We start from the raw sequence: 113,204 nt of genomic DNA on the forward strand, positions 1-113,204 counted from the left end.
CTAAAATGAGAATGACATTTCAATGCAAAAGGGCGCCAGAGGCGCCCTTTGAACTCGAATGGGACTGCGCCTAGCCCTGATCGGGCGGCGGCAGGATGAAGCCATTGATCGGATAGACGCTGCCGAAGGCGTCGGGATTCGTCTCGACCCGAACCGCAGACCAATCGCCGTTTTTCGACACGTCGATGACGGCCATATCCTGACTCACCTGGTCGCGGTGCCAGTTGGCGTGGTCTATCAGGATCCTGTCCTTTGCGATCACTTCGGACACAACTGCGACATGGCCCAGCGGCATTGACGGCGTCGAGCGGAAGGACATGACTGCGCCGACGACCGGCTGGTTCGACTGATCGAACGTGCCCTTGGCCTTGCCCCACCAGGTATGGGCGTTGCCGCGGATATTGATGCCGCTGACATTGCGGGCGAAGGGAACGCACCAGACGCGCTGGCCCTTGGCGCGCAGGGCCGATGCCTCGCGCAGGGCCATTGCCTCACGGACCGGATCGATACCGCCGAAACTTGGTGTGTCATCGACGCGCGGTGCGCCGGAACAAGCCGAAAGGGCGATGGCGGCGGCGCATAGCAGAGGCGCGGCGCGCCATACGGTTCGGCGTGTCGTGATGGTCATGCAGTCCCTCGTCATTGGTTTTGCCTTGATGTGCTCTGCCTTTTGCGGGAGGCCGGTGCTCTGACGGCACGCGTGCCTTTTCCCGCGATCACGTTTTGCTACACTTTCGCGTCAAATCGAAGTGATTTGAATCCGCTTGGCGAAAAACCGCCAAACTTGGCGGAACATTGCACGTGCGCCCAACGAAAAAAGGCCCCGCGATCCGCGAGGCCTTTCTGTGTCATTTTGCCCGCCTCAGCGCCGGCGGCGCCCGCCGGTGCGGCCTGCGCGGCCGCGGCCCTCGTGACCGGCCTTCGGGGCCTGTTTGTTGAACTCGATCCAAGCACCGCCATGCGGGTCGTTATTGGTCAGGAAGTTGGCGGCACGGATCGCCTCCATTTCCTTGCCGGGCTTGGGCATGGTGCTGCCGAGGCCGAAAAGCTGGCAGAAGGTTTCGTCATCCATGTCCTCGGGGATCTCTAGGCCCGTCGCGGCGACTTCGGCGCGCTTTTCGGCGATCTTCGAAGGCGGAACGGGCAGGGCGACCGGGTTCATGATGGCCGAGGTCATGCCCGCACCCATCGCCATCGGCAGGAAGGCGTTGTTGATGCCGTGGCGGTTGGGCAGGCCAAAGCTGATGTTGGACGCTCCGCAGGTGGTGTTGACGCCCAACTCTTCGCGCAGGCGCCGCACGAGGGTAAAGACCTGCAGGCCCGCGGTGCCCATCGCGCCGATCGGCATGACCAGTGGATCGACCACGATGTCATGCGCGGGGATGCCAAAATCGGCGGCACGCTCGACGATCTTCTTGGCGACGGCGAAACGCACGTCGGGATCTTCGGAGATGCCGGTGTCGTCGTTGGAAATCGCCACGACCGGGACGTTGTATTTCTTGACCAAGGGCAACACGAATTCCAGCCGGTCCTCTTCGCCTGTGACCGAGTTCAGAAGGGGCCGGCCTTCACACGCCTTCAGCCCCGCCTCCAAAGCGGCAGGAACCGAGCTGTCGATGCAGAGCGGCAGATCGACAAGGCCCTGCACCAGTTCGACGATCTTGGTCATCAGGGGCGGCTCGGTCTCGTTCGGGTTGGGGTTCGAATTGTAGACGACGCCCGCGTTGATATCGAGCACGGTCGCGCCGCAATTGGCCTGCGCCACGGCGTCCAGCTCGATGGTCGAGAAATCGCCCGCCTCCAGCTCGGCGGCCAGTTTCTTGCGGCCGGTGGGATTGATGCGCTCGCCGATGACGCAAAAGGGCTCGTCAAAGCCGATGACGGCGGTTTTCGTTTTGCTCTCGACGATCGTGCGGGTCATGTTGGTTCCTTGTTTACTTGATTATTGAGCCGAAGCAGGGACGCCCGAGGCGCCTGCATTATCGATGGCCCATGTCGCATTCGCCTTGATACCGCCAAGCGGGAAGAAATGCACATTGGTGATGTTGAAGTCGGGATTGGCCGCCTTGTGCGCCGCCAGCGCGCCTATGACGTCGTTCGGCTCGTAGGGCAGCAAAAGCTTGGTCACGTCCATCGCGCGCTTTTGCAGCACCTTCAGCGACGGGCCGACGCCGCAGGCGATGGCGAACTTGATCAGCGTTTGCAGCTTGGCAGGGCCGGCGATGCCGATATGGATGGGCAGGTTGATGCCATTGGCCTTCAGCGTGTCCGCCCATTCTATGATCGGGCCCGCCTCGAAAGCGAATTGCGTGGCGATTGCCATCTCGGCATCCGACGTCTCGGAAAACGCCTGCTTCCATTTCAGCGCGGCGCTTACGTTGTCCATACCGCCCGAGGGGTCGATATCGCGGTTGCCCTCGGGATGGCCCGCGACATGCAGCCGTTTGAAGCCTGCCTTGCCGAACTCGCCCGACTCCAATAGCTGCATGGAGCTGTGATACTCGCCATGGGGCGCCGCAACGCCGCCCGCCAGCACCAGCGCCTGATCGACGCCTGCCTCGCCCTGATAGCGCGCGATCCAGTCGGCCAGCGTGGCGCGATCCTTGATGATGCGCGCGGGGAAATGCGGCATGACCGGATAGCCGTCCTTGGCCAGACGCTTGGCCGTGGCGACCATGTCCTCGATGGGCGTGCCCTCGATATGGGCGATATAGACGCGCGTGCCTTCGGGCAGCAGATCGCGGAAGTTCTCGACCTTCTCGGCGGTGCGCGGCATCACCTCGATCGAATAATCCTTGAGTAGCGCCTCGACGGCGGCGGGCGGCGTGGCAGTCTCGGGCGCGGCGCGCTTCTTGAAGTTCAAAAGGGCCATGAAAGCCTCCTTTATCCCGGTTGGGGTCATGCTTCGGGGGCCGCCTGCGCGGTGTTCCATCCATCATTTGCGATCAGCGCCTTGATGCGATCGCGGTCGTATTCCGCATCCAGCCGCGCCGCCTCGGCCTCGGCCACTTCGGCGGGCTCACCCTCGACGGGGTAGGGCGCGGCCTTGCGCCATTCGGCCAGGTAATCGTCTGTGCCGCCTGCGCCGGTTTTCATGGCCGCGCGGTCGATCGCCTGCTCGAATCGCTCGGGCAGCTGCTTCTTCGCGCCGCGGCGTCCCTTGCCGACGATGACCTGTGCGGGGATGTCCCGCCAGTAGACGATGGTGACGTCGACCATGGTGATTCCTTCCTGATGCTGGCCCTTGTCTAATGCACGCATTCCGCTGCCCGGCGCCTGTTTTCGACCCAACGCGCGCACTGCGCGACGCGCGCAGACTAACCGCAAGTCTCGCGGTGGGCCATCTGCGGGGAGTGCCGAAATTTTCATGATCTGCATGAGGTGCGACATGAGGCGTATGGGCGCGCCGTGCGCTGTGGGCTTGCGCGGCGCGCGCATAGGCCATACTTTGGGGGTAACTCAAAATGGAGGGCGTTCCCTATGACGCCCAAGCGTCCCGAAGGTGCGGGCGCTGTCCCGAAACCGGTTGAAAGCCCCGCGCCGATACCGCCCGATCGCCCGCCTCTCTATGCTGCGCTCGATCTGGGTACAAATAGCTGCCGGATGCTGATCGCGGAGCCCCGCGGCAGTCAGTTCCGCGTGGTCGACAGCTTCAGCAAGTCTGTTCAGCTGGGCGCCGGTCTGGAAAAGACGGGGCAGTTGTCGCGCGCCTCGATCGGGCGGACTATTCAGGCGTTGCGCGTCTGCCAACAGAAACTCAAGCGCCACAAGGTGGCATCCATGCGGCTCGTCGCGACCGAGGCCACCCGACGTGCGGGCAACGGTGCCGCGTTCATGGCGCGTGTGCGCCGCGAGACGGGGCTGACGCTGGACGTCATCACCCCGCTCGAGGAGGCGCAGCTGGCCGTTGTCAGCTGTGCGCCGCTGGTGGCGCCCGAAACCGACCAGCTCTTGGTCGTGGATATCGGCGGCGGCTCGACCGAGCTGGTCTGGATCGACCTCACCGATGTCCCCCCCGCAGACCGCAGCCGCGCGATCATGCGGCTGCATGGCGGCTTCAACGCAGGCAGCGGCGGGGACGGCCCACGCGCCCGCGTCGTCGACTGGATCAGCGTGCCATTGGGCGTCGCCACCTTGCGCGATCAGTTCCATGATGTGGCCGACGATGCCGCGCGCTTTGCCCTCATGAGCTGGTTTTTTGAGGAGAATCTCACCGAATTCGCCCCTTACAAGAGCGAGCAATCGCGCAAGGGATTTCAGATCGTCGGGACCAGCGGCACCGTCACCACTGTCGCGGCCAGCCATCTGAACCTCAGGCGCTACGATCGCAACAGGGTGGACGGGCTGCGCATGACGTCCGATCAGATCGACACGGTCATTCGCGGCTATCTCGCGCTTGGCCCGGAGGGGCGGCGCAACGATCCGCGGATCGGGCTTGACCGCCATGCGCTGATCATGTCTGGGGCAGCGATACTGCAGGCACTCTTGCGCTGCTGGCCGACGGACCGCCTCTCTGTGGCGGATCGCGGCCTGCGCGAGGGGATGCTGTATGCTCAAATGTCGGCGGATGGCGTGCTGAGCACGCAGGAGGATGCATGAACAAGGGACCGGACGGCAAGAACACGTCGGGGCGTGGCCAGCGTGACCTGACGATCAAGGTCAAGTCGGCGCGCGGGCGCACGGCGTCGTCCACGCGCTGGCTGCAACGGCAGCTCAACGACCCGTACGTCAAACGCGCTCAGAACGAGGGCTATCGTGGGCGCGCCGCCTACAAGATCATGGAACTCGACGACAAGTTCCGCTTTTTGGTGCCCGGCGCGCGCGTCGTCGACCTGGGCTGCGCGCCCGGTGGCTGGATTCAGGTGGCCGTACCGCGCATCAATGCGCTTGGCGAGAAAGGTGGCAAGGCCGTCGGCACGATCCTTGGTGTCGATCTGCAAGAGGTCGAGCCCATCGCGGGCGCGACTATCCACCAGCTCGATTTCATGGACGAGGGCGCCGACGACAAGGTCAAGGAATGGCTGGGCGGCATGGCCGATGTGGTGATGTCCGACATGGCCGCCTCATCCTCGGGGCACAAGCAAACGGACCATCTGCGCATCATTTCGCTCTGCGAGGCGGCCGCCTATCTGGCCTTTGACGTGCTGGAAGTGGGCGGTACCTTTGTGTCCAAGGTGCTAGCGGGCGGCGCCGAGGGCGAGTTGCAAAAGCTGCTCAAGCAGCGCTTTGACAAGGTGGCGAACGTCAAGCCGCCTGCCTCCCGCTCGGACAGCTCCGAAAAATTCGTGGTTGCGACAGGTTTCCGCGGCTGACTGCGCTACCGCAGCTTTTGCCACGAGGCGGCGGCGCGGCGGGCGACGGCGGCCAAAGTGGCGGGGTCAGGCTCGGGCTCGGCCATGATGCGCGCCAGGATGCGCCGGGCACGGCCCTGCTGGCGGATCAGTTCAAACAGTCTTGCATGGCGCGCCGCGCAGATCGGTGAAGAGTGTGGAATGGCATATTGTCGCATGGTCCCCTCGCTGATGCTCGGCGCGTTTGCGCTTTCCTTATGCTAGGTATCCCCTGTTAATATGGAATTAGTCGGGCCCGATCGTGGCGCGCATTTGGCGCCGCGCGTTCATACGGTCGGGACAGCTGCGCGATAACGCGCTGATCACGCAACCGTGTAGCATCCGTTTGGCCCGGCGCTGCGTAATCATCACATCGCTGATAACGGCGACATTCGTGACAGGAGAGTACAATATGATCCGCAGAACATTCATGGCCCTTGCCGCATCGACCGCACTGGCACTGCCCGCATTCGCAGCCGACAAAGATATCGTTGATACCGCAGTCGACGCTGGCACTTTCACCACACTGGTCGCTGCCGCCGAAGCCGCAGGCCTGGTCGACACGCTGAGAGGCGACGGCCCGCTGACGGTGTTCGCCCCCACAGATGAGGCATTTGCAGCATTGCCGGACGGCACGGTGGACGACCTGCTCAAGCCCGAGAACAAGGACAAGCTGAGCGCGATCCTGACGTATCACGTCGTTCCCGGCGCCGTCATGTCTGGTGATTTGAGCGATGGTATGACCGCCGCCACAGTCGAAGGCAGCGACGTGACCATCAAAACCGAAGGCGGCGTCATGGTGAATGAGGCCAACGTCACCAACGCGGACATCGAAGCGTCGAACGGTGTCATTCATGTCATCGACAGCGTGCTGATGCCGTCCATGTAAGCAATCGGCGCTCCGGCGTTGCTGTTTGCTAAAAGATGAAAAGCCGCCGAGAGCGATCTCGGCGGCGTTTTTTCCGTCTTGAGGGCGCGCGCGTTACGCGGATTGGCGATACTCGGTCTCGTCGGTCACGGCAAAGCGCCCGCCCTTCAGTTTGCGCAGCTTGCCCGCGCGCAGAAGCTGGCCGAAGGACCTGAGGCCGTCCTCGCGAGAGAAGTCTTCGTCCTGCGCCTCGCGCAGCTTTTGCATCAGCATCGGGCGCGAGAATTGCGGCATGCCCTCGATATCGGCCATGTAGGCAGCCGCCGCCTCCAACAGTTCAGTCAGATCGCTCGCGCCCATCTGCTCGGCGAAGGCGGCAAAATCAGGCGCATCTTGCGTCGGTTTGGACTGGGATGCACCGGGATGCTGCTGTGCTGGTTGCGCACTGATATCGGCGCGGGTGATCCGGCGCGGGCGCACGGGCGCCACGTCCGTATCGATGCGCTGCTCGGCGACCAGCTTGAGCGGTGCAGGCCGCGCGGCGGGCGCCGCATTGGGCCGGGGTGTTCCGCCGCTGGCCACGGGACGTGGACGGCGCGGGCGCACAGCGGTTTGCAGGTCGTTGCGATAAGGCTGATCGTCCACGTCGGCCTGCATCGCACCGCCTGCGCGGCGCTCGGCGCGGGTGGCGGCGACGGCGGCGCGCAGATGTTGGATCGCGCTGCGACGCTCGCTGGATTCGGGCGTGCCCAACTGGCTGTCCGCCTCCTCGAAGATGCGCGCGGCCTGCGCGTCCGAAGCGGGTGTATCAAGGCGCTTGGCCCGGGTTTTCTCCTGCTCGGCGGGGATCGCTTCGGCATCTGTGTCGGTCGCCCCCGCGCCCTCGGCATCGGATGCCTGCTCGGACTCCGTCGGTTCGGGCGCATGCTCGACCTCGGGAATGCTCGCTTCGGGCGCGCGCGCATTATGCAGCTCGGCTTCGACCTCGGCCAACTCACGCTGCAAGTCGGCTTCGGCCTCGGCGCTGAGCGGCGAGAGCGCGGCAGGCTCCATTTCTTCCTCGAAATCGCCGCCAGCCAGAGCCGCGTCCAGATCGGCGCGCTTCATCTTGATCACGCGCGCGGCAAGAGGGCGTTGGGGCGCTTCGTCGTCTTCAATGGTTTCCGGCTCGGACGCGGTTGCCTCGGCAGGGATGTCCTCGGCAGAGTCGGCCACCGGCGCGTCCTCTTTGCCGGCATCGGGCGCCATCGCATCTGCCATCAGCTGGGCCAGCGTATCGTCGCCATCAGAATCGTCGGCTTCTCCCTCATCGTCAAACGCGTCAAAAAGCACGTCTTCGTCCTGGGTCGCGGCGCGGTCGCTCTCGGCGGCGCGCAGCATCGCCTCGAGGTCGTCATCCTCGTCCTCGGCGGTCTCGGCCGTCTCTGCTGTGGCATCTCCAGCGTCATCGGTCATGTCTGAGGTGTCATCCGTGACATCGCTGCTCAGACGCGACAAGATATCGTCATCCGACTGGGCTGCGATCTCGCTGTCCGGCTCGATTGAGGTCTGGGCTGGGATTTCGTCGGCACGCTCAGCCTGCGGCTCTGCCGCCTCGGTGATAGCCGCTTGCGGCGCGGCCTCTTCATCGGGCGTGTCCGCTTCTACCACCGGGTCGCCGTCCGCCTCCGGAGCGATGTCCTGCGCCATATCCGAAGCAAGCAGATCGTCCTCGGCATCGGCCGCTTCTGTGCTTTGGGGCTCGGCTGCTTTTTCTTCATTCGCAGGGTTCGTGTCGCTCTGGGTGTCCTCGGGCATCGGCTGAAATTCTGCTTCTCCGGCCATGAAGTCTTGGGCGTGCTCATCTTCGTCAAAGCCGGACACAGCTGTGGCACCGCCTGCGGGGGCGGCGACGGCGCGGATGCGGCGCAACTTGTCCGCGATGCTGTCGGCCTGGGCCGCGCTGGGCGCGGGGGCAGGCGCAGGCGCGGGTTTCACGGTCGCCTCGGACTCGGCGTCTTGCGCTGCAGCAGGGGCGGGAGCGGTCATTTCGGGCGTCGCGCTCCGGAAAGCATCCGCCTCTGCGGGTGCATCTTTTTCAGGCGCAGCCTGACGCGCCTTAGGCGCAGCGGGGGCAGGGGCCACAGGCTCGGCTTGGGGCAGCGATCTGGTTTCGGCCTTGAGATGAATTTTGCCATCGGTGCCATGTGCCTCGACGCGGCGCGAGATCTCGCGTTCGGCGATACGGGCGAGCATCTCGGCATCGGGGCTGGGCGGCTCGGCGCCGAAATACCTGTCATCGGCAGCCAGATCGCGGAAGTATTCGGCAATTGCCTTCATGGTATCGAACGAATCGTCAAAGCCCTCCAGCGTGCACGAAAACGTGCCATAGGAGACCGTGAGGATCTTGCTGTTGCTGACCATAATAAATCGCCTTTCCTTGACTGCGACGCCAATCTTTACCATGGCAGGCAAGCCCAAAGAGGCCCGATTCTGCGATCATCACCGTATCATTTCATGGCAAGATTGTGATTTGTTTCCCTCCAGCGGCTAAGTCCGGAGAAGTTTAACATGATTGTTCACAAATCTGGTCCAATCGTCCTGATCGGCGGCGCTGCGATGCCCAAGCCCGTGCTGGAGCGGGCCTTAACCCTCTCGGTCGGCATCGTTGCGGCGGATGGCGGTGCAGGTGCGGTGCTGGCCCATGGCCGCATGCCGGACGCCGTCATCGGCGATTTCGACTCCATCACCGACGCGCAGCGCGCGGCCCTGCCGGCGGCCGTGCTGCACCCCATCCCCGAACAGGACAGTACCGACTTTGAAAAATGCCTCAGCCGCATCGACGCTCCGCTGGTTATCGGCGCAGGGTTCAGTGGCGCGCGGGTCGATCATCAACTGGCTGTTTGCAATGTGCTGGTGCGCTTTCCGGCGCGGCGCTGCGTCCTGCTGAGCGAGGACGACGTGATGTTCCTCGCGCCGCCGACCTTCGCGCTGGACCTACCCGAGGGATGCCGGGTATCGCTCTTTCCGATGGGCGCGGTCGAGGGGCGCTCGGAGGGGCTGAACTGGCCCATCGGCGGGCTGACCCTCACGCCCGACGGACAGATCGGCACATCGAACTTCGCCACAGGCCCGGTGCAGATCAGCGTGACGGCGCCGAAACTTCTGGTGATCCTGCCCGCCGCGCATCTGGAGCAGGTGGCTGGGATGCTCATGGAGAACCCCGCGCGCTGGCCCTGAACCTCAAGGCTGGGGTAAGGGCCGCCGTTCCAGATGCCGCTCGCGCAGGAAAACAAAAAGACCAGAGGCCACAATCAGCGCGATACCGCAAAAGGCCATCGTGTCCGGCAGATCGCCGAAGATCCAGAAGCCGAAGGCGGTGGCGGTGACGATTTCCAGATACTGCACCGGTGCCAGCGTCGAGGCGGGCGCGAATTTCAGCGCGAAGCTGATGCAGATATGGCTGACCGTTGCTGCAAGGCCGAGCCCGACCAGCAGACACGCCTCGCGCGCGGCGGGCCATTCCGGGTCGAACTGCGCAAGGCCCGTGCCGTTCGCCGCGACCAGTACCGGCACCGCCAAGACCAGCGCGGCGATGCCGGTATAGGCCTGCAGCGTGATGGGATGCATCCGCGTCGCCATGCGGCGCGTCAGGATCATGTAGAAGGCGAAGAGAAGTGCGGTGACCAGCGGCAGAAGCGCGGGCGCACCTACGTCCTGGAAGCTGGGGCGGATGACCAACATGGCCCCGGCAAAGCCGATCGCGCAGGCGATATAGCGGCGCGGGCCGATCGCCTCACCCAACAGCAAGCCGCCCAGAAGCGTCAGAATGAAGGGCTCGACAAAGAAGATCGCGATGGCGTCGGCGACCGGCATGAACTGAAGCGAGAAGAAGAAGCAGCCCGTCGCGATCAGAAGAAGCGCGGCGCGGACAAGGTGCAAACCGCTCTCGCTGCGGCCCGGCATGTGAAGCCAGCCCATCGCCCAGGCCAGCGGTGTCAGCAGAAGGGCCTGCGCGAAAAAGCGGATCGCGGCCACCTGCGCAACGGGAAGCGCGCTGCCGATCATCTTGGCAAAGCTGTCCATGATGGGCGCGGTCAGCGAGAAGGCGACCATCAGCAGGATGCCAAGCGTCACCCGCGCGGCGGGCAGGGCGGTCAGGCTGGTTGCTGGCGGCGGGGCGGCCTGCATCGCGGCGTCAGCAGTTGGGCACGTTGACGGCGAGGCCGCCCAGCGAGGTTTCCTTGTATTTGTCCATCATGTCCGCGCCGGTCTGGCGCATCGTCTCGATGCACGCGTCGAGCGGCACGAGATGCGTTCCGTCCCCACGCATGGCAAGCGAGGCCGCCGAGACGGCCTTGATCGCGCCCAGACCGTTCCGCTCGATGCAGGGCACCTGAACGAGGCCCTTCACGGGATCGCAGGTCATCCCGAGGTGATGCTCCAGCGCAATTTCCGCGGCGTTTTCGATCTGCATGGGCGTGCCGCCCATCACGGCGCAAAGGCCGGCGGCGCCCATCGCGGCGGCAGAGCCCACCTCGGCCTGGCAGCCCGCCTCGGCGCCCGAGATGCTGGCGTTGAACTTGACGAGGCCGCCGATGGCGGCGGCGGTCAGCAGAAAATCCTCGACATGCGCCTCGGAGGCGCCGGGATAATGGTCGAGGTAATAGCGGATCACCGCCGGCACGACGCCCGCCGCGCCATTGGTGGGCGCGGTGACGACCTGACCGCCGGCGGCGTTTTCCTCGTTCACGGCCATGGCGTAGAGGCTCATCCAGTCGTTGATCTTGTGCGGCGCGTTCTGGTTCGTGCCCCGCTCGGCGATCAGCGCGTCGCGGATCCCCTTGGCGCGGCGCTTGACGTTCAGCCCGCCGGGCAATGTGCCGTCCGTGTTCATGCCGCGCTCGATGCAATCGTTCATCACCTGCCAGATGCGTTTCACGCCTGCGGTCATGTCAGTCTCGCCCTTGCGGGAAATCTCGTTGGCCTTCTTCATCTGCGCGATGCTCTTGCCCGAGGTCTCGCACATCTGCAGCATTTCGGCAGCGGATTTGAACGGGTAGGGCACCGGCGCGCCCTCCTCGGTGTTGCGGCCCGCCGCCAGCTCGGCTTCGGTCATGACGAAACCGCCGCCGATGGAGAAATACGTCTCTTGCAGGATCGTGTCACCCTGACTGTCGGTCGCCATCAGGATCATGCCGTTGGCGTGGCCCGGCAGGTTGGGGCCGAAATCGAACAGGAGGTCTTCCTTTGGATTGAATTTGAGCGTGCCGAGACCCTCGGGGCTGAGCGTGTGTGTCTCGCGGATATGCTCCATCACCTCTTCGGCGCGCGCGTGATCATAGGTCTCGGGGACAAAGCCCGCGAGGCCGAGAATCGTGGCACGGTCCGTTGCGTGGCCGATGCCGGTGAAGGCAAGGCTGCCATGGAGCGATCCCTTGACGCCGTGGGGGGTGAAGGGTGCGGCGCGCATCTTGTCCAGAAACCGCGCGGCGGCGACCATCGGCCCCATCGTGTGCGACGAGGACGGGCCGATGCCGACCTTGAACATGTCGAAGACGGATAGGAACATGGCGGCCTCCTTGGGAGCGTTGCGGATTGCGGACCTTGTGACAGCCTACGCGCAGGCAGCCTATACCGAAAGCGACATGCGCGGGCGGTCTTGTGTCATCGGCGGAAAAGGGGCTTTGCCCCTCGGCTGGGGGTTTCTGCGCAACCCTCCGCCTCACCCCAGGATATTTTCAGCAAGAAGAAAGATCAGGTGCGGTGGCGGCGGCGGGTGCTGGCGGAGCGGCCCGGCAGGCTGAGCTGCGCATCCATGCGGGGAGTGCGGGCGATGACGCGGCCCTTGGCGATGACGCAAATGCGTGCGGCGCGCAGGCGCAGCGCCTCGGTGGGGGTGGCAGCGTCGAGGACGACCAGCGAGGCGTCAGCACCCTCGTGGAGGCCATAGTTTTCGAGCCCCATGATCTGCGCGTTGTCCTCCGTTACCATGCGGAAACAGCGCGCCATCTCCTCGGGCGAGGACATTTGCGCGATGTGCAGGCCCATGAAGGCGACGTCCAGCATATCGGCGGTGCCCAAGGGATACCACGGATCGAGCACGCAGTCCTGCCCCCAGCCGACCGTGATGCCGTGGGCCTGCATCTCCTTGACCCGCGTCATGCCGCGCCGCTTGGGGAAGGTATCGTGGCGGCCCTGGATCATGATGTTGATCAGCGGGTTGGGCACTGCCGAGACGCCCGCCTCGGCAATGAGGGGGAGGAGCTTCGAGACGTAGTAATTGTCCATCGAATGCATTGAGGTCAGGTGGCTGCCATTGACACGGCCCTGAAGGCCGAGGCGCTGGGTCTCGTATGCCAGCGTCTCGATATGGCGGCTCATGGGATCGTCCGTCTCGTCGCAATGCATGTCCACGCGCAGGCCGCGCGTGGCGGCGATCTCGCACAGCTCGCGGACCGAGGCGGCGCCATCGGCCATCGTGCGTTCAAAATGGGGAATGCCGCCGACGACATCGACGCCCATGTCGAGCGCGCGAAGCGTGTTCTCGCGCGCGGTCGGGTCGCGGTAAAGGCCATCCTGCGGGAAGGCGACGAGCTGAAGGTCGATGTAATCCTTGACCTGCTCGCGCACCTTCAGCATGGCGCGCGCGCCCTTGAGCGTGTCGTCGCAGGTGTCCACATGGCTGCGGATCGCCAGAAGGCCCATCGATGCGGCCCAGTCGCAATAGGTGAGCGCGCGCTCGACCATCTGCTCTTCGGTCATGACCTCCTTCAGCTCGCTCCAGAGGCCGATGCCTTCGAGCAGAGTGCCAGAGGCATTGATGCGCGGCTGGCCGTAGCTGAGCGTCGCGTCGAGGTGAAAATGCGGATCGACGAAGGGCGGCGCGACCAGATCGCCGGCAGCGTCGATGACCTCGCCGGCCTCGGCGTCCAGTTGGCCGATGGCTTTGATGCGGTCCTTTTCGATCCCGATATCGGCGACGCGGCCATCGGGCAAAGTGCCGCCTTTCACGAGAATATCGAACATCAACGCTCTCCCTTGTTGAACGGCACCATGAGCGCGGCTGGCACCTCGGCGCGGCGCGACATGACGACGAGGGCGAGGATGGACAGGAAATAGGGCATCATAAGGAAGACCTGATAGGGGACGTTCGCCCCGAGTGGCGTCTGTTGCAGGCGGATCTGGGCCGCGTCAAAGGCGGCAAAGAGGATCGCGCCGAGGAGCGCCTTGCCCGGCTTCCACGCGCCGAAGACGACGAGGGCGATGCAGATCCAGCCGCGCCCGTTCACCATCTCGAAGAAAAAGCTGTTGAAGGCCGACATGGTCAGGAACGCGCCGCCGATGGCCATGAGGCCGCTGCCGATCATCACGGCGCCCATGCGGATCGCGGTGACGGATAGTCCTTGGGCGGCTACCGCCTGCGGGTTTTCGCCAGCCGCGCGGACCGCAAGGCCCAGAGGCGTGCGGTAGAGCGTGATCGACACGATCAGCACCATGGCAAAGGCCAGATAGGTGAGTGGGGTTTGCGCAAAGAGGGCGGGTCCGATCAGCGGTATCTCCGAAAGGATCGGGATTTCGAGCGGCTGGAACGCCACGATTTTGGGCGGGGATGTCACCTCGGGCAGGGCGAGGCGGTAGGCGTAATAGGTGCTGGAGGTGGCGAGGAGCGTGACACCGAGGCCGACGACGTGCTGCGAGAGACCGAAGGGCACCGTGAGGATCGAATGAACAAGGCCGAAGCCCATGCCGACGATGAAGGCGACCATGACGCCGGGCCAGAGGCCGAGACCGGAATAGACCGCCATCCAGCCTGCGAAGGCGCCCGCAACCATGATCCCCTCGATCCCGAGGTTCAGAACGCCCGCGCGCTCGCAGATCAGCTCGCCCAGCGTGGCGAAGATCAGCGGCGATGCGATGCGGATCGCGGCGGTCCAGAAGCTGGCGGTGAGGAGAATTTCGAGGATGTCCATTGGATTACTCCCTCACCACGCGGAACCGGGTCAGAAGGATCGCGACCACCATCAGCAGGAGCGCGGTGGCCAGCATGATGTCCGCAAGATAGGTCGGAACACCCACGGCGCGACTCATGCTGTCCGCGCCCACGAAGATGCCCGCCACGAAGAGCGCGGCAGCAACGACGCCCAGCGGATTGAGCAGCGCCAGCATCGCCACGATGATGCCCGTGTAGCCAAAGCCGGGGCTGAGATCGAGCGTCAGGTTGCCCTTGAGCCCCGCAACCTCGGAATAGCCCGCCAGCGCGGCCAGACCGCCCGAGAGGAGCGCGGTCTTGATCAGGACGCGGCCCACCGGGATGCCCGCGAATTCCGCCGCCTCGCGGTTGAGGCCCACGGCGCGCATTTCGTAGCCCAGCGTCGTGCGCGCGCCGATGATCCAAGTGATCACGGCAGCGATCAGGGCAAGGCCGAAACCCCAGTGAAGGCGCAGGCCCTCGGCCATACGGGGCAGGCGCGCCTCGTCTATCAGGCGCGGCGATTTGGGCCAGCCCATGCCCATCGGATCCTTCAGCGGGCCTTCCAGCAGCATCGAGATGAAGAGCAGGAAGATGAAGTTGATAAGAAGGGTGGTGACCACCTCGTCAACGCCAAGGCGCACTTTGAGGAGCGCGGGGATCAGAAGCAGGATGGCACCCGCAACCATGGCGAGGATCGCCATGGTGGGCAGAAGCAGGGCGCTTGGCCATTGCAGGAGGCCAGTGCCAAGGACAGCGACCACCAGCGCGCCGGCATAAAGCTGCGCCTCGGCGCCGATATTCCACAGCCGCGCGCGAAAGGCGACGGCAACGGCGAGGCCGGTAAAGATGAGGGGCGTCGCACGGTTCAGGGTTTCGAGCAGGGCGAATTTGCTGCCGAAGGCGCCCTTGATGATGAGGCCCAGTACCGAAAACGGGTTGGCCCCTGCGATCATGGCGAGGAAGGACGCGATGGCGATGGTGGCGAGGATGGCCAGCGCGGGCGGCACCATGGTGCGGGCCAGTGACGGGTTGGCGACGGGTTCAAGACGCATGAGCAGGCTCCGGGGCATGATCGGCGAATCCGTGGCCTGCCATCCACACGCCCAGCTCGGCGGGGGTCATGCTGCCCCGCGCGAAAGGCGGCGACAGGCGGCCCTCGGATATCACATGAATGACGTCCGACAAGGCCATGATTTCATCCAGATCTTCGGAGATAAGAAGGACGGCCGCGCCGCGATCGCGCGCCGCCAGAAGTTGCGAATGCACATAGTTTACCGCCCCGATGTCGAGGCCGCGCACCGGCTGATTGGCCAGTATGATCTGGGGACTGCCTTCCATGACGCGCCCCAGGATCAGCTTTTGCATATTGCCGCCCGACAGCAGGCGAATGCGCGTGCCGGGGCCGGGGCAGCGGACGTCGTAGCCCTTGATGATGCCTTCGGCAAACTCGCGCGCGCGGCGCCAGTTCAGCCAGCCATGACGGCTGAAGGGCGCGTCGCGGTAGGTCTCCAGAATGGCGTTCTCGGTCAGGTCAAAATCGGCGATCGTGCCGGTCTTGTGCCGGTCCTCGGGGATGCGGGCGATGCCGTTATGGACGGCCTCGCGCGGGGTCCATGCGGCGACCTCGGCCCCGTTCAGCGCCAGAGTGCCCGATGCGGGGCGAATGACGCCGCCGACCAACGCCGCAAGGGCGGCTTGCCCATTGCCCGAGACGCCCGCGAGGCCGGTGATCTGACCCGCATGCAGCGTGAAATCGAGCGATTTGAGGCCCGGCGCTGCGCCCTTGTCCGGGGTCGAGACGCCGCGCAGCGACAGAAGCGGCGCGCCGGGCGTGCCGGGATCCGCCTTGGGCGCGCTGACGGCGCCGCCAACCATGCGCGCGGCCAGATCGTGCCGGTCCGTGCCCGAGGTCGGCCCGGTATGTACCACCTTGCCATGGCGCAGGATCACGACGCGATCCGAAATGGCCATGACCTCGTGCAGCTTGTGCGAGATGAAAATGATCGACAGCCCCAGCGCGACGGCCTTGCGCAGCGTCTCGAACAGATCGTTCGTCTCCTGCGGGGTCAGAACCGCCGTCGGCTCGTCCAGGATGAGGATGCGCGCGTCGCGGTAGAGCGCCTTGAGGATCTCGACCCGCTGCCGCTCGCCTACGGTGAGCGTGCCGACGCGGGCGTCCGGATCGACGCTCAGCTTGAAATCCTGGCTGAGTTGCCGGATCCGCGCGCGCGCCGCACCGGCATCGCGGCCCAGCGACCAGAGCGAGCGGGTGCCGAGGGTCACATTCTCCAGCACGGTCATGTTCTCGGCCAGCGTGAAATGTTGATGCACCATGCCCACGCCCGCATCCAGCGCCGCGCGCGGATTGCCGGGGGGGAGCGCTTTGCCCATGACCTCCACCGTTCCGTTATCGGCGGTGTATTGACCGAACAGGATGTTCATCAGCGTGGTCTTGCCCGCGCCGTTCTCGCCCAGAAGGGCAATGACCTCACCCTTGTGCAGGGTAAGGCTCACAGCATCGTTGGCGGTGAAATTGCCGAACGTCTTGGTGATCTTGTCGAGGCGCAGAACAATCTGCGCCTCTGCTTTATTGGGCATTTAGTTGGACTTCGGCTCTTCGTCGTTGATTTCGGTGACATAGTCGCCCGACATGATCTCGGCCTTGCGCTGCTCGACCAGATCCATCGCCTCTTGCGGAACCTTGCCCGCGAAAGTGCCCAGCGGAGCCAGCTCGGCGCCGCCTTCTTTCATGATGGAAAAACGGCCGTAATCGTCGGCCTCGAATGTACCGGCCTTGACCTGCTCGATCGCCATGTTCAGCGTCGGCTCGAAATTCCAGATGGCGGAGGCAACAACCGTGTCGGGATAGTCGGCCTGCGTGTCGATCACGTTGCCGATGGCCAGAACGCCCTTTTCCTGTGCTGCATCGCTCACGCCGAACCGCTCGGCATAAAGCATGTCTGCGCCGTTCTCGATCATGGCGTAGGCGGTTTCCTTGGCGGCGGGCGGATCGAACCACGAGCCGATGAAGCTGACCTGGAAGGAGGCATCGGGATTCGTTTCGCGCACGCCGGCCATGAAGGCGTGCATCAGGCGGTTCACCTCGGGGATGGGAAAGCCGCCGATCAGGCCGATATTGCCGCTCTCGCTCATGGAGCCGGCAATAATTCCGGTCAGGTACGAGGCGTCCTGAATGTAATTGTCGAAGACCGCGAAGTTGGGCAGCGCGGGATCGGGCTTGAAGCTGGAGCCGAGAAGGAAAGCGATGTCGGGATACTCGGCGGCAACCTCGCGCGCCTCCTGCTCGACGGCGAAGGCCTCGCCGATGATCATCTGCGTGCCATCCTCGGCATATTCGCGCATGACGCGGGCATAGTCCGTGTTGCTGACATTTTCCGAGAAGGTGTAGGTGATATCGCCGCGCTCTTCGGCGGCGACGGCAGCCTTGTGAATGCGGCTGACCCACTGCTGCTCGACGGGGACGGTGTAGATCGCGGCGACCTTGATCGGCTCTTGCGCCATCAAGGGACGCGCGCCGGTCAAGAGGCCCGCTGTCAGCGCAGCAGCGGCGGCAGTGGCGAGAAAGCGGCGGCGCGTGAAGTGGCGCAGCGGTGTTGGAGCCTTGGTCATGTAGTCTATCCCCCTGAGGATTATCGTTTGCAGTCGCAGCGTAAAATCAAACGCCGGTGAAGGCCAGTATTTTGAGTGCCGCCCGCCTGCATTTCACTCAGGGGCAGGCATCGCGATCTAGTCCGATGCGCAAGTGAAGGGAACAAAGGTGCTGGCCATACCTTCGTTCATGGTCATCACCGTCAAGAGATTGAGCAAATCCACCTCGGACCGGCCCTTTGCACAAAAATCGGGCAGGGTCCGGCAGTCGCCTGCTATGAAGGCCTCATTCGCCTCAAGGAAGGCCGGGCGCAGCCCGTCCGTGCCCTGAGCCGCCAGCGCATCGGCAAAGGCCCAGGCATAGAGCGCGCATTTCCGTGCGGTCCAATCGGGCTCGCTGGAACAGGCTTGCAAAGGCGGCAAAAGAGCGGTCAGGATGAGGGCGGTCATGCGGCACAACATGGCGAGAAATCCGTCAGTACTTTTAGGCATCCTGCACGCGCCGCGCCGCGCGCACAATCCGCCGGCCCCTCTTAGACCTTCACATTCTCCATCTTGGGATCAACGAGGGGCGTCAGGTGCACTTTGGCGGGCACACGCACGCCCGCGACCTCCAACTCGTAACTGCCCGCCAACACATCCTTATGCGTGATTACGCTATCCGAGCGGACATAGCCCATGCCGATTGGCGCGCCGATGGTATGCCCGTAGCCCGCCGAGCTGAGCCAGCCGCAGCGCTTGCCGTCGTTGAGGATCGTCTCGCGCCCCGACAGGATCACATCGGGCGCGGCGGTAAACGTCGCCATGATCTTGCGCACGCCGTTCTCCTTTTGCGCCGCGCAAGCCTCGCGCCCCCGGAAATCGACATTGGTCTTCAGCTTGACTGCCCAGCCCAGCCCCGCCTCGAACGGGGTGTGGTCGGGGCCGATATCTGACGCCCAGGCGCGATATCCCTTCTCCAGACGCAATGTCTCGATTGCGCGGTAGCCCGCGTTTCGCAGGCCATGCGGGGCCCCCGCCTCGACAAGCTTTGCATGCACGGCTGTGGCGTATTCGGTCGGGATATGCAGCTCCCAGCCCAGCTCGCCCACATAGGTCACGCGCAGGGCGCGCACCGGCGCGCCAGCGATCCCGATGGTCTGTCCGGTGCCGAAGGGAAAGGCGGCGTTCGACACATCTGCATGCGTGACCGCCTGCAGGATATCGCGCGCCTTCGGCCCCATCAGCGACAGGACCGCATAGGATGAGGTGACATCGACCAGCTGCGCGTTCATCCCTTCGGGAATGGTGCGCGCAATATGGTCGAAATCATGGGTGGCATATCCGGTGCCGGTGACGATGTAGAATTCATCCTGCGCCGCGCGCAGGCAGGTCAGATCGCATTCAATACCGCCGTGATCGTTCAGCATCTGGGTATAGGTCAGCTTGCCCACCGGCCCGCGCACGTCATTGGCCGCGATCCATCCCAGTGCCGCCTCGGCATCCGGGCCTTTCAGCACGAACTTGGCAAAGGAGGTCTGGTCGATCAGCACTGCCGCCTCGCGCGCCGCCCTGTGCTCGCGCGCGACGGCATCGTGCCAGTTGGGCACGCCGAAGGTGTAGATGTCGCGCGCCTCCTCGCCCGGTTCCGCGAACCAGTTGGGACGCTCCCAGCCCAGCTTTTCGCCAAAGACCGCGCCTTGGGATTTCAGCACATCGTAGAGCGGGGATTTGCGGCAGGGCCGGGCGCTTGTCTGCTCCTCGCTGGGCCAAGCCATCGTGTAATGCTTGCCGTAGGCCTCGTAGGTGCGGGCGCGGATCCAGTCATCGTCGAAATGCGGCCTGCCAAAGCGGCGAATATCGACCGCCCAGAGATCATAGGGCGGCTGCCCCTTGGCCACCCACTCGGCCAGCGCCATGCCCGCGCCGCCGCCCGCCGCGATGCCGTAGGCGTTGAAGCCCGCGCCGACAAAGAAATTGCGCAGCTCGGGCGCCTCGCCGAGGATGAAATTGCCATCGGGGGTGAAGCTTTCGGGTCCGTTGGTCAACGTCTTGATGCCGGCGGTTTCCAGTGCAGGGACGCGGCCCAGCGACAGCTCCATAAGCTGCTCGAAATGGTCGAAATTGCTGTCCAGCAGGGTGTAGTGGAAATCCTTGGGAATGCCGTTCCTGGCCCAGAGGATCGGGTTCGCCTCGTAGCCGCCCATGACGAGGCCGCCGACCTCCTCCTTGTAATAGGTCAGCCGGTCCGGATCGCGCAGCGTGGGCATGTCGGCGGTGACGCCGTCGATGGGCTCGGTCACCATGTATTGATGTTCGACCGGAACGAGCGGGACATTGACCCCGACTGTTTTGGCGAAGGCCCGCGTCCACTGACCGCAGCAGGCGATGATGATGGGCGTGTCGATGCGGCCCTTTTCCGTCTCGACGCCCTTGATGACGCCATCCTCGACGATGACCTCGGTCACTTTCGTGTCCTCGAAGATGCGCGCGCCTTTCTGCCGTGCGCCCTTGGCCAGTGACAGCGTGATGTCCGAGGGGTTCGCTTGCCCGTCCGTGGGCAGATAGGCAGCCCCGATCACGTCATCGACCTGCATCAGCGGCCAGAGTTTCTGTGCCTCGGACGGCGTCAGTAGCTCCATCTCGAGGCCAAAGCTGTGCGCGGTGGTCGCCTGCCGTTTGACTTCCGTCCAGCGCTCCTCGTTGCACGCAAGGCGCAGGCCGCCATTCATCTTCCAGCCGGTCGCCTGGCCCGTCTCGGCCTCGAGCCGTTTGTAGAGATCGACCGAATAGCCCAGAAGCTGCGTGATATTGGCGTTCGAGCGCAGCTGGCCGACAAGACCCGCCGCGTGAAACGTGGTGCCCGAGGTCAGCTTCTTGCGCTCGAGCAGCACCACGTCCCAGCCCAGATCGGCCAGGTGATAGGCGGTCGAGCAGCCTATGATCCCGCCGCCGACGATGACCGCACGGGCCTCTTTGGGAAAATCGCTCATGTCAGATGTCCTTGGGCTTTGAGGGCGGCCAGCGCCTCGAGGTAGCGGCCGAGATTCTTGTCGGTATAATCGGCATAGTCGAAGTCGATCTGCGAGGTCTGCTCGCTGACCATCGACCACATCGTCTCGCGCAGGAGCGACGCGCATTTCATCGCCTCGTAGCTGCGCCAGAGCTCCGGGCCGGGCAATGCGCCATAGTATCGCGCCAGCATCGCCTTTTCTGCCTCGCGCGGCAGGGCGGCATTGCTGGCAAGGCCGCCGAGATCGAAAAGGGGCGAGTTCCAGCCGCCATATTCCCAGTCGATCAGCCACATGCGGCTGTCCGCCCTCAGAATGTTGGCGGGCAAGAGGTCATTATGACCCAGCACCATCTGGACAGGGCCAACAGCGCGTTCCAGCGCCTCCGCCTCGTCCAGAAGCCCGCTCAGCTTCGGGATATGGCGCGAGCCTTTTGCCCGCAGATCATGCGCGTAGCTGCGCAGGATGTGGAACACCCAGAAGGCAAGTGTCGGCCCATGCGCGTGCTTCGGCAGATCGCGGTGCAGCGTTGCCACGAGGTCCGTCGCCTGCATCAGCGACCCTTCGTCGTGCAGATCCTCCTCGGTCAGCGCGGTGCTGGGGATGTAGTCGATCACCAGCGCGCCCTCCTGATGGTGGCGCACGGGAGGCGAGAGGCCCGCATCTGCGGCGGCATGGCTCAGCGCCAGTTCGTGCCAGCGCAGGATGCCATGCTCGGGGATATCCTGCCCAAGCCGCACCACGTAATCCCGTCCCGCATCGGTGACCCGAATGTTGTGATTGGTGATCCCGCCCTCCAGCGGTGCAGCCGCCGTGACATCGCTCCAGCAGGGCAGGGCGCGCGCGGCGGCGATGGCGTCATCCGGTGTCATGTCAGTCCCAGCCTTTCCTTGGATCGGCGCGCCATGGCCGAGATGATGCGATCCGCGATGATGGCGATGAAGGCGACGGCCACGCCCGCGACGATGCCTTGGCCCGTATTGGCCTTGGTCAGCGCGATATAGACCTCCTGTCCCAGATCGCGCGTGCCGACGAGCGCGGTGATCACCAGCATCGAGAGCGCCAGCATGATCGTCTGGTTGAGACCCAGAAGCAGCGAAGGCGTAGCCAGCGGCAGCTTGACGCGCCAGAGCAGTTGCCGGGGCGTGCAGCCCGCGACCAGCCCCGCCTCGATCATCTGCGGATCGACCGACCGGACGCCATGCGCGGCATAGCGCACGGCCGGGGCGAGGGCGTAGAGCACGACCGCGACCATCGCCGAGAACTCGCCAACGCGAAAGAGCATCACGACAGGGATGAGATAGACAAAGCTGGGCAGCGTCTGGAGCGTGTCGATGAAAGCCCCAACCCAAGCATGCGCCCGCGCCCGCTGGCCTGCCCAGATGCCCAAGGGCACGCCGATGGCATAGGCGATGAGCACCGAGACACCGCAGAGATAGACCGTCGTCATCGCCTCGTTCCAGAGGCCCACGCTGGCGATGAGCGCTGTCATGATCCCAGCCATTGCCCCCAGCCGCCAGCCGCCGACGCGGCCTGCCGCAAGGCCCGCCGCGATGATGCCACAGGCCCAGGGAATGCCGGTAAAGAAGCGCTTGACCGGCAGCAGGAGCCACGTGAGGAAGAACGACTTGATCGCGTCCAGCGTGTCGAAGAACGTCACGTTGATCCAGCGCATCGCGTCCTCCCAAAAGGGGGAGGTGGTGAGGGTGAGCCGCTCGGGGTAGTCCTGCACGAAGGGGATGAAGAGACCCAGCAGATACGTGCCCGCAACGATCAGCCCGGCGGCCACCAGATAGGGATGGCGCTGGACCAGTCCCGCATCCTGCGCGGGCGCCACATCCGGCAGGCGGGTGGCGAATGCTTGGCTGACGCGGTCGAGCGCGATGGCAATGACCACGATGGCCAGCCCCGCCTCGATCCCGCCGCCGATATCGAGGCTGCGAAGCGCGCTCAGCACGTCGAAGCCAAGGCCGCCCGCGCCGATCATGGACGCGATGATCACCATGTTGAGCGAGAGCATGATGACCTGATTGACGCCCACCATCAGCGTCGGCCCGGCCGAGGGCACCAGTACCTTCCACATCATCTGCCGCTTGGTGCAGCCCGCCATGTGACCGGCCTCGACCACCTCGGGCGGGACGGTCTGCAACGCCACCGTTGCGACGCGTACCATGGGAGGCATGGCATAGATCACCGTCGCCACCAGCGCCGAGACGGGGCCGAAGCCGAAGAGGAAGAGGATCGGCACCAGATAGGCAAAGATCGGCACCGTCTGCATGAGGTCCAGCACCGGGCGCAACGCCCGCTCGAACCAGGGCGCGCGGTAGCACGCGATGCCGAGCGCGAGGCCGCCCATGACGCCGATGGGGACAGCTATGACGACCGAGGCCAGCGTGACCATCGCGCTTTGCCACTGGCCGAAGATGGCGAGATAGACGAAGCAGGCGCCCACAAGCGCGGCAAGGCCCCAATCCTTGGCGTAGCGCGCGATCATCACCGCCAGAGCGGTGACTGCCAGCCAGCTGAGCGGTGGCGCGATCTCGACCGCGTTCGAGCCGAGGCCAGAGATGAAGCCGTCCGCCAAAAGCGCGCGCGCGGCGTCATAGGGGATCTCGATCAGGCCCGAGATGAACCGGGTCAGCTCACGAAAGGTAAAAAGGCCGAAGGTCGCATCTTCTAGAAGCCAGCGCATCGCGTCCGAAATCCAGCCTTCGAAATTGATCTGCCAGCCCTTGGGAAAGCGGATGATCCAGCGTGCATCGAAAGCCTTGTAAAGCTGGAACGAATAGGATGACAGCAGCCACGTGACCGCGAAAAGGCCCCACCAGAAAAGCGCGGCAGGCGTGGTCAGGCGCCGCCACATCATGCGGGGGCGCCAGCCCGCTGCCGCCCGATCAGTACGTCGATCACCGCCGCCGCATCCACCTGGCCCACTGGCACGCCCTTCTGCATCACGCGAAACGGGCGCTGGGCGGCCTCGACCTGATCGGCCACATCCGCAACGCGGGACGCGGCACCCAGATCACCGGCGAAGGGGCCGGGGCCGAGAGGCGCCATGACCGCGCCAAGGCTCAGCACTTTGCCGCGCGGGATATGTTTCGTGAATTCAGCGACATAATCGGTGGCAGGGTTTAGCACCAGTTCTTCGGGCGTCGCCGTCTGCACGATGCGCCCGTCCTTCATCACCGCTATCCGGTCGGCAAGGCGGATCGCCTCGTCGAAGTCATGGGTGATGAACACGATGGTCTTGTGCAGAAGGCCTTGCAACCGCAGGAACTCGTCCTGCATCTCGCGCCGGATCAGCGGATCGAGCGCGGAAAACGGTTCGTCAAGGAACCAGATCTCGGGCTGGCCCACAAGGCTGCGGGCGATGCCGACGCGCTGCTGCTGCCCGCCGGACAACTGACGCGGGAAGTATTGCTCGCGTCCCTTGAGGCCAACCGTTTCGATCATCTCATGCGCGCGCGCCTCGCGGGTGGTTCGCGCCACGCCCTGCACCTCGAGCGGAAAGGCCACGTTCTGCAAGACCGTCAGATGCGGCAGCAGGGCGAAGTTCTGAAAGACCATGCCGATCTTCTTGCGCCTGAGCTGCGTCAGCTGCGCGCCCGTCATGGCCAGCAGATCCTCACCGTCGAATTCGATCTTGCCGCCCGTCGGCTCGACCAGCCGCGACAGGCACCGCACCAGCGTGGATTTGCCCGAACCCGAAAGGCCCATGATGACAAAGATCTCGCCCTCGTAAATCTCGACATTTGCGGCGCGCACGGCGCCGATCAGACCCGCCTCGCGCAGCGCGGCGTCATCCGGGGCCGGAGTGCTGGCAAGGAGGCCGGCAGCGTCCGGGCCATAGAGCTTCCAGACGTCGCGGCAGATCAGCTTGGGGGCGCGGGGCATCGGCACCTCATGGGGCAGAGGGGTGGAGCACGAAAAAGCGGGGGGCAAAGCGCGCCCCCCGTCAGTCTCAGGGAGGTTCAGTTGATCCAGCCATCCACCTTGGCTTCGTTGCTTGCCATCCACTCGGCGGCCACATCGTCGATGGACTTTCCGTCCAGATCCACGGCCGACACCATCGCGCCCATCTCCTCGTTGGTGAGGGTGTAGTCGCGGATGATCTCGGCGGCGCCGGGCCATTTCTCTTCGACGCCCGACCATGCGACTTTCCAGATGGGGCCAGTCGGTTTTCCGCAATCATAGGCCGCATCGGGGTTTACGCCGTGGGACGGATCCTCGTAGCATTCCTTTGAGTAAGGCGGAAATTCGACATACTTGCCCTCGTATTTCGCGGGCGCCCAATGGGGAGAATAGAGCCAAAGTACGATCGGCGCCTCGCGCTGGTAGGCCGATTCCAGCTCGGCAAAAAGCGCGGCGTCCGTGCCCGCATGCACCACCTCGAAATCGAGCCCCAGCGCCTCGACGCGTTCTTCGTCGAAGCCGCCCCATGTGACGGGCCCGCCCAAATAACGGCCCAATGGCGCCGTTTCGGACGTGGCAAATTCGCCCGCGCAGTCCTGAAGCGCCTCCCAATTCGGCAGGCCGGGGCAGCGCTCTTCCATATAGCTGGGATACCACCATTCCTCGATTGCGATCATACCGCCTTCACCCATGTTGACGACATTTCCGGTGGCCACGGCCTCGTCCATCGCCTCGCGGCCGGTCGTCTCCCAGATCTCCGAGGCGACGTGCAGATCGCCCGTCTTCAGCCCCGCGAATTGCGCGATGTAATCGGCCTGCACCAGCTCGACATTGTAGCCGGCTTTCTCCAGCACATTCTTGAGGATCGTCGTGTTGACGATCTGGCCGGTCCAGTCATGGGTGGTCAGGCGGATGGGGTCCTGGCTCTCGACCTCGGCCATGGCGGGGAAGGTGAATGCGGCAAGCGCGGCGGCGCAGGTGGCAATGCGTTTCATGAAATATACTCCCTGATTGGCTGCCGCGCCTCGTTTGGGTGGGTGCGACATTTATGAGTGAAGCGCAGAAATCCACATATGGCAACGCTTAATGTGGGTTTATGTTGGAAATTGCGCGAATGCCGTGGCAGACTGCCCTTGTATTCGGCGCTGCGTGTTGTATCGCCCTTCGCACCTTGTGACAGCAAAGCAGGCCGGCATGGACAGCGCACATCCCACCCACCGCCAGCAAGAAATCATCGACGCGCTGCGCCGCGCGGGCGGCTCGCTGCGCGTCGGGCGGCTGGCCACCGAGATGGGCGTCAGCGAAGAAACGGTGCGCCGCAACCTCAAGGTGCTGGCCGATGCGGGCCATGTGACCAAGATGCACGGCGGCGCGCGCCTGGCCGAGATGCCGGGCGAGGGTGATTTTCAGCACCGGCTGAGCATCGGCGCCAGCGCCAAGCAGCGCATTGCGCGGCATGTCGCGGGCATGATCCCCGATGGCAGTTCGGTTTTCCTCGATGTGGGCAGCACGACCAGCTATATCGCCGACGCGCTGCGCGATCACCGCGATCTGATGGTGGTCACCAATTCCGTCTCGGTCGCCTACAAGCTGGCGACGCGCGGCGGCAACCGCGTCTATATGGCGGGCGGGGCGCTGCGCGCGCATGATGGCGGCGCGTTTGGCGCCGAGGCGATGGCCTTTGCCCGCAATTTCAAGACGGATCTGGCGGTGCTTTCGACTGCCGGGATCACGGCGGACAACGGCTTTATGCTGTTCGATCTGGAAGAGGCGAATTTCAGCCGCGAGATCATCAAGGGCGCGGCCCGGCGCATCGTCGCCGCTGACGCCGCCAAGTTCGGGCGCGCGGCGCCTATTACCCTGTGCGATCCGGCCGTGATCGACACGCTGGTCACGGATGCGGCCCCGCCCGCCGATCTGGCCCGCGCGGCGCGGGACTGGTCCCTGGAGATAGAGGTGGCGGACCCATGAAGGACCGGATGACGCTAGATCAGATCGCGGCCAGCGCCGCGCGCATCGCGGAGGCTGCCAGCGCCGTGCCGATGCGCCATTTTCGCCAAAGCGGCCTTGGCGTCGAAACCAAGGACGACGCGGATGCCAGCCCCGTCACCATCGCCGATCGCGCCACCGAGGAGGCCATTCGCGCGGCCCTCGCGGCGGAGTTTCCCGGCCACGGCATTTTCGGCGAGGAATTCGGCACCGAAGGCTCCTTGGACGGCCCCGCCTGGATCATCGATCCGATCGACGGCACGCGGTTTTTCCTGACCGGCTATCCGGCCTTCGGGATGCTGATCGGGCATTTGCAGGCGGGCGTTCCGCAGGTGGGCGTTGTGCGCATGCCGGCCCTGAACGAGACATATCTGGGCATCAAGGACGCTGGCGCCACGCTGAACGGCGCGCCCATCCGCGCGCGCGCCACGACCGAGCTGCGCGAGGCGCGGCTGTTCATCAACGAGGCCGAGCGGCTCTTTGCCCATGATCCTGCGCTTTTCGCACGGCTTTGCACAACAGGGCATACGCGCCGCATGTCCTATGATTGCTACCCCCATGCCATGGTCGCGTCGGGGCAGATCGACGCCGTGACCGATATCGGCCTCGAGCCTTACGACTTCTTGCCGCTCGTCCCGCTGATCGAGGCGGCGGGGGCCGTCATTACGGATTGGGAGGGACGCGCGCTGACCCTCGGCTCGGACGGGCGGGTCGTGACGGCGGCGACGCCCGCGCTGCATGCAGCACTTCTGAATGTCCTGCACGGATAGGCGCGCAGCATCTGGGCGCGCCTTTGGCACCGTGCTAGCGTGGCGCAGGTTCACAGATTGAAGGCGCAGATGATGCGGTCCAGCTACATCCCCAAAGGTGCTGCCAGTTTCCGCATCGCGCGCGTCGAGGCGCCGCGCATGTTTGATTTCGTGCTGCTGCCCAAGCTGACCATGCTGGCCCTCTCGGCGGCGATCGAGCCTCTGCGCGTCGCCAACCAGATATCGCAGCAGGAGCTGTATCGTTGGCGCATCATGACGCCAGGCGGCGCGCCGGTGGTCTGTTCGAACAATATCGCTATCGTGGCCGATGCACCCCTCGGTCCGCCCGAACGCGGCGCGCGCGTCTTTATCTGTTCGGGCGTCGAGCCGGCCGAGACGCTGGACATGAGTGTCACCAAATGGGCGGCTCGGCAGGCCGCGCATGGCGTGCCCGTGGGCGCGATCTGCACCGGAGCCTTCACCCTGGCACGTGCGGGTCTTTTGCGGGGCCGTCGCTTCACCCTCCACTGGGAGAACCAGCCCGCCTTTATCGAGGCTTGGCCGGATCTGGTGCCGACACCCAACCTTTATGAGGTGGACCGCGAGCTGATGACGGCGGCGGGCGGCTCGGCCTCGACCGATCTGATGCTGAGCGTGATCGAGGATGATTTCGGCCCGGAATTCGCGTTGACCGTCTCGGATATGTGCCTGCACGGGCGCAGCCATTCGGACCACGCGCCGCAAAAGACCGCTCATTCGGCGGCCATTGGCAGCCGCAATCGGCATCTCATCGCGGCGATCCGGCTGATGCAGCTTAACCTCGAAGAGCCGCTTGGTGTCGAGGAGATCGCGCGCGGATCCGGCATCTCCAAGCGCCAACTCGAGCGCAGCTTTGCCCAGCATACCGGCCTCAGCCCGCGGCGCTACTACACCGATCTGCGCCTCGCGCGGGCCTATTCGTTGCTGAGCGAAACGGATCTGCCCATCGCCGAGATCGCGGCCGCGACCGGATTTGGCGGCACGTCGGCCTTTGCCCGCGCATTCCGCCAGAAATTTGACATGGCGCCGGGGAAGTTCCGCAAGCGGTGGTGAGGGGAGGGCTTCGGCCCGGCGCGTCGCTAGTCCGGTGAATCGGCGGGCTCTTCCACCTTCGCCTTGCCTTCGGGCGTGTAGATGATGCGCGTATCCTCGCGGAAGTCATGCAGATCCAGCGGCCAGCGCGCGCGGGGCCAACGCATTTCCATCTGCAGCCGCCTGGGGCGAAAGACAGCCGTGTATAGCGTGCCAAAGCCCTGATCGAAGCGCGTAGAATAGAGGGGCGGACGCAGGAATGCGCCGATGAATTTCTCCTCCTCCTCGACATGCAGCGTCAATCGCTGGAGCAGGTAACGCTCGCGCTCGACCGTGGCGGTAAAGCGGGCATGACTTGCCCACTCCACCCGCTCCTGATGGTTGGTCGCCACGGCCTGATGGGTGATCACGGCGGGGCGGTCGGGCGCCATCAGTGCAGTCAGGAACTTGCGTCGGCGGTCCAGCACGGTGACATTATAGCTCATATGGGTCGGCACGCGGGCCAGAACGCGGCCCGCCTCCTCGGCGGTCTCGCAAGTCTGCAGAACGTAGCGCAGGATCAGCGGCACGCCGAACCCGTCGCCGACAACACGCCGCCCGCCGAAGGTAAGCGAGACGGCAAGCCCCGCGTCGTTGATCCCGTCCACCAGCCCCCAAAGGCCATCGGACGTGCCCATCACGGCGCGGCCCTGCCATTTTGTGCGCAGGGTCAGGCTGTCGAATGCCTTGGGCGAGTAGTCGTAATTGCGCACCATGACCGGCTCGGCACCCGGCCAGATGGCCTGGCTACACGACGAAAGGTAAGGCGGCGGGCAGTAAAAGCTGAGAAACCGCGCGGCATGGTCCGTGCCGCCTGCCAGCTCGACCAGCTGGTCATAAAGCGGCAAGAGCTCGGGCATATGCGCGCGCAGCGCCTTGTGACTGTCGAGAAAGCCCGGACGCGCCTCCGCGCCCTCACGCGCCCACCAGCGATGGTAGTCAGGCCAGTATTCGCGGAAAAGCCCGGCCCATTTCGGGCCGGGATCATCCTCGGTTATCGCGCGCCACGTCAGTTTCATGCAAAAGCTACATGATCTTGAACGCGGGATCATTCAATGCCGGACCCGCCTCGGCGGTGGGCATGGGGCGGCCCTGCACGCCCTGCTTGATCCCGTGAATCCAGCGCTTGGCCCGCTCGGTCAGCTTGAATCCGTTGGTCATGGAGCGCCCGCGCGTCACCAGAATGCCGATATCGGCGCCCTCGTAGCGATAATCACCCGGCTGCAGGATGCGCAGGAAGAACGCCTCGTTCTCGGATTCCACCGCGCGGCGGTGATAGTCGAAGCGGTTGAAGTCGATACTGCCATCCTCGCGCATGCGATAAATGCCCGTCTCGGGCACGTTGGTGGCGATGTCGACCGTATCCTCGGTATGCTTGATCACCATCTGAGACCAGCTGTCGATCATCTTGGGATCGGCCCAGCGGCCGTTCAGCTCGTCCACGTCCAGATGGAATTTCTTTTTCGAGAATTCCAGCAGGTGGAAGAGGAAAAGTGGCGCATCCGCATGGGCGAAAGCCGCATGGTTGGTCATTGACGAGCAGCCGGTGATACGCGGATTGAGCTCGCCCAGCCAGATGTCGCCAGTTTTCTTGTCGATCAGGAAATCCAGCTCGAAATAGCCGCGATAGCCTTCCTTGCGCAGCTGCTCGCCGAATTTAAAGGTCAGCTCGCGTGCCTTTTCGCGCACCTTGGGCGGAAAGGCGGTGGCAAAGATTTCGTTTCCGCACCAGCCGCCGCGGTAGGGGGTCAGCTCTTTGAAGCCGACAAGCTCGGTCATCAGGGGGCCGACGATGGTGCCTTCCTTGGTGGCGCAGCCCTCGATGGCTGAGCCGCGGCAGTCGATCCGCTTCATGATCTTGATTTCGCCCTCGCCGACGATCTCGTGCTCATGGCGGCGGAAATCGGCTTCGGATTTGATGAAGAAGGTCGTATGCCCGCTATCGCCGTAGGCCGATTGCAGCACCAGATCATGGCCAAGCCCCGCCTTGTCGCAGATCTCGTTCAGATGCTCATAGCTTTCGACAACGCTCAGCGTGTTCGGCACCGACGGCACGCCCGCCTTGTTGCCGATGCGCACGGTCTCGATCTTGTTGTCCATCTTCTGACGCAGCTTGGCCTTGGGGAACCAGACATCGGCGCCCAGTTCCTTGGCGAGGCGCTCGGTCTCTTCGTCGAACATGAGAAAGACGAATTTCGGCTTGCCACCGCGCCGCTTGACCAGATCAATGACCTCCTTGTGTTGCAGAAGGTAGTTGTTGATGTCCTCGATCGACTGAAATTCGGCATGGGGCTGTTCGCTGGGCACGAATGTGTTCGGATGCTTGCCGCCGTAGCAGTCGATATAGCAGATATACTTGAAATTCTTGCACCACTCATCGAGGCCCAAGAGGTTGAAGTTGGTGGCCGAGATGAAATAGATCGGATCCTCGTTACGGTGAAAATGCCGGCGGATTTCCGAGATATTCTTGAGTTCTGCTACCATTTTGTCTGTCTCCCTTGTTCGTTTTTTATATTTGGTATTCTTCAGAATTTTGCGCGTGCATCATTGAGTTTCAGCCTGGCGACATTCGCCTTGCCCTGCTTTTTCAGCGCATCCTCGGTGAAGACGCGCAGGCCCAGATCGGGGCGATAGCCGTGGATTTCGCTGACATCGAGGGCGCGCATGAAGGACAGGATCTCGTCGCTGACGACCTGTCCGGGCACCAAGATGGGAAAGCCGGGCGGGTAGGGGATGATGAACTGGGCCGAGACCACCTCACGCCCCGAATTCATCGCTTCATGGATGGATCCGTCCAGCTCCAGATAGTCGCAATTCTTGTCATCATAGCTGAGGAAAAAGGCCGAGCGTATATCGCCCTCTGGCGTGCTGTCCCCGGTGCGGAAACTGTCGTGGAAGTGGCTGAAATCGGGCAGCGGAGGCAGATCGTCCATCAGGTTCGCCACGCGCCGCTCAAAGCCGCGTTTTTCCATGTTTGACGCGTCGTCCTGCAATTCGTCCAGCTCGCGCGCGATCTCGACCAGCACCTCAATGAGGTAGGCGACCGACGAGCGCGTCGTGCCGATATTGGTCATGAAAAGGACGGTGTTGCGCGATGTCTTGTTGATCTGGATGCCGTATTTATCCATCAGGATTTCGGTCTTGAACGTGTCGCCGTCCCAGCCGGTACCGCCCACGGCCAGCGTGACGCGCGTGGCGTCCAGCACAAATTCATCGCTCTCCCAGCAATCCCAGATGTCGGTCCAGCCTTGCTGCGGATCGTAATAGCTCTGCACGCCGCTCTCGCGGTGTTCCTCGGGGATCATGTCGCCGGCGGTCAGAACCTTGAAGTATTTCTGCAAAAGCGGATGCGTGGAAATCGCCCTGCGCATCGACATGGCGGCCTCGACCTGCCTTTGCACAAATTCAAAGCCTTCCAGCTCGACCTGGCGGCGCCCGACATCCAGCGATGCGATGATCTGGTAGTTCGGCGATGTGGAAGTATGGGTCATGTAGGCTTCGTGAAACGCGGCCTCGACCTCGCCTTTGAAGTCCTGGTCGTGGACATGGATCATCGAGCCCTGGCGCAATGAGGTGAGCGTCTTGTGCGTCGATTGCGTGGCGTAGATGCGCACCCGTGCCCCCGGGGGCGGAACGAGGCGGGTGTTGAGCAGAGCCTCGTCGCCCTTGCCCTCCAGCTCTTTTTGCTGCGCCTCATAGGCCTTTGCATGCGTTTCGGTCCGCAGCTTTTCGCGCAGGTTCTCGGCGGCATTCATAGCCGTGCGTTGGCGGTAGGTGGGGCCAAACCGGGCAAAAGCGAACCATGCCTCATCCCAGAGGAACACGAGGTCCGGCTTGATCGCGAGGCATTCCTCCATCACCCGCTCGACGTTATAAACGATACCGTCGAACGTACAGTTGGTCAGCAAGAGCATGCGCACCCGGTCCAGCTTGCCCGCCGCCTTCAGCTCCAGAAGCTGCTTCTTGATATCCTTGAGCGGCACGGCGCCGTACATCGAATACTCATTCAGCGGATAACTGTCCAAATAGCAGACCTGCGCGCCAGCCAGGACCATCCCGTAATGGTGGGACTTGTGACAGTCACGGTCGACCAGCACGATATCTCCTGGCCGAACAAGGGCTTGCACGACGATCTTGTTGCAGGTCGACGTGCCGTTGGTGGCGAAATACGTCTGCTTTGACCCGAACGCGCGGCTGGCAAGGCGCTGCGCCTCCTTGATCGGTCCGTGAGGCTCGAGCAGGCTGTCGAGGCCGCCGGACGTAGCCGAGGTTTCAGCCAAAAAGATATTCGGACCATAGAACGCGCCCATATCCTGAATCCAGTGCGACCGACTGATCGACTTGCCCCGGCTGATGGGCATGGCGTGAAAAACACCGGTGGGCTGCTTGGAATACTCGACCAGCGCGGTGAAGAAGGGCGTTTTGTAGCGGGCCTGAACGCCTCGAATGATGTTGAGATGCAGCTCCAGGAAATCTTCTTGATTATAGAAGACACGGCGGCAAATCCCCAGGTCCAGCCCCGCGATATCCTCGACCGAGCGGTCGGTGATGAGGTAGGCGTCAAGTTCGGGACGCACGCGTGCGATCATGCGGCAGAGTTCCGGGCCGTAATTGCCGGGGTCGAGCTCTGCGAGCGCCTTGATGCCGCCCGCGCGGTTCAGATAGCGCTCGAGAATGGGCAACTCCAGCTTGGATTCCAGTGTCAGGCCCGGCCGCACGACGATGGCTTGAATATTGTGATTGAAAAGCACTCCCATCAAGGCGTCCTGCAGGCTGGGGACGACGACAGGTTCATAGTGGAACGGGTCTTCCGGTCGGCGCATCCGCTGGAAATTGGATTTCAGCCACCGTTCCTGATGCTCATTCATGTCATCGACAATCAGCACCTCGAAATAGGGCTTGGTCAATGCGCGGGCCTCCAGCGACTGGAGCGCCTCGTCCTCATGCTCGTCCGTGTCGATGCTTTCGCGGTCCAGTGGAATATGGCGACGGCGATAGGCGCCGCTTGTCAACGCGCGCAGGATCCGCTTGGTCGTGAAGGCAAGCTCGCTGTAGTGGCCGGCTTCGAAATGGCGGTGGAGCAGATCGAAAGCGGCGGTGCCCGGAAAGGCCCAGAATGTCTCAATCGGGGCGAGCTGATCGAGAAGCTCGGTGATCTGCGCCTTCATCTTGGTCGCGGCGCGCCCATCTGAATTGCGCGCCAGTTCGGATGAGATATCGCGGAGCGAGCTCCACCGGTCGGCCCGCAATTGGACTGCCGAATAATAGTCTGCCATCGAATGCATATCAGTTCCCCGCTTGTGCGCAGGCGATCAGAAAGTGGCGGCAGTGTCGTGCGGGCAGAATCTGATCGTCCGCAATTTTTGTTTCTTGTCAGTTCGTTAAGGGTGGCGTTCCCCCGACCTTGATCCCCGGAATGGCGCTGGCGTCCTCGCCCGCGTTGGCCGGTCTGCCAGTGGGTTGATGCGTGCCCGGACGCCCGCCCAGATCCCTGCCCAGATCGGCGCGCGCGGCGCCTGTCGTGTCTTGACCGGGTATGGCCAACGGGCCCAGACCGTGCAGGTAGGCATCGGTGCCGCTGCTGCGATCATAGACCGAAAAGTCGACCTCGCGGTCGCGGAAGCTTTTGAGAACCTGGCCCAGTCCCTTCATGCCCCGCTCGCGTTGGCGGCGCACATGGCTGAGGTCAACCTCGATGGGAAACATGTCCTCTTGCCCAGCCGACTGGTGAAGAACGGTGGCTGTAGGATCGACGACACAGGACTTGCCCACGCCCCCCGCACCAAGACCGTTAACATCGAAGACATAGCACTGGAACTGTGCCGCCGTCGCGCGCGCGATCGACAGCTCTGCCTCGCGGTCCGTGGTGCCCGTCAGAACCGGATGCAGCAGCACTTCGACACCCTGACTTGTCAGCTGGCGGGTGGTTTCCGGGAACCACATGTCATAGCAGATCGAGAGGCCAAAGCGCCCCACATCTGGCACGTCAAAAACGCAAAAACCCGTCCCGGCATCGACGCCCGCCTCATAGGGGCGAAAGGGAAACATCTTGCGGTAGCTCTGCACGATCTCGCCCTGCGGGTTGATCACGGTCGCGGTGTTATAGATCCGCCCATCCTCGGCAGTCTCGAACATCGATCCGGGGATCAACCAGACGTTATGGCGCAGCGCCGCCTCGCAAAAACGGTCGATGGTTTCGTTGCGCAGGGGCAGGGAAAACTTGGTCAGCGGACCGTAGGGCGCCAGCTCTGAAAAGAGCACCATCTGCGTCCAGGGAAAGCGCGCCATCAGCAAGTCGAGCCGGTGGATCATCCCGTCCACATTGGGTTGCAGCGCGTTCACGTACATCTGAACACCTGCGATTGCGAATGGCGTCATCAGCGAGCTTTCCTTTGTTATGCGCGATCTGAACCGTCAGTCTATGCCTATCGGGCGCGGAATAACAACAGGCCAGATACGCACCGCGTTCCGATGACGTAGCGTCACGTCCGGGCGCGGACGAGCCGGACCGCGGCAGTCGATATGTGAGAAATGGCTGGGGTGGTAGGATTCGAACCTACGATACACGGTACCAAAAACCGATGCCTTACCGCTTGGCTACACCCCAACTTGGCGTGGGTGTTAAACCGAGGCGCTTTGGGGCGCAAGACCCGTCGATGAAAAATTCCACCAATTTTGCCGTTCGATTTTGCGTTTGTCGCATCGCGGGGTGTCCGGCGCGCGCGCAGGCATGCCAGGCCGGTGCGTCAGTCCAGGATCTCGCCAGCCGCGACGCCCCACAGCGCCGTCTTGGGCACCCAACCGTCATAGCCGCCGACCTCGATTTCGCACCAGTCGGGCGCGCAGGCCTCGATCCGGGCGATCACGCCCAGTTCAAGCTGGGCGACGACCAGCGCCTCGGGGTCGGGCAGGGCGCGCATCTGCAGCATGTCGCGCTCGACAGTGACGGTGCGCACGCCCGAGAGCAAAGAGTAATGCATCCAGCCGCCCGCGCCATCGCGGTCCTGCACGCGGCGCCAATGCCCATGCTCGGCGGTGATCTCAAGCGGCGTGTCGCGCCGTTTGAAGATCCAGTCGATCCGGTGGGTACGGCTGGGACCGCGCCGCGCGTTGCCTTCGGCGGCCTTCATCGACACATAGCGCGGCAAGGGCAGATTTGTGACCGGCCCGCGCTCTTGCGCGGCGGCGCCCAGCGGCAGTGCGGCGCAGAACGCCAGCGCGATAGCAGCATATGTTTTGGTGCCCATATCCGGAATTCTGCCCGTTCTCGCCTGCGGGGTTCTTGTGCCTCGCCCGTTCCTGCGTCACCATGACATCTCGGCACGGAATATGGAAGATCAAGGAGGCGCCCCATGTCAAAGACCCGTCTAAGTGTGACCGTGACGCGCCGCCTGCCGGATCCGGTCGAGGCGCGCCTGTGCGAGCTCTTCGACACCACGCTGCGCGAGGATGACAGCCCGATGACGCGCGAGGAGCTGGCCGAGGCCGCGCGCGGCTGTGATGTGCTGGTCCCGACGCTCAGCGATCGGATCGACGCGGGTCTTATCGGTCAGGCGGGCGACCGTCTGAAACTGATTGCGAATTACGGCGCGGGGGTCGACCATATCGATGTGGCCACTGCGCGCCAAAGGGGCATTCTCGTCAGTAACACGCCGGGCGTCTCGGCCGATGACACCGCCGACATGGCGATGGCCCTGATCCTGGCCACGTTGCGGCGCATCCCCGAGGGTCTGGCGATGATGCAATCGGGCGACTGGGCCGGCTGGTCGCCCACGGCCCTGATGGGCGGGCGCGTGTCGGGGCGGCGTCTGGGCATCCTCGGCCTCGGCCGGATCGGGCAGGCGGTGGCGCGCCGGGCAGGAGCCTTTGGCATGCAGGTGCACTATCACAACCGACGGCGCCTGCGCCCCGAGACTGAAGAGGCGCTGGGGGCCACCTATTGGGAAAGCCTAGACCAGATGGTGGCGCGCATGGACGTGATTTCGGTCAACTGCCCGCATACGCCTTCGACCTTTCATCTGATGAACGCGCGGCGCCTGAAGCTGATGAAGCCGGACGCCGTCATCGTGAACACCTCGCGCGGCGAAGTGATCGACCAGAACGCGCTGACGCGGATGCTGCGCGCCGGCGAGATCGCGGGTGCCGGTCTCGACGTTTACGAGGATGCCGCCAATCCGCGCCTTCGCGCGATGAAGAATGTCGTACTGTTGCCGCATATGGGCTCGGCCACGCATGAGGGTCGGATCGAGATGGGCGAAAAGGTATTGCTGAACATCAAGACCTGGGCCGATGGGCATCGCCCACCTGATCAGGTCGTTCCGGCGATGCTGTAGCGATGCGCGCGCTGCTGATCTCACTTGCGCTCGCCGCTTGGGCCGGGGGGTCTGAGGCGCAGCAGGCTGCCGATGCGGTCGCGCCCGAGGTCGGCGCGTTCGAGGTGGCGGGCGCCGCTGCGCCTGTCACCGCCGAGGAGTGGATGATCGTCACCGCGCATCCGCTGGCCAGCCAGGCCGGCGCGCGGGTGTTGGGGCAGGGCGGGACCGCCGCCGATGCGATGATTGCAGCCCAACTGGTGTTGGGCCTCGTGGAGCCGCAAAGCTCGGGCCTTGGCGGCGGCGCCTTTCTGGTATGGTGGGATGCCAAGGCAGGCGCGCTGACCACGCTCGACGGGCGCGAGACGGCACCGCAAAGGGCGACCCCGACGCTGTTTCAGAAAGACGGCGCGCCGATGGACTTTTTCGAGGCAGTCGTCGGAGGCCGCTCGGTCGGGGTGCCGGGCACGCCGATGCTTCTGGGCGAGGCGCATGCCCGCTGGGGGCGCCTCGGCTGGGCGGATCTTTTTACCGAGGCGCAGGATCACGCCACCAACGGGTTCGAGGTTAGCCCGCGCATGGCCGCCTCGATCGCCGCCAATGCCGACACGCTGGACCGGTTCACCGCCACGCGCGACTATTTCCTGCCGGGCGGACGCGCGCTGGGGGCGGGTGATACGCTGCGTAATCCGGCCTATGCCGAGACGCTGGCGCAATTCGCGGCCGAAGGTCCTGCGCCCTTTTACACCGGCGATATCGCCCGCAAGATCACCCGCGCGGTGCAATCCGCGCGGGGCAATCCCGGCACGCTCAGCCTTCTCGATCTCGCGCTCTATCAAGTGAAAGAGCGCGCCGCTGTCTGCGCGCCCTATCGCGATCATGAGGTCTGCGGTATGGGCCCGCCGTCATCGGGCGCCATTGCTGTTGGCCAGACCCTTGGCGCGCTGGGCGCCTATGATCTGGCGGCGCTTGGCCCCGAAAGTGCCGAGGCGCGGCGCCTGATCGGTGATGCCAGCCGCCTCGCCTTTGCGGATCGGGGCCGGTATGTCGCCGATCCCGATTTCGTGCCCGTACCCGCCAAGGGCCTGCTTGACCCCGCGTATCTCGCTGCGCGCGGTGCGCTGTTGAACGGCGGCGCCGCACTATCCGAGGTGCAGCCCGGCACGCCCGAATTCGACCACGCTCTGAATTGGGCCGATAACCTGCCTATCGAAATGCCCTCGACCTCGCATATCTCGATCGTCGATGGCTATGGCAACGCTCTGTCGATGACCACGACGATCGAGAACGCTTTTGGCTCGCGCGTCATGGCCGCCGGATTTTTGCTGAACAATGAGCTGACGGATTTCAGCTTTGCCAGCGTGGATGGCGGCCTGCCCATCGCAAATGCGGCGGCGCCGGGCAAACGCCCGCGATCGTCCATGGCGCCGACCATCGTGATGCAGGATGGCGCGCCGCGCCTCGTTATCGGCAGCCCCGGTGGCAGTCGCATCATTCCCTACGTCACGAATGCAATCATCGCCTATCTCGACTGGGGCATGGATGTGCAGGCGATCACGACGATGCCGCACGCGATCAACCGTTTCGGCACCTATGATCTGGAGGAGGGCACCAGCGCCGAGGCGCTGGCAGGCCCCTTGCGCGACATGGGCTTTGACGTCGAGCTGCGCGGGCTGAATTCGGGCCTTCACGCCATCGCCATCGGGGATGGCTTGCAAGGCGGCGCCGATCCGCGCCGCGAGGGGCTGGCCATCGGCGAGTGAGCCCGCCGCGAAACCGCCATCCACCCATCCAGAAATTGCCCATGTCCTGCGCGATATACCCTGTGATATCGGGCTAAGAAGGATGCCGGCATGAACTATTTCGCAATCGGGTTCGGGGCTGTCGCACTGACGACTGTTGTCGCCATCGACTATGCCAATCAGGCCAACATCGCGGGCGCCGCGCCGGGCAGCTACCCGGCCAGCGCCTATATGCAGAGCTTTGCGGCGCGCTGGAGCGATGCTTGCGATGCGCAATCAGACGCAACGGCAGCAGCAGCGGCCTATCTGCCCCCCGCGCCCGAGGGCTGGACCCGTACCGCATGGCCGACCGAGGACGCGCCTTTGCGGGGCTGGATCTACCGGCAGGGCGATACGGCGGTTGCGCTCTGGGCCGATTACCAGACCGTTGGGAGCGATTGCGGCGCTTCGGGCGGAATCATGGCGGGGTTGGCCCACGCGGCGAAGGTCGCGGGCACGGGATGGGCCGTGATCGGCGGCACTGCGTACCGGCATCTGCCCGCCGGCAGCCATGCGGAGGAGGCAACGAGCGCGGGGCTGGACGCAGGCTATGACGCTGCCCAGACAACGATCGGCTTTGACGACATGGTGACGCTGACCGCCCTCAGCACCGCATCCGAAAGCGCGCTGCGCAGCCTTCTTGCCGCCGCTGATTACGATGGGCTTAACGGCCTGCTCAGCACGCCGCTGCCCCTGATGGGTAGTGACGCGCCGGTTATCGCGACGGCGAACGAGGCAAAGGCCGCAGACGTGCTTCTGGCACTGCAGGCGGGCGTGCTCCTTGCGAATGGCGGCGCCGATCTGGACGCCGTCACGGCGGCGCGAATCGGAGTGCTGAAAGCCGGCTCTGCGGGGCGGGCTCAGATTGCGCTGGAAGGGTCGGTGCGCCATGGCGCTGCCAATGTAGATGCGCTGAATAACAGGGACGACACGTCCACCGATGAGCCCACCGCCGCGCCGGAGCCGCGTTCCAAACCGCAGCGCCTGACCCTGTCGGGTGGGAAAAGCTGCCTCGAAGGCTCGGCCAGCCGTTTCTGCCGCGACTGACGGCGCCACCCCTTGGCAGCGTGCCGCGCTTGGGCAAGAGTAGCCGGGTGCCACAGCAGAGGGGGCGGCCGGTGATCAGGCAAGGAACGGGCAGGGCGTTTTGGGCCGTGATAGCAGGTCTTCTGACGCTGACAGCGCTTGCTGCCTGCTCGCGGCCCCTCACCCCGAACGAGCGTGCTTTTGCCGCCGATATCATCGGCCCGGCGCTGGATGTGGATCGGGTACGCATCGCGCGCGGCTTCACCACCATCCCCGAGGCGCCGCAGACACCCGACATCTCCGATCTCTATCCGATCGTTGATGAGAATACCGTCACCGGCCTTTGCACCCGCAGCGCGCCCGAGCCGCGCAGCGGCCCGCCGCCCGGCTGGGCGCTGTGGAACCGGGTGCATTTCAATCGCGAATTCTACCGTGCCGATCTGGCGCCCGGCTGGCCGAAGGCAGCGCGCTTTCCCCAGGGCCTGGTGCTGGCACACGAGCTGGTCCATGTCTGGCAATGGCAGAACCGCCGGATCACGGGCTATCGCCCCACGCGCGCCGCGCTGGAAAGCGTGCTCAACATGGATCCCTATTTCTATGTCCCGGACGAGGGCGCAACCCTGCTCGATTTCGGCTACGAGCAGCAGGCCGCGCTGCTGGAAGATTACCTTTGCCACGCTCTTTACGATCCCGCAGCGCCCCGCCGGGCCGAGCTGCGCCCGCTTCTGGCGCCTTATTTTCCGCTGGACCGGCTGGATGCGGCACTGGGTCGCTGACGGACGCGGGGCCATGTCGGTTTCCGCTCTCCATAGGTCGGATGGGCCGCGCGCCACATCATGAAACTGTTAGAACCGGGGCCAGAAATGCCTTTCGGAGAGCAGCGCATGAAAACCCAAGTCAAAGCCCTTGTCGTCGGCGGCGGTGCCGTTGGAACCTCGATCGCCTATCATTTGGCAAAGGCCGGTTGGGACGACGTGATGCTGCTGGAACGGGACGAGCTGACGTCCGGCTCCACATGGCACGCCGCGGGCCTTCTACCCTATTTCAACATGAGCTACGCGACGACGCATATCCACGACTACTCGATCAAGTTCTACAAGACGCTCGAGGAGGAAACCGGCCTCAACGCGGGCTTCGCCGTTGTCGGCAACCTGCGCATGGCCCAGACCGAAGAGCGGATGGACGAATACCGCCTCTACGCCTCGACCGCCGAGACCTGCGGCGTGCCTTACGAGTGGATGACCCCGGACGAGATCAAGGCGAAATGGCCGCTGATCCGTACCGATGACCTCAAAGGCGCGCTCTACCACCAGACAGACGGCTATATTAACCCCGCGGACGTCACCATGGCGATGGCCAAGGGCGCGCGCCAGCGTGGCGTCATGATCGAGCGTAAATGGCAGGCGGACGCATTTCACTGGAACGGCGATGCCTGGGAAGTGACGGCCACCAAGATGGTCGAGAAGGGCGGCAATCTGGTGCCCTCGGGCGAGCAGATCGTAATCAATGCCGAGCATGTCGTCACTGCCTCCGGCAACCACGCGCAGCGCACCGCCAAGATGCTGGGCATCAAGATGCCCGCGATTCCCGTTGAGCACCAGTTCATCGTGATGGACCAGGATCCCGCACTGGTCGAGTTCCGCAAGCAGCCCGGCAATGTCGAGCACCCCGTCATCCGCGACGCCGACGCGCAGTCCTATGTGCGCGAAGAGCGCGGCGGCTGGATCCTGGGTGTCTACGAGCCCGGCGCGCCCGCGCGGTTCGAGCATGGCGTGCCTGACAGCTTCCGCGCCGACCTCTTCCAGCTGGATCTCGACCGGATCGAGGACCAGTACATGGCGATGAACCACCGCATTCCCTCCTGCGAGGAATGCGGCCTGAAGGACGACTTCAACGGACCCATCTGCTATACGCCCGATGGCAACCCGCTGGTCGGCCCGGCCCCGGGTCTGCACAATATGTGGCTGGCCGAGGGTTTCAGCTTCGGCATCACGGCGGCGGGCGGCACGGGCTACTACCTCGCTCAGATGATGGTGGATGGCGAGGCCGAGATCGACATGGCCAGCCTCGATCCCAAGCGCTATTCGTCGAACTGGATGACCACCGAATTCGCCGCGCGCAAGAACGAAGAGGCGTATGAGCATGTCTATATCCTACACCACCCGGATGAGGAGCGCCCCGCCTGCCGCCCCCTGCGCACGGCGCCCGCCTACGACCGCCAGAAGGCGCGCGGCGCGCAATTCGGCTTCGTCAACGGCTGGGAGCGGCCCAACTACTACGGCCCGCTGGACGCGCCCGAGAATTTCGACCACGACGCCCGCAGTTTCCGCCGCGGCGGCTGGTGGCAGCACGCGGTGGATGAGGCAAAGGCCATCCGCGAGGGCGTCGGCCTGATCGACGCGACGGCGTTCTCCAAGCATGTCGTCAAAGGACCGGGCGCGACCCAGTTCCTCGATTGGTTCACCTGCAACAAGCTGCCGAAAGTGGGCCGGATCAACCTGACCTACGCGCTGACCGCGCATGGCACGACGCGCACGGAATACACCATCGTGCGCACCGGCGAGAATGCCTATTACCTCGTCTCCGCCGGCGCATGGACGGAATATGACGCCGATTTCCTGCGCAAGGCCGCCGAGGAAAAGATGGAGGAGTTCGGCTATATCGAGATCCAGGACGTGACCAGCCAATGGGGCGTCTTTGCCATCGCGGGCCCCAAATCGCGCGACGTTCTCAAGGATGTCATCATCGACGCCGATCCCGCAACGGCGCTCTCGAACAAGCGCTTTCCGTGGCTCTCGGCCCGCCAGATCGAGCTGGGCATGTGCCCCGTCAACGCCATCCGCGTCGCTTACACGGGCGAGCTGGGCTGGGAGCTGCATCACCCGATTGAAATGCAGAACTACCTCTTTGATCTGCTCGAGAAGGCGGGCGAGGCGCACGGGATGAAACTGGTCGGCGCGCGCGCGCAGAACTGGCTGCGGCAGGAAAAAAGCTACCGCGCCTTCGGCAATGAGCTGGGCCGCGATGCGACCCCGCTTGAGGCCGATTTGCCGCGCTTTGTAGATCTGGAGAAGGATTTCCACGGCAAGGACGCGATGGTGAAGACGGGCGTGCGCGCCAAATGCGCGACCTTCCTCATCGACGGGCCGGACGACGCCGACCCCTGGGGCCGCGAAGTGCTCTACACCGAGGGCGGCGAGCGCGTCGGGCGCCTGACGTCGGGCGGTTATTCGGTCGCCTTCGGCAAGAGTATCGGCATGGGCTACGTCAAGCCGGAGCTGGTCGTGCCGGGCACGGTCCTCAAGGTCAAGATCATGGACAAGCTCTGGGACGCGACCGTGACCGAAGACAGTCCCTATGACCCCAAGAACGAGGTCATCCGTAAGGATGGCTGAGGGCAGAGGGCGGGTTTCCGCCCTTATCCTGCTCCTGATCGCCGCGCTGTCCTTCGGCGCGGCGATCTTCCATGACAAAAACCCGCTGGCGGAAGAGGCTGGCGCGTATGCCGAATCCATCGCCAAGGTCAGCGCCGCGACCTACGTCACACTGCGGACGCTGAACGCCCTGCTTTCGACGGCTCAGGAGGTGGAAGTCGGCGCATCGGTTGGCGTGTCGGGCAATTTCCAGCCCGGCAAGATCCTCGAGCCGATTGACGACACGATCGAGCGTATCGCGGCGACGGTTTTCTCCATCATGCTCGTGTCTGGCCTCTTGGCGGTGGCCATGGGGCCGGTCGGCGCCGTGGGCGGGGCGATGATTGCGGCAGCCTGCCTTTTACTGCTGATTGGCCGCCAAAATCACTTGCGGTCTGGCGCGCGTAAATTGGGTTTTATGGGCGCTGTCCTCACGCTGGGTCTTCCGATTTGTCTGATCGCGTCCGATTGGCTGGCGGGCCCGCTGACGGGATCGGTTCTAATCCGTCATCAGGCGGTCATTGACGACATTGTTGCCGAAGTGCCAGGTGCTGACCCGGCGCCGCTCGAAAGCGCACCCGAGCAAACCGGGATATTGGGAGGCGTGCTGGATCGATTCAGCACCGGGTTAGACTATGTCGCGAGCGGGCAGCAGGTGCTGGCTCAGGCGGGCAGTATCGTCACGAATGCCGACAAGATCATTGGCAGCTATCTGTCAATTCTGGCCGTGCTGCTATTCCGGACCTTTTTGCTGCCGGCGCTTCTGCTGGTCGCCGGCTGGCTGATCGTGAAGGGTTACATCCGGGACTGAGCGCACCCCCTCGCAGCGATCGCAGTCAGCGCCGCTGCGCGTTTCCTCATGAAAAATTGCCTTGCCCAACATGTCGCACTAGTTCTCTTCACACTGATGTGAAAGCGAAAGGATATTTCATGAAGCGCCGCTCAATTATCAAATCATTCGCCGCCGCTGGCATGCTTGCTGCCGTGGGCGCCTGCGCCCAGATGGACGATGGCGATGATATCGTCGATATCGCATCGTCGAACCCCGATTTTTCGACGCTGACAGCCGCAATTGGTGCCGCAGGTCTGACGGACACGCTGCGCGGGCCGGGCCCGTTCACCGTGTTTGCGCCGACCAACGCAGCCTTCGATGCGCTGCCTGCCGGGACGCTCGACATGCTGCTCATGCCCGAAAACAAGGACAAGCTGGCGTCGATCCTGACCTATCACGTCGTTCCCGGCGCAGTTACGTCTGACCAGATCCTTGGCAAGCGCATGAATGTGGCGACTGTGCAGGGTGACACGGTGCGGGTCGATGGCACAGGCGGCAAGTACGGTGCGGCCGTGCGTGTCAACGATGCCAATGTGACAAACGCGGACATCATGGCGACGAATGGCGTCATTCATGTGATCGACAAGGTGCTGTTGCCCTAAGCAACCTGATCTCTGAAACGGTAAAGCCCGGTGGTCGCAGGACCGCCGGGCTTTTTTGTCTTGTCGGGACGGCTGCTAGGGGCGCTCTTCAGCCGCCTTTCATATAAGGCATCAGCACCACTTCGCTGTCCGGCTTCACTTCCGTGAACCATGAATTGCGATAGACCAGCCCATCGACCGCAAGGCTCACCCCGCGGTCAATCTGCGGCTTGAGCGCCGGGTGTTTGGCGGCCAGAGCGTCCAGCAACTCCTTGAAATTGCTGGCCTCCACTTCGACCACCTCTTGCCCCTCCGCCAGGTCGCGGAGCGAGCCCCAGAGTTTCACCTGAACCATGCTCAGCCCTTGGCCATGATCGCCTTGAGGATCTTGGGCGGCGACATGGGCAGCGACGTGAGCCGGATCCCGACGGCCCGGCTGACAGCGTTCGAAAGCGCGGCAAGGGGCGGCACGATGGGCGTCTCGCCCACGCCGCGCACGCCGTAGGGGTGGCCGGGGTTGGGAATTTCCAGGATCACCGTGTCGATATTGGGCAGGTCCGACGCGACGGGAATGCGGTAGTCGAGGAAGCCCGCGTTTTGCAGGCGGCCATCCTCGCCGTAGATGTATTCCTCGTTCAGCGCCCAGCCGATGCCTTGAGCGGCGCCGCCCTGCATCTGGCCCTCGACATAGTCCGGATGCACGGCCTTGCCCGCATCCTGGAAGACGGTGTAGCGCAGCACTTCGGTCGCGCCGGTCTCGGGATCCACCTCGACATCGGCCAGATGCACGCCAAAGCTGACGCCCGCGCCCTCGGCATTGACCTCGTGATGGCCCGCGATGGGCCCGCCGGTCTCGGATGAAATCGCGGCGATCTCGGCCAGTGTCATCGGCTCGAAATTTCCCGCATTCGGCCCCGAGGGTTTGGCAGCGCCATCCTCCCAGATAACAGCGTCTTCGTCGATGCCCCAGATCTTGGCAGCGCGCCCGCACATTACCTGGATGGCGGCGCGGGCGGCCTTGATCGTGGCAAGGCCGACTGCAAAGGTCACGCGGCTGCCATCGGTCACGTCATTCTGGCCCAGTGCGCTGGTATCGCTGATCGTGGTGCGCACCTTTTCATAGGGCACGCCCAGTTCCTCGGCGGCCATCATGCTGATCGACGCGCGGCTGCCGCCGATATCGGGGTTGCCCTCGGCGACGCTGACCGTGCCATCGGCATTGATCGCCAGCGAGACCGAGGTATTGCCTCCGAAGTTGAACCAGAACCCGCAGGAAAGGCCGCGGCCCTGATTTTCACCCAAAGGCGCGTGGTAGTGATCATGCTCCTTGGCCGCCTCCAGCGTGGCCTTGAGGCCGATCTGGTCGAAGGTCACGCCGTAGGACGCCTTGGTGCCCGCATCAGCGGCGTTCATCAGCCGCACATCCAGCGGGTCAAGATCCAGCTTCTGGCACAGCTCGTCCACGACGCTTTCGACCGCGTAGATCGCCATGGGCGCGCCCGGCGCGCGATAGGCGGCCTGGCGGGGGCGGTTGGTCATCGCGTTCCAGCCCTCGGTGCGCACGGCGTCGAGGTCATAGGCCGCAAAGGCGCTTTGCGCGCCCATATCGACCGTGTCGCAGGGAAACGCGCCGCCCTGATAGCGCAGCTTGGCGTCGGCGGCGGTGATGCGCCCCTCCTTGGTCATGCCGATGCGGACGTCGATCGACGAGGACACGGTGGGACCGGTGGCGCGGAAGACGTCGACGCGGCTCATCACGATCTTGACGGGCCGCCCACATTTGCGGCTGAGCGCCAGCGCGACAGGCTCGATAAAGACAGTGGTCTTGCCGCCAAAACCGCCGCCGATCTCGGATGCGGTGACTTTCAGCTGGCTGCCCTCCATGCCCATGATGGCCGAGCAAAGATCGCGCACGAAATACTGGCCTTGCGTGGTGCACCAGAGGTCCGCCTTACCGTCATTGCCGTAGGAGGCAAGGCAGGCATGCGGCTCGATATAGCCCTGATGCGTCGCGGCGGTGGTAAAGCTGCGCTCGACGATGGTGTCGGCCTTGGCAAAGCCGGCCTCCAGATCGCCATGCCCGAATTCGCAGTAATGGGTCACGTTCGGCCCGGCGCCTGCGGGCACGCTTTCGTCCGCGCGGCCCTCCTGGACCACGGGCGCGTCCGGCTTCATCGCCTTGTCCACGTCGGTGACATGGGGCAGGGGCGTGTAATCTACCTTGATCAGTTTCAGCGCGGCCTTGGCCGTGGCCATATCCTTCGCCGCGACCGCGGCGACGGGGTGCCCGTCATAGAGCACCTTGCCCCGCGCGAGGCAGTTGTCCTGCACATCGCGCAGCCCGTCATCCTCGGGCACGCCCCAATCGGCGGAGGTCACGACGGCCTTGACGCCGGGCAGGGCCAGCGCCTCGCTCGCGTCGATGCTGTTGATCAGCGCATGGGCGTGCGGGCTGCGCAGGATCAGGCCCACCTGCATCCCCGGCACGTTGAAATCCGCGCCGTAAAGCGCGCGGCCGGTGACCTTGTCGACGCCATCGGGGCGGGCGACCCGCGTACCGACAACCTTGAAATCAGCCTTGGTGGAGGATTGGAAGTTCATGTCATGCGCCTCTCATGTCGGCGGCTGCGATCTGAACAGCCTTGATGATCTTGTCATAGCCGGTGCAGCGGCAGAGATTGCCGGCCAGCCAATAGCGGATTTCGGTATCGGTGGGGTCCGGGTTGCGCTCCAAGAGGTTCTTGGCCGCAACCAGAATGCCCGGCGTGCAGATCCCGCATTGCAGCGCCGCGTGGTCGATAAACGCTTGTTGCAGCGGGTGCAGGCCCTCGCCGATGGCCATGCCCTCGACGGTTTTGATCTGCGCACCCTCGGCCTCGGCGCCCAGCACGAGGCAGGCGCAGACCAGCCGCCCGTCCATCTCAACGGTGCAAGCGCCGCAATCGCCGGTGCCGCAGCCTTCCTTGGCACCGCTCAGGCCCAGGCGGTTGCGCAGGCTATCGAGCAGCGTCTCTTCGGGGGCGCAGACGAATTCGGCCTCGTCGCCGTTAATCGTGGTGGATACGTGGATGTTCTTCATGTCGGTCTCTCCCGGCCCGGATGGGCCTCGAATTTCAAGGGGCCTCAGGCGCGCGCGGCGGCGCGGTCCATGGCGATGCGGGCGGCGCGCTTGGCCAGCACGCCCGCAAGGGTGATGCGGAACTCGACGGTTCCGCGCTTGTCGTCGATCGGCTTGGCCGCGCTTTCGCACGCCTTGACCAGTGCGGCGATGGCCGGATCCTCCAGTTTGGAGCCGGTGATGGCCTCCGCCGCCTCCGGCACCAGCACGACGCGCGGGCCAACGGCGCCAAGGGCGACGCGGGCCGACTTGATCGTGCCGTCGCTGCCCAGCTCGATATTTGCGCCCGCCGACGCAACGGCGATGTCCATCTCGGTCCGCGGGATGAAGCGCAGATACGCATCGCCCGCCGCCGAAGGCCGCGCGGGCAAGAAGACGGAGCTGACGAATTCGCCCTTTCCCAGCACTGTCTTGCCGGGGCCGGTCACGAACTCCTCGACGGGGCAATCGCGGGGGCCATCCGGCCCCTCGATGCGTGCGACGGCGGCGGCGGCGATCATCGCGGGCACGCTATCGGCGGCAGGCCCGCCGTTGCAGAGGTTGCCCACCATGGTGCAGCGCCCCTGGATCTGGGTCGAGCCGATCAATTCGCACGCCTCGACCACGCCGGGCCACATGGCGCGCGCGCCCTCATGCTCGCCCAGTTGCTGACCGGGCACGCCCGCGCCGATGCGCAATCCGCCATCCTCCTCGCGGATGTCGCGCATGCCCTCCAGATGCTTGATATCGACGATCATGTCCGGCTCGATCAGCCCCGAGCGCAGGTTGACCAGAAGATCCGTGCCACCCCCAAGGATGCGCGCGGCGCCCTCGTTCCGGGCCAGGATTTCCGATGCCTCGGCAACGGTTTTCGGTTTCATGTACTGCATAATGGGCTCCATGGCTTGCAGCCCGATAGCGCGGCGCTGGCCGCTGCGGTGTCGGGGCTGGCTGTCGCGCACAAGTAAAGCGCAATCGGCGCCCGCCCGCAATCCGTCCAAGCGGTCTTTTCCCGCGGGTTTCAGCTGGCGGATCGTCGCATCCGTGCCTTGCAAGGGGCGCCGCCGCACCCTAGGGCTACCCCGGCAGATAAAAAGGCAGAGGGTGGCGCGCGGGCAGAGATGGGCGATGTGTGGGACGGGCTGGTGCAGGCGGTCTGGCTGATCCTCAGCCTTGATGCCGACCTTGTCGAAATCGCGTGGCGCAGCCTGCGCGTGACCGGCGCCGCCTTGGCCATCGCCTGTGTCATTTCGCTGCCGCTGGCTGCCTTGCTGGCGGTGCAGCGGTTTCGCTGGCGGCGCGGCACCATTGCGGTGCTGAACGCGCTGATGGGCCTGCCGCCCGTTGTCGTGGGCCTCATCGTCTATGTGCTGCTGTCCCGCTCTGGTCCGCTGGGCGTGCTTGGGCTGCTCTTTACGCCGACGGCGATGATCATCGCGCAGGTCATCATCATCGTTCCGCTGATCGCCTCGATCGCGCACCAATCCCTGCGCGAACTTTGGGCCGAGTATCATGACCTCCTGATCTCGATGAACGCGACGCGGATGCAGCGCATCGGCGCGCTGCTGCATGACGGGCGCCGCGCGCTCTTGACCGCGGCGCTGGCGGGCTTTGGCCGCGGCATCGGCGAGGTCGGCGCGATCATGGTGGTGGGCGGCAATATCGACCACGCAACGCGGGTGATGACGACGGCGATCGCGCTGGAAACCGGCAAGGGCAATTTCGCGCTGGCGCTGGCGCTGGGTTTCATTCTCATAGCGCTGTCGATCCTCATCAACCTGGCCATTCACGCCCTTAGCCGCACCGAGACGGGGGGCAGGTGGTGAGCGCGCTTTTGCCCATCCGCATGTGCGGCGGCGCGGTTCACCGCCGGGGCCAGCGCCTGATCGGGCCTGTCGATCTTGAGATCGCAGGAGGCGGCATCACCGCCGTCATCGGTCCGAACGGCGCGGGCAAATCCACGCTGCTCAAGGCGCTGCACGGGCTGGAGCGGCTGAGCGAGGGGCATATAAACTGGTCTTCTCCGCGCGCCGAGGCGCTGGAGCGGCAGGCCTTCGTGTTTCAGACACCGGTCATGCTGCGCCGCTCTGTGCTGGATAATCTGGCCTTTCCGCTCCGCCTGAAGGGCACATCGCGCGGCGCGGCGCGCGCCGCGGCGGCGGATTGGTGCGCACGCATCGGTCTGGGCGGCATGGAGCGGCGGGCGGCCACCGTTCTGTCGGGTGGTGAGCGGCAAAAACTGGCGCTGGCCCGCGCCCTGATCACCGGGCCCGAGCTGCTTTTCCTGGACGAGCCGTCGGCCGCGCTCGACGGGCGCGCAACGCGCGAGATCGAGGCGCTTTTGGCGCTTGCAGCCGCGGACGGCACGCGTATCGTCATGGCGACGCACGATATGGGCCAGGCACGGCGTCTTGCCCGCGAGATTTGGTTCCTGCGCGGCGGCATGCTCCACGAGGCTGCCCCGGCAGACACGTTTTTCAGCGGGCCCAAGACGGAGGCGGCCCGCGCCTTTCTGGCCGGCGATATTGTCGACTAGCGGACATGATTCCAAACCCAAGGAGCAGACCTGATGCGCAAACTTACCCTCACAGCCAGCCTTGTCCTCGGCCTTTTCGGTGTGTCCGCGCAAGCGGAAGAAATGAAAATGGCCGTCACCACCAGCTTTCACAACTCCGGACTGTCCGATGTGCTGCTGCCCGCGATTCTTGAGGATACCGGCATCGAGCTCCAGCTGCTGGTGGTCGGTACGGGCCAGGCGATCAAACTGGGCGAGGCAGGGGATGTCGACGCCATCCTCGTTCATAGCAAGGCCGCCGAAGATGCTTTCGTCGCGGCTGGTCACGGCACCCATCGCCGCGAGATCATGTATAATGATTTCGTGCTCGTTGGGCCGGCGGATGATCCTGCCGGCATCCGCAGCGCAGATGCCGCCGCCGCCGCGCTGAGCGCCATCGCCGAAGCAAAGGCGCCCTTTGTCAGCCGCGGGGATGACAGCGGCACCCACAAGAAAGAGCTGAACCTTTGGCGTGCGGCGGGCACGGACGTGACCGGCGGCAATGATTGGTACAAGGAGGTCGGGGCGGGCATGGGCGCCGCGCTCAACACCGCGTCGGGCATGGGCGCTTATGTGCTGTCGGATCGCGCGAGCTGGCTGAACTTCGGCAACAAGGGTGATCTGGAACTGCTTTTTGCCGGGGACCCGGTGCTGTTCAACCAATACGCCTATCTGCCAGTCGATCCGGGCAAGGGCGACTATATCAAGAGCGATCTGGCCGAAGAGGTCGAGGCCTGGCTGACCAGCGCCCGCGCCAAAGAGCTGATTGACGGCTATCGCATCGCAGGCGAGCAACTCTTTACGTTCAACGCAGAGATGGATGGCGCGCAAAAGGCGGCCGAATAATCCGGCGGCCAAGGCTTTTTCCCAGAAGCCTTGGCCGAACTCTCGCGAGAGTTCTGGCGGCGGGGATCAGCGGTAGGGCTTCAGCGCTGCCTGCATGGCGGTAATCATGGCGTCGCGGCGCGTCTGCATGGCCTCTCGCGTTTCGCCCCCCGCGGCCTCAGCGGCGCCCGCGACCATCATCGCAATAGTGTCGGGCGTCAGCCGCGCATTACCCAGATCGTCGCACCAGCCGTTGAACTGATCACCGAGGCGGTCGCAGAAGGTCTGAAGACCGCCCGCACCCCCGCCCATGTCGAAACACGCAGTCGGCCCCATCGCCGCCCAGCGCAAGCCGGGGCCGGCCCACATCGCCTTGTCGATATCGCCGACGCTTGCGACGCCCTCCTGCACCAGATGGATCGCCTCTCGCCAGATGGCGGCCTGCAGGCGGTTGGCGATATGGCCGGGCACTTCACGCTGCACGCGGACCGTGACTTTGCCGATGCTGTCGTAAAAGGCGGCGGCCGCATCCGCGACGCCCGCGCCGGTCCGGTGATTGCCCATGACCTCGACCAGAGGAACCAGATGGGGCGGGTTGAACGGATGGCCCAGAACAAAGGGCGCGGGATTGTGCCAGCCGGCCTGCATATCGCCAAGCAGGAGGCCGGAGGTGCTGCTGGCCACGATGGCGCCGGGCGCCAGAACCGGCTCGATTTCGCTGTAAAGCGCGTGTTTTATCTCCAGACGCTCGGGCACGCTTTCCTGAATGAACTCTGCGCCGGTCGCCGCCTCTGCTGCGCTGGCGCAAAATCGGATGGCGTCGGGCGTGCCATCAGCGGTCAGGCCAATCTGGGTCAGCGTCGGCCACGCCGTCTCGATATAGGCGCGGACCTCTCTTTCAGCGTCGGGCGCAGGATCATGGATCGCGACCGAGCGACCCGAAGCCAAGAGAAGCGCCGCCCAGCTGGCGCCGATGACACCTGCGCCAAGGCAGGCCGTGTGCGGATAGAGCATTGAAATATTCCGGAATTCAGGGGGAAGGATGCAGTCATGGAGCCGCCAACCTGCCTCATGCCAAGCTGGGGGTCCAGTGCCCGTCGGGGCTCAAGATGTGGCCCCGAGCGCCGCTCGACACCGGCCAGCGATGGGACGTTTTGATGATTGCGGTGACATTGCGGGTCGATCGACAGCGGGGGGCTGGAAATCATTGGTCTAAGAGATTTGTTAAGTGCTGTGAGCCAGGCTTCGTCCTGGCAATAGACACCGACGCGCAATGGAGCCACTACGGGAAGGGGCTTTGGCAAATATGGCAGCTCTACGCCCGGGCATCGCCGCCGAGAAGTTGAGCTGTGCGAGGTTAGGGACCCGCGCGATGGTTTCGAAGCCCGCAGTGTCGTCGCCTGCGTCTATTGAGCGAAAGGCGAGAGAATCCGCAAACGCTTTGACATTTCTGGACCGCTGGCGTTTTTGCCAGGTGGCGAGGTGGAGCGCAGCCATCCCCGATGGCCGCGCCCGGTATGGCGATTATCGCGCCGATATCGGCAAGGTGATCTGCCAAGATCCGCGACGTCCTCACGATACTGGTGATTGCCCGTGCTGATCGGCCCATCCGGGATGGGCCAGTGATGGGCCCCAAACCACTAGAACAGACTGGCCACTGGCGCGCCGGGCGCCAGATCCATTTCGCGGCGCAGCTGCGCACGGGCGCGGGCGAGGCGGGACATCACCGTGTTCTTGGCGCATCCCGTGCGCCCGGCCAGCGCGGCGGGGCTTGTCTCGCCCGCCATGACCAGCGCCATGAGCGCCGCCTGCTCGCGCGGCAGGCGGGCGATGGCATCTTGCAGATCGCTCAGCGCGAGGCTGGCGAAGACCTCGGGATCGGCGCTGGGGCCATCCTCCTCCTCGAGTGGCAAGTGCGGCGCACGGCGCAGGCCCTGGCGGTAGAGGTTGCGCAGCGCGGCACGCGCATAGGCCCGCAGATCGTCGACGCGGGACAGATCGTGGCGCCGCCGCCAAAGCTTGAGCAGCGTCTCCTGCGCCAGATCCTGCGCCTCGCTCTCGCTGTCGGCAAGGCGACGGGCGAGGCGCATCAGATCAGGGTGCAGCGCCACCATCAGATGCGTGGTGCAATGCGGTGATGCGGGCAGGCCCGCGCTGGCGCGGGAGGCGGGAAGGGACGGAATCGCGGACGTAATCATGGATGGGATCATGTGGCGCACCTTTGGTTGGGTCAGGTCTATCGCCCCTTACACTCGCTTGATTTTCACCCCCGACAATCCCGGCATTTTTCGCCGATCGCGCAAATTGCCCCTTTTTGCGCGAAGCGGCGCCGAACGGCGTATCCGCGTCGGCACGGCTTCGCCCATGGCGCAAGACTTGGCCCCAAACGCCCAAAATGCCGGGACGCGATCGGCGCCGCCCGCGTCTTGTGAGGTGAAGCGGGCAATCCTGCCCCTTCCCAAGATCAAGACTTCTCAGGAGGAAAACTGATGACAAAATATATCGCATACGCACTGGGCATGAGCGCACTGGCCACGGCCGCATTCGCGGACATGTCGAGCGTCGACACCAATGCCGACGGCATGGTTTCGATGGAAGAGGCGCAGGCCGCCTATCCCGATCTGACAGCCGAGCAGTTCAGCGAGATCGACGCAAATGGCGACGGCGCCATCGACGATGCCGAAATGAGCGGCGCGCAGGATGCCGGTCTGCTCCCCGCAGAGTAAGCCCCGAATTCCCGGCCTGCCTCTGCGGCGGGCCGGGTGACGTTTTCCTTCGGCCTCATGTTCTTCTCCAGCAGACACCGAGACGCCGGAGGGAAGGTTGTCGCAGGGCGGCCTCGTCATAAAGGTCGCTCTGCGGCGCCAATACCTCCCTCTTCATGATCGAAAGGCGCGGCCCCCCTCGGGACCGCGCCATTTTCTTGCAGAGACAGGACGAAGACGCCCTGTCGGCTATGCAGGTATCAGGCCGGATCTGCCCGGCGCAGCATGCCGAAAAGATCGCGCGGGTCGTCGGGGTCGGCCAGCATGTCGAGCGGCTGGTGGAACTCCGTCCCCTCGATCTGGGCACGCACATAGCGCAGGGCGCTGAAATCCTCGGTAGCAAAGCCGACCGAGTCAAAAAGCGTGATCTGCGCGTCGGAGGTGCGGCCCTTGGCGGCGCCTGTCATCACCTGCCACAGCTCGGTCACGGCGAAATCCTCGGGCATCTGCTGAATCTCGCCCTCGATGCGGGTCTGGGGCGGGAATTCGACGAAGACGTCCGAGCGCTCGAGAATGGCGGGCGCCAGCTCGGTCTTGCCGGGGCAATCGCCGCCAATCGCGTTGATATGGACACCCGCGCCGACCATGTTGTCGGTCAGGATGGTCGCATATTGCTTGTCCGCGGTGCAGGTCGTGATGATCTGCGCGCCTTCCATGCTTTCCTCGGCGCTGTCGCATTCGACCACCGTCAATCCCATCCCTTGAAGGTTCTTGGCCGCCTTCCTGGTCGCCGCCTTGTCGACATCCCACAGACGCACGGTCTTGATGCCGACGATGGCCTTCATCGCGAGGCTCTGGAATTCGGATTGCGCGCCATTGCCGATCATCGCCATCGTATCGGCGCCCTTGGGGGCGAGGTATTTCGCCACGAGGGCCGAAGTGGCCGCCGTCCGCAGCGCGGTCAGCATCGTCATCTCGCTCAAGAGCACGGGATAGCCGTTGCCGACATTGGCCAGAAGGCCGAAGGCGGTGACCGTCTGCAAACCCTGCTTGGTGTTGCTGGGATGGCCGTTGACGTATTTGAACCCGTAGACCTCACCATCCGACGTCGGCATCAGCTCGATGACACCTTCCTCGGAATGGCTGGCGACGCGGGGCGTCTTGTCGAACAGCTCCCAACGTTTGAAATCCTGCTCGATGTAGTCGGCAAGGCCAATCAGCATCTCTTCGATGCCGATATGGTGGATCAGCTTCATCATGTTGTCGACGCTGACAAAGGGCACGTAGGCCTTTTCGGACGGGGTGGGGATGCTCATTTCGGACCCTTTTCAAGGTTAGTGTTGCGTTTGGCGAGGTGCAGACCGGCGATCATGCAGCGCACGGATCCTCCGGCGCTCTCGATGGTGGGGATATCCAGCGGTACGATGCGCGCGGAACGTTCGATCAGCGCAATCTGGCTTTTGTCGAGCGCCGCCAGCGCACGCGACGACATGGCGGTCATCAGGCCGGTCGGCGTGCTGAGTTCGATCGCATTGCCGGCAAATTCGGCGATCTGGTGATGGGTGAGGTCGATCAGGTCGCGCCCCGGCTCGACCAGACGCTCGGCGATTTCTGCGCGGCGGGCGGCATTCTTGATCATGTCGAGCGAGACCATCGCGAAATGCGTGCCGATCGTCATCACGACATTGGTGTGATAAACGGGCGCGCCATCCTCGTCGATGGCGTCGAAGACCATCGGCTCGTATCCGAAATTGGTGCAGAACCGCTCGAGCAAGACCGGATCGGCGCGGTGCGAGCGCGCGACATAGGCGATGCGCCCGATATGGTCGATCACCATCGCGCCGGTGCCCTCCAGGGCCAGCCCGTCCTGCTCCAGACCCGAATAGTCGGTGACGACCTGCACGCGATAGTCAGCCTTCAGCATCTCGATGACATCGCTGCGGCGCTCACGGCGGCGGCTGGGCACAAACATGGGGTAGATGGCCACGTGCCCGCCCGGATGGGTGGAGAACCAGTTGTTCGGAAAGACCGCATCGGGCGTATCGTCGCGCGCGTCCTGAAAGACATGCACGCCCACGCCTTCATCGCGAAGACGGCCAACGGCAGCGTCGAATTCGGACGCTGCGCGGTTTGCCACCTCATCGGCACTGTCGCCCGGCACGGATTGAAACCGGTTGTCGGCGGCCGTTTCGGGGTTGGGATGAAACCGGTTGGGCCGGATCATCACCACATTTGCAGGGGCTTGGACGGTCATAGGAGCCTCTTATGAATAGGCGCGGGTCGGGCGGTCAAAGACGCGGCGGCCAAGAGCCGATGCGGCCAGATCGACCATCACCTGTGCGGTGCGACCACGCTCGTCAAGGAAGGGGTTGAGTTCGACGAGGTCGAGTGACGTCATGAGACCGCTGTCACAGATCATTTCCATCGCCAAGTGCCCCTCGCGCATCGTGGCACCGCCCGGCACGGTGGTGCCGACCGCGGGCGCGATGGAGGGATCGAGGAAATCCACATCCAGCGACACGTGCAGCATCCCGTTTGCCGCTTCGACATCGGCAAGGAAATCCGCCAGCGGGCGGGCGATGCCCGTCTCGTCGATGCTGCGCATGTCGTGGTAGCGCACATTGGTGGCCTGCATTGCCTCACGCTCGTCCGGATCGACCGAGCGCAGACCGAGCAGGCAGATATTCTCATGCGGGATCGGATGGGCAACCTCCGGAAAACCGTGGAAGCCATCGCGGCCCGTCACATAACCCAAAGGGGCGCCGTGCAGATTGCCCGAGGCAGTGCTTTGCGGCGTGTGAAAGTCCGTATGTGCGTCCAGCCACAGGACGAACAGCGGGCGCTCTTCGCGCGCGGCGTGGTTCGCGGCCCCGAGGACCGAGCCGAGCGCGAGGCCGTGATCGCCGCCCAAGAAAATGGGCAGGCCGCGCGGCAGCGCCTCTTCGGCGGCGCGGGCGAGGGACGAGGTCCAGCCGATCATCTCGGCGGGCTGGTGGATGTGATTGGGCAGGTCCGCATGCATATCGGCGGCGTCGGGCGCCACATTGCCGATATCGACCACCTGGTGCCCCAGATCCGCAAGCGCGGCGCCGATTCCCGCTGTACGGTAAGCATCCGGGCCCATCAGGCAGCCGCGGCGGGATTTGCCGGCATCCATAGGCGCGCCGATCAATATGCATGTCTTGCCGGTCATGTCGCTCTCCTCATGTCAGTTGACGCCAATGTGTTGCGCATATGGGGCGAATGGAAGTGGACAATTTGCACATAAGGGAACAAGATTGAGCAAAACGGAAGCAAAGAGCGACGATATGGACGAAACGGACCGCGCGCTTATCTCTGCCCTCAGACACGATGCGCGTGCGTCGCTGTCGGATCTGGCGGCCAGCCTTGGGGTCTCGCGCACAACCGTGCGCAGCCGGATCGAAAAACTTCAACGCTCTGGCGAGATCGTGGGATTTTCGGTCGTGCTCAAGGCGGATGCGGCGCGCGATCCAGTACGCGGATTGATGATGCTGGGCATCGAGGGGCGCGGGACCGAACGGATCTTTCGCCAGCTGAGCGGCCTCAGCGCGGTGCGCGGGGCGCACAGCACCAATGGCCAATGGGATATCATCGTGGAAATCGGCGCGCCCACGCTGGAAGAATTCGACCGCGTGCTGACGCAGATCCGGCGCCTTGACGGCGTGGTCAGCAGCGAAACGAGCCTGCTGCTCAGCACACGCAAATCGGCGGGTTAGCGGCGCGCGGCCATCGCCCAGAAACCGGCCAGCGCCAGCGAGGCAAGCATGTTCCAACTGGCCATCGACAGCCCGAGCATCTGCCACGCCACCTCGTCGCACATCACGACGCCCAAGGGACCTTCGAGGCTGAGCAGGTCCGCGCCCGATCCCGCGCCGATGCCGCCACCTGAACAGGCGGTTGGGCCTTCCCACCAGTCCCGCTCGACCCCGGTATGATAGGCCGCGATCCCGGCCGAGGTCAGCGCCGCCAGCATGCCGAGCCAGGGCATGAAGCGCCCGTGGCTCCACCGCCCGAGTGCCAGGGCAAATAGGCCGATGAAGGCCGCCGCGACGTGCGGCCAACGCTGCCAGAGGCAGAGCGAGCAGGGCGCCAGACCCCCAAGATGCTGAAACGCATAGGCCCCGGCCAAGAGGAGGACCGAGCCGATCGAGGCGAGGGCGATATAGGCATTGCGCGACATGGATCAGAGCACCTTGACCAGGAAAAAACCACCGACGAGGCAGCCGAAGAAGAGAACGAACATGAGGCCCAGCCGACGCTCGACGAAATCGCGGATGGGCGGGCCGAACTTCCAGAGCAGCCCCGCAACGATAAAGAAGCGCAGACCCCGCGCAAGGATTGAGGTGGCGATGAAGGTGGCCAAGGGCATGCCAGTCCAGCCCGACATGATGGTGATGACCTTGTAGGGGAAGGGCGTGATGCCCGCCATCAGAACCGCCCAGAAGCCCATATCGTTGAAGCGCGTGCTGAACTCGCCCATCGCGTCCGCCTTGCCCAGTGCCTGCAGAATGGGCTGGCCCACCTGCTCGAACGCAAGCGCGCCGATGGCATATCCGGCCATGCCGCCAACTACCGAGGCGATCATCGCAATACCGGCAATCAGCCAGGCCCGGCTGGGCCGGGCCAGGATCATCGGAATCATCAGAACATCTGGCGGAATGGGAAAGACCGAGCTTTCGACAAAGGCGACCAACGCCAGCACCCACAAGGCATTCGGATGATCCGCCATCGCAATGGTGCGGTCGTACAGACGTCTGATCATGCGGAGGCGCTCCGGCGGGGAATTGATGTGGGCCGCCAGCGTGATCGCGGGCTGCCCCGGCTCAGACCACGGCGGGGCAGGCGGGGTCAAGAGCGGATGGGGCCCGGAGCGCCTTTGGGTTTTATGCTCTGGCGTGTCGCGCCCGCGCGGCCAACAAAAAGGACGTCGGTGCCCCGCTGGGGCTGGACGCGCGCGCGGGCCTTCGCTAAACGTCCTGCCGTGCGCCCAAGTGGCGGAATGGTAGACGCAGGGGATTCAAAATCCCCCGCCGCAAGGCGTGCCGGTTCGAGTCCGGCCTTGGGTACCAAGCGCACATCTCTCCTTAGCTGGACCGCGATTTGCAGTCGGTGCAATTCTCCTTGCGGCGTTGCCGCAGATTGCCGGCCTGTTCACACCCATTGGCGGCGGCAGTCTCAACCCACAACCCTCGTTTCGCAATTCCTAAGGTAGCGCCCGCGATTCGGACGCCTGGGTTTCGTCATACGCGTCAAAAGCTCGTTGGCGGCGGGATTGGCCCCAATTGAGCGACAGAGCCTTCGCCATTATTCTGCCTTAGTTAACGCGGGATGTGGGGCGGCTTGAGCGCAATTCTGGACACAATGCGCATGCTGAGATGCCCGGTCACAACACGCTCTGCTGGATGCAGAAAACCTTGTTTCATTGGCGAAACACCACAGCAGACTGGCCGTTTTGCGTCGGAAACAATGTTAAAAATCGCGTCTATATTTCGACGCAATGAGCGGAAGTTGGGCCTCTTACGGCCCCATTCGAAACACAATTGCCTCAAATTTTCCTTTGTTGGCCGCGGACGTTGACCTAAAACAAACCTGCCCAACTGGGGGGCAAAGTCTGTGGTCTAGGGGGCGGCCACACGGAACGTGCATCCGATCGGATGTGGGGGACGTGTGAACGCCATGTCGCTGCCAAGCGATATGAATTGCACGCGTTATCGTCGGCGGGTCCGGCGACGGAAAAGGCGTGTCTGCGTCCTACTTACCCCTCCGCTTGTCTGCAGGTCTCGTGAAGGCCGCTTACCCGACCGCGTCAGCGTCGGTGGCATTGGTAAGGACCGCGATCTGCGGTGCGACGGTAACGGTCGTATATTAGGAGTTGAGTGATGAGTATCGATAGAACAGACAGTGGCGCTGGCGTCGTAGACGGAACGACAGGTGACGATACGATCGACGCAGGCTATGTGACCGATCCTCAGGGTGATCGGATTGATGCGGGTGATGCGAGCCTGCCAGGCGAGACCGGAGATGACGATATCGTCAACGCGGGCGACGGTGACGACATTGTGTCGGGCGGCGCGGGCGACGATGAGATCTTTGGCGGCGCGGGCGACGATTCGCTTGAGGGCGGCGCCGGCAATGACCTGTTGGCCGGTGACCGCGACACGTCCGACAATATCGCATCCCGCGAGGTGTTCCGGTGGAGCGAGGCACCTGATCCCGATACGCCCGATAACGGCGCGCCCGGGGTCGATCCCGGCGACGAGCTGAGCAACTTCTCGCTCGACACCGGCAACACCACTGTGACGTTCAACGCTGGCTCGGGCGGGCCGTCGATTTACAACGAGAACTTCATTCTTGTCACCGGCATCGACACATCCGGCGCGCCGGATGCCAACCCGAACAGCCAGCTCGACAATGTGCTGACCAAGGGTGCATCGTCCACATATGACTTTGATTTCTCGAACCCCGTCGAGAATATTTCTTTCCGGATCAATGATGTGGACGGCGACGGTGTCGTTCAGGTGCGTGCGTTCGATGCAGAGGGCAATGCAGTTGTCGTGAACCTGACCGGCGGGTCCGGCCTGACACTTCTGGATACCGACGGCGTGCCCGGCGCGGATGCCGCCGACGCGAATGGCCCCTACGGAGGCGATGACGATCCGGCTTACTCTGTTCTGGTCGACATTCCCGGCCCCGTGTCGCGTCTTGAGGTCGTGCACAGCCAGGACGGCCCCAGAACATCGGGGATCTCGATCACCGACGTGTACTATGACACGTTCCCCGAGGTTGCGTCCGGCGATGATACGCTGGTCGGCGGCGAGGGCGATGACAGCCTGCTGGGCGAAGGCGGCGAAGACGTCCTGACCGGCGGCGAGGGTGCAGATGTCATCTCCGGCGGCGACGACGCCGACCTGATTGTCGGCGGCACCGATGGCGACATGGTCGATGGCGGCGCGGGTGGCGATGACAACGACACGCTCGATCTGTCGGATAGCGGTCCGCTGCGCGTGGTCGATGAGGTCACCGACCCCGATGGCAACTCGACCAGCGGCACTGTGGAATTCCTCGATGATACGGGCGCGGTCACCGGCTCGATGACCTTCACCGAGATCGAGACCTTGATCCTGCCCCCGGCTCCGCCGCCGCCCGCGCCCGATGGCATCGTTTCGGGCACCGCTGGCGATGATGTGATTGATCTGCCTTATACCGGCGATCCCGATGGCGACCGCGTGGATGCCAATGACGCGATCCTCGGCAATGTCGGCTCGAACGACGACATCATCGAAGCCGGCGATGGCAATGACACCGTGCGCGGCCGTGACGGCAACGACACGATCGACGGCGGCGACGGCGATGACAGCCTGCGCGGCGATGCCGGAGATGACAGCATCGACGGCGGTGCAGGCGATGACACGCTGCGCGGTGACGCGGGCAACAATACTCTTGTCGGCGGCGAGGGCGACGACTCGCTGATCGGCGGGCCGGGCAACGACTCGATCCTGGGCGGCGACGGGCAGGATACGGCCCTGGGCGGCGGTGGCGATGATTTCATCGACACCAGCGCGCCGGTCGGAATGCCCAGCGATGCAAACTTTCCGCTGCCCGATGATGGCTTTGGCACCACCGTGCCTGCGGACCCTAATCCCGACAATGATCGCGACCTCGTGGCCGGCGGCGCCGGCAACGACACCATATTTACGGGTGACGATGCCGACACCATCACCGGCGGCGCTGGCAATGACGTGATCGACGGCGGCCTTGACGATGATGAGATCGACGGTGGCGCCGGCGACGACTTCATCTTGGGCGGCGAAGGCAGCGACACCATCCTGGGGGGCTCCGGCAACGACACGATCTACGGCGGGGTCAATAACGACTCGGTCAACATTCTCGACGCGACCGATCCCGAGCTGGATAATGGGGATGACTTCATCAACGGCGGCGCCGGCGACGACCTGATCTTTGGCGAGGATGACAACGACACCATCCTCGGCGGGAGTGGTAACGACACCATCGACGGCGGTATCGACGATGACGAAATCCGCGGACAGGATGGCGACGACAGCCTGCTGGGCGGTGATGGCAACGACGACATCCAAGGCGGAAACGGTAACGACACCATCCTTGGCGGTGATGGCGACGACACGATCGAGGGCCGCGCTGACGACGATGTCATCATCGGCGGCGCCGGTGCCGATGACATGTCTGGCAACACGGGCCGCGATACGTTCATCATCGGCTCGGCCGCCGATGGCAATGGCGACAATGCCGATGGCGGCTCGGGCGGGGACGATTTTGATACGCTCGATCTGACCGGCGTTGGTCCTTTCGAGATCGTCGGCCAGACCGTCGATCCCGATGGCAACTCGACCAGCGGCACGATCAACTTCCTCGACGCGCCCGGCGGTGCCGTGACCGGCTCGATGACCTTCCAGGAAATCGAGCAAATCATCCCCTGCTTTACACCTGGCACGGTGATTGCCACGCCCAAGGGCGAGCGTCTGGTGGAAGAGCTGCAGGTCGGCGACCGGATCATCACGCGGGACAACGGCCTGCAGGAAATCCGCTGGCTAGGACGCCGCGATCTGGCCGGAGCCGAGCTGTTGCAAGCGCCGCAGTTGAAGCCCGTGCTGATCCGTGCCGGAAGCCTGGGCCGCGGCCTGCCCGAGCGTGACCTGCTGGTCAGCCCGAACCACCGTGTGCTGATCAACAATGACAAGTCGGCGCTTTACTTTGAGGATCGCGAAGTGCTGGCTTCGGCCAAGCATCTGACCGACCTCGAGGGCGTCGATGCGGTCGACACCAGCGCGATCAGCTACATCCACTTCATGTTCGACCAGCACGAGGTCGTCCTGTCGAACGGAAGCTGGACCGAGAGCTTCCAGCCGGGCGAGCAGACGTTGGGTGACATGGGCGCCGAGCAGCGCGACGAGATCTACGCGCTCTTCCCCGAGCTGCGCGAAATGGAAGGCATCAACGCCTACCAGGCTGCGCGCCGCTCGCTCAAGAAGCACGAAGCGCGCCTGTTGACCAAATAAGCCTTTGCAGCAGGACCGGGCCACACACCGTGGCCCGGCCCCTGGAATCCGGTTTGCGGGGGCCATCTTGGTTCCAGAATACGGACACCCCCGGTCGAAAGGCCGGGGGTGTTTTGTTTCAGGCTGAGTGATGGCTCAGCGTTGCCGGGCGCGCCAGGCTGCCCACGCCTCGGGCGTGTCCAGATCGGTGATCGCGCGGCTGCCGTCCAGCGGTACGGGGACAAACCCCACGTTGCGGATGAGATCGGCGGCGCCGCTATCTCCGGTCAAACTGCTCAGCTCTTTGAAAAATCGCGCCGGGAAAAGTGTGGGATGTCCGGGGGTGCCATCCGGTGCTGTGGCGCGCAGGATGCGACTCGGCGCGCTGGCATGCGCCTGCATCATCTTGTGCAGATCTTCGGTTTCGATATCCGGCAGATCCGGGAGCAGGATGATCAGCGCGGTCGAGCCCTCGGGCAGTGCGCCGATGCCGGCGCGTAGCGAAGCGGCGATCCCTTCGGACGGATCTTTCACCGGGACCAGATGCGCGCCAGTGCCAGCCAGCGCCGCGCTGCGTGCGGGGCGGCCCGCTGGTGTTGTCACCAGCACATGAGCCCCCGTGGCCAGCGCGCGGCGCGTCTGGCGTAGAAGGAGTGGCGCGCCGTCCACATCCTCCAACAGCTTGTCGGCGCCGCGCATCCGCTTGGAGGCTCCGGCGGCCGGAAGCAGGATGGCGACGTTCATTCCAGGGTGCGGGCGAGGGCGCAGAACTGCTCCAGCCCTATGGTCTCGGCCCGGTCGGTGGGCTGAATGCCGGAGGCGATCAGCCGGTCCTCAATATCGGGCGCCAGCCCCTTGAGTGCGGCGCGCAGCATCTTGCGCCTTTGGTTAAACGCCATGGCGACGACCCGTTCCAGCAGCTTCGGCTGCGCGGGATAGCGCGGCTGCGGCAGTGCGGTCAGATGCACCACGGCGGAGGACACCTTGGGCGGCGGGCTGAATGCCTCGGGGGGCAGATGCATCACGATGCGCGGCTCGGCCCGCCACTGAGCCAGAAGGGCAAGGCGACCATACGCTTTGGAGCCGGGCGTCGCCACGATCCGCTCGGCCACCTCGCGCTGGAACATCAGGGTCAGCGATTGCCAGAAAGGTGGCCAGGTATCCGGGGTCAGCCAGCGCACCAAGAGTTCGGTCCCGACATTATAGGGCAGGTTGGCGGCAACCCGGATCGGCGGCGTCAGATGCTGCAAGGGATCGACCTTCAGCGCGTCGCCAATCACAACCGTTAGTCGGTTAGGATAGGCTTCGGCGATCTCGTTCAGGGCAGGCTGGCAGCGGGCATCCTTCTCGATCGCCAGCACCCGGCGCGCCCCTTCGGATAACAGGCCACGCGTCAGCCCGCCGGGGCCGGGGCCGATCTCGAGCACGTCGCATTCGGTCAGATCACCCGCCTGCCGCGCGATCTTGGCCGTAAGGTTCAGATCCAGAAGGAAGTTCTGTCCCAGCGATTTGCGCGCGCTCAGATCATGGGCCGCGATCACCTGCCGCAGCGGCGGGAGCGCATCGATGCTCATACCTGCCGCGCGGCGCCCATGCGGCCCGCCATTTTCAGCGCTTCGATCAGCGAGGTCGGGTTGGCCATACCGCGTCCGGCAATGTCCAATGCGGTGCCGTGATCGGGCGACGTGCGCACGATGGGCAGGCCAAGCGTGACATTGACGCCCCTGTCAAAGTCCAGCGTCTTGATCGGAATCAGCGCCTGATCGTGATACATGGCGATCGCCGCGTCATAGCGCGTGCGCGCGGCGGCGTGAAACATCGTATCGGCTGACATTGGCCCGGTGATCTCCATCCCTTCGGCCCGCAATTCGGCGATGAGCGGCGCGATCATGTCCTGCTCCTCAAGCCCGATCTTGCCGCCTTCGCCTGCATGCGGATTGAGCCCCGCCACGGCGAGGCGCGGCGCAGTGATGCCGAAGTCGCGGACGAGGCCCGCATGGGTGATGCGAATCGTATCAAGCAGCAATTCGCGCGTCAGCGCGGCGGGCACTTCGGCCAGCGGAATGTGGATGGTCGCCGGCACCACGCGCAGCTGGTCGCTGGCGAGCATCATCACGACGCGCGGTGTGCCGGTGAGTGCAGCGAGGTATTCGGTATGGCCTGGATGGCCAAAACCGGCCCCGTCCTGCAGCGCCTTTTTGTGAATGGGCGCGGTGCAAAGCGCCAGCGCCGCGCCGTCGCGCACCAGATCCACACCCCGCGCGATGGCGTCGATGACGCCCTGCGCGTGGGCAGGGTTCGGCGTACCGGGCGTGAGTTGGCCTGGCATGGAATGCGGAAGGACCGGCAGACCCTGCGCCGGATCCGCCTCGCCAGGCCGGTCGATCAGCTGCACGGGGCATCCTTCGGGCAGGTGCGACGGATCGCCGATCCAGAAAAAGGGCAGGGACGCGCCCAAAGCCTGCCATGCCTTTTGCGCCAGTTCCGGGCCGACGCCCGACGGCTCGCCGCAGGTGAGGGCGATTGGCAGGGATGCAGGGCGTTGCATCAGTATTCGATGATCCGCGCCTCGGCGCGCAACTGCTCAAGATACCCGTTGGCAAAGGATTCCATCCGGCGTGCGGCGATCTGCTGGCTGAGTTGCGCCGTGTTGTCGCCCGCTTCCTCACCCTCTGCCGAAGGCGTGGCCGACTGACCCGCGCCGTCGATGGAAAGGCTGCGACCACACATCATCAACAGAATCAGCGTCTGACCGTTTGCGCGGGTGACATCATAGGACACCTCGCCCGGATCAAGCCGCGAGAGCGAAATGGCGATGTCATTCGGGATCTCGCCAGGCGCCTTGGTGCCACGTTCCAGCACGTTTTCGGGCTGGTCCTTGGCAATGCCGTAGAGATCGTCACAGGTATCGGTCTGAGCATCAACCTGGGCTGCGCGCGCAAGTGCTTCGGGGGTGCGGCCGCCGGGGATGTAATAGGCGGCGTATTCGATGGCGCTATAGCTGGGCTCGGGCACTTCCGTTTCCTGGATCTCGCGCAGCTGGAACAGCGCCACCGCTCCGTCGAGCGGCAGCGGATCGGTCACCTCACCGGGCGCGAGGCCCAGAACCAGCGGGCGCAGGACCGGGGGCAGCTGCGTGATCGGCTGCCAGGGCAGGCGGCCACCCGCCTCGCGTGTCCGCGTCGCCGAAACCTGCCGCGCCTGCGCGCTGAACGCACCGGTCGAAGTCAGCTCGGATATCTCGCGGGCCTTGGCCATGGCGCGCTCTTCGCCCGGTCCCTCGAAGGGGATGATGATCTCGGACAGCAGGACGCGCACGCCGGTGCCGTCCTGGATGGCGGCGCGGGCGCGTTCCAGATCGGCCTCGCTGACCGACACGCGCGCACCGAACCGCGCCTGTGTGAGCTCGCGCCAGATGAGACCGGAGCGCACGAACGCCTCAAACGTCTCGCGGCTGACGCCGCCGCGCTCTAGCAGGGCGATCATTTGATCGGCGCTGAGACTGCCTTGGGACGCGAAATTTTCCATCCCCGCCGCAATCTGTTCATCCGACACCGTGATACCTTGCGCTGCGGCGGCCTGCGATTTCAGACGGTCCTCGATCAACTGCTCACGGGCGAGACGGGCGGGGTCGGCCGGTGCGCGCAAGAGCTTGAGCAGCTCGGTCCGCTGGTTCAGCTCATAGCGGGTGATAGCCGCACCATTCACCTTGACCACCGGATCGAACAGGCCCTGCGCGACGGCGATACCGGGCAGGGCAGCCATTCCAGCGGCACCGACGGACAGCGCAAGTCCAAGCAGAGCGGCGCGCAGGGCGCGAGGGGCGGTCAAGGGGCGTGAGGTCATTTCTTGCATTCCCGAACATAGCTTTTGTCCTCGGCGCGGGCTGAAAACCCACGCAGGCCAACGGTCAATGAGATGTCCGTCGACGGCTCGAGGATAGTGGAAGAGGTGAAGCGGCGCGAGGCCGAAAGCGTAACATCGACGCATTCATTCGTATAGGTCACGCCGACGCCCGCATTGACGGACTCGTCACTGGCCACGTCATAGCGCCATTCGGCGCTGCCGGTCCAGTGGCGCGACAGTCGATAAGAGGCATCGAACGCCCATTCCGACACGGTGCCGGGGCGCAGCTCCTGCGGATCTCTGGGCAGCCAGATATAGGTGGCGCCCAGATCCAGCGCCGCATTGCTCCAACTGGCGCGGGCCTCGGCCTTGGTGGTGTCGAATACCTCGTCGAAGAGGCTGCGCGCGGTGAAGGTCAGCCCGTTTTGCGTATTGATCTGACCGGCGATCAGAAGGTCCGAGGTCGAACCCTGCAAACCCGAGGAGAGCGAAAAGCTGTTACTGCCGTCCGTTTCGAGCTGGGCCTTGTCGCGCACGACCTGGCCCAGTGTCAGCGTGCTGCGCAATCCGCCGGGGGCAAAGCGCGTCCAGTTCAGCCCATAGGCCGCACTCAACCCACGCTCGCGCCGATCGGCGGCGGAAAAGCGTGACAGAGATAGCAGGTTGCCTTCGTCGAACTCGTTGCGCGTGGCCTGGTCGACCGCGATATTGGGTGTGCTGCCACCGACCCAGCCCAGCTGAACGACCGGCTCGATCAGGTGCACCGTACCGCCGGCCGTGGTTTTCGCCATGGGATAGCGCAGCGTCAGCGCCGCGCGGGGTGTCGCGTCGGTATAGTCGCTGCGCGTGTTGACGGCGGCGCCCTGAACCCCGATGTGATCGACGTCCACTCCGGTCTGGAACGTTGTCCGCAGACCGTTCATCACGGTCCAGCTGCGCAGCCAGTCTGCGCTGGCGGTCAGTCGCACCACATCGCGCCCATCGGCAAAGCGATCGAAATCGGGCCCATCCGTGCGCAGGTCGGACGTGCGGTAATGACCATGCGCTTGCGCGGCAAAGCGCAGCTCGCCGCCCATGCGGGCCGGAAAGAAGCGTTTTTCGTAGTCCAGATTTGCCACTGACGTAGGCAAGGTGGAACTGTCTTCGCCAGATCGCAGAGTGTGAAAATAGGTCAGTGCGGCGCGGCGCCACTCATCCCGGCGCACCCGCTCGACAGAGATCTCGCTATCCAGGCGATCTTTGCTGTCATAGCCGTATTCCAGCAAATAGGCGTCGTCTGACACCGCTTCGATGTCGAATTGTAGGACGTAATCCTGCGGGAGCGCAAAGACACCCCTGCCGTTGAGATACGCGCGACGTTCGCCGCGCCGGACATCATCGTCACTGAATGCGCCCTCGAATTCAATTCCGCCGGTGCGAAATTCTTGCCGATAGCGAAATTCTAGCGTGCGCGTTTCATCGGTCAAAAACGGCGTCAAAGTTAGGTCTTTGTCGTCCCCGATCCGAATGAAGTAGGGTATCTTGACGCCCGTTCCGAGCAATGTCGAGTTGTAGAGCGTCGGAGTCAGAAAGCCGGTCAACCGCTCGACCGTGGGATCGGGCAGGCGCAGGCGCGGAAAATAGGCGATGGGCACGTTGCCGACGTGGAATTGCGCCCCATCCAGGAAAAGCTGCCGTGTTTCGGCGTCGTGAATCACGCGCCGCGCGCGGATCTGCCACAGCGGCGCGTCACCTTCCTTGCAGACCCGGCAGGAGGTCACCGCGGCCTTGTAGAGCTGGGAATACCGTCCCTCACTGCGACTGATCTGATTGGCGGCCAGTTGCAACTGATCGTCCATCACGACACGCGCGCCGGTCAGGATCCCGTCGCGCAAATCGCGGCTCAGCTCGCCGCTATCGGCCAGGACGGTGGTATATTGCCCATCGTCCAGCATCAGTGGTCCGGTGATGGTCAGCGTGTCGGCGTCCCGGTCATAGGTGATGCTTTGCGCCTTGAGGCGCTGCCCTTCGTACATCGCCTCGACATTGCCGGTCGCAGTCAGAACACTGCCATCCGTGATCGTCACATCATCGGCGACCAGCAGGGCGGGGGCCTGCGCCGTCCGGGATGCCGTAGCGACGCCGCGTTCCTGCGCGGCCAGCGGCGTAGCGAGAGGGGCGCCAAAGGCCAGCGCGCTGCCAAGGGCAACAGCCACGAATGGCAGGGGATGGCGGGCGCGGATCATCCGTCCTCCATATGCAGAACAATTCCGAGGGCCAGCATCAATGAGGCCACGGGCGGCGCCCATGCGGCAAGGATTACGGGGATTTGCCCGTTCTCGCCAAGCACTTGCGCGAAGTTCCTGATGTAATGAAGCGAAAAGCCCAGCATAATTGCGATCAACACGGAAATGCCGGTATTCGTGGTGCGGACATGGCGCATCGTGAAGGCAGCGGCCATCAGCACAAGTGCCATCAGAAAGATCGGGCGCGCCAGCTCCATCTGGTACCAGACCGCATAGCGCCGCGCGGAAAACCCGGCATCCTCCAGCTGCGAGATAAAGCCGGGCAGGTCCCAGATCGGGATGTATTCAGGCTTGCCGAAACTGTCCACGATGCCCTCGCGCGTGAGGGCCGAAGGCACTGACAGACTGTCCATCGTCTGCGCCTCTGCCTCCGGGTTCAGCCCGTTCGAGAGGGTCCATAGCTTCACACCCGTCAGCTGCCATTCGCCCACGCCCAGCGCGGCACGCTCTGCGGTTATGCGGCGCAGCGGCTCGCCCTCGGGCGAGAAGGAGATGAACGTGGCATTGCTCAGAACCGACACATCTGCGCTGGCCGACGCGGCATGGATCACGGTCTGGCCATCGGCACTGCCTTGGCGCAGCCAAAGCCCCTCGGACGAAAGGGCAAGGATGTTTGAGCCGAAGCCGCTATAGGCGGCGACAAGGTCGTGATAGCGTTTGGACGACGCGGCGACGAGCGGGTTGAACACCGTGATCGACACGATGCCGATCAGAGCCGCCATCATCACGGGCGCGCCCATGCCGCGGAACCCCGACAGGCCCGAGGCCCGCACCACCACCATCTCGGACGAGCGCGCGAGGCGCACAAACACCGCGACAGCGGCCAGGATGATGACGAGCGGCAGGATTTCGTAATTGGCATGGGGCAGGTTCAGCAACACCACCTCGGCCACGTCCCACACAGGCAGCTCGGGGAAATCCTGCAGCTCATCGACCATGTCGATCAAACCGAGGATCACGACGAAGACCGCCGTGATGCCCAGATAGGTCCAGAGGAACTTGCGTGCAAAATACCAATGCAGGGTCACGTTGCGGCCTCCGGGCGCGCGCGCCGCACACCGCGCAAGCGCCGCAAAAGCCCCGGATGCGCCGCCGAATAGAGCAGCAACCAGCCGATGCCAAAGCCGATCAGGGCGGGCAGGTAGAGCAGCGGCCACATCATCGGCGCGGTCAGAACCGGCCCCGCCACCGCGCTTTCGACAAGTTTGACCCCGATCAGTAAAAGGAAAGCCGTCAAGATCTGGCGCCAGACGCCAAAGCGGCTGAAGCCGCCCTGCAAGAGCGTGGCAAAGCCGATCAGCGCCGCGACGATACAGAGGATCGCCTGCGCGAACCGCGAATGAAGGGCCGTGACGGCCACCCCGAGCGTCACGCCCGTCCGCTCGGCCACCGCGCCGGGATCGCGGATGAGGTCGGGCGTGCCTGCAAAGGCGATACGGTCGAGGTTGAGCGCGCTTTGTGACACAAGCCGGCTGATATCATACGAGAAATCGTCGAAATGCGTGGTAAAGAGTCGTTGGCCCTCCGGCTCGATATTCTGCGCCAGACCGTCCAGCATCACCAGCTTGGTGCCGCCACCCTCCTGAACCAGGTAGGCGCGGGCCGAGGTGTAGGTCGTCGGCGCATCGGGCTGGCGGCGATCAGACAGGAACACGTTGCGCAACTCGCCCTCGGGCGTGATCTCGCGGATGTAAAAGGTGACGCCCGCCGCAGGGTGCAAAAACTCACCCTCGGTCAGCAGCTTGGCGGTGATGTTGCCCGACACCTCGGCGCGGCGCTGCTCCAGTTGTTTCAGGCTGAGCGGGATCAGCACATGCGACAGGAGCGACATCATCAGCGCGACAATTATTCCGAAATAGAGGACGGGCCGCGCCATGCGCCAAGGCGAATAGCCGGTCGCCTGCATCACGGTCAACTCGCTCTCGGTACTCAGGCGGTTGGTCACGTAAACCGCGCCCGCGAAGGCCGCGATCGGCAAGACAATGCCGATGACGCCGGGGAGCGTAAGTGCGGTGAACTCGACGAAGACCCAAGACGACTGCCCGTCACTGACGAGCCGGTCGAACATCCGCACCGCCTTGTTGATCCAGAAGATCGACACCAGAACCAATGCGAAAAAGCCGAACAGCACCATGAATTGCGACAGCATGTATCTGTCGAATCTGGCCACGTATCACCCCCTCAGCACCATATCTGGTGGCAAGCTATCCGAAACCGGCGCGCGGTAAAACTGCTAAAGCGCGGGCGTGCATCCGGTCCATGCGGCGGCGCGCGCCATTGCACTTGGTTCAAAAATGCGCAGAGTCCGCGCAACCCGTTCGGGGCGGCCTGCGCCGCCCGCGAAGACCCAATCAGGAGACGATACATGACCGCACCCGCATCTACCCGCATCATTGCCACCGATCTGGACGCGCTGGCCAGCGCCACGGGGCGCATCGCGGTCTTGATCGGCTCCGATGGCAAGCTGGGCGATGGCGCGCGGCGCATCAACAAGCTGACGAAGGGCGCGCTTGCGCGGATGATCGAGGGCGGCGCGCTGGAGGGCATGAAATCCGGCGAGGTCAAGACGCTGGCCTGGCCTACGGGCCTCAAGGCCGAGGCGGTCGATATTCTCTGCCTCGAGCGGAACGCGAAGGAGATCGAGGCGCGCAAGGCGGGCGCGGCCCTGGGCAAGCTGCTGGATAAAGGCGGCATGACCGTTCTGGCCGCGCAGCAGCGCCGCCCCGTCGATCTGATGCTGGGGCTGATCCTGCGCGCCTACAGCTTTACCGCGCGCAAGACGGGCGAGCAGAAAACCTTCGGCGAGGTAACGCTGATGGTGTCGAAGCCCGACGAGGTCGAAGCCGAGGTCGAGGCCGCGCGGGCCGTGGCCGAGGGCGTCTTCTTCACTCGCGATCTGGTGAGCGAGCCCGCCAACCACCTGACAACCACCGAATTCGCCAAGCGCATCAAGGATATGGAGAGCCTCGGCCTCAAGATCACGGTGCTGGAGGAGGACAAGCTGGAGAGCCTCGGTATGGGCCTTCTGCTCAGCGTCGGTTTCGGCAGCGCCAGCCCGTCAAAGGTGGCAATCATGGAGTGGAACGGCGGCGCCAAAGGCGACGCGCCGCTTGCCTTGGTCGGCAAGGGCGTTGTCTTCGACACTGGCGGGATCAGCCTGAAACCGGCTGCCGGAATGGAAGACATGACGATGGACATGGGCGGCGCGGGCGTTGTCGCGGGCGTGATGCGCACTCTGGCGCTGCGCAAGGCCAAGGCGAATGTCGTCGGCCTCGTGGGCCTTGTCGAGAATATGCCATCGGACCGCGCCACGCGGCCCGGCGATGTCGTGACCTCGATGAAGGGCGACACGGTCGAGATCATCAATACCGACGCCGAAGGCCGCCTCGTTTTGGCGGATGTCATGTGGTACGCGCAGGAGACCTTCAAACCGCGTGCGATGGTCGATCTGGCCACCCTGACGGGCGCGATCATTATCGGCCTCGGCCATGACAATGCAGGTGTCTTCAGCAATGACGACGCGCTGGCGGGCGCCTTCCTGAAGGCGGCGGGCGCCGAGGGTGAAGGCGCATGGCGCATGCCCATGGGCCAGTCCTATGACGACCAGCTGAAAAGCCAGATCGCCGATATGAAGAATGTCGGCGGTCGCCCCGCAGGCTCGATCACGGCGGCGCAGTTCCTGCAGCGGTTCGTGCAAGAGGGCACGCCCTGGATGCATCTGGATATCGCGGGCGTCGCCTCGGTCAAGTCCGACACGGATTACGCCCCCAAGGGCGCGACCGGCTGGGGCGTCATGGCGCTGAACCGCCTCGTCGAGGATATGTCCGGCGAGGCCAAGTAACGCCCATGGGCGCCGCCTATTTCTATCACCTGACGCGCGCGCCGCTGGAGGCGACCTTGCCCATGCTCCTGGACAAGGCACGCGGCGCGGGCTGGCGCGTGGCCGTGCGCGGGACCGATCCCGCGCAGATGGATGCGCTGGACGACGCGCTGTGGTCCGCGGGGGGCGACGATGCCTTTTTGCCCCATGGCCGCGCGGGCCAGCCGCATGAGGCGGATCAACCGATTCTGCTGACGACGCTGGCCGAGATGCCCAATGGCGCCACCTGCCTGATGGCCGTGAGCGGCGCTGAGGTGGCCCCCGACGAGGTGCAGCGGCTCGACCGGGTCTGCATCCTCTTCGATGGCAATGACGAGGCCGCCGTCGCCCATGCGCGCATTCAGTGGAAGGCGCTGACCGATGCGGGATGCGCCGCGCAATACTGGTCCGAGGCGTCCGGCCGCTGGGAAAAAAAGGCCGAAAAAGAGCCCGCCGCGTCCTGAGACGGGCGGGCCGAGTTACCGGGATAGATTGCAGTGTTTACTCCGCGCGGAGCGGGATCTTGTCCTTGTTCATCGCGTAGCCCCACGGCAGCTCGCTGTTTTTCCAGCCGTTCTTCAGCCGCCATGGCCCGCGCGGATCATCCTTGACCGTGCCACCCTCAAAACCGTCGACGACGACATAGACGGCGCTCAGCCCCAGATCCTTCAGCGCATTCGCCGAAGGCGCGCCGCGCGTGCCGCCCGAGCGGCACATCAGCATCACGGGCGTATCCTTGTCCATGCCGCGCGCCTCCATTTCGGCGGCGATCTTCGCGGCGAACTCGGGGTTCCTGCGCATCTGCAAGACCGGTTTCTCGGGGTTCCAGGCGGTGGGATCGACCATCAGAAAAGGCACGTTCACATCCACCACATCGGTAAAGCCGGTGAACATGATCTCGATCGGCTCGCGCACGTCGACAAAAAGAACGTCGTCGCCCTTGGACATTTTCATCTCATAGGCTTCGCGGGCGGTCAGGTAGAGCCCCCAGTCCGTCTGCTGGGCCGGGTCTTCGGGCACATCGGCGGCCAAAGCGCCGGTGCCGAGCGTGGCCGCCACCAGGGCGGCGGTGATCCATGGCTTGAACATGGGTGGATCCTCCTTCTCGCTTAAAAAGACAGAACGCGTGCGTCAGGGTCCATCAGGGCAGCAGCCATCGCCGGCGGCTTGGCCACGGTGATGCCATCCAGCAGCACATCCGCTTCGGCGCCCTTGCCGGGCAGGTAGATCGCGCAAACCTCGACGGTGGCGCCAGCCTCGCGGATCTTCTGCATCAGGCCTTGCGGGCTCATGCCCATGGGCGGCTGCGCGGCGGTCGCGCTTTCGGGTGCGTCCTTCAGCGCGATATCGCCACCCGGACCGCAAAGCAGCATGTGACCGCTGGCGCCGGTTTTCATGGATTGCATTGTCAGGACCATCCCCATCAGCTGCGTTTGCGCATCGGCGCTGGTGATGATCGTCACGACCTTGCCGGGCGCATCGTCCGCTACGGCGGGCAGGGCGGCGGTAAGGGCGGTCGCGCAAAGGGCGAGTGTCGGGATCAGGCGCATGGGATGTCTCCTTCAAAGAACGTATGCATTTCCCTGAATATGACATCTGGCGCGGTGCCGTATTGATCTTGATCAACCACCCCTGCGGCGCGCCGCCGCAGGGCGCCTAGCGCTCGAGGATCAGCGTGCCGCCGGTGATCTGCACGCTGCGGAACCGTTCGAGATAACCCATGCCCAGCAGCGACTCGCGCAGCTCGCCCGAGTTGACCACAGCACGCACGCCCCGGTCGCTCAGCCCCTCGACGGAGATAGTATCCAGCCGCACCGGCGCGGTGCGCACGATGCCGTTGGCGGTGCTGGCCTGCCCGGTGAAGTTCAGGTTTTCGGGGCGCAGGCCCGCCGCAGCCGCATCCTCGCGGCTCAGCACGATGTCGCTGGCGCCGGTATCGACGACAAAGCGGATGGGCGCGCCGTTGACTTCGGCATCGAGGTAATAGTGACCGTCGGGCGCGCGGGGCAGCTCGATCCGGCCCGCCTCGGCGCTGACCGACTGGCGCGGCGCCACCGTGCCACGCACATCGTCCCAAAGGCCGATCGCCGCAATAACGCCGATGAAGATCGCGCCCCAGACCGCCGCCTGCTGCAACGTCTTGCCCAGACTGTCACGATTGGCGGCGAAAAACCACATCATCACCGCGCAGCCAAGCACGATGAGATAGACAAGATGGGCGGTGTCGAAATCGGTGTTCATACGCTCAAGATAGGGTGCCGGCGCCGCCGATGCCAGATCAACCGGCCAAGCCGAAACCGCGCAGACCGTCCAGCACGAATTGCACCGCCAGCGCGGCCAGAAGCATGCCCAGAACGCGGGTGACGACGGCGATGCCCGTCTTGCCAAGCGCCCGCTCCAACATGCCCGCGCCGAGGAACGAGATGAAGACCAGCGTCATCACGAACAGCATCGTGCCCAGCACCCACATGAGGCCTGAAACCCCCTGATGTTCGCCCGTCAGAAGAATGATCGTGGCGATGGCGCCGGGCCCGGCGATCAGCGGAATCGCCAGCGGAAAGATCGACGGATCGTCATGGTCGTCCTGCTCGGCCGTATCCTCGCGCCGCGCGGTGCGGCGCTGGAACAGCATGTCGAGCGCGGTCAGGAACAAAAGGATGCCGCCCGCGATGCGGAAGGCGGGCATCGAGATGCCGATGAAGCCAAGCACCGCCTCGCCGAAGGCGCCAAAGACGCACAGAAGCGCGGCGCCCATCAGGCAGGCCCGAATGGCGATGGACCGGCGCATCTGCTTGTCCATCCCGCGCGTCAGCGCAAGGAACAAGGGCGCCAGCGCGAACGGATCGAGCACGATGAAGAGCGTGACGAATGTGGTGATGAGCGCGGCGCTTTCCATAATCTCCAATTCCCTCGGGGCAGCCTCAGGCCTGCGCCCGCTCCAGTTTTTCCAAGGCGCGCATCCAGAGGGATTCGGCGCGCTCCTGCGCTTCCATCACCTCGGAATACTTCTTTTGCCAGACGGTCGCTTCGTCCTTGTTGTCCTCGTCATACATCGCCGGATCGGCCAGCTTCTTGGCCAGCTTGTCGGCCATTGTGCTCAGCTTTTCAACGCGTTCTTCGCATTTCCTCACGTCCTGCTTGAGCGCGGTGATCGCGTCCTTGGAAGGGCGCTTGGGCTTTTGCTCCTTGGCCTTTTCCTTGGGCGCGGGCTTGTCACCGGCCAGCAGCATGGCGCGATAGCTTTCCAGATCGCCATCATAGCTCGCAACGCGCCCGTCCTTGACCAACCATAACCGGTCGGCGACGAGGCTGAGAAGGTGCATGTCGTGGCTGACGAGGATCACGGCGCCCGTATAGGCGGTCAGCGCCTCGACCAGCGCCTCGCGCGATTCGATGTCGAGATGGTTCGTCGGCTCGTCGAGGATCAGCATGTGAGGCGCGTCGATGGTCGCCAGCATGAGGCTGAGCCGCGCCTTTTGCCCACCCGAGAGTTTGCCCACCAGCGTTTCGGCCTGCTCGGCGCCGATGCCGAAGCCGCCAAGGCGCGCGCGCAGGCGCGACGGCGTCTCGCCGGGGCGCAGGCGCCGGATATGATCGATGGGCGTCTCGTCGACATGCAGCTCCTCGACCTGGTGTTGGGCGAAGAAACCGACGCGCAGCTTGGACGAGGTGGTCATCTTGCCGCCCATCGCTTCAAGTTTGCCAGCCAAGAGCTTGGAGAGCGTTGATTTTCCCTCGCCGTTCTTGCCCAGAAGGGCGATGCGGTCATCCTGGTCGATCCTGAGGTCGAGCCGCTGCAGGATCGCCTTGCCGTCATAGCCGACCGATCCGCCCTCCATATGGATGATGGGCGGCGACAACTCTTCGGGCGAGGGGAAGGTGAAGCGTTTCAGCGCGGCCTCTTGCGGGGTCGTGATCGGCTTCATCTTGGCGATCATCTTGAGGCGCGATTGCGCCTGCACCGCTTTGGACGCCTTGGCGCGGAACCGGTCGACAAAGCTTTGTAGATGCGCGCGGCGCGCCTCTTGTTTCTTGGCTTCGGATTCGGCGGCAGCGAGACGGGCGGCGCGCGTTTCGGCAAACGTGTCGTAGGCGCCGTTATAGAGCGTCAGCTTTTTATCCTCGAGATGCAGGATCGAGCCGACGGCGCGGTTCAGAAGGCCGCGGTCGTGGCTGACGATCAGCACGGTGTGCGGATAGCGCGCGAGGTAGGTTTCCAGCCAGAGGGCGCCCTCGAGGTCGAGATAGTTCGTCGGCTCGTCCAGTAGCAAGAGATCGGGCTGGGAAAAAAGGACGGCGGCCAGCGCCACACGCATCCGCCATCCGCCAGAGAAGGCCGAGCAGGGCTGGCGCTGCGCATCGTCGTCAAAGCCGAGGCCCTTGAGGATCGAGGCGGCGCGCGCCTCGGCGCCCCAGGCGTCAATATCGCTAAGGCGCGTCTGTACTTCGGCGATACGCGCGGGATCGGTTGCCGTTTCGGCTTCTGCCAGCAAGTTCGCGCGCTCGGTATCGGCAGCCAGAACCGTGTCGATCAGCGACACCTCGTTGCCCGGCACCTCTTGGCTGACACCGCCGATGCGTGCGCGCTGGGGCAGGGTGATGGACCCGCCCTCCAGCGCCAGCTCGCCCCGGATGATGCGAAAGAGCGTGGTCTTGCCCGTGCCGTTGCGGCCCACGATGCCCACCTTGTGGCCATCCGGGATACTCGCCGAAGCGTTTTCGATCAGCGGGCGGCCCGCGACGGAATAGGATATGTCATCAATGCGCAGCATGTGGCACGCCATGCCTTGTCCGCGCGCCCGCGTCAATCGCGCCTTTTCATGCGCCAGCCCCCATGCTATCGGGGCGCCAATCCAAACGGGGCGGGGCATTGGGCCTTGCCCGCATGACATATGAAGAGGCTGACATGGCTAAAGAACGCACGCTGAGCATCATCAAACCCGACGCGACCGAGCGTAATCTGACCGGCAAGATCAACGCCAAGTTCGAGGATGCGGGCCTGCGCATCGTCGCGCAGAAGCGCATTCACCTGACCCCGGCGCAGGCGGGCGAGTTCTACAAGGTCCATGCCGAGCGTCCCTTCTATGGCGAGCTGTGCGAGTTCATGGCTTCGGCGCCGGTCGTCGTCCAGGTGCTGGAAGGTGAGGGCGCCATTGCCAAGAACCGCGAAGTGATGGGCGCGACCAACCCCGCCGATGCCGCGGCCGGCACCATCCGCGCCGAATTCGCCGAGAGCGTCGGCGAAAACTCTGTCCACGGCTCGGATGCGCCCGAGACTGCGAAAGAGGAAATCGCGTATTTCTTCTCGGGTCTCGAGCTGGTCGGCTAAACGCCGGACCGCTTCGGGATCACACCGATCTCATCCAAGGCCGCATCCATCGGGGTGCGGCCTTTTTCTTTGGTATCAAGGGATTGGGCGGCATTCTTGATGTGGTCAAAGCGTTTGCGCAGGGCGACCTTCTCGTCGCCGTGGCAATCATTCCAAGGACGGCCCTGAAGACCCATGACCATGGCATAGTATCCGATGAAATGCGGCTGCGTGCCCGAAGCGATGAGCATCGCGTAGGCGGCATCAGGGCCCAGATCGCGCAGCGCATCCGCTGAATGGATGCCAGCGCGGGCGCAAGCGGCCTCGACGGCGGGGCCGAGATTGCGGATGGAGGAGACGGGATCAGGCGCGGCGCTCATCTGCGCAGAGTATCGCCTGATCCGATGACCTGCCAGCGCCTAGATGCTGGCGAAATCGCTGAAGACCTGCCGCGAAATGATCTGCGGTTTGGACGCCACCTTGCGCGGCGCGGCGCGCTTTATCTGCGGCTTGGCAGGCGCGCCCGGCTTGGACGTCGGTGCCTTGGGGGCGGGGGTGGAATTTGGCATCGGAGTGCTCCTGTGAATAGGGTCACGCGCCGGAAATGCATCCAGCTGGCAGCTGGTGATGCAAAGCATGCTCGCCTCGAACCGGGGCGTGAATGCGGTGCAATTGAGGCAAAATTTTGGCAAAGGCAATATGCTTTGAAAGACATCGGCGGGGCGCCACCCATGCCCCGCCAACTCTTTGCAATCACATCATCTTTTCCACCGCTGGCCCGAAGGCCGAGGGGGTGGGCACAATTGTCACACCCGCATCCGACAAGATTTCGACCTTTTCCTGCGCCGACTCGCCGAAGGCCGACACGATTGCGCCCGCATGCCCCATGCGCCGCCCTTTGGGCGCCGAAAGGCCTGCGACATAGGCCGCGACAGGCTTGGTCATGTGGTCGCGGATATATTCGGCGGCGGCTGCCTCTTGCGGGCCGCCGATTTCCCCCACCATAACGACCGCATCGGTGCCTTCGTCCTGCTCGAAAAGCTCCAGGATATCGCGAAAGCTGGACCCGTTGATGGGATCGCCGCCGATGCCGACGGAGGTGCTGACCCCGATCCCGCGTGCCTTCATCTGGCTGGCCGCCTCGTAGCCCAGCGTGCCCGAGCGGCCCACGATGCCGACGCGCCCTGGCAGATAGATCGAGGGCGGCATGAGGCCCGCAAAGGCCTGGCCGGGCGAGATGATGCCCGCGCAGTTCGGCCCGATCAAACGCATGCGGCGCGCCTCCTTGTAGCGGCGCATGTAGCGTTTGACGCGGATCATGTCCTGCGTCGGGATGCCATCGGCGATGCACACGCAGGTCTCGATCCCGGCATCGGCGCATTCCATGATCGAATCCGCCGCGAAAGGGGGCGGCACGAAACTGACCGCGAAGGTCGCGCCCGTCTCGGCCACGGCGCCCTTGACGGTGTTGAAAACGGGCAGGCCGTTATGCAGCGCGCCACCCTTGCCGGGCGTGACGCCGCCGACGACATTGGTGCCGTAGGCGCGCATATCCTCGGCATGAAAGCTGCCTATGCGGCCCGTCAGGCCAAGGACCAGAACCTTGGTTGTCTTGTCGATCAGGATGCTCATTGTGCTGCCTCCGCCGTGGTGGATGGGTTTCCGGTGGCCTTCCAGGCTGCGACCACTTGTTCTGCGGCCTCGGCCAGCGTCTCGGTCGTGGTGATGTCGAGGCCGCTTTCGGCCAGAACCTTGCGGCCCTCGTCCACATTCGTGCCCGACAGGCGCACGACCAGCGGCATGGTCAGGTTCAATTCCTTGACGGCGCGCACGACACCCTCGGCGATCCAGTCGCAGCGGTTGATACCGGCAAATATGTTGACGAGGATCGCCTCGACCTTGGGATCGTTGAGCACGGCCTTGAACGACATCAGCACCCGCTCGGGGCTGGCGCCGCCGCCGACATCGAGGAAATTGGCAGGCTCGCCGCCCGACATCTTGATCATGTCCAGCGTGGCCATGGCGAGGCCCGCGCCGTTGACGATGCAGCCGATATGCCCCTCGAGGCCGATGTAATTCAGCCCGCGATCCTCGGCATAGGTCTCGCGCGGGTCCTCCTGGCTCTTGTCGCGCAGCTCGGAAATTTCGGGATGGCGGAAAAGAGCATTGGCGTCGAAGCTGAGCTTGGCGTCCAGCGCAACGATCTCGCCCGATTTGGTCACGACCAGCGGATTGATCTCCAGCATGGCGGCGTCCATCTCGTCCATCGCGCGGTAGGCGCCGGTGATCTGCTTGACTGCCTGCGGGATCAGCCCGGGCTCCAGCCCCAGCTGAAAGGCGATCTCGCGCGCCTGAAAGGCCTGCATGCCGACGGCGGGGTCGACGACAGAGCGGATGATGCTGCCCGGCTCATTGGCCGAGATATCCTCGATTTCCATTCCGCCCTGGGCGGAGGCAACGACGACGACGCGCTCCTCGGTGCGGTCCATGACGAAGCCAAGATAAAGCTCCTGCGCAATGTCCGTGGCTTCCTCGATATAGAGCCGGCCCACCAGCTTGCCCTGCGGTCCGGTCTGATGCGTGACCAGCTTGCGGCCCAGCATCCATGTGGCGGCTTCCGCGATCTCGTCATCGGTGCTGCAGATCTTGACGCCGCCCACCTTGCCGCGCGCGCCGGAATGGATCTGCGCCTTGACCACGACGCGCTCGCCCGACAGCTCTTGGGCGCGGTAGACGGCCTGCTCGGGGGAGTAGGCGATGCCGCCTCTGGGCACGTTGACGCCGAATTTCTTCAGCAAATCCTTGGCCTGATATTCGTGAATATCCATGGGGTTACCTCATCCCTTGGCCGCGATGGCATCGGCCACCTGCAGCACATTATTCGCCATCCGCTCACTTGCCGCGTCGATCATCTTGCCGTCGAGGCTGGCCGCGCCCTTGCCCTCGGCCTCGGCCTTGCGCAGCTCTTCGATGATGCGGCGGGCGCGGGTGACTTCGGCCTCGGGGGGCGAGAACGTCTCGTTCGCCAGCGCGATCTGGCTGGGGTGAATGGCCCACTTACCTTCGATCCCGAGGGCGGCGGCGCGCTTGGCCGAGAGGGTGTAGCCGTCGGGATCGCTGAAATCGCCAAAAGGGCCGTCGATGGCGCGTAAGCCATAGGCGCGGCAGGCGACTGTCATGCGGCTGAGCGCGAAATGCCACTGATCGCCCGGATAATCGGGGTTCAGCCCGCCGATGACCACGGTGCGCGCGCGGTTCGAGGCCGCGTAATCCGCCACGCCGAAATGCAGCGCCTCCAGCCGTCCGGGTGCGGCGGCGATCGCCTCGACATTGGCCATGCCGAGCGCGGTCTCGATCAGCGCCTCGAGGCCGATCTGGTGCTTTAGCCCCATCGCCACTTCGATCTGGCTGACCATGGTTTCGACGGTGTAAAGATCGCCCGGCACGCCGACCTTGGGCACGAGGATCGTGTCCACATGGCTCCCCGCCTGCTCGAGGATATCGACCACATCGCGATACATGTAATGCGTGTCGAGACCGTTGATGCGGATCGACATCGTCTTGCCCTTGGCGCGCCAGTCGATGTCGTTCAGCGCCTCGATGATGTTCTTGCGCGCCTGCACCTTGTCAGGGGGCGCCACGGCATCCTCGAGATCGAGAAAGATGTAATCGACATCGCTGTCGGCGGCCTTCTCGATCATTGACGGGTTCGAGCCGGGCACGGCCAGCTCGGATCGCTGCAGGCGCTGTTTCTTGAGCGGGTGCAAGGTGTAGCTCATCTCGGTATCCTTCCTCGGGACGATGTCATGAGGATCAGGATGCCGGGATGCGCGCGCGCCGCATACTTTCGCACGGGTAGCATCGACAGGGTGCAGATGCGGCATGGCGCCGAACGGGTAGGGCGGGGCTACCCGGACACAGCGCTACCGTATGCGGTGGGGTGCGGAATGCGCGCGCATTCCGACTGCGGAAAATACGATTTTTCCGCTAGAGCACGATGCGCATCGGCTCGTTATTGCAAAAGATGATCATCTGGCCGGCATTGGTGACGGCGTGATATCCGCGGCGTTTCAGCTCGGCGACAAACCGGTCGCGCCCGACATAGCGATCGATGTGATCCAGCTTGCGGCGCAAAACACTCCCGCCTTGCGCCGATTGCGCGCCGAAGAGGCTTTGCATCCATTGCTCGGGCGTCATGGTGATGGGGGTATTCATGCTCATGCCCCGACTTTCGCCGGGGCATGGTTAAAACGCGGTTAAGTGCAGTCAGGCGTGCTTGCGGTAATGCTCTTGCGCGGCGGCGACGCCTGCGCCGGGTGTGATCTTGGCGCCCGCGTCGCGCAGGGCCATCTCGGTCGCGGACAGCGCACCGCACAGCATCACCGGGTTGAGCGAGCCCAGATGGCCGATGCGGAACGCCTTGCCCGCCAGCTTGTTCAGGCCGCTGCCCAGAGAGGTGCGGTACTTGGAGTAGGCGATCGAGATCACCTCCTTGGCGTCCACGCCCTCGGGCGTGTAGATGGCCGAGACGGTATTGGACTGCCATTCGGGCGCGGCGGCGACCAGCTTGCATCCTTCCCACTGGGCCACGGCCTGGCGCACGCCTTCGGCAAGGTAGGCGTGGCGCGCCCACACGGCCTCCATGCCCTCGGCCAACATCATGTCCAGCGACACACGCAGGCCGCGCAAAAGCTGCGTGGGCGGCGTGTAGGGGAAATACCCAGTGTCGTTCAGCTTGATCATCTCATCGAAGGCAAAATAGCTGCGCGGCATCTTGGGGCTGTTCGATGCGTTGATCGCCAGCGCCTTGTCCGACACACCCAGAAATCCAAGACCCGCAGGCAGCATGAAGCCCTTTTGCGAGCCTGCCACGGCCAGATCGACGCCCCAGTCCTCCTGCTCGAACGGGATCGAGCCGATGGCGCTGACGCCGTCCACAAAGAGCAGCGCGGGGTGGCTCGCCGCGTCCAGCGCATCGCGCACGGCCTTCACGTCGGAGGTGACGCCCGTGGCCGTCTCGTTATGGGTGACAAAAACGGCCTTGATCGCGTGGTCGGTGTCAGCCTTCAGCTTGGCCGCATACTCTTCGACCGGCACGCCCTTGCCCCATTCGACCTCGATCAGGTCGACGTCGAGGTTCAGACGCTCGGCCATATCGGCCCAGAGCAGCGAAAACTGCCCAAAGCGCGCCATCAGCACCTTGTCGCCCGGCGCCAAGGTGTTCGAGATGGCGGATTCCCATGCGCCGGTGCCCGAGGACGGGTAGATGAAGACGCGGCCATTGCGCAGGCGGAACGCCTTCTTGATGTCCTCCAGAACGGGGCGGACGAAGTCGCAGAAATCGGGCGCGCGCATGTCTTCCATGGGAATGTTCATCGCCTGGCGCACCTCTTCGGGAACGTTCGTGGGGCCGGGAATATAGAGGTGGGAAAAGCCGTGCATGTTGGAACTCCTTTTGCTGCGCCCATGTATCCTGCGCCCTGCACCGGGGCGCAATGCCCGAGTGCATGGCACCGGGCGCGATCTGCGCGCCATGTGCGCCAAACGGGTAGGGCGGGCCTACCCGGCACGCCCGACGTACCCGATGGCATACCATCGCACACAGAAATATTGGGCAAAATCAGATGGTTCAGGGCGCAAACCGCGCAGAATTATCGTGACTTATTCCTGGTGATATGCAGCAATCCATTCATGGATGAGGCAAATCTGACAGATGCGCGCGTGATGGTCGCGGACCGGCAACTGATCGTTTGCCAGGGCATCGGCTCGCTTGTCGGGCAGATCGACGGGATCGAGCTGGGCGTGTTCGTAACTGATCTGGCCGCCCTGCGCGCCGGCCTCGCGGCCGAGCGGGGGCGGCTGATCGTCATACTGGGCGTGCGCCTTGCCGATTGCGATCTGGCGACCGCGATGGAGACGATCCGGCGCGACAATCCTGCCGCGCTGGTCGTCGTCGTGGCGGACGAGAGCGAGTTCGCCTTTATCCGCGCCGCGATCAAGGCGGGCGCGAACTCCGTCTGCACCATGCCCCAGATTCTGGTCAGCCTGCCGCGCATCCTGGGCAAGCTGGTCGAAGGGCATTCGATCCTGCCGACCGAGATCCTGCGCCGCCTTGCCAACGAGACGACCGACACGCTGTCACGGCGCGAGCATGAGATCCTGGGCCTTCTGGCGAACGGTCTGACGAATTTCCAGATCTCGGCACGGCTCGGCCTGTCTGAAAACACGGTGAAGTATTACCTCAAGGCCATCTACCAAAAGCTGGATGTCAACTCGCGCGGGGCGGCCATCGCGAAATACGTGGCCGGGAACTACTGACGGCGCGCCGCCCGCTTAGCCCCGCCGTCTGCGCCTGCGCCCCTCGTCGCCGCCACCCGATCCAGCGTTGAAATTCGGGCTGGGCAAGGTCGTGATCTTGGCAAGCTCGGGGAATGTCTCGGTCTTGTGCGGGATCGCGTTGGCGGCCACGAAATGCTCCTGAAACTTGGGCTCGATGGCCGTCTCGACCTTGTGGATGCGGCGCACCATCTGTTCGATCTCGGCCCGCGCCTTGAGGCTGCAAAGCGCAATGCGCGCGCCCGTGCCCGCCGCATTGCCCGCCGATGTCACCTTGCTCAGATGCGCATCGGGGATCATGCCCAGCACCATCGCGTGCAGGTTCGAAATATGCGCGCCGAAGGCCCCGGCCAGCACGACGCGGTCCACCTTGTCGACGCCGCGTTCATCCATAAGCAGGCGCGCGCCGGCATAGAGCGCGGATTTGGCCAGCTGGATCGCGCGAATGTCGCCTTGGGTCACGGTGATGCGCGGGCCGCCTTCATCCGTGCTGTCATGCACAAGATAGCTATGGGTGCGCCCCTCGGGCACCATGCGCGGCGTGCCGGTGGCCTCCGCGCTGCCCATCAGGCCGTTTTCGTCCATCAGCCCTGCCATGCGCAGTTCGGCCACGGCCTCGATGATGCCGGACCCGCAGATGCCGGTGATGCCCGAGGCGCCGATGGCCTCATCGAAGCCTTCCTCATCGGACCAGAGGTCGCTGCCGATCACGCGAAAGCGCGGCTCTTTCGTCACGGGGTCGATGCGGATCGCCTCGATCGCGCCGGGTGCTGCGCGCTGGCCCGAACTGATCTGCGCACCCTCGAAGGCGGGGCCTGTGGGCGAGGAGCAGGCCAAAACGCCGCCCTTGTCGCCCAGAAGGATTTCGGCATTGGTGCCGACGTCGATGATCAACACCAGATCGTCCGACGCGCCCGGCTGCTCGGCCAGGGCAACGGCGGCGGCATCGGCGCCGACATGGCCCGCAATGCAGGGCAGGATGTAGATGCGCGCGCGGTCGTTGATTGCGGTGATGTCCATCTCGCGCGCGTTCAGCGTGATGCTCTCGGACGTGGCCAGGGCGAAGGGGGCCTGGCCCAGCTCGACCGGGTCAATCCCCAGCAGCAGATGGTGCATGACCGGGTTGCAGACGATCACCGTTTCAACGATCAGATCGGCCGAGATGTCCGCCTCCTTGGCGATTTCCTCGGCCAGAGTGTTGATCGCCTCGCGCACGGCGCGGGTCATTTCCTTGTCGCCGCCGGGGTTCATCATCGCATATGACACGCGGCTCATCAGATCCTCGCCAAAGCGGATCTGCGGGTTCATGATGCCCGAAGAGGCGATGACGGCGCCCGTGTCGAGATCGGTCAGGTGCGCGGCCACGGTGGTCGAGCCAAGGTCGATGGCCAGACCGTACAGCCCTGCCTCATGCAGGCCCGGCCAGATCTCGATCACGCGGGGTGTGTCGCCCGCGTGGCCCTTGTTCAGGGCCACGGTCACTTGCCATTTGCCCTTGCGCAGCACCGGCTGCAACTTGGACATCAGGGATAGATCGGCGGTGATGGCGGGAATGTCCCATTCGCGGCGCAGCGCGCGGGCCAGACGCTCGAAATCGCCGGTCGGCTCGTGCATGTCCGGCTCGTCCACCTCGACGAAATAGAGGCGCGTGGCGGGATCCATCTCGACCGCGCGGGTCGATGCGGCCTTGCGCACGACCTGGCGGTGGACCTGGCTCTCGGCGGGCACATCAATCACCACGTCGCGCTGCACGGTCGCCTGACAGCCGAGTCGCCGGCCTGCTTTCAGCCCGCGCTTGTCGTCATAGCGCTGCTCGACCGAATTCCACTCGGACAGCGCGTCCTCGGCCACGGTCACGCCATGCTTGGAAAACTCGCCGTAGCTGGGCGTGATTTGGCATTTCGAGCAGATGCCGCGCCCGCCACAGACCGAATCGAGATCGACGCCCAACTGCCGCGCGGCGGTCAGGACAGGCGTTCCGACAGGAAAGCGTCCACGCTTGCCCGAGGGAGTGAAAACGACGAGAGGATCGGTGCTCATGACGGACTTCCATCTGTTGCGCTGCAGCTTGGCCGGACATTAGGGGTTTATGCGCAAAGGGAAAGGCCAAGAGCGTCTTAAACTGGCCTCGGCGCGGCATGTTCTTCGCAAGCGCGCCCTTGGGAGGGACCGCACCGGACGGAAGCTGCCGCAAAGCGGTGCCTCAGCCTCGGCGCAAGGGCTCGCCATCGGGCAGGGTGATGCCCGCCACCTGCTCGGATATCGGATCGTTCGAGAGGGGGTGCACCTGCGATGTATAGGCCTCGGGATCGCGCATCGCCTCCCATTGGCCGCCGACATGGACCTCAAGCCCCGAGAAGCTGGCCTTGTAGCCCATCTTGGGCGATCCGGGCACCCAATAGCCCAGGTAGACATGGGGCAACTCGGCCTCGCGAGCGATCTCGATATGATCGAGAATGATGTAGGTTCCCAGTGAATGACGGGTCCAGTCCGGGTCGAAGAAAGAATAGACCATGCTCACCCCATCCTCGAGCACGTCGGTCAGGCAGACGGCGATCAGATCGCCGGTGGCTTCTTCGACATATTCGACGACGCGGGTGCGGATCGGCGTTTCTTCGACCATGGAGGCGAACTCGAACGCATCCATATCCGCCATACCGCCCGCGGCATGGCGCGATTCCAGATAGCGCCGGAAAAGGGCGTATTGGTCTTCCGTCGCCCAAGGCGAGGTCGCCCGCCGCGCAAGCCCCGCGTTGCGGCGGATCACACGCTTCTGGCTTCTTGATGGCTGGAAATCCGCGACACTGATGCGCGCCGACATGCAGGCGGCGCAATCGGCGCAAGAGGGGCGGTACAAGACGTTCTGCGATCGGCGAAAGCCCTGCTTGCTCAGCCCGTCATTCAAACGCTGCGCGCCGTCGCCCTGCAGCGCAGTAAAGAGCTTGCGCTCCATCCGGCCCTCCAGGTACGGGCAAGGCTGCGGGGCCGTCACATAAAATTGCGGCGCTATCGTGGATGTATGTCGCATCAAATCCCGGTTTCGTCAGCGTTTCGCGGAGCCTAGCAACGATGCCGCCCGCCGCCAAGACGCTATTGCCGGAGGGGGGCGCGTCAGCCTGCCGCGCGCCGATTGAGCATCGCCGTGCCCAGGATCATGTCGCTCAGGCCGCGCCCCGCGCCATCGGTCAGCATCAACAGGACAGAGATAACCTGCGGCAAAACGAAGGCCATGGAGGCGCTGTAGCCCAATGTATGCAAGGCCGCTGTAAGAGGGTCGAGGCGGGCGCCGTCATGGCGTCTCAACTCGATGGCCATCATCACCATGCCCCATGTGGCCGACCCGCGCGACAGCGTCGCGATGCGGTAGACCAGTCCGACAGCCAGCATGAGCGCGGGTAGAAAAAAGAATCCGATCCCGAGGGTCAGGATGAGGGCAATGACGCAAAAGACCAGGATCAGCACCGAATCGATCAGCCATGCCAAGAGGCGCTTGGTCGGCACGCCGGCGTAGAATTCAGGCTGCGCGATAGGGTCGGGCAGCGCGGCATGAGGCGAGGCAGGGCTGTGCATGATCGGCTCCGTCGATGGGGGGTCTTGGGGCGGCATTGTTCAAGATAAAGGCATGGCGCGCGCCGCGATCAAGGTATGACGTGGCCATGATCCGGCCGGGCGGCGCAATTGCACCGCCCGGTCATGGGTCCACGGGGGCGGATCAGCGCTCGCCGGTCTCGCCCGTTTCCTCTGCGTCCTTGCGCCGGTTTTCGCTGCGCTCACTCATGAATTGGTCGAACTCGGCCTTGTCCTTGGCGGCGCGCAGGCGCTCCAAGAACTGCTCGAAGCTGGCCTGTTCGTCCTGCAGGCGGCGCAACGTCTCGTCGCGGTAGGCGTCGAAGGCGGTGTTCCCGCTGCTGCGCGAGGCCGTCATGCGGCTGGCGAAGGGGGCAGTGCGGCAGGTGCTGTGGTCTCTCATCGGGCGTTTGCTCCATATCAGATAGCCAAGAAGGGCGAGGCCGATAGGCCAGATCGTGGCAAAACTGACCACGAGGAGGGCAACCCAAGCCAGGGTGCCGCGCCGGTCCAGCCAGGCGGTAATGCCGTCCAGCCAGCGCATCGCACTGCCGGCGGCGGTCGGGTGTTGGGCGGTGGTGGTCATCGCAAATCCTCTTTGCTGCGGTATGTAAATGATCTTCACATCTTCTAGATTGGGCCGCGGAGGCTCCTGCGCAAGATCCCATGTAAATTAATTTTACATTTTTCGGATCGGGGCACCGGCAGGCGCGCCGTTTGACCGCCATTGACCGCCCCCCGGCCATGCGTATCACTGAACGCATGAATTTCTCTGACCGCATCACCCGCGTCCCGCATCCCTTCGCCCAGGACCACGCCGACGAGGCGCTGGCGCGCTACCCGGACGTGACGGGCGATGTCGCCGGCCTCATAGCCGGTGCGGCAGGGTGCAGCCCCTACCTGCGCCAGTTGATGCAAAGCGAGGCTGACTGGCTTCCATCCGCGCTTGAGGCGCCTGAGGAGGAAATGGCCAACCTCATGAACGGCCTGCGCGCGCATGAGGGGGATCCCGGCGCGGCGCTGCGCCGGGCCAAGCGGCGCGCGGCGCTTCTGATCGGGCTCGCCGATCTGGGCGGGGTCTGGCCGCTGGCTCAGGTCACGCAGGCGCTGAGCGATCTGGCGGACCTGGCCTGCGACATCGCCCTGCGCCATGCCATCGCGCAGGAGCTGCGCCGCGGCAAGCTGCCGGGCATGACCGAAGCCGATCTGGACACCTGCGGCGGCATGACCGTGCTTGCCATGGGCAAGATGGGCGCGGGCGAGCTCAATTACAGCTCGGATATCGACCTGATCTGTCTTTATGACGAGACGCGCTTTGACGGCGATGACCAACACGAGGCGCGCGCCGCCTTCGTGCGCGCCACCCGCCGCATGGCCCAGATGTTGAGCGAGAATACCGCCGAGGGCTATGTTTTTCGCACCGATCTGCGGCTGCGACCCGATCCGGGCGTCACACCCGTCTGCATGTCGATGGCGGCTGCCGAGGCCTATTACGAAAGCCTTGGCCGCACATGGGAGCGCGCCGCCTATATCAAGGCGCGCCCCTCTGCAGGCGATCTGGAGGCGGGCGCGCAGTTCCTCAAGACGCTGACGCCATTTGTCTGGCGCCGCCATCTGGATTTCGCGGCGATCGAGGACGCGCACAACATGCGGCTGCGCATCCGGGCGCATAAGGGTCTCGGCGCCGATCTGGGCGGGCCGCTCGACCTGATGGGGCACAACATGAAGCTGGGCCGCGGCGGCATCCGCGAGATCGAGTTCTTCACCCAGACCCGTCAGCTGATCGCGGGCGGGCGCGATCCGTCCTTGCGCATGCGCGGCACGCTTGAAGGGCTGAAGGGGCTGGCGGAAAAAGAGTGGGTGCCGGCCAAGGTCGCCGAGGATCTGGCGGATCACTACCGCTTTCACCGCGAGGTCGAGCACCGCCTGCAAATGCTGCGCGATCAGCAGACCCATGATCTGCCCACCACGGACGAGGAGTTCGGCCGGCTGGCCGCCTTCATGGGCCGCGACGCCGAGGGGCTGAAGGACGAGCTTCTGTCCCGGCTCTGCGACGTGGACGGCGTCATCGAGCGGTTCTTTAAGCCCGAGGGCGGCGCGGGCGAGGATGCCGCGCGCGAGGCGGAGCAGGGCACGTGGCTCGACCCCAAGGTGATTGCCCGATGGCCGGGCTATCCGGCGCTGCGCTCGGACCGGGCAGTGCAGATCTTTCGCCGGCTGCGACCCGACATTCTGACGCGCCTGTCGCGCACATCGCATCCCGAGGAGGCGCTTTTGGCCTTTGACGGGTTTCTGGCGGGGCTGCCCGCCGGGGTGCAGGTGTTTTCCCTCTTCGAGAGCAATCCCCAGCTGATCGAGCTTCTGGTCGATATCGTCGGGACTGCGCCCGCGCTGGCGGCATACCTTTCGCGCAACGCCGCCGTTTTTGATGCGGTGATCGCGGGCGATTTCTTTGCGCCCTGGCCGGGGCTTGCGGCGCTGCGCGCCGATATCGCCGCCCGCCTCGCGCGCGAGGCTGATTACGAGGCGCGCTTGATCGCGCTGCGCAGCTGGCGGCGCGAATGGCATTTCCGCATCGGCGTGCATCACCTGCGCGGCCTTGTGGACGCGGCCACATCCGCCCGACATTACGCCGATCTGGCCGAGGCCGTGCTGGGCGCGCTCTGGCCCGAGGTGGTGGCGCAGTTCGCGGCCAAGCACGGCCCGCCGCCGGGGCGCGGCGCGGCGGTGATGGGCATGGGATCATTGGGCACCCGCGCGCTCAATGCCGCGTCGGATCTGGACCTGATCGTGATCTACGACGCGGATGGCGCGGAAGGCTCGGACGGCCGCCGCCCGCTGGCGGTACAGCCCTATTACGCGCGCCTCACGCAGGCGATGATCTCGGGGCTGACCGCACAGATGACGGGCGGGCGCCTATACGAGGTAGATATGCGCCTGCGCCCCTCCGGCAATCAGGGCCCCGTGGCCGTATCGCTGGCCGCCTTTCGCAGCTATCAGCAGAACGAGGCCTGGGGGTGGGAACATCTGGCGCTGACCCGCGCTCGCGCCGTGGCGGGCGAGGCGGATCTGGGGGCCGAAATCCAAGCCTTCCGCGCCGATCTGATCGCCGAGGTCGCGGCGCGCCCGAACGCCGAAAGCCGCCTCGCGCAGGAAGTGATCGACATGCGCGCGCGCATCGCCGCCGCCAAGCCGCCCGAGGGACCGCTCGACCCCAAGCTGGGGCCGGGACGGCTGCAGGATGTGCAGCTGATCGCGCAGGCCGCTGTCCTTGTCTCGGGGCGCGCTGTCACGGGCGCGCGGGCGGGTGTCAGCGCGGGCATCGCCGCCGGCCGCGCTCTGGGCTGGTGGGACGAGGCTGGCGCGTCGGCCCTGTCGCGCGCCGCCGCGATCTGCCGTGATGTGCAAATGACCGCGCGCCTTCTGGGCGATGGGCCGCTGGACCCCGAAACGCTTGGCGCGGGTGCGCGCGCCTTCGTCTTGCGCGAGGCGGGCTGCACCGATATCGCTGATCTGGTCGCCACGCTGTCAAGCCGGGCCGAGGCGGCGGCACAAGTCATAGACGCCGCCCTTGGCCGGGCGGGAACGGGCGAGGCAAAGCCATGAAGTCGAGTGATCCTCTGGACAAGAAAGGCCTCATTTACGAGGCGTTCCGCATCGAGGGCATCGCGCCCGAGGAATGCCGCTCGATCTTTCTCGATTGGGCGCTGTCGCTGCCCGAGGGTCAGGACACGCAAGCCGCCATCGCGCATTTCCTTGACCGTTATCAGCCAGGCAACCCGGACCATCCGATGACGCAAGTTCTGCAGGAAGGCCAGCAGGCCGCAGCACGTCCGCGCCGCCGTGGCGGCTGGAAATCGCGCCCGAGAGACTGACCATTCGGCGCGTCGGGGCGCCTTCGGGGATTTGAGCGCCCCATGAGCGCCAGAGAGATACCACGCAATTGAGCCCAATTCGTCGCGAATTGGCCGCAATCGACCTGCATCTTCCAATCCAATTCAGGGGCCTTTCTCATCGCGGGGATCCCCAACCGGATAAGGCGACAAGCCGCAGGAGGACAGTATGTCTAGATTCACTACACCCATTCGGATCGCATCCGCGCTGGCGCTTGCCGTTGGTGTCTCGGCTTGCGCAAGCGCGCCCAGCCAGACAGTGACCCGTGCCGCCATCGTCGACACGGCGCAGCCCGCGCCCACAATGGCGCTCGATATCCAGTCCGTGCGCGTCAGCGTTCCCGAGACCCTGCAGGTCTCGGAAGCCAACAGCTATTACCCAGGCGGCGACATCGTCTGGCGCGGCGAGCCGATGGGCGACCGCCACGCGCAGGTCAAGGCCATCTTCGACGAGGCCATGGCGCGCGGCACGGCCGAGATGTCCTCGGGCATCCCCGCTGTTCTCGACATTCAGGTCACGCGCTTTCATGCGTTGACGCAAAAGGCGCGCTATTCGGTTGGCGGCGTGCATGACATGACATTCATCGCCACGCTGCGCGATCCGGCCACCGGCGCGCCCCTGACGCCGCCGCGCCGCATCAAGGCCGATCTCAAGGGATATGGCGGCAATGCGGCCATCGCCGCCGAGCAGCGCGGCGAGACCCAGAAGGTGCGCATCACCGACCACTTGGCCAAGGTGATCCGCCAGGAACTGATCCAGCCGGGCAGCTATCACGCCAAGGACCTCGGCCTGATGGCGATGTTCACCACGAAATAGGCTTTGCGCGCAGATCGAAACCCTCTAAGGGGACGGCATGACACCGTCCCCTTTTCCCGTGATCCGCCTCAAACCCAAAACCTCACCAAAGGCCGTGCGCTTCGGCGCGCCTTGGGTTTATGACAATGAGCTGGTCACAGACCGGCGCACCAAGGCAATCGCCCCCGGCACCATCGCCCTGCTGGAGGATGCCGAGCGTGCGCCGCTGGCCCTTGTCGCCGTCAATCCGGCCTCGCGCATCATGGCGCGTGTGCTGGACCTCGACACCTCAGCAACCATTGATCGTGCCTGGCTGACCGCACGCCTGACCCGCGCGCTTGCGCTGCGGACGCGGCTATATGATGCGCCCTATTACCGTCTGATCCATGCTGAGGCTGACGGCCTGCCGGGCGTGGTGATCGACCGTTTTGGCGATACCTGCGTGATCCAGCCCAATGCAGCCTGGGCCGAGGTCATGCTGGACGATCTGGCCGCCGCCACTGCCGAGGTGACGGGCGCGCGCAACATTCTGAAGAACGCCAGCGGCCGCGCGCGCGGCCTCGAAGGGCTGGACGATGCGTCATCCGTGCTGATCGGCGCCGCGCCCGATGCGCCGGTGCAGGTGCCGATGAACGGGGCCACCTATCTGGCGGACCTCACGGGCGGGCAGAAAACCGGCCTCTTCTTTGACCAGCGGCCCAATCACGCCTTTGCCGCGCGCCTGTCCCAGGGCGCGCGCGTGCTCGATGTTTTCAGCCATGTCGGGGGCTTTTCCCTTGCTGCGATGGCGGCGGGCGCGGCCTCGGCGCTGGCGGTCGACGGCTCTGAGCCGGCGCTGGCCCTTGCGCAGGGCGGCGCGGATGCGATGGGGCTGGGCGAGGCCTTTCAGACACGGCGCGGCGATGCGTTTGACGTGCTGACGGCCTTGGGGCAGGAGGGCGCGCAATTCGATGTGGTCATTTGCGACCCGCCCGCTTTCGCGCCCTCGAAAAAGGCGCTGGAGGCCGGACTGCGCGCCTATGAGCGCACCGCGCGCCTTGCCGCGCCGCTGGTGGCACAGGGCGGTTACTTGGGCCTTTGCTCCTGCAGTCATGCGGCCGATATAGACGCGTTCCGCCGCGCCAGCCTGCGCGGCATCGGGCGCGGACTGCACGAGACGGGCCGCAGCCCGCAGCTCATCCACACCGGCGGCGCGGGGCCGGATCATCCAATGCATCCGCAACTGGCCGAGAGCGGCTATCTCAAGGCGCTCTTTTTCCGGCTGTGAAGGCGCTGCTGGATACATGCGTGATCTACCCCACGGTCATGCGCCAGATGCTGCTGGGCGCCGCGAGGGCAGGGGCATTCACCCCGCTTTGGTCCGCGCGCATCATCGAGGAATGGCAGCGCGCGTCGATCAAGCTGGGGCCGGATGGCATGGCGCAGGCGGCCTCCGAGGCGGCGCTGCTGAAAATGGACTGGCCGGGGGCAGAGGTGCGCTGGCCCCAGTCGCTCGAGGATCGGCTCTGGCTGCCGGACCCGGCGGACACCCATGTGCTGGCCGCCGCCATTGCCGGCTCGGCGGACATGATCATAACGCTCAACGCCAAGGATTTCCCGCGCCAGATCCTGGCCGAAGAGGGGCTGTCGCGCAGCGATCCAGACGCAGTCCTGCATGGGATCTGGCAGGCACAGCCCGAGATGATGGCGGACGTGGCGAGCGCGGTGCTGACCGAGGCGCGCCGGCTCGGCGGCCAGGACTGGACGCTGCGCCCCTTGCTGAAAAAGGCCCGCCTGCCGCGCCTTGCAAAGGCGCTGACGCAGGATTGAGCGGCTCAGCCCTGGCTCCAGCGGCCCTCCAGCTTTTCGATGGCGGCAATGCGCTCGGCTGTTTTGGGATGGCTCATCAGCCAGGCGGGCGCGGCGCCAGAATTCGACTTGGTCAGCGCCTCCAGCTTGCGAAAGAGTGACTTCTGCGGCTCGGTTCCGATCCCCGCCTTCACCAGCAGAGCGGCGGCATATTCATCCGCCTCGTACTCGTCCCTGCGCGACAACCGGGCGGAGAGGAGAGAGGTCAGCGCCCCCGCGATCATCACGCCAATCCCGGGCAGGAACCGTGACAAGACCATCGCCAGCGCCGTGCGCAGCGCGTTCTGGCCCGAAAAGTCGATCATGCGCCGCCGCGAATGGCCCAGGGCCACATGGCCGAGCTCATGCGCGATGACGGACGTCATTTCCTCGCCCGAGACCTCGCCCGACTGGAACTTGGCGTAAAACCCGCGCGTGACAAAGATGCGCCCATCGGGCGCGGCCAGCCCGTTGACCGGCTCGATCTCGTAGATATGCACGCGGATCCGCTCCAGATCGAGCGCCCGCGCCAGCTTGTCAGTCAGCGCCTTCAGCTTGGGATCGGCCAGCTCGGTCGAATTCGCGGTCAGATCGCGCGAGGTGCGCCAGACCGAGAAGCGGTACATCACGAAGGCATAGATCAGCGCCAGAAGGATCGGGGTGAATTTCAACATGATGTATATATGGGCCGCGCAGGGATCACCGGCAAGCTTTCGTGCCTGGCCGCGCCGCCTCCGGCGGGAGTATTTTCGGAACAATGAAAGCGCTGCGCGTATTCATCTTGGTAAAAATACTCCGGGGTGCGGGGCAGAGCCCCGCTGCGCGCGCGTCAAGCCGAGCAGCTGGCCCCGCCGAGGACGCAGAACTTGGCGCAATGCGGATGGTTGAGGGACACCTGGCGCTCGGCCTCGGCCAGGGTCTCGCCCAGCTCGAATTCGGGCGCGTAGGGCAAAAGGGTGCAGGCCAGAACGGCCGGGCGCGCGGCGCCCTTGCGCTTGACCACCATGCGCGACGAGGCGCACATGACCGCATCGGGTGACGTGCCCAGGATATCCCAGCAGCCGGTCGTGATCTCGGGGACTTCGGCTTCTTCGTCCATTTCCGGGAAGAGGACCGTCGCGCCGGGATCTGCCGCGTCGATGGCATAGCCGCGCTCGGCGTAGAGGCGCGCGTAACCGGCGCGGCCCTCGGCCTCGCTTTCGCCCCAGACGGTGCGGCCGGCCACCGCCATCGGCACGCCCGTATCACGCAGCCAGTCCATCCCCTCGAGCGTGCGGGCCAAGGCGCCCTTGCCGCGCTCCTTGTCATGCAGATCTTCGGACCAGTGATCGACCGAGATGCGGAACGTCATCTTGCCGGGATAGGCGTCGTTCAGCTCGATAATCCCGGCGCGCATGGACTTGCGCATCATGGGCCGCATCGCATTGGTGAGGATCAGCACATCGTAGCCGCGCGCGAGGGCCGCGCGCGCCATGCCGATCATCTGGGGATTCATGAAAGGCTCGCCGCCGGTGAAGGCGATCTCGCGCACGGGCCATTTGCGCGCCTCTATCTGATCGAGATACTCGGTCACCTCGGCCTCGGTGATATAGACCAATGCATCGTTGGTTGGCGAGCTCAGAATGTAGCAATTCTCGCATTCAATGTTGCACAGCGTTCCCGTGTTGAACCACAGCGTCTCGGCCCGCGTCAGGGCGACATGCGCGCGCGGCTCGCCCTTGGCCGTCACGTCGGGGTCGCTGAACTTGCCCGCATTGGCGGTGCGCGGCGCAATGTCGGCGGCGTCTTTCATGGTTTTCCTTTCGGATATTTCATGGCTTCCACGCGTATCGTGATGTCGTCCGGCGTGAAAGCCACGCGGCGCTGTCTGACAGAGTTGTGAACAGGCGCCAAGGTGCTAAGGTGCGCGTCCAAGAGGAGGCCAAAGATGGTATCGCGCGTCATTCCCGTACAGCCATTCGATCTGATCATCTTCGGCGGCACCGGCGATCTGGCCCGCCGCAAGATCCTGCCAGCGCTGTTTCGGCGCTATTGCGCCGGGCAGATGGAGGGTGAGGCACGGGTGATCGGCGCGGCCCGCGCCGAGATGAGCGATGCCGAGTATCGCAGCTTCGCCCGCGAGGCGATTACCGAATTCGGCGCGTATGCCGCCTGCGATGCCGAACATCTGGACGCATTCTTGACCCTTCTGAGCTACATCACGCTCGATGCGCGCGGGGATGCGGGCTGGGCCACGTTGGCCGCCGCGCTGGAGGGCAGCGCGCGCATCCGTGCCTTTTACTTCTCGGTCGGGCCGGGCCTTTTTGGGGATCTGGCCGCCCGGATCGAGGCACATGGGCTGGCCGCACCCGGCACGCGCGTCGTTGTCGAGAAGCCCTTCGGGCGCGATCTGGCGTCGGCGCGCAGCCTGAATGCCGCGTTGGCGCGGCATTTCGACGAGACGCAGATATACCGGATCGACCATTATTTGGGCAAGGAGACGGTCCAAAATCTCATGGCCATCCGCTTTGGCAATACGCTCTTCGAGCCGCTTTGGAACAGTCAGTACGTGGATCACATTCAGATTACCGTCGCCGAGGCGGGCGGGGTCGGCAGCCGGGGTGAGTATTACGACAAATCCGGCGCGATGCGGGACATGATGCAAAACCACCTCATGCAGCTACTCTGTCTGACCGCGATGGAGCCGCCCGCGAAATACGACCCCGACGCCGTGCGCGACGAAAAGCTGAAGGTGATCCGCGCTCTGGACCCCGGACAGCCCGGCGATATCGTGCGCGGCCAATACGAGGCCGCCGGCAAGGGTGCCGGAAGTCAGCCCGGTTATCTCGAGGAGGTCGGCAACCCCGAGAGCACAACGGAGAGCTTCGTCGCGCTCAAGGCGCGGATCGGAAATTGGCGATGGGCCGGTACGCCTTTCTACTTGCGCACCGGCAAGCGGCTGCGCGCGCGGGCAAGCGAAATCGCCATCGTATTCAAGGATGCGCCCCATTCCATCTTTGGTGCCGATGCAGGCCAACACCGCAATATCCTGACGATCCGCCTGCAGCCCAACGAGGGTATCGAACTGGGCGTGACCATCAAGGAGCCGGGCCCGGGAGGTATGCGTCTTGTCGATGTGCCGCTGGACATGACCTTCTCTGAGGCGCTGGGGCCGGAAGCGGAGGATGTACCTGACGCCTACGAGCGGCTGATCATGGACGTGATCCGCGGCGATCAAACCCTCTTCATGCGCGGGGACGAGGTGGAGGCGGCCTGGGAATGGACCGACCCCATTATCGAGGCATGGGAGAGCGCCGGAACCGCGCCTTGCGCCTATGCCACCGGCAGTTCGGGGCCGGATGACGCGCTGGCCCTCATTCACCGCGACGGGCGCCGCTGGCGGGAGATACGCACATGAACTTGATCGACTATCCCGATACCGAATTCATGGCGATGGGCCTTGCCGACGTCATCGCGGCACAGCTGAGCGCAGCCCTGCGTCAGCGCGATCGCGCCCTTTTGGTGGTGCCCGGCGGCACGACGCCGGGCCCGATCTTTGACACGCTCTGCGGCGCGCGCGTCGAATGGGACCGTATAGACGTCATGCCCTCGGACGAGCGGTGGCGCCCGCAGGCGCATCTGCGCTCGAACGCGGGGCAGATCGCCAAGCGCCTTCTGTGCGAGCGCGCGGCGACGGCGGCCTTGATGCCCCTCTATGTCGAGGGCATTTCGCCCGAAGCGGCGGCGCCGGGTCTTGCCGCCGATCTGGCACCACATCTGCCCATTGATGTGGCGCTGGTGGGGATGGGGGGTGATATGCACACGGCCTCGATCTTCCCGCGCATGCCGGGGATAGAGGCGGCGCTTGCGCACGACGCGCCCGCGCTTTTGCCCGTGCGGATCGAGGGCGAGCCCGAGCCGCGCATCACGCTGGCGGCGCATGTGCTGCGCAGCGCGATGCATCTGCATGTGGTCATCATTGGCTCCGAAAAGCGCGAGGCGCTGGAGCGGGCGCGTAACTTGGATGCCGCGGAGGCACCCATCGCCGCCCTGCTGGACGACGCCACCGTCCATTGGGCACCTTGAGCGTTTGTGCGCGCGCCCTTGCGGGTGAGGACGGATCAGCCCGGAAACCAATCTGTTAACTTTATCACTCATCACATGGGTGATCCGCCCTCTGGCACGCCAGCCCCTCGGGGGTGAGTGACCGGCACGCACAGTCGCCGCGATCAGGCGCGACGTGACCCGACCGCGCTCATGCCCCGAATACTGGGGAGAAAAGGGGACAAGGCCGCCGGATCACCAACAGTCACGCAGCTTTTCGCCAGAAGTTTCACAGTCTCGGCGTTTTTTTGCTGTCTTGAGGTTTTTCAACGGGAGGGCTGGAACTTCGCTGCCGCGCATGAGGTTATCTCCCCGACGCTTTCACGTGCGGTTTTTCCGCGCATGTCAGCGCGTTGAATTTTGACACCAAAGGGAGTTTGTCATGAAAACGTGGATCTACGGCCTTGCCGGTATTGCATTGCTGGGCCTTGGCGCCTGCAACAACCTGACGGAAAACCAGCGCACCGTCGCCGGTGTGGCGGGCGGCGCGGCTGCCGGTCTGTTGACCGCCGAAGCGCTGGGGGCTGACGATGATTGGCGCCTGATCTCGGCACTTGGCGGCGCGGCAGCGGGTACCGTTGTGGCGCAGAACCAGAACCAGCGTGTTTGCGCTTACTCGCGCGGCGATGGCACCTACTACGAGGCGCCTTGCCCGTAAGAGGCATAACGAACGAACACAAAAGGCGCGGCAGGTCTGCCGCGCCTTTTTTTATGCCTGAGCCTTTGCGTTCAGCCGCGCAGTATGGAGCGGCCTGCGTAAACAGCCGTCTCGCCCAGCAGCTCCTCGATGCGGATCAACTGATTGTATTTCGCCAACCGGTCCGAGCGCGCCAGTGACCCCGTTTTGATCTGACCGCAATTCGTGGCGACGGCGAGATCGGCAATGGTCGCATCCTCGGTCTCGCCCGAGCGATGGGACATGACGTTGGTATAGCCCGCGCGATGCGCCATATCGACGGCGCGGAGCGTCTCGGTCAGGGTGCCGATCTGGTTCACCTTGACCAGCATCGAATTTGCGCAGCCGCGCGCGATGCCGTCCGCCAGACGCTCGGGATTGGTCACGAAGAGGTCATCACCTACCAGCTGCACCTTGCCGCCCAGCGTATCGGTCAGCGCCTTCCAGCCGTCCCAATCATCCTCGGCCATGCCGTCCTCGATCGAGATGATCGGGTAGTCGGCCACGAGGGCCGCGAGGTAGTCGGCATTTTCCTGGCTGGTCAGAGATTTGCCCTCGCCGGTCATTTCGTACTTGCCGCCTCGGAAGTATTCCGTCGCGGCGCAATCGACGGCGAGGTAGATATCCTCGCCGGGCTTGTAACCAGCCTTCTCAATGCTCTTCAGGATGAAATCGAGCGCCTCGCGCGCACTGGCAATATTCGGGGCAAAGCCGCCCTCGTCACCGATGCCTGTGGACAGGCCGGCGGCTGACAGCTCTTTTTTGAGCGTATGAAACACCTCGGCGCCCATGCGCACCGCTTCGCGGATGTTGTCCGCGGCAACCGGCATGATCATGAATTCCTGAATGTCGATCGGGTTGTCCGCATGCTCGCCGCCGTTGATGATGTTCATCATCGGCACGGGCAGGACATGGGCCGAGGTGCCGCCGACATAGCGGTAAAGCGGCTGGCCGGTGTAATCCGCCGCTGCCTTGGCCACGGCGAGGCTGACGCCGAGAATAGCGTTGGCCCCGAGGCGCGACTTGTTGTCTGTGCCGTCCATTTCGATCATCGCCATGTCGATGGCCACCTGTTCGGTCGCGTCGAAGCCGTCCAGCGCATCGGCGATCTCGCCATTGACGGCCTCGACGGCCTCCAGCACGCCCTTGCCCATGTAGCGGGCTGCGTCGCCATCGCGGCGCTCTACCGCCTCATGCGCGCCTGTGGAGGCGCCCGAGGGCACGGCGGCGCGGCCCATCGTGCCGTCTTCCAGCGTGACGTCCACTTCAATGGTGGGATTGCCCCGGCTGTCGAGGATTTCGCGGGCGTGAATGTCGATGATGCTGCTCATATGGCGGGTGTCCTGATCAATGAAATTGGCTTTGATGCCGCCCTTAACAAAGGCGCGCGGCAAAGGGAATTGTGGTAGCGCTAGAGGGGCCCTTTGGGTTTGGCCTGCCGATACGCGCGGCGCGCAATGCGCTGCTCGCGAATGAGGGTGTAGAGGCCCGACGCGATGATGATCGCAGCGCCCAGCAGGGTCCAAAGGTCTGGGCGCTCGCCCAAAAGGGACATGCCCAGGATCAGCGCGAAAAGCAGGCGCGCGTAGCGAAAGGGCGTGACAGCAGCAATTTCGCCGATGCGCATGGCACCCACGATGAAGTAATAGCCCAGCACCCCGAAGATGAGCGCGCCGAGCAGATAGGCCCAAGCCGTCGCATCCGGCATCGCGGCGCCGCCGCTGAAGGCCAGTAGGAGCGCGCCCGTCGGCACCATGGTTCCGAAGGCATAGCAGCTGAGCTGCATCGACGACACGCTGGCTGGTATGGCGCGCGTCGCCAGATCGCGGATCGCGAGGCCGATCACCGACACAACGGCAAAGAGTGACGAGATGTCGAACGCGTCGAATCCCGGACGCACAATCATCAAAACCCCGCCAAAGCCGACCAGAATGGCCGACCAGCGCCGCCAACCCACCTGCGCCCCCATAAAAAGCGCGGCGCCCAGCGTCACCGCCAGTGGCGTCGCCTGCAAGATGGCCGATACTGTCGAAAGGTCCGCCATGGCGAGCGCCGTGACGTAGGTCACCGCTGCGATGATCTCACCCAGATTGCGCAGCATGACGGACCGGGTCAGCAGCACCGGGCTGATCAGGCGCGCGCCCTGAGCACGCGCCGCGATCGCAAAGACCGCGCAGCCGCCTGCTCCCAGCATCATCAGCATCTGGCCCACGGGCAGATCGCGCGACAGAAGCTTGACGAAAAGATCCTCGGCGGCAAAGCCCGCCATCGCCACCACCATCAGGAGGCTGCCGCGCAGATTGTCCATTCAATGTCCTTTCGGGGACGGGGTCAGGCGCGCAGGCGCACCCAGACAGGCACGTGGTCCGACGGCTTTTCGCGGGCGCGGATCTCGCGGTCGATCTGGCAGTCCTCCAGCAGATCGGCGCAGGCGGGGCTAAGCAGGAAATGGTCGATGCGAATCCCGTCATCGCGGTTCCACGCGCCCGCCTGATAATCCCAGAAACTGTAGTGACCGGGGCCTTGGGTGCGCGCGCGGAATGCCTCGGTAAAGCCGAGGTTCATCAGGCGGCGAAAGGCGGCCCGCGTCTCGGGGCGGGCCAGCGCATCGTCTTGCCACGCTTCGGGACGCTTCGCATCCTGGTCCTGCGGGATGACGTTGTAATCGCCCGCCATGAGAAACGGCTCTTCGAGGGCCAGCAGCTCGGTTGCGCGCGCCTGCATCCGCTCCATCCAGGCCAGCTTGTAGTCGTATTTCGGCCCCGGCGCCGGGTTGCCATTGGGCAGGTAAAGGCCGCAGACGCGAATGGCCGTATCGCCCATGACTGTCGCCTCGATCCAGCGCGCCTGCTCGTCGCTGTCATCGCCGGGCAGGCCGCGGGTGACATCCTCCAGCGGCAATTTGGAGAGGATCGCGACCCCGTTAAAGCCCTTTTGCCCGTGTGTTTCGACGGTATAGCCGCGATCCTCGAAGATCTCGCGCGGGAAGGCCTCGTCGACCGATTTGATCTCTTGCAAGAGAACCACGTCGCACTCCGCCTCATCCAGCCAGTCGGGCAGGGCGTTGATACGGGCCTTGATGCCGTTGATGTTGAATGTGGCGACTTTCATGGGCCGGTCCTCGCGGGGCTTGGGGATGCGTGCCCCACCTATCGCGCAGCAGCGCGCCGGGGGCAAGGGAGGCGCGGCAGGACACGGGCGAATCGCCGGTGCCCGAGCGGCGCGTAGGGTGCTGACAAAAAGCCGAAAACACGTTCAGGTTGCATATTGACTCCTGCAAAAAGCTGCGAAACAGGCCTGCCAAAGCCGCAAAAATCGCCCGAAAAATCCCCTGTGGATAAGTTTTTTGCGTATTCGGATTCTCCCAAGAGTCTTTGTGCGTTAGCCGAGATTGTTTAGGGCGTCGCTAAGTCGTAACTCGCCTTTAGGTTGAAATTTTCCTTGGCAGGTCGGGGCCAAGCTGCAAGCCTTTGGGGGTCTGCAACTTCAATCTGGGGATTATGAAAATGACAGCACAACGCAAAGTTGAAACCACCTTCGCCGCTCTGAACACCCGCACGCCCAGCATGCTCGACGGCGCCGCCACCGAGATGTTCACCTCGTCCATGGCGCCTGCCGCCACTGCCGACGCCGGTCTTGGCGAAGGCCTCGAGATGTTCACGTCCTCCATGGCACCCGCCTTGACCGCCGACGCCGCTGCCGGTGACGCGGTTCAGATGTTCACGTCTTCGATGGCGCCCAGCCTGCGCAGCGACGCCGCGACCGGCGACAATGTCGAGATGTTCACATCCTCGATGGCACCGAGCGTGACGGCGGATGCAGCCGCAGGCGACAACGTCCAGATGTTCACCTCGTCCATGGCGCCCAGCGCCCGCGCCGACGCCACGTCTGGCGACGCCACCGAGATGTTCACCTCGTCCATGAGCCCGTCGGTCACGGCAGAGGCCGCAGCCGGTGACAACGTCCAGATGTTCACATCGTCGATGGCGCCCGTCGCCGCAGGCGAAGCAACCGGTGCCTTCACCTCGTCCATGGCGCCCGCACGCGTCGCACGCGAGGGTGACGCGGTCGAGATGTTCACCTCGAGCATGTAAGCCAGCACCCGAAACGGGGCGCCGCGCCCGGACCACACGACAAAATGGAGATCACAACATGACCACCATCGTCCGCCTCGACGTCCCGTTCCGGCAGCACAGCAAGGCCGCGCGCCAAGCGGCCTTGCTCAAGACCTTCGCGCTGACGCGCCGCACGCAAGAGGATGTTTTCTGGCTCAAAGAAAATGCCGAGATTCTCAACATCCTCGAATGCACAGGTGCCGAGATCGCGCCCGGTGCGCTGGCGCCGTTCGAAAGCTTCTACGACGATATCGAAGACCGGATGGAGTTCTTTCCGCAGTATTATCGCTTTCTTCTCTCGCTCTGCCTCGATCTGGAGGATCTGGGCATGGTGGGCGGCAAGGGCGCCGCGCTGGCCGAATGGGTCGCCCAGGAGGGGCTGGCGGATGCCGAGCTGTCGGACCTGCAACGCGCCGAAGCGCGGCGGCTTTGCGCACGTCGCGAGATCGAGGCGCTGCCGCAGGATGCGGGTCTCGATGCGCGCCTGCGCAGTTTCGCGGGCCGTGCGCAGACCTTCGCGATGCCCAACAAGAAAGCGGCATACGAGTTGACCCATATCGTTTTCTACCTGTCGGAATATGGCCGTAAGGATCCGCAACTGGATGCCGCAGCCGCGCAGAGCCTGATGTTCGCCGGCACGCTCGCCTTTCTTGATTTCAACGCCGACCTTCTGGCCGAGATCTGCCTCGCCATGCGCTTTGCCGGCCTTGGCGTGCCGGAGGTCTGGGAGATCTGGCTGACTCAGCAGATCCGCAGCTTCACGCTCGACGACGGCGGCGCATTGCAGGACGATTACCACGAATACCTGATGCTGAACTGGTTCATGAGCCGGTCGGGGCAGGGCGGTTTCGGCGATCACGTGCCCGAGGGACGTGTGACATTCGCCCGCACGCGGCCCGCCTCGGCGCCGCTGCGCGAGCTGTCGCATTGCATCTATGCCATGGGGCGCGGCCGCTCGGGCGATTGGGAGGAGATGCGCGGCGATGTGACGTCCCAGGTCTCGGACGAGACGGCGGCAGCACTGGTGGCCGCTGAGGCGGCGACGGACCAGTTCGGCGCCTTCTTCGAGGGCTTTGCGCGGGTCGGCCTGCGGGGCCGCGCCGCGATGAGGGCTGCGCAATGATCGCTGCGCGCGCCGCGGGCGCCACCATCGCGGTCGGCGTGGGTCTGACCGTCATATATACCGCGCTCATCTCTAGCGCCGATGCCATCACCAAGATGTTCGCCGCCAGCTATGCGGCGCCGCAGCTTTTCGCGCTGTCGGGCGGGATCGTCGCGCTCCTGGCCGTGCTGGTCAATCGCGCGGGGCCCAATCCACGCGGCGTCGCCACCCGCTGCCCGCGCGCCATGGCGATCCGCAGCACCGCGACGGTTTTGGGGGCGGGGGCGTTTTTCTACGCGTTCCGCCTTCTGCCTTTTGCCGAGGTGTTCCTCTTCATCGCGATGATCCCACTCATCACGGCGCTGTTGTCGGGGCCGGTCTTGGGCGAGGCGGTCCGCCCGCAGGCCTGGGGGGCCGTCTGCCTTGGGATGATCGGGCTATTGTGCCTGGCGCCGCGCGGCCTCGGCACGTTTCAGCTTGGCCATGCGGTGGCCTTGGCCGCGGTTCTGCTGGGGACGGTGTCCATGATGGCGTCGCGCTATATCGGCCTGCGCGACGGCAACCTTCTGGCGCAGGTGTTTTGGCCCAATCTTGCGCTGGCGGGCGTCAGTGCGTTGGCGCTGCCCTTCGTCTGGGCGCCGATGGGGCTGGGTGATCTGGGCTGGGCCGTGCTGTATGCCGGGCTGCTTTTCGCCGCACGTTGGGTGCTGGTCGGCGCGCTCAAGGCGCTGCCCGCCTATGTGATCACACCGCTGATGAACCTGCAATTCCTGTGGATGGTGGCGATTGGCGCGGCGGTCTTTGGCGAGGTGCCGGGCACGGCGCTCTACCTTGGGGCCGCGCTTGTGATCACAGCGGGCGCGTGGCTGATCTATGATCAGGCATTCCCGAATGGCGCGGCGCGCAAGGTGGTGCCGGCCGAGTAATGTGATGCGCGAGCCTCGCCGCGCACCGCATTGACTTACATTGAAAAAGACGTGCCGCAGCCGCAGCTGCTGCTGGCGTTGGGATTGTCGATGACGAAGCGCGCGCCGATCAATTCCTCGGAGAAGTCGATGACCGCGCCCGTCAGAAACGGCAGCGAAACGGAATCGACCACGACCTTCTGACCGAGGCCTTCCAACACCAGATCATCCTCGGCGGGCGCGTCCAGCTTGATCTCGTACTGAAAGCCCGAGCATCCGCCGCCCTCGACCGCGACGCGCAGGGCCTGGCCCTGATCGCCAGCGCCGATCTCGCTCAGGCGCTCGAAGGCGCGGGGGGTGACTTTGGGGGGCAGGTTCATGGACGGCCTCCAACCTCTTGGGGTGCAGCGAATTTTGGGCAGTTTTACTGCCCGGCTGATTGCAATATATGGGGCGCAGGATCACCCGGCAAGGAGGCCGCTTACATTGACGTCCCGCATTGCCGCAGATCCCGCCGCCTCGCGCGGGCGTCTCGCCCTTGAGGAGGAAAGCGCGTTCCGCTCGTGTTTTCAGCGCGACCGGGACAGGATCATCCATTCCAGCGCCTTCCGGCGGCTCAAGCACAAGACGCAGGTCTTTGTCGCGCATGAGGGTGATTATTTCCGCACGCGCCTGTCGCACAGCATCGAGGTGGCGCAGGTGGCGCGCACGATCGCGGGCGCCCTTGGCCTTAATGCCGAGCTGACCGAGGCTGTCGCACTGGCGCATGATCTGGGCCACACGCCCTTCGGCCACACGGGCGAGGACGCGCTTCATGCGCAGATGGCGCCCTATGGCGGCTTTGACCATAACGCGCAGGCGATCCGCATCGTGACCCAGATGGAGCGGCACTATGCCGAGTTCGACGGCCTCAACCTGACATGGGAGACGCTGGAAGGGCTGGCGAAGCATAATGGCCCGGTGACCGGCGATCTGCCCTATGCGTTGGCCGAATACGATGCGCGCCACGATCTGGAGCTGCACACTCATGCCAGCGCCGAGGCGCAGGTGGCCGCGCTGGCCGATGATATCGCCTATAATAACCACGACCTGCACGATGGTCTGCGCGCCGGCCTCTTTACCGAGGACGAGGTCGCGCAGCTTCCCATCGTGGATGCATGTTATGCCGAGGTGGACCGGCTCTACCCCGGCCTCGATCCCTACCGGCGGCGGCACGAGGCGCTGCGCCGCGTCTTTGGCGTCATGGTCGGCGATGTGATCGACACATCGCGCGCGGTGATTGCCGAGGCGGCCCCTGCCAGCAGCGATGCGGTGCGCCATCTGGGCCGCCCGGTCATCCGCTTTTCGGATGCGCTGTGGCGAGATCTGCAAGGTGTGCGCAAGTTTCTCTTTCAGCGAATGTACCGTGCGCCGATGGTGATGGTGCAAAGAGCGCAGGCAACCAATGTGGTCGACGGGTTGTTCCCATTCTATATGAAGCATCCCGAACACTTGCCGCGTCGCTGGCAAGAGGATGTGGCGGAAGCTGAGAACAAGACCGCGCTGGCCCGGCTGGTCAGCGATTATATTGCCGGGATGACCGACCGATATGCATTGGCGCAGCACGCCTTGCATCTGGGCGGGCCGGGTGGCGCCGGATCGTGGCCGAACGAGGTCGCCGGTGCACATACCGGCGCGGAACAAGGAGAGACGACGCATGGCAGTTGAAAGCGCGGGGGCGATGAGCCCGGTCATGGCCTTCGCCCTTGTCGGTGCCATCGGCGTCGGCTCGCAATGGCTGGCGTGGAAGCTGCGCCTGCCTGCCATCGTCCTCATGCTGCTTGCGGGTCTTGCCATCGGGCCGGGCCTTGGCGTCTTCGACCCCGAGCGCGACATCGGCAATCTGATGCAGCCGATGATTTCCATCGCTGTTGCCATCATCCTCTTTGAGGGCGGCATGACGCTGAACCTGCATTCCTTGCGCGAATCCGCAGTCGGGGTAAGGCGATTGGTTTTGATCGGTGCGCCGGTCGGCTGGGCCGGATCGGCGGCGGCCCTGCATTACGTCGCTGGTCTCAGCTGGCCCAGTGCCGCGGTCTTTGGTGGCATCATGATCGTCACCGGCCCGACGGTGATCGCGCCGCTTTTGCGCACCGCGCGCCTCAGCAAGCGGCCCGCGCAGCTTTTGCAATGGGAGGCGATCGTCAACGACCCCATCGGCGCGCTGGCCGCGGTTTTGGCGTTCGAAGTCGTGCTGGTCATGTATGCCAGCGAGACATTCGGTGCGGCTGTCTGGGATATGGGTGTGGGTATCGTATCGGCGACAGTCATGGGCATCGCGGCGGGCTGGGCGCTCTCCGAAGGGTTTCGCCGGGGGCGTGTGCCGGAATTCATGAAGGTGCCGGTGCTCTTTGCGTCGCTATTGCTGGTCTTTGCTTTATCGGACAGCCTCTTGCATGAAAGCGGCCTTTTGGCTGTGACCATCATGGGCTTCTACATCGCCAATTCCGGCCTTCCGAGCTATACCGAGCTGCGCCGGTTCAAGGAACATGCCACGGTCCTTCTGGTCTCGGGCGTCTTTATCCTGCTCGCCGCCTCGATGAATATCGAGCGTCTCAGCCTTTTGAGTTGGCCCTCTGTCATCTTTGTCATTGTCGTGATCCTCGTGGTGCGTCCGGTTACGGTGATGGCCTCGCTTGCCTTCAGCAATGTGCCCCTGCGGGAGCGCGTTCTGGTGGCCCTCACCGGACCGCGCGGCGTGGTCCTTGTGGCCGTCGCCGGTCTTTTCTCCGAGCGTCTCGTCAGCGCGGGGATCCAGGATGCCGAGATCCTCACCCCCCTAGCTTTTGCGCTGGTCGCGGCGACGGTGGTGCTGCATGGCTTTACCTTGCAGCCTTTGGGCCGCGCGCTGGGTCTTGCGGGGGCGCAGGTGCCCGGCGTCATTTTTGTCGGTGGCTCGCAATTCTCGGCCGCGTTCGCGCAGGCGCTCAGGGAAGAGGATATTCCCGTGCTGATCGCGGATGCCAACCGTGCCCGCCTGCGCACGGCGCGCGAGCAGGGCTTGCCGGTCTATCTGGGCGATATCCTGTCGGACGGGGCCGAGCACGGCGTAGAGTTCATCAGCTTTGGCCGCATCATCGCCACGTCGGACAATGATGCCTACAACACGCTGGTGGCGACTGACCTCGCGCCCGAATTTGGGCGCGAGCATGTCTATCAGCTTAAACGCGCCAAGCAGGAGCAGACGCGCCATGCGTTGCCGGCCACCTTGGGCGGACGCAGCATTGCCGGGGGACTGCGATATCTCGAGTTGGCCCGATACATGCAGAAGGGCTGGGAAATCCGCGCGACCAACCTGACCGAGGAATACGGCCTCGAGGCATGGCGCGAGGACAATCCCGAATCGATCCCGCTGGCCGAGGTGACGCCGGGCCGCGCCCTGCGCATCCTCGCCGCAGACGCCGAGATCAAGGCCGGGCCGGGCATGCGCATTCTGGCACTGTCGCCCGCCCGCGACCGCACGGTCGAGGCCGCCGAGCGCAATGGCGAAGGGGATGCGGAGGCGGCCGCAGCCGAAGTGTCGGACCACCAGGACAGCCAAGACACCAAGGACGCAAAGCGCGACGATTGACGCCCCTGCCATCGGTGCTAAGACGGGGCTGAATTCAAGGAATGAAGCGATGAACCTCTTTACCGATATCCGCGCCGCCGTACTGGACGCGCTGAGCGCGCTTGAAACTGCGGGCACTCTGCCCGCGGGCGTCGACACGTCAAATGTCACGGTCGAGCCACCGCGCGACCCGCTCCACGGTGACATGTCGACCAATGCCGCGATGGTGCTTGCCAAACCCGCGGGCCTCAAGCCGCGCGACATCGCCGAGGCGCTGGTGGCCGAGCTTGGCAAAGATGCCCGCATCGATAGCGCCGAGGTGGCTGGTCCGGGTTTCATCAACCTGCGTCTCGCGCCGGATTGCTGGCGCGGCATTCTGCGCGGCGTTCTGGAGGCGGGCACCGATTTTGGCCGCTCGACGATGGGGCAGGGGCAACGCGTGAACGTCGAATATGTCAGCGCCAACCCGACCGGCCCCTTGCATGTGGGCCACACGCGGGGCGCGGTCTTTGGCGATGCGTTGGCGAGCCTCTTGGACTTCTGCGGTTATGACGTCACGCGCGAATACTACATCAACGATGGCGGCGGGCAGGTCGACACGTTGGCGCGGTCCGTCTACCTGCGCTACCTCGAAGCGCATGGCCGCGCGGTTGATTTCCCCGATGGTACCTATCCCGGCGATTACCTGATCGAGACCGGTGAGGCGCTGAAGGCCAAGGTCGGCGACGCGTGGGTCGATCAGCCCGAAGAGGTCTGGCTGGCAGAGCTGCGCGAATTTGCGACCGAAGCGATGATGGACCTCATCCGCGCCGATTTGAAATCGCTGGGCGTCGAAATGGACAAATTCTCATCGGAGAAGTCGTTCTACGGCACCGGCCTCATCGAAAAGGCCATTGCCTCGCTCGACGAGAAGGGGCTGATCTACGAGGGCGTGCTGGAGCCACCCAAAGGCAAGATGCCCGAGGATTGGGAGCCGCGCGAGCAGACGCTTTTCCGCTCGACCGCGCATGGCGATGACGTGGACCGCCCCGTCAAGAAATCCGATGGCGGCTGGACCTATTTCGCGCCCGATATTGCCTACCACTATGACAAGGTTACGCGCGGCTTCGACATGCTGATCGACGTCTTTGGCGCCGACCATGGCGGCTATGTCAAGCGCATGAAGGCCGCCGTTTCGGCGCTCAGCGACGGCAAGGTGCCGCTCGACATCAAGCTGACGCAGCTGGTCAAGCTCTACAAGAACGGCGAGCCCTTCAAGATGTCCAAGCGGGCAGGGACGTTTGTCACCCTGCGCGACGTGGTCGATCTGGTTGGCGCGGACGTGACCCGCTTCGTCATGCTGACGCGCAAGAATGATGCGCCGCTCGATTTCGATTTCGACAAGGTGCTGGAGCAGGCCAAGGAAAACCCGGTTTTCTACGTGCAATACGCCCATGCGCGCGTCCGCTCGGCACTGCGCAAGGCCGAAGGCGCGGGCATCGACACGTCCGATGCCGCCCTCAAGGGCGCAGATCTGAGCCTGATCGCCCACGAGGCCGAGCTGGATCTGGCGCGCAAGATCGCCGAGTGGCCGCGTTTGGTAGAGATTGCCGGCCGCACCGGCGAGCCGCACCGCGTGGCCTTCTACCTTTACGATCTCGCCTCGGATTTGCACACGCTTTACAACCGTGGGCACGAACTGCCCGAGCTGCGCTTTGTCCAGGAGGGTGATCCTGCAACGTCTCAGTCGAAAATCGCACTGGTGCGGGCCGCAAGCGTTGTCATTTCCGCAGGTTTGGGTATCTTGGGCGTCACTCCGGCGGAAGAGATGCGGTAAAAACCGCACATGGCCGGGGGCGATGAGGCAGAATTCATACCCTCGGCTGGCCACGCTGCCCGCTGACGGACAAGAGGCGGACCATGGCAGATTTTCATGCACCCGAGGCCCCGCGCGCCCATTCTGGCCACGAAGGCGCGGGCGCGTATCACAACGCGCAAACCGCCCCCCGATGGGACGAAACATCCGCCCAGGGAAGTCTGGGCCGGGCGACCTATGCGCTTGGGTCGCTGGTCTCGGTTGGGCTGGTGATCGGGCTTGGTGTCTGGGGGTATCAGCTGCTCGCGCGGGATGTCAGCGGCGTGCCGGTGATCCGCGCCGCCACCGGCCCGATGCGCGTGCAGCCCGAGGATCCGGGCGGGCGCCAGGCGCAGAACCAAGGCCTTTCGGTGAACGCGGTCGCCGCGGTCGGCACGGCGGGCCGGGCGCCCGATCAGCTGATCCTCGCGCCTGCGCCGCTTGATCTGTCAGAGGATGATGCGCCGGCCCCCGCGCGGCGCACCGAGGCGGCACCCACGCCCGCATCAGAGGCTGCCCCGGAGGTTGTCGCAGAGACCGCTACCGAAGCTGCCCCCGAAGGCGCAGAGGCGGCAGCGCCCTCCGATAATGACGGCACGGGCGCCATGCTGGCGCTCGCCGAAGCGCTCAGCGATGGCGTAACGCCGATGACCCCCCTTGCGGATGCGCCGACGCAGATGAACGAGGCCATTGACGCGGCCGTGGCCGATGTGGTCGAGGCGGCAGACGAACCCACAAATGGCATCGCCGCCTCCCTGCGCCCCAAGGCCCGCCCGGCGGACCTGAGCAACATTCGCCAGGTCGCGGCAGCAGCCCCGGCGAGCGGTGGGCGCGACGTCGACCCGGACAGCATCGCCGTCGGCACACGGCTCGCGCAGCTTGGCGCCTTCTCCAGCGAGGATATCGCCCGCGAGGAATGGTCCAAGCTGACCTCGCGTTTCGAGGAATACCTCTCCGGCAAGGACCGCGTCATTCAGCGCGCCACCAGCGGCGGCCGTACTTTTTATCGCCTGCGCGCGCTGGGGTTCGAGGATCTGGCCGACGCGCGCCGGTTCTGCTCTGCTCTCGTGGCGGAAAAGGCCGAATGCATTCCAGTGGTTACGCGCTGATCTTCACCTGAACGGAGCTTCGGCATGACCCATTTCGGCGCCACCATTCTGGATGCCACCGGCACGCGGCTGAGCGCCGAAGAAAAGCGTTTCTTTGCCGATGCGGACCCGTTCGGCTTCATCCTTTTCGGCCGCAATATCGAAAGCGCCGATCAGGTCCGCGCCCTTTGCGCCGAGATGCGCGAGGCGGTCGGACGCGAGGCGCCCATCACCATCGACCAGGAGGGCGGGCGCGTGCAGCGTTTGCGCGCGCCGACATGGCGCAGCTGGCCCGCGCCGCTTGCGCAGGTCAAGGCGGCGAGCGAGCACGCGCGCGAGGTCATGTACCTGCGCTACCGCCTCATCGCACACGAGTTGCGCGCGCTCGGCATCGACAGCAACTGCGCGCCGCTGGTCGATGTGGCGGGCGCCCAGACCCACGATTTCCTGCGGGATCGCTGCTATGGCACCGACCCAGCCCGCGTGGCAGAGCTGGGCCGTGCCGTGGCGGACAGCCTTTTGGACGGCGGCGTTCTGCCCGTGCTCAAGCATATCCCCGGCCATGGCCGCGCGCAGGCCGACAGTCACCTTGATCTGCCGGTGGTCGAGGCCGATCTGGCCGCGCTGACCGCCTGTGATTTTGCCCCTTTCAAGGCGCTCAGCGATCTGCCGATGGGCATGACCGCGCATCTGGTCTACGCCGCCATCGACGCGCTGCCCGCCACGATCTCGCCCCGCATGATGCGCCTCATCCGCGAAGAGATCGGCTTTGGCGGTCTGATCATGACGGATGACATTTCGATGAAGGCGCTCAGCGGCAGTTTGACGGATATCACGCGCGCCTCGCTCGATGCGGGCTGCGATATCGCGCTGCTGTGCAACGCCTCGCTCGAAGATCGCCGCGCCGTGGCCGACGCGGCCGGGCGGCTGGATGCGGCGGGTCAGGCCCGCGCCGAGGCAGCGCTGGCCGCGCGCCGTATGCCCACGGAGGTTGACATTTCTGCGCTGGAGGCAAAGCTGTCCGCCATGAGCGGCGGCGATGCATATGGCGGATGAGAGTTGGGACGAACCGCGCGAAAGCGTGGCCGAGCGGCAGGCCGCAGAGGCGCTGATCGTCGATGTAGACGGCTTTGAAGGGCCGCTTGACCTGCTTTTGACGCTCAGCCGCACACAGAAGGTGGACCTGCGCAAGATTTCGGTTCTGCAACTGGCCCGCCAATACCTCGAATTCGTCGAGAAGGCCCGCCAGCTTCGGCTGGAGCTGGCCGCGGATTACCTCGTCATGGCCGCTTGGCTCGCCTTTCTGAAATCACGCCTGCTGCTGCCGCCCGACCCCGAGGAGGAAGGCCCCTCGGGCGAGGATCTGGCCGCGCATCTGGCGTTTCAGCTGGAGCGGCTACAGGCGATGCGTGATGTGGCCGCC

105 protein-coding genes and 2 tRNA genes (1 of these 107 running past the window's edge) are annotated in these 113,204 nt (G+C 64.6%); 42 read left to right on the top strand and 65 right to left on the bottom strand.

Annotated elements, in window-relative coordinates:
- Window positions 1-70 precede the first annotated feature (70 nt).
- The 4 genes from BW975_RS09000 to BW975_RS09015 form a co-directional block, all read right to left on the bottom strand.
- A complete protein-coding gene (locus BW975_RS09000) occupies window positions 71-628 on the bottom strand; it encodes a CHAP domain-containing protein (RefSeq protein WP_076532811.1) in 558 nt (185 codons plus the stop codon).
- Between the two features lie 234 nt (window positions 629-862).
- A complete protein-coding gene (locus BW975_RS09005; RefSeq protein ID WP_076532813.1) occupies window positions 863-1,921 on the bottom strand; it encodes a methyltetrahydrofolate cobalamin methyltransferase in 1,059 nt (352 codons plus the stop codon).
- A 21-nt stretch (window positions 1,922-1,942) separates the two neighbouring features.
- Complete coding sequence (locus BW975_RS09010) at window positions 1,943-2,872, bottom strand: methylenetetrahydrofolate reductase (protein WP_076532815.1); 930 nt, start codon at window positions 2,870-2,872, stop codon at window positions 1,943-1,945.
- A 26-nt stretch (window positions 2,873-2,898) separates the two neighbouring features.
- The gene (locus BW975_RS09015; protein WP_076532817.1) at window positions 2,899-3,219 is read right to left on the bottom strand and encodes a virulence factor; all 321 of its coding nucleotides are present in this window, start codon (window positions 3,217-3,219) and stop codon (window positions 2,899-2,901) included.
- 261 nt (window positions 3,220-3,480) lie between these two features.
- Between BW975_RS09015 and BW975_RS09020 the strand changes: the two genes are divergently transcribed.
- Both BW975_RS09020 and BW975_RS09025 read left to right on the top strand, forming a co-directional pair.
- Window positions 3,481-4,599: a Ppx/GppA phosphatase family protein gene (locus tag BW975_RS09020; protein WP_076532819.1), complete on the top strand. Its 1,119-nt coding sequence runs from the start codon at window positions 3,481-3,483 to the stop codon at window positions 4,597-4,599.
- Complete coding sequence (locus BW975_RS09025; protein WP_076532821.1) at window positions 4,596-5,312, top strand: RlmE family RNA methyltransferase; 717 nt, start codon at window positions 4,596-4,598, stop codon at window positions 5,310-5,312. Before BW975_RS09020 ends, BW975_RS09025 begins: the two co-directional genes overlap by 4 nt.
- Before the next feature lie 5 nt (window positions 5,313-5,317).
- Here the strand turns inward: BW975_RS09025 and BW975_RS09030 are convergent, their stop codons facing one another.
- Window positions 5,318-5,509 (bottom strand): hypothetical protein, encoded by a 192-nt coding sequence (locus tag BW975_RS09030; protein ID WP_076532823.1) that lies wholly within the window; start codon window positions 5,507-5,509, stop codon window positions 5,318-5,320.
- Between the two features lie 233 nt (window positions 5,510-5,742).
- On the opposite strand from BW975_RS09030, the gene BW975_RS09035 reads away from it, so the two are divergent.
- A complete protein-coding gene (locus tag BW975_RS09035; protein ID WP_076532825.1) occupies window positions 5,743-6,219 on the top strand; it encodes a fasciclin domain-containing protein in 477 nt (158 codons plus the stop codon).
- 93 nt (window positions 6,220-6,312) lie between these two features.
- Here BW975_RS09035 and BW975_RS09040 read toward each other — a convergent pair whose 3' ends face one another.
- Window positions 6,313-8,601 (bottom strand): hypothetical protein, encoded by a 2,289-nt coding sequence (locus tag BW975_RS09040; protein ID WP_076532827.1) that lies wholly within the window; start codon window positions 8,599-8,601, stop codon window positions 6,313-6,315.
- A gap of 147 nt (window positions 8,602-8,748) precedes the next feature.
- On the opposite strand from BW975_RS09040, the gene BW975_RS09045 reads away from it, so the two are divergent.
- Window positions 8,749-9,417 (top strand): thiamine diphosphokinase, encoded by a 669-nt coding sequence (locus BW975_RS09045; RefSeq protein WP_076532829.1) that lies wholly within the window; start codon window positions 8,749-8,751, stop codon window positions 9,415-9,417.
- A 3-nt stretch (window positions 9,418-9,420) separates the two neighbouring features.
- On the opposite strand, the gene BW975_RS09050 is transcribed toward BW975_RS09045, so the two are convergent.
- The 13 genes from BW975_RS09050 to BW975_RS09110 form a co-directional block, all read right to left on the bottom strand.
- A complete protein-coding gene (locus BW975_RS09050; RefSeq protein ID WP_076532831.1) occupies window positions 9,421-10,368 on the bottom strand; it encodes a DMT family transporter in 948 nt (315 codons plus the stop codon).
- A 7-nt stretch (window positions 10,369-10,375) separates the two neighbouring features.
- Window positions 10,376-11,749 carry an L-serine ammonia-lyase gene (locus BW975_RS09055; protein ID WP_076532833.1) on the bottom strand — a complete coding sequence of 458 codons (1,374 nt, stop codon included), beginning with the start codon at window positions 11,747-11,749 and terminating at the stop codon, window positions 10,376-10,378.
- A 185-nt stretch (window positions 11,750-11,934) separates the two neighbouring features.
- Window positions 11,935-13,206, bottom strand: coding sequence for an amidohydrolase family protein (locus BW975_RS09060; RefSeq protein WP_076532836.1), 1,272 nt, complete (start codon window positions 13,204-13,206; stop codon window positions 11,935-11,937).
- Window positions 13,206-14,150, bottom strand: coding sequence for an ABC transporter permease (locus BW975_RS09065; RefSeq protein ID WP_076532838.1), 945 nt, complete (start codon window positions 14,148-14,150; stop codon window positions 13,206-13,208). Before BW975_RS09065 ends, BW975_RS09060 begins: the two co-directional genes overlap by 1 nt.
- Before the next feature lie 4 nt (window positions 14,151-14,154).
- On the bottom strand, window positions 14,155-15,204 hold the full coding sequence (locus BW975_RS09070) for an ABC transporter permease (protein ID WP_076533585.1): 1,050 nt from the start codon (window positions 15,202-15,204) through the stop codon (window positions 14,155-14,157).
- Window positions 15,194-16,750: an ABC transporter ATP-binding protein gene (locus BW975_RS09075; RefSeq protein ID WP_076532840.1), complete on the bottom strand. Its 1,557-nt coding sequence runs from the start codon at window positions 16,748-16,750 to the stop codon at window positions 15,194-15,196. Before BW975_RS09075 ends, BW975_RS09070 begins: the two co-directional genes overlap by 11 nt.
- A complete protein-coding gene (locus tag BW975_RS09080) occupies window positions 16,751-17,782 on the bottom strand; it encodes a BMP family protein (protein ID WP_076532841.1) in 1,032 nt (343 codons plus the stop codon).
- Window positions 17,783-17,899: 117 nt separating this feature from the next.
- Window positions 17,900-18,211 (bottom strand): hypothetical protein, encoded by a 312-nt coding sequence (locus tag BW975_RS09085; protein WP_139194199.1) that lies wholly within the window; start codon window positions 18,209-18,211, stop codon window positions 17,900-17,902.
- 83 nt (window positions 18,212-18,294) lie between these two features.
- On the bottom strand, window positions 18,295-20,733 hold the full coding sequence (locus tag BW975_RS09090) for a GcvT family protein (protein WP_076532846.1): 2,439 nt from the start codon (window positions 20,731-20,733) through the stop codon (window positions 18,295-18,297).
- The gene (locus tag BW975_RS09095; protein ID WP_076532848.1) at window positions 20,730-21,623 is read right to left on the bottom strand and encodes a phosphotransferase; all 894 of its coding nucleotides are present in this window, start codon (window positions 21,621-21,623) and stop codon (window positions 20,730-20,732) included. The genes BW975_RS09090 and BW975_RS09095 overlap by 4 nt, the downstream gene beginning before the upstream one ends.
- Window positions 21,620-23,617 (bottom strand): ABC transporter permease, encoded by a 1,998-nt coding sequence (locus tag BW975_RS09100; protein ID WP_244512453.1) that lies wholly within the window; start codon window positions 23,615-23,617, stop codon window positions 21,620-21,622. The genes BW975_RS09095 and BW975_RS09100 overlap by 4 nt, the downstream gene beginning before the upstream one ends.
- The gene (locus BW975_RS09105) at window positions 23,614-24,645 is read right to left on the bottom strand and encodes a quaternary amine ABC transporter ATP-binding protein (protein WP_076532852.1); all 1,032 of its coding nucleotides are present in this window, start codon (window positions 24,643-24,645) and stop codon (window positions 23,614-23,616) included. The genes BW975_RS09100 and BW975_RS09105 overlap by 4 nt, the downstream gene beginning before the upstream one ends.
- A gap of 77 nt (window positions 24,646-24,722) precedes the next feature.
- Window positions 24,723-25,658 (bottom strand): ABC transporter substrate-binding protein, encoded by a 936-nt coding sequence (locus BW975_RS09110; protein ID WP_076532854.1) that lies wholly within the window; start codon window positions 25,656-25,658, stop codon window positions 24,723-24,725.
- Between the two features lie 199 nt (window positions 25,659-25,857).
- Here BW975_RS09110 and BW975_RS09115 point away from each other — a divergent pair, with 199 nt between their 5' ends.
- From BW975_RS09115 to BW975_RS09125, 3 genes are all read left to right on the top strand, one after another.
- Window positions 25,858-26,634 (top strand): DeoR/GlpR family DNA-binding transcription regulator, encoded by a 777-nt coding sequence (locus tag BW975_RS09115; RefSeq protein ID WP_076532856.1) that lies wholly within the window; start codon window positions 25,858-25,860, stop codon window positions 26,632-26,634.
- A complete protein-coding gene (locus BW975_RS09120; RefSeq protein ID WP_244512451.1) occupies window positions 26,631-27,422 on the top strand; it encodes an inositol monophosphatase family protein in 792 nt (263 codons plus the stop codon). Before BW975_RS09115 ends, BW975_RS09120 begins: the two co-directional genes overlap by 4 nt.
- Window positions 27,423-27,494: 72 nt before the next feature.
- Window positions 27,495-28,493 carry a GlxA family transcriptional regulator gene (locus BW975_RS09125; RefSeq protein WP_335743497.1) on the top strand — a complete coding sequence of 333 codons (999 nt, stop codon included), beginning with the start codon at window positions 27,495-27,497 and terminating at the stop codon, window positions 28,491-28,493.
- 26 nt (window positions 28,494-28,519) lie between these two features.
- Here the strand turns inward: BW975_RS09125 and BW975_RS09130 are convergent, their stop codons facing one another.
- From BW975_RS09130 to BW975_RS09155, 6 genes are all read right to left on the bottom strand, one after another.
- Window positions 28,520-29,530, bottom strand: a complete 1,011-nt coding sequence (locus BW975_RS09130) for a C45 family autoproteolytic acyltransferase/hydolase (RefSeq protein ID WP_170846528.1) — start codon at window positions 29,528-29,530, stop codon at window positions 28,520-28,522.
- Window positions 29,531-29,537: 7 nt separating this feature from the next.
- Window positions 29,538-31,040, bottom strand: a complete 1,503-nt coding sequence (locus tag BW975_RS09135) for a biotin carboxylase (protein WP_272482020.1) — start codon at window positions 31,038-31,040, stop codon at window positions 29,538-29,540.
- A complete protein-coding gene (locus tag BW975_RS09140; RefSeq protein ID WP_418314313.1) occupies window positions 31,037-33,787 on the bottom strand; it encodes an aminotransferase class I/II-fold pyridoxal phosphate-dependent enzyme in 2,751 nt (916 codons plus the stop codon). Before BW975_RS09140 ends, BW975_RS09135 begins: the two co-directional genes overlap by 4 nt.
- Before the next feature lie 97 nt (window positions 33,788-33,884).
- Window positions 33,885-34,889 (bottom strand): carbon-nitrogen hydrolase family protein, encoded by a 1,005-nt coding sequence (locus tag BW975_RS09145; RefSeq protein ID WP_083687024.1) that lies wholly within the window; start codon window positions 34,887-34,889, stop codon window positions 33,885-33,887.
- A 154-nt stretch (window positions 34,890-35,043) separates the two neighbouring features.
- Window positions 35,044-35,118 (bottom strand) — tRNA-Gln (locus BW975_RS09150).
- Window positions 35,119-35,257: 139 nt separating this feature from the next.
- Window positions 35,258-35,758: an SH3 domain-containing protein gene (locus BW975_RS09155; RefSeq protein WP_076532865.1), complete on the bottom strand. Its 501-nt coding sequence runs from the start codon at window positions 35,756-35,758 to the stop codon at window positions 35,258-35,260.
- Between the two features lie 105 nt (window positions 35,759-35,863).
- Here BW975_RS09155 and BW975_RS09160 point away from each other — a divergent pair, with 105 nt between their 5' ends.
- From BW975_RS09160 to BW975_RS09190, 7 genes are all read left to right on the top strand, one after another.
- Window positions 35,864-36,844 (top strand): 2-hydroxyacid dehydrogenase, encoded by a 981-nt coding sequence (locus BW975_RS09160; protein WP_076532866.1) that lies wholly within the window; start codon window positions 35,864-35,866, stop codon window positions 36,842-36,844.
- Between the two features lie 2 nt (window positions 36,845-36,846).
- Complete coding sequence (gene ggt / locus BW975_RS09165; protein ID WP_076532868.1) at window positions 36,847-38,586, top strand: gamma-glutamyltransferase; 1,740 nt, start codon at window positions 36,847-36,849, stop codon at window positions 38,584-38,586.
- 90 nt (window positions 38,587-38,676) lie between these two features.
- Window positions 38,677-39,651 carry a hypothetical protein gene (locus BW975_RS09170; protein WP_076532869.1) on the top strand — a complete coding sequence of 325 codons (975 nt, stop codon included), beginning with the start codon at window positions 38,677-38,679 and terminating at the stop codon, window positions 39,649-39,651.
- 107 nt (window positions 39,652-39,758) lie between these two features.
- A complete protein-coding gene (locus tag BW975_RS09175; protein WP_083687025.1) occupies window positions 39,759-40,406 on the top strand; it encodes a hypothetical protein in 648 nt (215 codons plus the stop codon).
- 108 nt (window positions 40,407-40,514) lie between these two features.
- Window positions 40,515-43,025 (top strand): GcvT family protein, encoded by a 2,511-nt coding sequence (locus tag BW975_RS09180; protein WP_076533590.1) that lies wholly within the window; start codon window positions 40,515-40,517, stop codon window positions 43,023-43,025.
- A complete protein-coding gene (locus BW975_RS09185) occupies window positions 43,018-43,854 on the top strand; it encodes a hypothetical protein (RefSeq protein WP_076532872.1) in 837 nt (278 codons plus the stop codon). Before BW975_RS09180 ends, BW975_RS09185 begins: the two co-directional genes overlap by 8 nt.
- Before the next feature lie 119 nt (window positions 43,855-43,973).
- Window positions 43,974-44,477: a fasciclin domain-containing protein gene (locus BW975_RS09190; RefSeq protein WP_076532874.1), complete on the top strand. Its 504-nt coding sequence runs from the start codon at window positions 43,974-43,976 to the stop codon at window positions 44,475-44,477.
- An 88-nt stretch (window positions 44,478-44,565) separates the two neighbouring features.
- Here the strand turns inward: BW975_RS09190 and BW975_RS09195 are convergent, their stop codons facing one another.
- The 4 genes from BW975_RS09195 to BW975_RS09210 are packed head-to-tail and all read right to left on the bottom strand — an operon-like array spanning window position 44,566 to window position 48,443.
- Entirely contained in the window at window positions 44,566-44,811 is a 246-nt protein-coding gene (locus BW975_RS09195; RefSeq protein WP_076532875.1) for a MoaD/ThiS family protein, read from the bottom strand.
- A 2-nt stretch (window positions 44,812-44,813) separates the two neighbouring features.
- Window positions 44,814-47,057 carry a xanthine dehydrogenase family protein molybdopterin-binding subunit gene (locus tag BW975_RS09200; protein WP_076532877.1) on the bottom strand — a complete coding sequence of 748 codons (2,244 nt, stop codon included), beginning with the start codon at window positions 47,055-47,057 and terminating at the stop codon, window positions 44,814-44,816.
- A 1-nt stretch (window position 47,058) separates the two neighbouring features.
- Window positions 47,059-47,535 (bottom strand): (2Fe-2S)-binding protein, encoded by a 477-nt coding sequence (locus BW975_RS09205; protein WP_076532879.1) that lies wholly within the window; start codon window positions 47,533-47,535, stop codon window positions 47,059-47,061.
- A 44-nt stretch (window positions 47,536-47,579) separates the two neighbouring features.
- The gene (locus BW975_RS09210) at window positions 47,580-48,443 is read right to left on the bottom strand and encodes an FAD binding domain-containing protein (RefSeq protein WP_076532881.1); all 864 of its coding nucleotides are present in this window, start codon (window positions 48,441-48,443) and stop codon (window positions 47,580-47,582) included.
- Between the two features lie 231 nt (window positions 48,444-48,674).
- Between BW975_RS09210 and BW975_RS09215 the strand changes: the two genes are divergently transcribed.
- From BW975_RS09215 to BW975_RS09225, 3 genes are read left to right on the top strand one after another with little or no spacing between them, the layout of a single operon-like run.
- Window positions 48,675-49,379 (top strand): ABC transporter permease, encoded by a 705-nt coding sequence (locus BW975_RS09215; RefSeq protein WP_076532884.1) that lies wholly within the window; start codon window positions 48,675-48,677, stop codon window positions 49,377-49,379.
- A gap of 20 nt (window positions 49,380-49,399) precedes the next feature.
- Complete coding sequence (locus BW975_RS09220; RefSeq protein WP_076533591.1) at window positions 49,400-50,089, top strand: ATP-binding cassette domain-containing protein; 690 nt, start codon at window positions 49,400-49,402, stop codon at window positions 50,087-50,089.
- A gap of 33 nt (window positions 50,090-50,122) precedes the next feature.
- A complete protein-coding gene (locus tag BW975_RS09225) occupies window positions 50,123-50,953 on the top strand; it encodes an ABC transporter substrate-binding protein (protein WP_076532885.1) in 831 nt (276 codons plus the stop codon).
- A gap of 66 nt (window positions 50,954-51,019) precedes the next feature.
- Here BW975_RS09225 and BW975_RS09230 read toward each other — a convergent pair whose 3' ends face one another.
- Both BW975_RS09230 and BW975_RS09235 read right to left on the bottom strand, forming a co-directional pair.
- The gene (locus BW975_RS09230; RefSeq protein ID WP_076532887.1) at window positions 51,020-51,946 is read right to left on the bottom strand and encodes a 3-hydroxyacyl-CoA dehydrogenase NAD-binding domain-containing protein; all 927 of its coding nucleotides are present in this window, start codon (window positions 51,944-51,946) and stop codon (window positions 51,020-51,022) included.
- A gap of 626 nt (window positions 51,947-52,572) precedes the next feature.
- Window positions 52,573-53,142, bottom strand: coding sequence for an RNA polymerase sigma factor (locus BW975_RS09235; RefSeq protein WP_083687026.1), 570 nt, complete (start codon window positions 53,140-53,142; stop codon window positions 52,573-52,575).
- Window positions 53,143-53,421: 279 nt separating this feature from the next.
- Here BW975_RS09235 and BW975_RS09245 point away from each other — a divergent pair, with 279 nt between their 5' ends.
- Complete coding sequence (locus BW975_RS09245; RefSeq protein WP_076532892.1) at window positions 53,422-53,658, top strand: EF-hand domain-containing protein; 237 nt, start codon at window positions 53,422-53,424, stop codon at window positions 53,656-53,658.
- 239 nt (window positions 53,659-53,897) lie between these two features.
- Here BW975_RS09245 and BW975_RS09250 read toward each other — a convergent pair whose 3' ends face one another.
- Genes BW975_RS09250 through rocF form a run of 3 tightly spaced genes read right to left on the bottom strand, consistent with a single transcriptional unit; the run spans window position 53,898 to window position 56,830 of the window.
- Window positions 53,898-54,953, bottom strand: coding sequence for an ornithine cyclodeaminase (locus BW975_RS09250; protein WP_076532894.1), 1,056 nt, complete (start codon window positions 54,951-54,953; stop codon window positions 53,898-53,900).
- The gene (gene ctlX, locus BW975_RS09255) at window positions 54,950-55,891 is read right to left on the bottom strand and encodes a citrulline utilization hydrolase CtlX (RefSeq protein WP_076532896.1); all 942 of its coding nucleotides are present in this window, start codon (window positions 55,889-55,891) and stop codon (window positions 54,950-54,952) included. The genes BW975_RS09250 and ctlX overlap by 4 nt, the downstream gene beginning before the upstream one ends.
- 9 nt (window positions 55,892-55,900) lie before the next feature.
- Entirely contained in the window at window positions 55,901-56,830 is a 930-nt protein-coding gene (rocF, locus tag BW975_RS09260; RefSeq protein WP_076532898.1) for an arginase, read from the bottom strand.
- Between the two features lie 115 nt (window positions 56,831-56,945).
- Between rocF and BW975_RS09265 the strand changes: the two genes are divergently transcribed.
- A complete protein-coding gene (locus BW975_RS09265; RefSeq protein WP_076532899.1) occupies window positions 56,946-57,374 on the top strand; it encodes an Lrp/AsnC family transcriptional regulator in 429 nt (142 codons plus the stop codon).
- On the opposite strand, the gene BW975_RS09270 is transcribed toward BW975_RS09265, so the two are convergent.
- Window positions 57,371-57,838, bottom strand: coding sequence for a disulfide bond formation protein B (locus tag BW975_RS09270; RefSeq protein ID WP_076532901.1), 468 nt, complete (start codon window positions 57,836-57,838; stop codon window positions 57,371-57,373). The two genes, BW975_RS09265 and BW975_RS09270, sit on opposite strands and share 4 nt — an antisense overlap.
- A gap of 3 nt (window positions 57,839-57,841) precedes the next feature.
- Window positions 57,842-58,420 (bottom strand): YqaA family protein, encoded by a 579-nt coding sequence (locus BW975_RS09275; RefSeq protein WP_076532903.1) that lies wholly within the window; start codon window positions 58,418-58,420, stop codon window positions 57,842-57,844.
- A gap of 223 nt (window positions 58,421-58,643) precedes the next feature.
- On the opposite strand from BW975_RS09275, the gene BW975_RS09280 reads away from it, so the two are divergent.
- Both BW975_RS09280 and BW975_RS17805 read left to right on the top strand, forming a co-directional pair.
- A tRNA-Leu gene (locus BW975_RS09280) sits at window positions 58,644-58,727 on the top strand.
- Window positions 58,728-59,537: 810 nt separating this feature from the next.
- On the top strand, window positions 59,538-62,693 hold the full coding sequence (locus BW975_RS17805) for a Hint domain-containing protein (protein ID WP_083687028.1): 3,156 nt from the start codon (window positions 59,538-59,540) through the stop codon (window positions 62,691-62,693).
- A gap of 135 nt (window positions 62,694-62,828) precedes the next feature.
- Here BW975_RS17805 and BW975_RS09295 read toward each other — a convergent pair whose 3' ends face one another.
- From BW975_RS09295 to lptF, 7 genes are read right to left on the bottom strand one after another with little or no spacing between them, the layout of a single operon-like run.
- Complete coding sequence (locus BW975_RS09295; RefSeq protein ID WP_076532905.1) at window positions 62,829-63,416, bottom strand: nucleotidyltransferase family protein; 588 nt, start codon at window positions 63,414-63,416, stop codon at window positions 62,829-62,831.
- A complete protein-coding gene (rsmA, locus tag BW975_RS09300; RefSeq protein ID WP_076532906.1) occupies window positions 63,413-64,246 on the bottom strand; it encodes a 16S rRNA (adenine(1518)-N(6)/adenine(1519)-N(6))-dimethyltransferase RsmA in 834 nt (277 codons plus the stop codon). The genes BW975_RS09295 and rsmA overlap by 4 nt, the downstream gene beginning before the upstream one ends.
- Complete coding sequence (gene pdxA, locus BW975_RS09305; RefSeq protein WP_076532908.1) at window positions 64,243-65,220, bottom strand: 4-hydroxythreonine-4-phosphate dehydrogenase PdxA; 978 nt, start codon at window positions 65,218-65,220, stop codon at window positions 64,243-64,245. The genes rsmA and pdxA overlap by 4 nt, the downstream gene beginning before the upstream one ends.
- Entirely contained in the window at window positions 65,220-66,518 is a 1,299-nt protein-coding gene (locus tag BW975_RS09310; RefSeq protein ID WP_076532909.1) for a peptidylprolyl isomerase, read from the bottom strand. The genes pdxA and BW975_RS09310 overlap by 1 nt, the downstream gene beginning before the upstream one ends.
- Entirely contained in the window at window positions 66,515-68,743 is a 2,229-nt protein-coding gene (locus tag BW975_RS09315; protein WP_076532911.1) for an LPS-assembly protein LptD, read from the bottom strand. Before BW975_RS09315 ends, BW975_RS09310 begins: the two co-directional genes overlap by 4 nt.
- Window positions 68,740-69,831: an LPS export ABC transporter permease LptG gene (lptG, locus tag BW975_RS09320; RefSeq protein ID WP_076532913.1), complete on the bottom strand. Its 1,092-nt coding sequence runs from the start codon at window positions 69,829-69,831 to the stop codon at window positions 68,740-68,742. Before lptG ends, BW975_RS09315 begins: the two co-directional genes overlap by 4 nt.
- Entirely contained in the window at window positions 69,828-70,952 is a 1,125-nt protein-coding gene (lptF, locus tag BW975_RS09325; RefSeq protein ID WP_076532914.1) for an LPS export ABC transporter permease LptF, read from the bottom strand. The genes lptG and lptF overlap by 4 nt, the downstream gene beginning before the upstream one ends.
- Before the next feature lie 216 nt (window positions 70,953-71,168).
- Between lptF and BW975_RS09330 the strand changes: the two genes are divergently transcribed.
- Both BW975_RS09330 and BW975_RS09335 read left to right on the top strand, forming a co-directional pair.
- On the top strand, window positions 71,169-72,644 hold the full coding sequence (locus BW975_RS09330) for a leucyl aminopeptidase (protein ID WP_076532916.1): 1,476 nt from the start codon (window positions 71,169-71,171) through the stop codon (window positions 72,642-72,644).
- 5 nt (window positions 72,645-72,649) lie between these two features.
- Window positions 72,650-73,126 carry a DNA polymerase III subunit chi gene (locus BW975_RS09335; RefSeq protein ID WP_076532917.1) on the top strand — a complete coding sequence of 159 codons (477 nt, stop codon included), beginning with the start codon at window positions 72,650-72,652 and terminating at the stop codon, window positions 73,124-73,126.
- A 37-nt stretch (window positions 73,127-73,163) separates the two neighbouring features.
- Here BW975_RS09335 and BW975_RS09340 read toward each other — a convergent pair whose 3' ends face one another.
- The 5 genes from BW975_RS09340 to BW975_RS09360 form a co-directional block, all read right to left on the bottom strand.
- Window positions 73,164-73,751 carry a rhodanese-like domain-containing protein gene (locus BW975_RS09340; protein ID WP_083687030.1) on the bottom strand — a complete coding sequence of 196 codons (588 nt, stop codon included), beginning with the start codon at window positions 73,749-73,751 and terminating at the stop codon, window positions 73,164-73,166.
- Window positions 73,752-73,771: 20 nt separating this feature from the next.
- Window positions 73,772-74,212, bottom strand: a complete 441-nt coding sequence (locus tag BW975_RS09345) for a DsrE family protein (protein ID WP_076532919.1) — start codon at window positions 74,210-74,212, stop codon at window positions 73,772-73,774.
- Between the two features lie 106 nt (window positions 74,213-74,318).
- The gene (locus BW975_RS09350; RefSeq protein WP_076532920.1) at window positions 74,319-74,903 is read right to left on the bottom strand and encodes a retropepsin-like aspartic protease family protein; all 585 of its coding nucleotides are present in this window, start codon (window positions 74,901-74,903) and stop codon (window positions 74,319-74,321) included.
- Window positions 74,904-74,940: 37 nt separating this feature from the next.
- Window positions 74,941-75,558, bottom strand: coding sequence for a MarC family protein (locus tag BW975_RS09355; protein WP_170846527.1), 618 nt, complete (start codon window positions 75,556-75,558; stop codon window positions 74,941-74,943).
- A gap of 25 nt (window positions 75,559-75,583) precedes the next feature.
- Entirely contained in the window at window positions 75,584-77,434 is a 1,851-nt protein-coding gene (locus BW975_RS09360) for an ABC-F family ATP-binding cassette domain-containing protein (protein ID WP_076532922.1), read from the bottom strand.
- Between the two features lie 134 nt (window positions 77,435-77,568).
- Here BW975_RS09360 and ndk point away from each other — a divergent pair, with 134 nt between their 5' ends.
- Window positions 77,569-77,991, top strand: coding sequence for a nucleoside-diphosphate kinase (ndk, locus tag BW975_RS09365; RefSeq protein ID WP_076533598.1), 423 nt, complete (start codon window positions 77,569-77,571; stop codon window positions 77,989-77,991).
- Here ndk and BW975_RS09370 read toward each other — a convergent pair.
- The 7 genes from BW975_RS09370 to BW975_RS09395 all read right to left on the bottom strand — a co-directional run bounded on the left by BW975_RS09370 (window position 77,988) and on the right by BW975_RS09395 (window position 83,412).
- Entirely contained in the window at window positions 77,988-78,350 is a 363-nt protein-coding gene (locus tag BW975_RS09370; protein ID WP_076532924.1) for a TfoX/Sxy family DNA transformation protein, read from the bottom strand. The two genes, ndk and BW975_RS09370, sit on opposite strands and share 4 nt — an antisense overlap.
- A 39-nt stretch (window positions 78,351-78,389) precedes the next feature.
- On the bottom strand, window positions 78,390-78,539 hold the full coding sequence (locus tag BW975_RS18055; protein WP_170846526.1) for a hypothetical protein: 150 nt from the start codon (window positions 78,537-78,539) through the stop codon (window positions 78,390-78,392).
- Window positions 78,540-78,723: 184 nt separating this feature from the next.
- On the bottom strand, window positions 78,724-79,602 hold the full coding sequence (gene sucD / locus BW975_RS09375; protein WP_076532925.1) for a succinate--CoA ligase subunit alpha: 879 nt from the start codon (window positions 79,600-79,602) through the stop codon (window positions 78,724-78,726).
- A complete protein-coding gene (locus BW975_RS09380; RefSeq protein WP_076532927.1) occupies window positions 79,599-80,798 on the bottom strand; it encodes a malate--CoA ligase subunit beta in 1,200 nt (399 codons plus the stop codon). Before BW975_RS09380 ends, sucD begins: the two co-directional genes overlap by 4 nt.
- Window positions 80,799-80,807: 9 nt before the next feature.
- The gene (locus tag BW975_RS09385) at window positions 80,808-81,749 is read right to left on the bottom strand and encodes an HpcH/HpaI aldolase/citrate lyase family protein (protein WP_076532928.1); all 942 of its coding nucleotides are present in this window, start codon (window positions 81,747-81,749) and stop codon (window positions 80,808-80,810) included.
- Window positions 81,750-81,957: 208 nt separating this feature from the next.
- The gene (locus BW975_RS09390; RefSeq protein WP_076532930.1) at window positions 81,958-82,191 is read right to left on the bottom strand and encodes an N-(5'-phosphoribosyl)anthranilate isomerase; all 234 of its coding nucleotides are present in this window, start codon (window positions 82,189-82,191) and stop codon (window positions 81,958-81,960) included.
- 45 nt (window positions 82,192-82,236) lie between these two features.
- Window positions 82,237-83,412 (bottom strand): pyridoxal-phosphate-dependent aminotransferase family protein, encoded by a 1,176-nt coding sequence (locus BW975_RS09395; RefSeq protein WP_076532931.1) that lies wholly within the window; start codon window positions 83,410-83,412, stop codon window positions 82,237-82,239.
- A gap of 249 nt (window positions 83,413-83,661) precedes the next feature.
- Here BW975_RS09395 and BW975_RS09400 point away from each other — a divergent pair, with 249 nt between their 5' ends.
- Window positions 83,662-84,288: a helix-turn-helix transcriptional regulator gene (locus tag BW975_RS09400; protein ID WP_076532933.1), complete on the top strand. Its 627-nt coding sequence runs from the start codon at window positions 83,662-83,664 to the stop codon at window positions 84,286-84,288.
- A gap of 15 nt (window positions 84,289-84,303) precedes the next feature.
- On the opposite strand, the gene BW975_RS09405 is transcribed toward BW975_RS09400, so the two are convergent.
- The 4 genes from BW975_RS09405 to BW975_RS09420 all read right to left on the bottom strand — a co-directional run bounded on the left by BW975_RS09405 (window position 84,304) and on the right by BW975_RS09420 (window position 88,459).
- Entirely contained in the window at window positions 84,304-86,346 is a 2,043-nt protein-coding gene (locus BW975_RS09405) for an ASKHA domain-containing protein (RefSeq protein WP_076532935.1), read from the bottom strand.
- Window positions 86,347-86,509: 163 nt separating this feature from the next.
- The gene (locus BW975_RS09410) at window positions 86,510-87,334 is read right to left on the bottom strand and encodes an arginyltransferase (protein WP_076532936.1); all 825 of its coding nucleotides are present in this window, start codon (window positions 87,332-87,334) and stop codon (window positions 86,510-86,512) included.
- 83 nt (window positions 87,335-87,417) lie between these two features.
- Window positions 87,418-87,876, bottom strand: a complete 459-nt coding sequence (locus BW975_RS09415) for an RDD family protein (protein ID WP_076532938.1) — start codon at window positions 87,874-87,876, stop codon at window positions 87,418-87,420.
- Between the two features lie 142 nt (window positions 87,877-88,018).
- Window positions 88,019-88,459 (bottom strand): DUF2852 domain-containing protein, encoded by a 441-nt coding sequence (locus BW975_RS09420; protein WP_076532940.1) that lies wholly within the window; start codon window positions 88,457-88,459, stop codon window positions 88,019-88,021.
- Window positions 88,460-88,635: 176 nt separating this feature from the next.
- Between BW975_RS09420 and BW975_RS09425 the strand changes: the two genes are divergently transcribed.
- The 5 genes from BW975_RS09425 (at window position 88,636) to BW975_RS09445 (ending at window position 94,371) form a co-directional block, all read left to right on the top strand.
- Window positions 88,636-91,479: a bifunctional [glutamine synthetase] adenylyltransferase/[glutamine synthetase]-adenylyl-L-tyrosine phosphorylase gene (locus tag BW975_RS09425; protein ID WP_076533600.1), complete on the top strand. Its 2,844-nt coding sequence runs from the start codon at window positions 88,636-88,638 to the stop codon at window positions 91,477-91,479.
- Window positions 91,476-91,748 carry a hypothetical protein gene (locus BW975_RS09430; protein ID WP_076532942.1) on the top strand — a complete coding sequence of 91 codons (273 nt, stop codon included), beginning with the start codon at window positions 91,476-91,478 and terminating at the stop codon, window positions 91,746-91,748. Before BW975_RS09425 ends, BW975_RS09430 begins: the two co-directional genes overlap by 4 nt.
- Window positions 91,749-91,935: 187 nt before the next feature.
- The gene (locus tag BW975_RS09435; protein ID WP_076532943.1) at window positions 91,936-92,583 is read left to right on the top strand and encodes a DUF6778 family protein; all 648 of its coding nucleotides are present in this window, start codon (window positions 91,936-91,938) and stop codon (window positions 92,581-92,583) included.
- 37 nt (window positions 92,584-92,620) lie between these two features.
- Window positions 92,621-93,829, top strand: a complete 1,209-nt coding sequence (locus BW975_RS09440; protein ID WP_076532945.1) for an RSP_2647 family RNA methyltransferase — start codon at window positions 92,621-92,623, stop codon at window positions 93,827-93,829.
- A complete protein-coding gene (locus BW975_RS09445; protein ID WP_076532947.1) occupies window positions 93,826-94,371 on the top strand; it encodes an RSP_2648 family PIN domain-containing protein in 546 nt (181 codons plus the stop codon). Before BW975_RS09440 ends, BW975_RS09445 begins: the two co-directional genes overlap by 4 nt.
- 5 nt (window positions 94,372-94,376) lie before the next feature.
- Here the strand turns inward: BW975_RS09445 and BW975_RS09450 are convergent, their stop codons facing one another.
- Together BW975_RS09450 and BW975_RS09455 are read right to left on the bottom strand one after the other, a co-directional pair.
- Window positions 94,377-95,063 (bottom strand): M48 family metallopeptidase, encoded by a 687-nt coding sequence (locus tag BW975_RS09450; protein ID WP_076532948.1) that lies wholly within the window; start codon window positions 95,061-95,063, stop codon window positions 94,377-94,379.
- Between the two features lie 155 nt (window positions 95,064-95,218).
- Entirely contained in the window at window positions 95,219-96,181 is a 963-nt protein-coding gene (locus tag BW975_RS09455) for a radical SAM protein (protein ID WP_076532950.1), read from the bottom strand.
- 135 nt (window positions 96,182-96,316) lie between these two features.
- On the opposite strand from BW975_RS09455, the gene zwf reads away from it, so the two are divergent.
- The 3 genes from zwf to BW975_RS09470 all read left to right on the top strand — a co-directional run bounded on the left by zwf (window position 96,317) and on the right by BW975_RS09470 (window position 99,130).
- Window positions 96,317-97,786 (top strand): glucose-6-phosphate dehydrogenase, encoded by a 1,470-nt coding sequence (gene zwf, locus BW975_RS09460; RefSeq protein WP_076532951.1) that lies wholly within the window; start codon window positions 96,317-96,319, stop codon window positions 97,784-97,786.
- Window positions 97,783-98,454 carry a 6-phosphogluconolactonase gene (gene pgl / locus BW975_RS09465; RefSeq protein WP_076532953.1) on the top strand — a complete coding sequence of 224 codons (672 nt, stop codon included), beginning with the start codon at window positions 97,783-97,785 and terminating at the stop codon, window positions 98,452-98,454. The genes zwf and pgl overlap by 4 nt, the downstream gene beginning before the upstream one ends.
- Window positions 98,455-98,854: 400 nt before the next feature.
- Window positions 98,855-99,130, top strand: a complete 276-nt coding sequence (locus BW975_RS09470) for a glycine zipper 2TM domain-containing protein (RefSeq protein ID WP_076532955.1) — start codon at window positions 98,855-98,857, stop codon at window positions 99,128-99,130.
- 71 nt (window positions 99,131-99,201) lie between these two features.
- Here BW975_RS09470 and eno read toward each other — a convergent pair whose 3' ends face one another.
- The 3 genes from eno to xth form a co-directional block, all read right to left on the bottom strand.
- The gene (gene eno / locus BW975_RS09475) at window positions 99,202-100,479 is read right to left on the bottom strand and encodes a phosphopyruvate hydratase (protein WP_076533601.1); all 1,278 of its coding nucleotides are present in this window, start codon (window positions 100,477-100,479) and stop codon (window positions 99,202-99,204) included.
- An 80-nt stretch (window positions 100,480-100,559) separates the two neighbouring features.
- Window positions 100,560-101,456 (bottom strand): DMT family transporter, encoded by an 897-nt coding sequence (locus BW975_RS09480; protein WP_076532956.1) that lies wholly within the window; start codon window positions 101,454-101,456, stop codon window positions 100,560-100,562.
- Window positions 101,457-101,479: 23 nt separating this feature from the next.
- Window positions 101,480-102,259: an exodeoxyribonuclease III gene (gene xth / locus BW975_RS09485; RefSeq protein WP_076532958.1), complete on the bottom strand. Its 780-nt coding sequence runs from the start codon at window positions 102,257-102,259 to the stop codon at window positions 101,480-101,482.
- Window positions 102,260-102,654: 395 nt separating this feature from the next.
- On the opposite strand from xth, the gene BW975_RS09490 reads away from it, so the two are divergent.
- From BW975_RS09490 to BW975_RS09500, 3 genes are read left to right on the top strand one after another with little or no spacing between them, the layout of a single operon-like run.
- Window positions 102,655-103,242, top strand: coding sequence for a DUF6749 family protein (locus BW975_RS09490; protein WP_139194198.1), 588 nt, complete (start codon window positions 102,655-102,657; stop codon window positions 103,240-103,242).
- A 58-nt stretch (window positions 103,243-103,300) separates the two neighbouring features.
- Window positions 103,301-104,386: a DUF6902 family protein gene (locus tag BW975_RS09495; protein ID WP_076532960.1), complete on the top strand. Its 1,086-nt coding sequence runs from the start codon at window positions 103,301-103,303 to the stop codon at window positions 104,384-104,386.
- Window positions 104,383-105,291, top strand: coding sequence for a DMT family transporter (locus BW975_RS09500; RefSeq protein WP_076532962.1), 909 nt, complete (start codon window positions 104,383-104,385; stop codon window positions 105,289-105,291). Before BW975_RS09495 ends, BW975_RS09500 begins: the two co-directional genes overlap by 4 nt.
- Window positions 105,292-105,326: 35 nt before the next feature.
- Here the strand turns inward: BW975_RS09500 and BW975_RS09505 are convergent, their stop codons facing one another.
- Window positions 105,327-105,650, bottom strand: coding sequence for a HesB/IscA family protein (locus tag BW975_RS09505; RefSeq protein WP_076532963.1), 324 nt, complete (start codon window positions 105,648-105,650; stop codon window positions 105,327-105,329).
- A gap of 106 nt (window positions 105,651-105,756) precedes the next feature.
- Here BW975_RS09505 and BW975_RS09510 point away from each other — a divergent pair, with 106 nt between their 5' ends.
- The 6 genes from BW975_RS09510 to BW975_RS09535 all read left to right on the top strand — a co-directional run.
- Window positions 105,757-106,977, top strand: coding sequence for a deoxyguanosinetriphosphate triphosphohydrolase (locus BW975_RS09510; RefSeq protein WP_083687031.1), 1,221 nt, complete (start codon window positions 105,757-105,759; stop codon window positions 106,975-106,977).
- Complete coding sequence (locus BW975_RS09515; protein WP_076532965.1) at window positions 106,967-108,880, top strand: cation:proton antiporter; 1,914 nt, start codon at window positions 106,967-106,969, stop codon at window positions 108,878-108,880. Before BW975_RS09510 ends, BW975_RS09515 begins: the two co-directional genes overlap by 11 nt.
- Before the next feature lie 49 nt (window positions 108,881-108,929).
- Window positions 108,930-110,675, top strand: coding sequence for an arginine--tRNA ligase (gene argS, locus BW975_RS09520; RefSeq protein WP_076532966.1), 1,746 nt, complete (start codon window positions 108,930-108,932; stop codon window positions 110,673-110,675).
- A gap of 83 nt (window positions 110,676-110,758) precedes the next feature.
- Window positions 110,759-111,802: an SPOR domain-containing protein gene (locus tag BW975_RS09525; RefSeq protein WP_083687032.1), complete on the top strand. Its 1,044-nt coding sequence runs from the start codon at window positions 110,759-110,761 to the stop codon at window positions 111,800-111,802.
- Between the two features lie 24 nt (window positions 111,803-111,826).
- Window positions 111,827-112,837, top strand: coding sequence for a beta-N-acetylhexosaminidase (gene nagZ, locus BW975_RS09530; RefSeq protein ID WP_076532968.1), 1,011 nt, complete (start codon window positions 111,827-111,829; stop codon window positions 112,835-112,837).
- Window positions 112,827-113,204 carry the beginning of a segregation and condensation protein A gene (locus BW975_RS09535; RefSeq protein ID WP_076533607.1) on the top strand. The gene runs 417 nt beyond the window's last position, so 378 of the gene's 795 nt are visible here — the first part of the coding sequence; it begins with the start codon at window positions 112,827-112,829; its stop codon lies off the right edge, out of view. The genes nagZ and BW975_RS09535 overlap by 11 nt, the downstream gene beginning before the upstream one ends.

The sequence above is a fragment of the Roseovarius nanhaiticus genome, assembly GCF_900156535.1.
GTDB lineage: Bacteria > Pseudomonadota > Alphaproteobacteria > Rhodobacterales > Rhodobacteraceae > Roseovarius > Roseovarius nanhaiticus.

Coding starts and splice junctions, on each gene's coding strand:
- BW975_RS09000 (WP_076532811.1), bottom strand. CDS start 628: ATGACCATCACGACACGCCGAACCGTATGGCGCGCCGCGCCTCTGCTA.
- BW975_RS09005 (WP_076532813.1), bottom strand. CDS start 1,921: ATGACCCGCACGATCGTCGAGAGCAAAACGAAAACCGCCGTCATCGGC.
- BW975_RS09010 (WP_076532815.1), bottom strand. CDS start 2,872: ATGGCCCTTTTGAACTTCAAGAAGCGCGCCGCGCCCGAGACTGCCACG.
- BW975_RS09015 (WP_076532817.1), bottom strand. CDS start 3,219: ATGGTCGACGTCACCATCGTCTACTGGCGGGACATCCCCGCACAGGTC.
- BW975_RS09020 (WP_076532819.1), top strand. CDS start 3,481: ATGACGCCCAAGCGTCCCGAAGGTGCGGGCGCTGTCCCGAAACCGGTT.
- BW975_RS09025 (WP_076532821.1), top strand. CDS start 4,596: ATGAACAAGGGACCGGACGGCAAGAACACGTCGGGGCGTGGCCAGCGT.
- BW975_RS09030 (WP_076532823.1), bottom strand. CDS start 5,509: ATGCGACAATATGCCATTCCACACTCTTCACCGATCTGCGCGGCGCGC.
- BW975_RS09035 (WP_076532825.1), top strand. CDS start 5,743: ATGATCCGCAGAACATTCATGGCCCTTGCCGCATCGACCGCACTGGCA.
- BW975_RS09040 (WP_076532827.1), bottom strand. CDS start 8,601: ATGGTCAGCAACAGCAAGATCCTCACGGTCTCCTATGGCACGTTTTCG.
- BW975_RS09045 (WP_076532829.1), top strand. CDS start 8,749: ATGATTGTTCACAAATCTGGTCCAATCGTCCTGATCGGCGGCGCTGCG.
- BW975_RS09050 (WP_076532831.1), bottom strand. CDS start 10,368: ATGCAGGCCGCCCCGCCGCCAGCAACCAGCCTGACCGCCCTGCCCGCC.
- BW975_RS09055 (WP_076532833.1), bottom strand. CDS start 11,749: ATGTTCCTATCCGTCTTCGACATGTTCAAGGTCGGCATCGGCCCGTCC.
- BW975_RS09060 (WP_076532836.1), bottom strand. CDS start 13,206: ATGTTCGATATTCTCGTGAAAGGCGGCACTTTGCCCGATGGCCGCGTC.
- BW975_RS09065 (WP_076532838.1), bottom strand. CDS start 14,150: ATGGACATCCTCGAAATTCTCCTCACCGCCAGCTTCTGGACCGCCGCG.
- BW975_RS09070 (WP_076533585.1), bottom strand. CDS start 15,204: ATGCGTCTTGAACCCGTCGCCAACCCGTCACTGGCCCGCACCATGGTG.
- BW975_RS09075 (WP_076532840.1), bottom strand. CDS start 16,750: ATGCCCAATAAAGCAGAGGCGCAGATTGTTCTGCGCCTCGACAAGATC.
- BW975_RS09080 (WP_076532841.1), bottom strand. CDS start 17,782: ATGACCAAGGCTCCAACACCGCTGCGCCACTTCACGCGCCGCCGCTTT.
- BW975_RS09085 (WP_139194199.1), bottom strand. CDS start 18,211: ATGACCGCCCTCATCCTGACCGCTCTTTTGCCGCCTTTGCAAGCCTGT.
- BW975_RS09090 (WP_076532846.1), bottom strand. CDS start 20,733: ATGAGCGATTTTCCCAAAGAGGCCCGTGCGGTCATCGTCGGCGGCGGG.
- BW975_RS09095 (WP_076532848.1), bottom strand. CDS start 21,623: ATGACACCGGATGACGCCATCGCCGCCGCGCGCGCCCTGCCCTGCTGG.
- BW975_RS09100 (WP_244512453.1), bottom strand. CDS start 23,617: ATGATGTGGCGGCGCCTGACCACGCCTGCCGCGCTTTTCTGGTGGGGC.
- BW975_RS09105 (WP_076532852.1), bottom strand. CDS start 24,645: ATGCCCCGCGCCCCCAAGCTGATCTGCCGCGACGTCTGGAAGCTCTAT.
- BW975_RS09110 (WP_076532854.1), bottom strand. CDS start 25,658: ATGAAACGCATTGCCACCTGCGCCGCCGCGCTTGCCGCATTCACCTTC.
- BW975_RS09115 (WP_076532856.1), top strand. CDS start 25,858: ATGGACAGCGCACATCCCACCCACCGCCAGCAAGAAATCATCGACGCG.
- BW975_RS09120 (WP_244512451.1), top strand. CDS start 26,631: ATGAAGGACCGGATGACGCTAGATCAGATCGCGGCCAGCGCCGCGCGC.
- BW975_RS09125 (WP_335743497.1), top strand. CDS start 27,495: ATGCGGTCCAGCTACATCCCCAAAGGTGCTGCCAGTTTCCGCATCGCG.
- BW975_RS09130 (WP_170846528.1), bottom strand. CDS start 29,530: ATGAAACTGACGTGGCGCGCGATAACCGAGGATGATCCCGGCCCGAAA.
- BW975_RS09140 (WP_418314313.1), bottom strand. CDS start 33,787: ATGGCAGACTATTATTCGGCAGTCCAATTGCGGGCCGACCGGTGGAGC.
- BW975_RS09145 (WP_083687024.1), bottom strand. CDS start 34,889: ATGACGCCATTCGCAATCGCAGGTGTTCAGATGTACGTGAACGCGCTG.
- BW975_RS09155 (WP_076532865.1), bottom strand. CDS start 35,758: ATGGGCACCAAAACATATGCTGCTATCGCGCTGGCGTTCTGCGCCGCA.
- BW975_RS09160 (WP_076532866.1), top strand. CDS start 35,864: ATGTCAAAGACCCGTCTAAGTGTGACCGTGACGCGCCGCCTGCCGGAT.
- ggt (WP_076532868.1), top strand. CDS start 36,847: ATGCGCGCGCTGCTGATCTCACTTGCGCTCGCCGCTTGGGCCGGGGGG.
- BW975_RS09170 (WP_076532869.1), top strand. CDS start 38,677: ATGAACTATTTCGCAATCGGGTTCGGGGCTGTCGCACTGACGACTGTT.
- BW975_RS09180 (WP_076533590.1), top strand. CDS start 40,515: ATGAAAACCCAAGTCAAAGCCCTTGTCGTCGGCGGCGGTGCCGTTGGA.
- BW975_RS09185 (WP_076532872.1), top strand. CDS start 43,018: ATGGCTGAGGGCAGAGGGCGGGTTTCCGCCCTTATCCTGCTCCTGATC.
- BW975_RS09190 (WP_076532874.1), top strand. CDS start 43,974: ATGAAGCGCCGCTCAATTATCAAATCATTCGCCGCCGCTGGCATGCTT.
- BW975_RS09195 (WP_076532875.1), bottom strand. CDS start 44,811: ATGGTTCAGGTGAAACTCTGGGGCTCGCTCCGCGACCTGGCGGAGGGG.
- BW975_RS09200 (WP_076532877.1), bottom strand. CDS start 47,057: ATGAACTTCCAATCCTCCACCAAGGCTGATTTCAAGGTTGTCGGTACG.
- BW975_RS09205 (WP_076532879.1), bottom strand. CDS start 47,535: ATGAAGAACATCCACGTATCCACCACGATTAACGGCGACGAGGCCGAA.
- BW975_RS09210 (WP_076532881.1), bottom strand. CDS start 48,443: ATGCAGTACATGAAACCGAAAACCGTTGCCGAGGCATCGGAAATCCTG.
- BW975_RS09215 (WP_076532884.1), top strand. CDS start 48,675: ATGGGCGATGTGTGGGACGGGCTGGTGCAGGCGGTCTGGCTGATCCTC.
- BW975_RS09220 (WP_076533591.1), top strand. CDS start 49,400: ATGTGCGGCGGCGCGGTTCACCGCCGGGGCCAGCGCCTGATCGGGCCT.
- BW975_RS09225 (WP_076532885.1), top strand. CDS start 50,123: ATGCGCAAACTTACCCTCACAGCCAGCCTTGTCCTCGGCCTTTTCGGT.
- BW975_RS09230 (WP_076532887.1), bottom strand. CDS start 51,946: ATGCTCTATCCGCACACGGCCTGCCTTGGCGCAGGTGTCATCGGCGCC.
- BW975_RS09235 (WP_083687026.1), bottom strand. CDS start 53,142: ATGATCCCATCCATGATTACGTCCGCGATTCCGTCCCTTCCCGCCTCC.
- BW975_RS09245 (WP_076532892.1), top strand. CDS start 53,422: ATGACAAAATATATCGCATACGCACTGGGCATGAGCGCACTGGCCACG.
- BW975_RS09250 (WP_076532894.1), bottom strand. CDS start 54,953: ATGAGCATCCCCACCCCGTCCGAAAAGGCCTACGTGCCCTTTGTCAGC.
- ctlX (WP_076532896.1), bottom strand. CDS start 55,891: ATGACCGTCCAAGCCCCTGCAAATGTGGTGATGATCCGGCCCAACCGG.
- rocF (WP_076532898.1), bottom strand. CDS start 56,830: ATGACCGGCAAGACATGCATATTGATCGGCGCGCCTATGGATGCCGGC.
- BW975_RS09265 (WP_076532899.1), top strand. CDS start 56,946: ATGGACGAAACGGACCGCGCGCTTATCTCTGCCCTCAGACACGATGCG.
- BW975_RS09270 (WP_076532901.1), bottom strand. CDS start 57,838: ATGTCGCGCAATGCCTATATCGCCCTCGCCTCGATCGGCTCGGTCCTC.
- BW975_RS09275 (WP_076532903.1), bottom strand. CDS start 58,420: ATGATCAGACGTCTGTACGACCGCACCATTGCGATGGCGGATCATCCG.
- BW975_RS17805 (WP_083687028.1), top strand. CDS start 59,538: ATGAGTATCGATAGAACAGACAGTGGCGCTGGCGTCGTAGACGGAACG.
- BW975_RS09295 (WP_076532905.1), bottom strand. CDS start 63,416: ATGAACGTCGCCATCCTGCTTCCGGCCGCCGGAGCCTCCAAGCGGATG.
- rsmA (WP_076532906.1), bottom strand. CDS start 64,246: ATGAGCATCGATGCGCTCCCGCCGCTGCGGCAGGTGATCGCGGCCCAT.
- pdxA (WP_076532908.1), bottom strand. CDS start 65,220: ATGCAACGCCCTGCATCCCTGCCAATCGCCCTCACCTGCGGCGAGCCG.
- BW975_RS09310 (WP_076532909.1), bottom strand. CDS start 66,518: ATGACCTCACGCCCCTTGACCGCCCCTCGCGCCCTGCGCGCCGCTCTG.
- BW975_RS09315 (WP_076532911.1), bottom strand. CDS start 68,743: ATGATCCGCGCCCGCCATCCCCTGCCATTCGTGGCTGTTGCCCTTGGC.
- lptF (WP_076532914.1), bottom strand. CDS start 70,952: ATGCTGTCGCAATTCATGGTGCTGTTCGGCTTTTTCGCATTGGTTCTG.
- BW975_RS09330 (WP_076532916.1), top strand. CDS start 71,169: ATGACCGCACCCGCATCTACCCGCATCATTGCCACCGATCTGGACGCG.
- BW975_RS09335 (WP_076532917.1), top strand. CDS start 72,650: ATGGGCGCCGCCTATTTCTATCACCTGACGCGCGCGCCGCTGGAGGCG.
- BW975_RS09340 (WP_083687030.1), bottom strand. CDS start 73,751: ATGTTCAAGCCATGGATCACCGCCGCCCTGGTGGCGGCCACGCTCGGC.
- BW975_RS09345 (WP_076532919.1), bottom strand. CDS start 74,212: ATGCGCCTGATCCCGACACTCGCCCTTTGCGCGACCGCCCTTACCGCC.
- BW975_RS09350 (WP_076532920.1), bottom strand. CDS start 74,903: ATGAACACCGATTTCGACACCGCCCATCTTGTCTATCTCATCGTGCTT.
- BW975_RS09355 (WP_170846527.1), bottom strand. CDS start 75,558: ATGGAAAGCGCCGCGCTCATCACCACATTCGTCACGCTCTTCATCGTG.
- BW975_RS09360 (WP_076532922.1), bottom strand. CDS start 77,434: ATGCTGCGCATTGATGACATATCCTATTCCGTCGCGGGCCGCCCGCTG.
- ndk (WP_076533598.1), top strand. CDS start 77,569: ATGGCTAAAGAACGCACGCTGAGCATCATCAAACCCGACGCGACCGAG.
- BW975_RS09370 (WP_076532924.1), bottom strand. CDS start 78,350: ATGAGCGCCGCGCCTGATCCCGTCTCCTCCATCCGCAATCTCGGCCCC.
- BW975_RS18055 (WP_170846526.1), bottom strand. CDS start 78,539: ATGCCAAATTCCACCCCCGCCCCCAAGGCACCGACGTCCAAGCCGGGC.
- sucD (WP_076532925.1), bottom strand. CDS start 79,602: ATGAGCATCCTGATCGACAAGACAACCAAGGTTCTGGTCCTTGGCCTG.
- BW975_RS09380 (WP_076532927.1), bottom strand. CDS start 80,798: ATGGATATTCACGAATATCAGGCCAAGGATTTGCTGAAGAAATTCGGC.
- BW975_RS09385 (WP_076532928.1), bottom strand. CDS start 81,749: ATGAGCTACACCTTGCACCCGCTCAAGAAACAGCGCCTGCAGCGATCC.
- BW975_RS09390 (WP_076532930.1), bottom strand. CDS start 82,191: ATGAGCATGAATACCCCCATCACCATGACGCCCGAGCAATGGATGCAA.
- BW975_RS09395 (WP_076532931.1), bottom strand. CDS start 83,412: ATGCACGGCTTTTCCCACCTCTATATTCCCGGCCCCACGAACGTTCCC.
- BW975_RS09400 (WP_076532933.1), top strand. CDS start 83,662: ATGGATGAGGCAAATCTGACAGATGCGCGCGTGATGGTCGCGGACCGG.
- BW975_RS09405 (WP_076532935.1), bottom strand. CDS start 86,346: ATGAGCACCGATCCTCTCGTCGTTTTCACTCCCTCGGGCAAGCGTGGA.
- BW975_RS09410 (WP_076532936.1), bottom strand. CDS start 87,334: ATGCGACATACATCCACGATAGCGCCGCAATTTTATGTGACGGCCCCG.
- BW975_RS09415 (WP_076532938.1), bottom strand. CDS start 87,876: ATGCACAGCCCTGCCTCGCCTCATGCCGCGCTGCCCGACCCTATCGCG.
- BW975_RS09420 (WP_076532940.1), bottom strand. CDS start 88,459: ATGACCACCACCGCCCAACACCCGACCGCCGCCGGCAGTGCGATGCGC.
- BW975_RS09425 (WP_076533600.1), top strand. CDS start 88,636: ATGAATTTCTCTGACCGCATCACCCGCGTCCCGCATCCCTTCGCCCAG.
- BW975_RS09430 (WP_076532942.1), top strand. CDS start 91,476: ATGAAGTCGAGTGATCCTCTGGACAAGAAAGGCCTCATTTACGAGGCG.
- BW975_RS09435 (WP_076532943.1), top strand. CDS start 91,936: ATGTCTAGATTCACTACACCCATTCGGATCGCATCCGCGCTGGCGCTT.
- BW975_RS09440 (WP_076532945.1), top strand. CDS start 92,621: ATGACACCGTCCCCTTTTCCCGTGATCCGCCTCAAACCCAAAACCTCA.
- BW975_RS09450 (WP_076532948.1), bottom strand. CDS start 95,063: ATGTTGAAATTCACCCCGATCCTTCTGGCGCTGATCTATGCCTTCGTG.
- BW975_RS09455 (WP_076532950.1), bottom strand. CDS start 96,181: ATGAAAGACGCCGCCGACATTGCGCCGCGCACCGCCAATGCGGGCAAG.
- zwf (WP_076532951.1), top strand. CDS start 96,317: ATGGTATCGCGCGTCATTCCCGTACAGCCATTCGATCTGATCATCTTC.
- pgl (WP_076532953.1), top strand. CDS start 97,783: ATGAACTTGATCGACTATCCCGATACCGAATTCATGGCGATGGGCCTT.
- BW975_RS09470 (WP_076532955.1), top strand. CDS start 98,855: ATGAAAACGTGGATCTACGGCCTTGCCGGTATTGCATTGCTGGGCCTT.
- eno (WP_076533601.1), bottom strand. CDS start 100,479: ATGAGCAGCATCATCGACATTCACGCCCGCGAAATCCTCGACAGCCGG.
- BW975_RS09480 (WP_076532956.1), bottom strand. CDS start 101,456: ATGGACAATCTGCGCGGCAGCCTCCTGATGGTGGTGGCGATGGCGGGC.
- xth (WP_076532958.1), bottom strand. CDS start 102,259: ATGAAAGTCGCCACATTCAACATCAACGGCATCAAGGCCCGTATCAAC.
- BW975_RS09490 (WP_139194198.1), top strand. CDS start 102,655: ATGACAGCACAACGCAAAGTTGAAACCACCTTCGCCGCTCTGAACACC.
- BW975_RS09495 (WP_076532960.1), top strand. CDS start 103,301: ATGACCACCATCGTCCGCCTCGACGTCCCGTTCCGGCAGCACAGCAAG.
- BW975_RS09500 (WP_076532962.1), top strand. CDS start 104,383: ATGATCGCTGCGCGCGCCGCGGGCGCCACCATCGCGGTCGGCGTGGGT.
- BW975_RS09505 (WP_076532963.1), bottom strand. CDS start 105,650: ATGAACCTGCCCCCCAAAGTCACCCCCCGCGCCTTCGAGCGCCTGAGC.
- BW975_RS09515 (WP_076532965.1), top strand. CDS start 106,967: ATGGCAGTTGAAAGCGCGGGGGCGATGAGCCCGGTCATGGCCTTCGCC.
- argS (WP_076532966.1), top strand. CDS start 108,930: ATGAACCTCTTTACCGATATCCGCGCCGCCGTACTGGACGCGCTGAGC.
- BW975_RS09525 (WP_083687032.1), top strand. CDS start 110,759: ATGGCAGATTTTCATGCACCCGAGGCCCCGCGCGCCCATTCTGGCCAC.
- nagZ (WP_076532968.1), top strand. CDS start 111,827: ATGACCCATTTCGGCGCCACCATTCTGGATGCCACCGGCACGCGGCTG.